Source organism: Burkholderia sp. JKS000303 (assembly GCF_002563755.1).
Taxonomy (GTDB): Bacteria; Pseudomonadota; Gammaproteobacteria; order Burkholderiales; family Burkholderiaceae; genus Burkholderia; species Burkholderia anthina_B.
Genome location: NZ_PDBZ01000001.1, coordinates 4,504,683 through 4,620,025 on the forward strand (window position 1 = coordinate 4,504,683; position 115,343 = coordinate 4,620,025).

A 115,343-nucleotide genomic window follows, 5' to 3' on the forward strand; every position below is an offset into this window, starting at 1 on the left:
CGCGCGGCCAGGTGTTCGAGCAGGCCCATCAATTGATCGGCAACGATGCCGCGGCCAGCATCCAGACCATCGTGCAGAACGCGCATCGCGCCGGCGAGCGCGGCGGCATCGCAACGCTGATCTCGTTCGCCGCACTCGCGATCGGCGCGTCGGCAACGTTCGCGTCGCTGAACACGGCGTTGAGCGTGATCTGGCCGAGCACCGAAAATCGCTGGTCGAGCATGCTCGGGCTCGTGCGCGTGCGGCTGGTGTCGTTCGGGCTCGTGCTCGGCGTCGCGTTCCTGCTGATCGTGTCGCTCGTGCTCGACACCGCGATCACGTTCGTCGGCACGTGGCTGCTCGGCAATTCGCCGTATGTGGTCGTCACCAACCTGCTGCAATTCTTCGTCGGCATCGCGGTGCTCGCGGGCGCGTTCGCCGCGCTGATGAAGTTCCTGCCCGACGCGCGCGTCGCATGGCGCGACGCGGCGGTCGGCGGGATCGTGTCGGCGATCCTGTTCTCCGGCGGCAAGAAGCTGTTCGCGCTGTATCTCGCGCACGCGGGCACGGCGAGTGCGTTCGGCGCGGCCGGATCGTTCGCGGTGCTGTTGATGTGGCTGTACTTCTCCGCCGCCGTGCTGTTGCTCGGCGCGGAATTCGCGGCCGCACGCGGCGTCGCGCACCGCCGCGCCGCCGATGTGCCGGCCGTGTCCGTGCCGGCCGAGCGCCCCGCCGATCACGCGCGCGGCAACTGATTCCCCCTCCAGCTCGTCACGCGGCCGCGCACGTTTATGCGCGCGCCGCGCCTTACGCAACCGTCCGTGTTTTCGCAACGACCTCGCCGACGCGCTCGCGCGCGACGTTGATGCGTTCGTTGCATCGGCGCACGCCCTCCGCTGCAACGGCAAACGTTTGCACATGCCGATTTCCATGCACGAATCCGCCGAATTGGCCCATGTGTTGTCGAGTGCATCGCACATTGCAACAATCGCAGCGCAGCAATTGTCAACTATTTCAAAAAACGGAACAGTTCTTGATGTGCTTGATATATATGGACTTTTCCCCGCTGTTACCTTTTCGAGACACTTTATTTTTTAAGCTTTCTTGCTTCTATGGCACTGAGCTATTCTCCAATCCGCAACAAATAACGAATGAATCATTTGCGTGGAGATACTCAACGATGAAGAAACTCGCTCTCTCGACCCTCTCGCTCGCCCTGCTGGGCGCCGCCGGTGCTGCTCATGCTCAATCCAGCGTGACGCTGTACGGCGTGATCGATACGTCGATCGCACTGGTTCACGGCAATGACGGCCAAGCAAACAACATGGTGCAAATGCTGTCCGGCAACCTGCAAGGCAGCCGCTGGGGCCTGAAGGGTGCGGAAGATCTGGGCGGTGGCCTGAAGGCGATCTTCCAGATTGAAAACGGCTTCAACCCGGGCACGGGCAAGCTCAGCGCAACCAACACGATTTTCAACCGCCAGGCTTACGTCGGCCTGCAAAGCAACCAGTACGGTACGCTGACGCTCGGCCGCCAGTACGACCCGGTGGTCGACCTGGTTCAGGCAGTCACGGCTGACAACTACTTCGGCTCGTTCTTCGCAACGCCGGGCGACGTCGACAACAACGACAACAGCCTGCGCGTCAGCAACGCAATCAAGTACGCTTCGCCGGTCTGGGGCGGCTTCCAGTTCGAAGGCCTGTATGGTCTGAGCGGCGTGGCTGGCAAGCCGGGCTCGGGTCAGACGTGGTCGGTCGCAGCAGCCTACAACAACGGCCCGATCGGCCTGGCAGCTGGCTACTTCTACGCGAACAACCCGTCGACGCTGACGGCAACCGGCGTGCGCGGCGGCTGGACGTCGACGACGTCGGACGCGATCTTCGACGGCCCGATCAACAGCGGCTACACGACGGCGAAGTCGATCGGCATCGCACAAGTCGCCGGCCAGTACGCGATCGGCCCGGTGACGCTCGGCCTCGGCTACAGCAACGCACAATACAAGGCTGACGGCTTCTCGACGTTCGGTTCGACCGAGAAGTACAACACGGGCCGCGCGTTCGTGACGTACCAGGTCACGCCGCCGCTGCTGCTGGGCCTCGGCTACTCGTACACGAAGGCGAGCGGCAACACGGACGCCAAGTACCACCAGGTTTCGCTGGGCGGCGACTACTCGCTGTCGAAGCGTACGGACGTCTACCTGGTCGGCGCATACCAGCACGCAAGCGGTACGCAGCTGAACGACGACGGCACGACGTCGGCAGCACAGGCATCCATCGGCTCGTACGGCTACGCCGGCACGAAGTCGCAGGAAATGGTCGCTCTCGGCCTGCGCCACAAGTTCTAAGAAGTACGTTTCCGGCGTGCATGGCGTCTCCGACGCCATGTCGCCGAACTGCAAAACCAGTCATCGGTTTCGGCCGTGGCTGGTTTTTTTTCGTCCGTCGCCAGCGGCCCCGTAGCGGGCTGCAATCGTGTGCCAGCCCCATGGGTGCGACCACGGGCTGGAAGCGGCTCCTCGACCGCCTGTGACGCGCCGGAAGCCCGCCCGCGGACATCGCGGCACATCGCCCTTGCCCCGGCCCTCCATCCGATCGCAACGCGCGTTGCACGATTCGAGCGACTATCCTTCGACGTGTCGATTTCGACAGGCTTCATCCGTCGTATCGATGGCGGCACGCATGCAGGCTGCCGCGCCCTATCGACCGCTGACAGGAGACATCCCATGACGATTCAGAAGATCACGCCGTTCCTCTGGTACTCGACGGAAGCCGAGGATGCCGCGGCCTTCTATTCAGGCATTTTCCCGAACTCGCGCGTCGTGCGCGTCACGACGGTGTCCGGCACCGGCGGCACGCGGATGGTCGAATTCGAGCTGTTCGGCCAGCCGTTCATCGCGATGAGCCACCCGCGCACCGAGACGTTCAACCACGCGATCTCGCTGATGATCAGTTGCGCCGACCAGGCGGAACTCGACCGCTACTGGAGCGCGCTGCTCGAGAACGGCGGCACAGCCGACAGTTGCGGCTGGTTGCGGGACCGCTACGGCGTCTCGTGGCAGATCGTTCCGGACGCGCTGATCCCGATGATGGCCGACCGCGACGAGGTCAAGGCCGCACGCGTGGCCGCCGCGATGATGCAGATGACGAAGTTCGATGTCGCCGCGTTGAAGGCGGCGTATGAGGGCTCGGCGGGCTGACGGCGGCGCATTGGGGCAACGCATGCGTCGCGACGCGACGCGCAGGGGCGTTCGTGCGGCACCGGTCGATTCGTTCATGGTCGTGGGCGCGGGACGCCGCTGCCGAGACGTTGCGTCGCGTAGTGACGCAATCTCGGGCGATGGTTGCGTGCTACGCCGACAGCTTCGGTTCGGCTGCCCATTCATTGCACGTCGCGCATCGCGCGTCGCGTCGCGAACGCATGCGGTCGCCGTCGCCGGTTCGGCGAAGATCGGCGCGCCATCGCCGTCACCGTGACTGCGCAACCTGCCGGTGCGCGCGACCGGAACGATCGGCACGTACGTATCGGAGCGACGCTCCACTCCGCTCGCCGCGGCGCTGTGCCGACCGCGTGCGCAAGTGCGGGCACGACGTTGCACCAGCCCGGTTTCGCATCCCGCTGCGCGACGGTCGCAAGAAGCGAGGCGACCGTCTCACACACGGCCATCGGCTCGAACGACGCCGCGACGAGCGACGCATCGCTTCATCAGCAGAATCTCCAGATCGCGATCCATGCGCGCCGGTTCGGCGATGCCCTCGACACAAATCGCAGCGCGACCACTCGCTCGGAATTGCAATTCGCGCCACGCCAGATGTCATCACGACACTCCGTTGCCGCGCACCGTGACGCCTACTTGCGTCCGGCGTGCATCGACGCTGCGCCTGCACCGGCGCATCCAGCGAGTCGATCATCGGCGAGCAGCGCAGACAAACTCACTGCGTGACGCAGCAACAGCAACCGGCACGTCGATGTCGCTGCTCGCGCTCTGCTTGCCATCGAGCGCTGGGCGAATCGCGTCCGGCGTCGCGCCGGCGTGCCGCCCGCTCGCAGCGCAAACCGCACTCAGACTGCCGGCGCACTCGACGGGAACAGCAGCGTCCGGACCCGTACAACGAGGCTCGCACGACGCTGCATGAACAACCGGCTGCGCGACACGACAACCCGCGAGCGCACGCACCACACCCACCATCCGCACCGACGACACGCGACACCGAATACGCATCGCGCGACACGAGGTCGCACACCGCGCCCCGGCCACCACCCGATTTGCGCAGCGCAATAAAAATCCCCGCACGCTTTCGCGTACGGGGATCGTCGGACATCGCAACGATCGCCGACCTGCAGTCGGCCACCGTTACGCGGCATTACGCAGCCGCGTCCTTCAGCTTCTTCAGCGCACGTGCCTTCACGCGCACGCTGGCCGGCTTTGCCGGGAACCAACGCTCTTCGCCCGTGAACGGATCCTTGCCGAAGCGCTTCTTCTTCGCCGGCACGACTTGCGCCGTGATCTTCAGCAGACCCGGCAGCGTGAACTCGCCTACGCCCTTCTTGTGAACCGAGCCCAGCACGACGTTTTCGAGTGCGGTGAGCACTGCCTTGACCGCCTTCACTTCGACAGCTGCGCGCTCAGCGATGTGCGTTGCGAGCGATGCCTTCGTGAACTTGTCCTTCAGCGGCGTCGGAGCAGCCGGTGCTGCCTTCGCGACAGCCTTCTTGGCCACTACTTTCTTCGCGGGCGCAGCCTTTTTTGCAGCCACTTTCTTGGTGGCCGGTGCGGCAGCCTTCTTGGCCACCTTTTTTGCGGAAGTCGCCATGTTTCTCCTACCAGGTGTGGTCGTTGGATACACGAAGCGTGCAACGCGCGCGCTTCAACGCCGGATTCTACAAGCGCCTTGACGCTTCGTGCAGTACTTTTATGCGTTTTCGCGGGGTTTCCCGCAGGTTTTGTTGCGCCCGACCGACTTCGCCGACGCTCGAGCATCGAAAAACGTCGTCACGTATACGTCCGAACCGGAATTACGTTCGATATTTGCGCACCTATACTGACCTCGCTCAGTGCCCCGGATGCCTTCATGCGCGAAGTCAGATACGTCAAAGGACTCGACGGCCTGCGAGCCATCGCCGTCATCCTCGTTTTCCTGTCCCACAAGGGCCACGTCCTCGCTGTCGACGTGGGCAAACTCGGTGTGTGGACGTTTTTCTTCATCAGCGGATTCCTGATCGTCGGCGAGCTTCATCGCAACCGTCAGGCGATCGAGCGCGGCACGATGACGCGCCGCCATGCGCTCGCGCTGTTCCTCGCCAAGCGTGCGCTGCGGATCTTTCCCGTCTACTACCTGCTGCTCGCCGCGCTCGCGATCGCGCACGCGCTGTTCTACCAGCGCGGCGTGAATCTCGGGCTCGCGTGGCACGCGACGTTCCTGTCGAACTACTGGATCGGTGTCGTCAAGGACGGCTGGCCGGGCTCCACGTCGCACTTCTGGAGCCTCGCGGTTGAGCAGCAGTTCTATCTGATTGCGCCGCTGACGCTGCTCGCCGTGCCTGCGGCGCGACACGTCCGGCTCGGCGTCGCGGCCGTCGCGGCATGCGCGCTCGCGCATCTCGCGCTCTATGCGCTCGATGCGTCGCCGGTGCTGATCTACGCGTTTTCCCCGTGGAATTTCGCACTGATCGCGCTCGGCGGCATCGGCGCGATGGCGCTCGCCGATCGCGGCCCGGCCGTCGCACGCCGCATTCCGCCCGGCTGGCTCGGCGCCGCCGGCGTCGTGTTCTTCCTCGTGCTGCCCGCGCTCACGACACTGCCCGACCTCGTGACGGGGCTCGCGGATCTCGGCCTGTCCGCGTCGCTCGGCTCGCTGATGCTGTGGATCGTCACGGAACCCGATCATCCGGCCGTGTCGCTGCTCGACTGGGCGCCGCTCGTCTATCTCGGCACGATCAGCTACGGCTTCTACCTGTTCCACAACCTGATTCCGGCGCGCTTCGGCGTGCTGCCGGCAACGTTCGCGCACGTGCCGATCCCAGCGATCGTCCAGGACGTCCTGCCCGAAATGCTGCAGTTCGCGCTTGCGGTGCTGCTCGCGCATCTGTCGTGGCGCTACCTGGAAAAGCGTCTGCTCGACTTCAAGAAGCCGGTCGCCGCGATGCTGGCGCGGCACTTCGTCGCGCGACCGAGCACGTCGCCACACTGAGCGGGAAACGCGTGGCGCGGTACGCGGTGCGGATATGCGAAAGCGGCGCGGTACGCGGAAGCGGCGCCGGAAACGTGTTGCGCCGAAGGATCAAGGCTTCAATCAACCGCGTCGATATCGCCGCAAACGCGGGCCGCGGTTACGCCCTCGAACGTCGATCAGATCGCGGGCAGCCAACGCGCCGGCACCGGTTTCAGCCGGACAGGACATCCTGACCGAACGCGACCGACGCGCACCGCACGCCGAGCCGCGCGCCGGTACGTCAGGCGCCCTCTCGGTCTCACCCGCTTCAAACCCGCCCGACTTCAGCCCGACCGATCGTCCGCCGTCCACCGACCGCCCCGTTTCGCGCGGACGCAAAAAAGCCCCGACGCGCAAGGCAGCCGGGGCCAACGGAACAACCACCACCTGAAACAACGGAGCAGCGCGGCTGCTTATGCGACAGCAGCCAGCGCGGGCAGGCAGGTACGCAGATACGCCTCGAATTCGCGGCTCACTTCCGGATGCTGAAGTGCGAGCTCGACGGTCGCCTTCAGATAACCGATCTTGCTGCCGCAATCGAAACGCGTGCCGAAGTAGCGATACGCGAGCACCTGTTCGTGCGCGAGCAGCGACTGGACGGCGTCGGTGAGCTGCAGTTCGCCGCCCGCGCCCGGCTTGAGCCGGCGCAGGTGATCGAAGATCGTCGGCATGAACACATAGCGGCCGACCACGCCGAGGTTCGACGGCGCGTCTTCCGGCGCCGGCTTCTCGATGATGCCGGACAGCTTGATGATGTCCTCTTCCCATTCACGGCCTTCGACGACGCCGTACGAGCGGCTGTCCTCGCGCGGGATCGTCTCGACCCCGATCACCGAGCTGTGATAGTGGTCGAACACGTCGACGAGCTGCTTGAGCACCGGCTGCTCGCCGTGCAGCAGGTCGTCGGCGAGAATCACCGCGAACGGCTCGCCATGCACGAGCTTTTCCGCGCACAGCACCGCGTGGCCGAGGCCCAGCGCTTCCGGCTGGCGCACGTAGAAACAGTTCACGTTGCTCGGCTTGATGCCGCGCACGAGTTCGAGCAGCTTTTCCTTGCCGCGCGCCTCGAGTTCGGCCTCGATCTCGTACGACTTGTCGAAGTGATCCTCGATCGCGCGCTTGCTGCGCCCGGTCACGAAGATCATCTCGGTGATACCGGCGTTGATCGCTTCCTCGACCGCGTACTGGATCAGTGGCTTGTCGACGACGGGCAGCATTTCCTTCGGGCTCGCCTTCGTTGCCGGGAGGAACCGCGTGCCGAGACCGGCGACGGGGAACACGGCCTTGGTGACTTTCAACATGTTCGCATCCTGATTGCGTTGACTGCGCCGCGTCGACCTGCGACCCGGCGCGGTTGTTTTCCGAACGGCATATCGAGAATCGACGGTGCGGCCAATTTCACTCCGTTCATTTTCGATATGGACCGATTGCCCATGTTTCCGAAAAAGAGATAATCAGCCAATCCGGTCGATATTGCCGCACCCATTGCCGAAGCAGAAACAAATTACCGATTTTCCGGATACAAATGCTTACGATTCGAATTCTTCGATATACGGGACGCTACCCCGTTCGAGACCCGGGCGAATCGGCTCGTTCTTCAGCGCTTCGCGATACGCCGACAGCACGGCCATGACCAGCAGTACTGCCGCGCTCGCGATCCAATGCATGTCCATCTTGCCGCTCCTTGCATCAATCAACTGGAGCTTCAAACTATCAGAAAAAAATCGGCAAATAATTGCGGCGGCTTCGAAACCGCTTTCAGAACGTGAATAAAACCATTATGTGAAATACCATTATTTCGCGTCACGATTTTTTTATTCATTCGCTCGAATTCTTGCGCATTACGATTGGACCATCCCCTTCATCCGTCGCAAGGAATCGAATCGCATGCAAGCTTTCAGCGGATCGTCTTTGACTGCGCCGCCCGTCGCCGACCACAAGGAACACGTGATCGACGCGATGCGCGGGTTCGCGGCGCTGCTCGTCGCCTATTTCCATTGCCGCCAGGTCGTCTGGGTCGGCATGCAGAGCTTCCATCGCGCTTACGGTCACGCGCTCGACCCGAGCGTGCTCATCGGCTACCTGACGTTCCCGTTTGCGTGGGGCTCGGCCGGCGTGCCGATCTTCTTCGTGATCAGCGGCTACTGCATCCACCGCAACGCGGCGCTGAAGTTCGCCGCCAACCCGGCGTACCGGCTCGACGCGCCGAACTTCTGGGCGCGCCGTTTCGCGCGCATCTACCCGGTGCTGCTCGCCGCGCTGCTGTTCACGCTCGCGCTCGACGCGATCAGCCTGCAGATCTCGCCGGTCAGCCACAAGATCCGCGACATCGGCGTCACCGCGTTCCTCGTGAACCTGTTCTCGCTGCAGGGCGTCGCCGGCTACACGTACGGGTCGAACGGCGCGCTGTGGACGCTGTCGCTCGAAGTGCAGTTCTACGTGGTCTATCCGCTGCTGTTCGCGCTGCGCCGGCGCGTCGGGATGCCGGCCATCGTCGCGGGCGTCGCGCTCGTCAACATTGCGTCGGCGCTGCTGCTGGAGCGGCACGACCTGCAGTTCTTCACGTCGTACTGGCTGTCGTGGACGATCGGCGCGTGGATCGCCGACGTGCGCGCGCAGCCGGCGCGCGGCGCGCCCGCCGTGCCGTCGCGCGCGTGGTACGGCGCGGCGGCCGTGCTGCTCGCCGCGGGCTGCGGCGCGTTCCATTTCGGCCAGTACGGCGCGTTCCAGCTGTGGGCGGCCGGCTTCGCGTGCTTCCTGTACCGCGCGCTTGCGTGCCCGCCGCGTCCGACGCCGCTGCTGCGCGTGCTCGGCCGGTTCGGCGACTTCAGCTACTCGCTGTACCTGATTCACCTGCCGCTGTTCGTCTGCCTCGGCTCGGTGCTGTTCCACTCCGAACTGCAACTGTCGATCTGGCCGTCGCTCGCGTTCATGGCCGCGGCGATTCCCGTCGCGTACCTGTTCTACCGGCTGTTCGAACGGCCGGCGATGGCGTGGTCGGCCAGCCTGAAGCCGACGCGCGCGGCCCGGGTCGTTGCATCGACGCCCGAGCAGACCGCCTGAGCGCGTCCTCTCGGCGCTCCCCGGCCCCCGTGCAGCTTCGGCTGCGCGGGGGCTTTTTCATGGGGTGCGGCGGGCACGAGGATGGGTTCCCGCACCAGGTCGTGACGCGCGCCACGTACCAAGGCCTCTGACTGGCGCGTAGCGGCCGCCTGTCGGCTGCGCTACCCGTCGACCTCATCCTCTTGCTGCGGGTCCGTACAGCGACACCGCTGGCGTCCTGAGAGGCGACTCGGATCAAGGCGGCGGCCGGCCCCGCACCCGCAGCACAACCCCGCCAAGCGCTCGCCAGCCCGCAAAAACAAAGCCCCCATGCAGCACGACACCGCATGAGGGCCCGTTTTTCCGCCGACTCGCGCCGGCATGCGTGCTTACTGCTTCTTCGCCTTCGCAGCCTTCGCCGTATCCGCGAGAATCTTCTCGACCCGCTCCACATAGGTCTCGGTGCCGAACCGGCGCACCGCCGTCGCCCGCCCGCTCGCGACGAGCCGCGCGCGCAACGCGGCGTCGCGCTGCAGCCTGCCGAGCGCATCGGCCAGCGCACCCGCGTCGCCCGGCTCGCACAGCAACCCGTTTTCGCCGTCCTCGATGATCTCGACAACTCCGCCCGCGCGGGCCGCCACCACCGGCCGGCGCGCGAGCATGCCCTCGACGATCACGCGCCCGAACGGCTCGGGCGTGATCGACGTGTGCGCGACCACGTCCACCGCCTTCATGCACGCGGCCACGTCGCGCTGGAAACCGAGGAAATGCACGCGTTCGTCCATGCCGTGACGCGCGACGGTCTCGTGCAGTTGCGCGGCATATTCGTCCTCGCCGAACAGCGGCGCACCGACCAGCACCACGTGCATGTCCGGATGCCGCGCGGCGGCCTCGAGCAGCAGATGCTGCCCCTTCCAGCGCGCAAGGCGGCTGAACGAGCCGACCAGCCATGCATGCTCGGGCAGCCCGAAGCGCGCGCGCAGCGCGGCCTGGCTGACGCCGTCCAGCGCGTCGAACGGTTCGGCGGAAATCCCGTTGAACACGACGTCGACATGCTGCGGCGTGAAGCCCGTCAGCGCGCGGAATGCCTGTGCGGACGCATCGGAGTTCGCGATCACGCGCGTGACGCCCAGCCGCGCGCAGTACTTGATCGCCATCAGCTGCTTGCTGCCGAAATGGTCGTCGCTGACGATGTCGCGCAGGTGCCAGACCACCGGCTTGCGCGCGAGCCGCCCGGCCAGCGCGGCGACCACCATCGCGCGCTGCGTGTTCGCGTAGATCACCTCGGCACGGCGCGCACGCCGCGCGACGTCGCGCACCATCCCGACGAGCCGCTTCACCGCGCCGGCCGACACGCCGCCCTGCTTGCGCACGCCGGCGAGCGCGCCCTGGTCGAGCACGTCGACGCGTGCGCCGACCTCGTCGAGCGCCGCGCGAAACGGGCCGTCGTCGAACAACAGCACGTCGGCGTTCGCGCGCATGTGCTTCATGATCTCGAGCAGCGACAGCTCGGCGCCGCCGAGCACGCCGCTCTGGTCGAGCACGAGCGTCGCCGGGCCGCGCGCGGCCGGCATCGGCGCGGCGGCCGTGCCGCGCTGCGCGGTCGAGCCGGGCAACGCCGCCTCCACGTAGTCAAGAAAGCGCCGCCGGAACGTATCGGCGGAGAAGCGCTCCGCGTTCGCGCGACATGCATTCGGCGTGAAGCGCTGCGGCGCGCGCTCGAAATCGTCGACTGCCGCGACGATCGCTTGCGGCGTCTGCTCGTCGAAGAACAGCCCGGTCGGGCTCCCGTGCGACTGCGGCTCCAGCACGGTTTCGAGCGCACCGCCCTTGCCGTACGCGATCACGGGCGTACCGCAGGCCTGCGCCTCCACCACCGAAATCCCGAAATCCTCCTCGGCCGCGAACACGAAAGCCTTCGCGCGCCGCATCCGGTCGTGCAGCACCGCGAACGGCTGATAGCCCATGATTTCGACGTTCGGGCCGGCCTTCGCGCGAATCTTCTGCATCTCCGGGCCGTCGCCGATCACGACGAGCTTGCGCTCGGGCGTGCGCGAGAACGCGTCGACGATCAGGTCGATCTTCTTGTACGGCACCATCCGCGACGCGGTCAGGTAGAAGTCGTCCTTCGTCTCGTTCAGCGAGAAGCTGTCGACGTCAACCGGCGGGAAGATCACGGCCGCGTCGCGGTGATACACCTTGTGGATCCGGCGCGCGATGAACGCGGAATTCGCGACGAAGCCGTCGACCGCGTTCGCCGTGCGCGTATCCCAGTTGCGGATGTAGTGCAGGATCATCCGCGCGAGCAGCGACTTCGGCCCGTGCGTGAGATTCGACTGCTCCAGATACTGATGCTGCAGGTCCCACGCATAGCGGATCGGCGAATGCACGTAGCTGATGTGCACCTGGTCCGGCCCCGTCAGCACGCCCTTCGCGACCGCATGGCTGCTCGAGATCACGAGGTCGTACTCGGACACGTCGAGCTGCTCGATCGCGAGCGGCATCAGCGGCAGGTAGCTGCGGTACTTGGTGCGCGCGAACGGCAGTTTCTGGATGAACGACGTCGTCACCCGCTTGCCGCGCACGAACGCGCGATCGTCGAGAAAATCGACGAGGCTGAACAGGTCCGCGTCGGGAAAGCACGCGACGATCTGTTCGAGCACGCGCTCGGCGCCCGCATACGTGACGAGCCAGTCGTGGACGATCGCCACGCGCAGCGGGCGGGACGCATGGCTTGCGCCCGCCTGCCCGGCCGATTCGGCGCGGCGCAGCGCGGCGGCCGTGCCGGCTTCGGCCACGGCGCCGTCGGCCGTGGCGATGTTCAGGATGGCGTGTTCCGCCAGATCGCGATTCATATTGTTTTCCTCGCATTGAGACGGACGAACAGGTCGCGCACGAGCGCGCGCAGGCCCGGCGTCATCGTGAGCGACCACGCAAGGTTGAGCACCAGCACGACCGCGCACATGCCGATCGATTCGCCGAGCCCCGACCACGCTTGCGCGAGAAACAGGCTCGCAAGCAAGAAGGCTAGATGCGCGAGCATGTCGAGCACGATCGCGCGCATCCGGATCGCCGACAGGTACAGCAGCACGCCGTAGTCGACCAGCGCGCGCGTGGCGACGACGACCGCCGCCCCGATCAGCCCGAAGTGATGAATGCCGAACCACAGGCCACCGACGAAGAACGGCATCTCGACGAGGCCAGCGAACGCGGCGCGAGCCGGGTTGACCTGCGACTGGATCAGGATCCGCGTGACGCTCGCCTGACCGACGAGCCACACGCTGATCACCAGCACGCGGCCGACCGGCGCCGAATGCGCGGCGAGATCGGGGCCGACCCACAGCGTGAGGAACGGCGCGAGCGCGAAGATCGCGACAATGCCGACCGGCGTGAATACCCCGTTCAGGAATTCGAGCGACTGGCGCGCGAGCGTGTCGGCGTGATCGCGGCCGACCGCCGACAGGCGCGGAAACAGCGTGCGCACCAGCGCGTTCGGCAGCATGTTCAGCCGCGTGACGAGGTTCTGCGGCACCGTGTAGTAGGTGACGAACTTCGCGCCCATGCCGGCGCCGAGCATCACGCGATCGAGCGTGTCGGCGATCATGCTGGCGGTGCTCGCGATCAGCATCCAGCCGCCGAAGTTGAACAGGCCTTTCGCGGTGCCCCACTGCGGCGGATCGATGCGCCGGATCCCGAGCACCTTGATGCTCGCGTGACCGAGCATCACCGCCGCAATCAGCCGCGCGACGACCGCCGCGGCCAGCACCGTCTGCAGGTTCGGTGCGATCCACCACGCGGCGCCGAGCGGCAGCAGCTGGAACAGGAACGTGCCGATCGTCTGGTTCGTGTTGAACACGCCGAACCGTTCGGCGCCGTTGATCGCGCCGGCGAACACCCACGACACATTCGCGAGCGGAATCGCGAGCGCGAGCCACGGCAGCGCGAGATACACCTCGTGCTGCATCGCGGCCGACACCTTCGTGAAATACGCGGTGTAGACGAACGCGCCGAAGTAGATGAGCAGGCCGCCGGCGATGCCGGTGCCCAAGTTCAGCCAGAACGCGCTCCAGAACACCCGTGCGCTTTCGTCGGCATTGCCGCTCGCGAGCGCCTTCGAGATGTGGTTCTGCGCGGCCATGCTCATCCCGAGATCGAGGACCCCGAAATAGCCGATCAGCGTCCACACGAGGCTGACGACGCCGTAGCGTTCGACGCCGAGCGCGTGAATATAGGCGGGCACCGTCACCAGCGACACGAAGGTCGGCAGGATCAGCCCGATGAAGTTGATCGAAACGTTCTTGAGTATGCCTTTGTCCATGCTTTAGCCCATGAGCCCGTTACGGTTTCCAGCGGTACATGAGCACCTTGCCGCGTGCGTCTTCCTCGACAAACACCAGGTATTCGCCGTTCTCGCGCCGGAACGCGCTGATGCCGAACGGCACGTCGACCCAGCCCGACGCCTTACCGACTTCCGCGCCCGGACTCATCACGCCGACTTCCTTGCCGGTTTCCTTGTCGTACACGTGGATCTTGCCGACCGGCTCCACCGTGAAGATGTAGCGGCCCTCGACCGTGATCCCGATGAGGTCAAGGATCGGCTTCGCGTCGAGCTGCCACGGCAGCGCGACCGTGTAGCGCACGATCGGCGAGCCGGTCGACCACTTGTCGAAGCGCACCAGCACGCGGCCGACTTCCTTGTTGATGCCCGGTTGCGGCGGCGCATCGGCCGTATAGCCCGTCACGTACAGCGTGTCGGTCTGCGGCTCGTAGATCGCGCGGCGCAACTGCGTGAACGGCTGCGGCATCGGATAGGTCGTGACCTTGTCGTATGCGTAGATCGGGTTGCCTGCCTTGTCGACGCCGCCGTAGCGGAAGCGGTGAATGCCACGCACGTCGCTCGTGCGCCAGATGTCGCCCTTCGTATCGACCCACCAGCCCCAGCCGCCCGCCTTGGCCTTGCCGGTTGTGTTGATCTCGAACTCGTCCGCGTCGAGGCGGCCGTTGCCGTTCGCGTCGCGCCAGATCCAGTCGCCGCCCGGCGGCTTGTTCGGCACCTGGTCGACCGGCCGCGCACGGCCCGCGATCAGGCCCGACGGAATCGCCACCTCGCCGTCGCGCTTCGCGTCGAAGCGGTAGATCTTCAGGTGATCGGCGTACATGTCGGTCAGGTACAGGAACGTGCGGCCGTCGATGCGCCGCGCGAACGGCATGCCGGGGTACTGATCCGTGTGGAACACGGGATCGTCCGGATACTTGAAGCGGTTCGACAGGAAGCCGACGTATTTCCAGTCCTGGCCGGGCGGCTTCGACAGGTCGAGCTCGAAGCGCTTGTTGCCCGTGTACACGCTGTTCGGCCGCGCGGGGTCGAGCCATGCGCCGTCGACGAACAGCAAGCCCTGCACCTGCCAGCGCAGCTTGCCGTCCGGCGTATAGCTTTCGAGTACCGCGCCGAGCCCCGCGCCGATCGTGTCGTGGCGCGGGCCGATCCCGTTGGTCGACACGTAGATGTTGCCGTCGCGATCGACGCCCACGCCCGTCAGCCCGTTGAAGCGCTGCGGCCCGGGACGACCCGGCACCGGGCCCGCGAAGATGCCGCCGCGCTCGCCGAGCGTGCCGGACGCCGCGTAGCCCTTGCCGCCTTTCGAGAAAATCAGGATTTGCTGGCGCGGGCCGTTGTCCGCGACCAGCACGCGCCCTTTCGCGTCGACCGCCACGTCCACCGCGTCGGTGCCGTCGGGCAGCGCGGGTGCGTCGTCGAGCTTGCGGCCGTCGGCACGCACGTGCACGAGGTGCGCGGGTCCGCTGACCGTATCGGTCAACAGCCACAGCGTGCCGTCGCCCGCGAGCGCGATGCGGCCCGGCTCGTGTGCGCTCCAGGTGGCCTTCTTCTGCATCGTCTCGGCGTCGTACACGTCCACCGCGTCATGCGGCGGATTCGTCGCGAACAGCGTCTTGTCGTCCACCGCGAGGCCACCCACCTCCGCTTTCAGCCCGCCCACTTCCGACCGGGCCGGGGCCGGCACCTCGTTGACCATCATGAAGCTCGCGGCCATTCGCGCGCGGCCGGCATCGGCGCGCCCGCCGGGTGCGACCTGCGGCGCGGCGCGAAACGGCGCCGGCTGCTTCATGTCGCCGATCGTGCGCCGCGAGATGCCGAACCACTGCTTGCCCTTGTCCGGCCAGATGCCCGGCGACTGCAGATGGCCTCGCTCGTTGCCAACGCCGATCGCGACGTACGCGTACTTGCTGTTCACCGCGATCGCACTGCCGCCGAGGTTGCCCCAGCCGTGCGTGCCACCGGCGAAGCCGAGCATCTTCCCGTCCTGGTAGACGCTCGCCTCGGCGCCGCTCTCGTCCCACGGCGCATTCGTATACACCTTGCCGTCGGGCGTCACCGCGATCGCACGGATGTCGATCTGCGTCCAGCTGCCGTCGCCATAGCCGAACGTGTTGCCGATCCACGAGGTGGTCGCAGGCAACACCGTTTCGGCCGATGCGGCGCTCGCCGTCAGCGCCGCGCACACCGTCATGCCAACCAGAATCAGACGTCGCAATGCGCTCTCCAGACTTGATGCGGAAGCGACCGGCGCCGCGGCGTACTGCCTGCCTGGATGACCTGTCGCTAAATAGGTTTCAAACGTCGCGATGCAGGTTACAAGCAAAAATAATCACAAGAAATTTGGAAATATTTGGGGATGTTTCTGCCTGAAATATCGAACCGGAACAAAATGGAAAATGGCCGTCGATGCGGAAATAACGACCACTTTTTACGCGCCGACCCGTAGAAAATGCCGCTCCGGCACGCCCCGCATGGCGCCCAGCCTGCAAACCTTTCACGTCGCGATTGAAATCGCCGTCATTCGCACGTTTTCAGCCGGATAAATGACATGCGTTTTTTTGCCGATTTCTTTTCCCTAGAATCGTTTTCGACTCAATATTTCATTTAAAAGGCATGCAATACGTTCACGCATCGAATGCGCGGCGCGCCACGGCCTCGGCCGCGCGTCGCGAAGGAGCGGCGCGATGACGGGCAGCGCGCAAACCGCCGACCTCGCCCCGCCGCAACACGGCCGCATCGTGCAGCTCGACGGACTGCGCGCGATCGCCGTTGGCGCCGTATTCCTGCAACACGCGCTAAAGGCGCCGCTGTGGATGGGCGTCGACCTGTTCTTCGTGCTGAGCGGCCTGCTGATCACCGGCATCCTGCTCGATCGCAAGGCGCGCGGGCAGTCGTACTTCAGCCACTTCTACGCACGCCGGGTGCGCCGGATCCTGCCGCCGTACGTGCTGCTGCTCGTCGTGTCGACGCTGCTGTTCGGCGCGAGCTGGCTGCCGCACTGGCCGTGGTTCGCGTTCTTCTCGACCAATATCGGGCTGTCGCTCGGCAGCATCGGCCATGACAGCCTGAACGTGCTGTGGTCGCTCGCCGTCGAGGAGCAGTTCTACATCTTCTGGCCGTTCGTCGTGCTGTGGTGTTCGGAGCGCGCGCTGCTGTGGATCGCCGCCGCGCTGATCGTCGCGGCGCCGGTGCTGCGCGCGGTCGCGACGCCGTGGTTCGATTCGTTCTGGCCGATCTACTACCTGACGCCGTTCCGGATGGATCTGCTCGCCGCCGGCGCGCTGCTCGCGATCGTGCTGCGCCGCGACCGCCGCGCGCTGGAGCCGTTCTACCCGCTCGCGATCGTCGGCGCGCTCGTGTCGCTCGCGATCCTCGCGTGGCTGCACCTGTCCTTCCCGCGGTTCCGCGCGGCGAACACGCCGGTGTCGAATGCCGCGCTGTACAGCATCTCGCTGCTGCTGTGCACGTCGATCGTCGTGATCGCGCTGCGCGGACGCGGCCTCGTGCAACGCGTGCTGACGAACCCGCTGCTCGTCTACGTCGGCACCGTCAGCTACACCGTGTACCTGATTCACCTGAGCGTGCTGTACGCCCTGTGGCCGCTGCACCTGAACCGCTTCGTGACGGCCGCGCTCGCGCTCGCGATCACGCTCGTGTACGCCACGCTGAGCTGGTACGGCTTCGAGCGGCGCCTCACGCGCGGCCCCGCACGCCGCACGTTGCCGGCCGCCGCCAGCACGACCGCCTGACTTTCTCAATTCAACGTTTCGACCAGGACATTGCCATGAGCCAAACTCGCAAGAAGGCCATCATCACGGGGATCACCGGGCAGGACGGCGCCTACCTGACCCGACTGCTGCTCGACAAGGGCTACGAGGTCACGGGCACCTATCGCCGCACCAGCTCGGTGAACTTCTGGCGCATCGCCGAACTCGGCGTCGACACGCACCCGAACCTGACGCTCGTCGAGCACGACCTGACGGATGCGGGCTCCAGCCTGCGGCTGCTCGAACGCACGCAGACCGACGAGTTGTACAACCTCGCCGCGCAGAGTTTCGTCGGCGTGTCGTTCGACCAGCCGGCGACCACCGCCGAAGTGACGGGCATTGGCCCGCTCAACCTGCTCGAGGCAATCCGCGTGGTGAGCCCGAAGACGCGCTTCTACCAGGCGTCGACGTCCGAGATGTTCGGCAAGGTGCAGTCGATCCCGCAGACGGAAGCGACCGCGTTCTACCCGCGCAGCCCGTACGGCGTCGCGAAGCTGTACGCACACTGGATGACCGTGAACTACCGCGAGTCGTACGGCCTGTTCGGCTGCAGCGGCATCCTGTTCAATCACGAATCGCCGCTGCGCGGCCGCGAGTTCGTCACGCGCAAGATCACCGACACCGTCGCGAAGATCAAGCTCGGCAAGGCGACCAGGCTCGAGCTCGGCAACCTCGATGCCAAACGCGACTGGGGCTTCGCGCTCGAATACGTCGAAGGGATGTGGCGGATGCTGCAGGTCGACGAGCCCGACACCTACGTGCTCGCGACCAACCGCACGGAAACCGTGCGCGACTTCGTACGGATGGCGTTCGCGACCGCCGGCTACCAGATCGAATGGACCGGCAAGGGCGAGCAGGAGCGCGGCCTCGATGCGTCGAACGGCAACGTGCTCGTCGAAGTGAACCCGAAGTTCTACCGCCCCGCCGAAGTCGATCTGCTGATCGGTTGCGCGGACAAGGCCAGATCCAAGCTCGGCTGGGCGCCCGAGACGACGCTCGAGCAGCTTTGCCAGATGATGGTCGAAGCGGACCTGACGCGAAATCGCCACCATGACACGTACTGACGCCGGACGCCCGTCGCGCCGTGCGTTCGTCACGGGCCTGACGGGCTTCACCGGCCGCTACATGGCGCAGCGCCTCGAAGCGGCCGGCTACGATGTGTGGGGCACCGTGACGCCCGGCGCGACGCCGCCCGACGATCCGGCATTCGCGAACTGCACGTTGTTGCCGGTCGATCTGCTCGATGCGAACGCGATGCGTGCGGCGGCCGCCGATGCGCGCCCCGATGCGGTCGTGCATCTCGCCGCCCGCGCGCACGTCGCGCGGGACGAGCCGTCGCAGACCTACGCGGTCAACATCGTCGGCACGCGCAACCTGCTGGCCGCGCTCGCGGGCCTCGACCGCCGTCCGTCGGCCGTGCTGCTCGCCAGCAGCGCGAACGTCTACGGCAATTCGACGGCCGGCGTGCTCGACGAGCGCATCGCACCCGCGCCCGCGAACGACTACGCGGTCAGCAAGCTCGCGATGGAATACGCGGCGAAGCTATGGGCCGACCGATTGCCGATCGTGATCGCGCGGCCGTTCAACTACACCGGCGTCGGCCAGGACGATGCGTATCTGCTGCCGAAGCTCGTGTCGCACTATGCGCGCAACGCGCCGCGCATCTCGCTCGGCAATCTCGACGTGAGCCGCGATTTCTCCGACGTGCGCGACGTGACGGCCGCGTATCTGAAGCTGCTCGAAGCGGCGCCGGCCGGCGAGACGTTCAACGTCTGCTCGGAGCGCGCGTATTCGCTGAAGGAAGTGCTGGCGATGCTGTCGCGCATCGCCGGTTACGTGATCGACGTGACGATCGATCCGCGTTTCGTGCGGCACAACGAAGTGAAGCGCCTGAGCGGGTCGCGCGACAAGCTGCGGCGTGCGGTGGGCGAATTGCCCGCCACGCCGCTCGACGAAACCCTCCGCTGGATGGTGAACGCGATGCGCGACACGCCGCAGTCCGGGCAGGCCGCGCACGCCGATTGAACCCGGCAAAGCGCGCGTCGCCAGCCAAAGCAAAACGGGCCGCTCAATCGAGCGACCCGTTTTTCATGCAGCCGGGAAACCCGCCGCTACGCTCAGCCTTCGAGACCGCGCACGAGATCGTTGCGCAGATCGCCGGCGTTCTCCAGACCGACCGCGAGGCGGATCAGGCCTTCGCTGATGCCGGCGGCCGCACGCGCTTCCGGCGTGATGCGCGCATGCGTCGTCGTGGCCGGGTGCGTGATCGTCGTGCGCGTGTCGCCGAGGTTGCCGGTAATCGAGATCAGCTTCGTGTTGTCGATCACGCGCCATGCATTCGCGCGCTGCTGCTCCGGCGTGTCGCCCTTCAGCTCGAACGACACGATCGCGCCCCCCGCCTTCTGCTGGCGCTTCGCGAGCGCATGCTGCGGATGCGATTCAAGTCCCGGATAGAACACGCGTGCGACGGCCGGATGCGAATCGAGCCAGCGCGCGATTTCCAGCGCATTCGCCGACTGCTTCTCGACGCGCAGCGACAGCGTCTCCATCCCCTTCAGCAGCACCCACGCGTTGAACGCCGACAGCGTCGGGCCCGCGCTGCGCACGAACGGGAACACCTTGCCCATGATGAATTCCTTCGAACCCACCAGCGCGCCGCCGAGCACGCGGCCCTGGCCGTCGAGGAACTTGGTCGCCGAGTGCATCACGACGTCTGCGCCGAGTTTCAGCGGCTGCTGCAGCACCGGGCTGCAGAAACAGTTGTCGACGACGAACACCGCGTTCGCGGCCTTCGCGATCTTGCCGATCGCCTCGATGTCCGCGAGTTCGGTCAGCGGGTTCGACGGCGTTTCGAGGAAGAACATCTTCGTTTCGGGCCGCACCGCTTCCTGCCATGCGTTCAGGTCGGTCGGGTCGACGAAGGTCGTCGTGATGCCGAACTTGCTGAAGATCTGCGAGAACATCCCGAGCGTCGAGCCGAACAGGCTGCGCGAGCTGACGAGGTGATCGCCCGCCTGCAGCGTGGACATCACGACCGACATGATCGCGGCCATGCCTGACGCCGTCGCGATGCAGGCTTCGCCGCCTTCGAGCGCGGCGAGACGATCCTGGAACATGGTGACCGTCGGGTTCGTGAAGCGTGAATAGGTGAAATAGTCTTCCGAATTCGCGAAGCGCTCGGCTGCCTCGGCGGCGCTTGCAAAGCAGAAGCTCGACGTGAGGAACAGCGCTTCCGAATGCTCGTTGAAGTCGCTGCTACGCAGTGTGCCCGCACGCACGGCGAGCGTGTCGAAATTGAGGGAGTCGTCCATGTTCCGTTTTCCGTATTCGAGGATCGCGCCGAAGGTCATGCATGGCGCACGAACCCAGCCAAAAACCAGGCCAAAACAAAAAGCCCGCTATGCGTCGGCATCAGCGGGCTTCGGTGCGGTACGACAGCGATCGACTCGGGCCGGCTGTCGCCGGCCTTCGCTTTAGCTGTTTTGGGAAGTCGCCCCGCGTCCGCAAGCTGAATCAAATCGACGCAAGGCCCCATCCTATCACGCTTCATTCGAAGCGTGCGCCGGCATTACTCAACCGACAACTGCAGGTTCATCTGCGACACCGCGGTGTCGCTGGCCGCATCGCGATCGGCCTGCGATGCCGGTGCAAGGCGTGCGCGCTCGATCGCGTCGAGGTACTCGGGCGTCACCGCGCCGGTGATGTAGTTGCCGTCGAAGCACGACGCCTCGAAGTGCTCGAGCTTCGGGTTGATGTCACGCACCGCGCGGCGCAGGTCGTCGACGTCCTGATAGATCAGGTGATCGGCGCCGATGATCTTCGCCACTTCCTCGTCGGTGCGGCCATGTGCGACCAGTTCGCCGCGCGTCGGCATGTCGATGCCGTACACGTTCGGGAACTTCACGGGCGGCGCCGCCGACGCGAAGATCACCGACTTCGCGCCCGCATCGCGCGCCATCTGCACGATCTCATGCGAGGTCGTGCCGCGCACGATCGAGTCGTCGACGATCAGCACGTTCTTGTCCTTGAACTCGATGCTCATCGCATTGAGCTTCTGGCGCACCGACTTCTTGCGCACGGCCTGGCCCGGCATGATGAAGGTACGGCCGACGTAGCGGTTCTTGAAGAAGCCTTCGCGATACTCGACGCCGAGCTTCGCGGCGACCTGCATCGCAGCGGGGCGCGACGAATCGGGAATCGGCATCACGACGTCGATCTGCACGTTCGGCAGCTCGCGCTTGATCTTCTCGGCGAGGTAGTCGCCCATGCGCAGGCGCACGTTGTAGACCGGCACGCCGTCGAGGCACGAATCCGGACGTGCGAGATACACGTATTCGAACATGCACGGATTGAGCGTCGGCTTCTCCGCGCACTGCTGGCTGTGGAAGTTGCCGGCCTTGTCGATGAAGATCGCTTCGCCCGGCTGCACGTCGCGCACGAATTCGAAGCCGATGCCTTCGACCGCCACCGACTCCGACGCGACCATCCATTCGGTGCCGTGTTCGGTTTCGAGCTTGCCGAGGCAGAGCGGGCGGATGCCGAACGGATCGCGGAACGCGAGCAGGCCGTAACCGGCGATCAGCGACACGATCGCATACGAACCCTGCAGGCGGCTATGCACGCCGGACACGGCCTTGAACACCGCTGCCGGATCGAGCTCGAGGCCCGTCGTCGACAATTGCAGCTCGTGCGCGAACACGTTGAGCAGCACTTCGCTGTCGGAATTGGTGTTGATGTGCCGGCGATCGATCCGGAACATCTCGTCCTTCAGCTGTTCCCAGTTCGTCAGGTTGCCGTTGTGCGCGAGGATGATCCCGAACGGCGCGTTCACGTAGAACGGCTGCGCTTCGGCTTCGCTCGACGCCGAGCCGGCCGTCGGGTAGCGGACCTGGCCGATGCCGAAGGTGCCGGGCAGGCTGCGCATGTTGCGCGTGCGGAACACGTCGCGCACCATCCCGTTCGCCTTGTACATGTGGAAATTGCTGCCATCCGCCGTCGCGATGCCCGCTGCGTCCTGACCGCGATGCTGCAGAAGCAGCAGGCTGTCATAGATCAGCTGATTGACCGGGGATTGAGAAATAACACCTACGATGCCGCACATGGCATGTCCTTCAAGATGACAAAATCGGTTCCGTCCTGCCCGACCGCGTCGTCACACGCGTATGTACTGGGCCATGCCGTCGGGCAGGAGCTGCTTCAGCTCGTGCACGCCCTGTTCGGCGATAGGACGCAATAGCGCATTGCGCCAGAAATCCTGTTTGGGCAAGTCGGTCAGCCCGGCCGCCGCGACCAGTAGCACTACCAGCACGCAGCCGCGGACGAGCCCGAACATCATGCCCAGCGAGCGGTCGACACCGCCGAGGCCCGTCGCCTGCGCGATGCGCGACAACAGCGCGTTCGCGACCCCTGCGACGAACACCACGCCGATCACGATCAGCGCGAACGAGATCACCCACTGCGTCAGCGCGCCGCCCGGCCAGTTCGCCGGAATATACGGCACGACGAGTCCGACGTAGCGGCCCGCGATCACGATCGCCGCGATCCAGCCGATCAGCCCGAAAATCTCGGAGACGAAGCCGCGCCACGCGCCACGCAGCGCAGACAACGCGATCACCGCCAATACAGCGTAGTCGAAAGCCGTCAGCATCGCACGTTACTGCGTCAGTCCGGCTTCGCGCACCTTCGCGATCGCGGCGGATGCCGCCGCACGATCCGCGAACGGGCCGGCACGCAGCAGTGTAGCCGTGCTGCCGTCAGCCTGCTTGCGATGCTCGACATATGCGGGCACACCCGCCGATTTCAACTTGGTCGCCCACGAGCGGGCCGTTGCGTCGTCCTTGAACGAACCGAGCTGCACCGCGAAGCGTGCGCCGGCCGGCGACGCCGGCGACGATGCATCGCCGCTGTCGGGCGCGGCATCGGTGTCGGCGTTCGCGACGGCCGCGGGCGCCGGCTTCGGCGCGACCGGTTTCGCCGCGGGGGCGGCCGGCTTCGCGACAGACTTCGGCGGCGTCACGCTGGCCGTGGTGGTCGTCGCGTCGGGCTTCGCAGCCGGCTTGGCCGTATCCTTCGCGGCAGGCGCGGGAGCGGCCGCCACGGCGGCAACGTCGGATGCCGGCGGTTCGTCGTGCGCGACGCCCGCCTGCACGTCGGACGCATCGTCGTCGCCCGCTGCGGCCGCCTGATGCGCGGGCCGGTTCGGGATATCAATCGCGATATCGTCGGTCACCGGCTTCGGATGCGAATCGAGCACCATCGGCAGCACGATCACGGCGGCGACCACGAGCGCGATCGCGCCGACGAGACGACGTCGTGCGCGTTGCTTTTCTGGAAGGGTCGGATCGAGAAGCAGAGCATCCGACTCCGGACGCTCTGTACGGCGCGTGCGTCGCTCGACGCGTTCAGTGCGCTCCGTGCGCACGTTCCGGGAGGCCCCGGTACGACCGCCGCGCCGGATGGGCGCGTCGTCGTCTTTCTTGCCGAAGGAGAAAATTCCCATGAATGGCTGAGTCCGAAACTGCCCGTCAGTCAGTGTTGCTGCGATTTCCGGTAGGCCATCACACCTGCCACCGTATGGAAACTGCCGAAAACCACGATTCTATCATTCTCGGATGCTCTTTTTAGTGCATCGCGAAACGCTTCTGCGGGCGACGCGAAACGCGTGACGCTCGAATCAGCCCCCTCTTCCACGCCGGCCTTGCGCAGCGCGGCTTCGAGCTGCTCCGCACTCGCCGCGCGCGGCAGCGGCAGGTCGGTCACGCACCAGTGGTCGATCTCGCCCTTCAGATGGCGCAGCACGCCGTCGATGTCCTTGTCGTGCATCGCGCCGAACACCGCGTACGTGTACGGGAAGAAGCCCATGTTGCCGAGGTTCTGCTCGAGCACGGCCGCCGCATGCGGGTTGTGCGCGACGTCCAGCACGATCGCCGGCTTGCCGGGCAACACCTGGAAGCGCCCCGGCAACTCGACGTTCGCGAGGCCGAGCCGGATGTCCTGCGCGGACACCGGCAGCACCGGGCGCAGCGCCTCGAGCGCGGCCAGCGCGGCCGACGCATTGATCAGCTGGTTCGCACCGCGCAGCGCCGGGTACGCGAGCGCCGGATAGCGCTTGTCGCGGCCGAGGTAGCTCCACTGCTGACGTTCCGAGCCCGGCTGCGCCTCGTAGCGGAAGTCGCGGCCGACCAGCCACAAGTCGGCGCCGATCGCGTCGGCATGATCGACCAGCGTCTGCGGCACCGCGGGATCGCCGCAGATCGCCGGCTTGCCCGAACGGAAGATCCCCGCCTTCTCGAACGCGATCTTCTCGCGCGTGTCGCCGAGGTATTCGGTGTGGTCGATGTCGATGCTCGTGACGATCGCGCAATCGGTGTCGATGATGTTGACCGCGTCGAGCCGGCCGCCGAGACCGACTTCGAGGATCACCGCATCGAGGCCGCGCGACGCGAACAGATGCAGGATCGCGAGCGTCGTGAATTCGAAGTACGTGAGCGACACCGGCTCCGGCAGCGACGTGCGCGCGGCTTCGACGGCTTCGAAGTGCGGCAGCAGCTCGGCGTCGCTGACCTGCTGCCCGTTCACGCGTGCACGCTCACTGAATTCGAGCAGGTGCGGCGACGTGTGGCAGCCGATCTTGTAGCCGGCATGAACGAGGATCGCCTCGAGGAACGCGCAGGTCGAGCCTTTGCCGTTCGTGCCGCCAACCGTGATCACGGGGCACGCGAATTCGAGCTGCAGCGCCGCCTTGACCTGCCCGATGCGGGTCAGGCCCATGTCGATGCCGACCGGGTGCGCGCGTTCGAGATGCGAAAGCCACGCGTCGAGAGTGGGAAAAGTGCTCATCGGATCAAATCTGAATCAGTACCGCCACTACGCCAAAAAAACGAAACGCGCCGCCCGGCGGTTCAGCCGGGCGACGCGCGCAGTTCACAACGTCGCGCCAATCAGGCCAGCGCGTCGGCCGGCTGTCGCTGCAGCAGCGCGAGCAGCTGCGCGATCTCGTCGCGCATCTTGCGGCGGTCGACGATCATGTCGATCGCGCCCGTCTTCAGCAGGAATTCCGCGCGCTGGAAGCCTTCCGGCAGCTTCTCGCGCACCGTCTGCTCGATCACGCGCGGGCCGGCGAAGCCGATCAGCGCCTTCGGCTCGGCGATCACGACGTCGCCGAGGAACGCGAAGCTCGCCGACACGCCGCCCATCGTCGGGTCGGTCAGCACCGAGATGAACGGCAGCTTGGCTTCGGCCAGCTTGGTCAGCATCGCGGTGGTCTTGGCCATCTGCATCAGCGACAGCAGGCTTTCCTGCATCCGTGCGCCGCCCGATGCCGTGAAGCAGATGAACGGCACGTGCTGCTCCAGCGCGTTCTGCGCGCCGCGCGCGAAGCGCTCGCCGACGACCGAACCCATCGAGCCGCCCATGAACGAGAACTCGAAGCAGGCCGCGACGACGGGCAGCGTGTGGATCGCCCCGCCCATCACGACCATCGCATCGGTCTCGCCCGTCTCGTCCATCGCTTCCTTCAGACGATCGGGGTACTTGCGGCTGTCCTTGAACTTCAGCGTGTCGACCGGCACGATTTCCTGGCCGATTTCATAGCGGCCTTCCGGATCGAGCAGCCCGTCGAGGCGTTCGCGTGCGCCGATGCGCATGTGGTGATCGCACTTCGGGCACACGTGCAGGTTCGCGTCCACGTCGTTGCGGTACAGCACGGCCTCGCAGGACGGGCACTTGACCCACAGGCCTTCCGGAATGCCCTTGCGGCTTTTCGGGTCGGTCTGCTTGATCTTCGGCGGCAACAGTTTGTCGAGCCAGCTCATCGTATGGTTTCCTGTTCCGTGGCGGGGCGGGCCAACCGGCCCGTTCCCGCTTCCTGTGTTGTGTTTATCGCGCCGTCTTGCCGGCACCGTCCAACGCGGCACGCAGCTCGGCGATGAACGTCTTCAGCTCGGCGGCAGCGCCCTCCGGTGCGGCGCTCTCGAGCAGCTGCACCAGACGGCTGCCGATCACGACGGCGTCCGACACTTCGGCCACCGCGCGCGCCGTATCGGCGTCGCGAATGCCGAAGCCGACGCCCACCGGAACCGGCACGCGCGACTTGATGGCCGGGATTTTACCCGCAATGCTCGAAACATCCAGATTTCCGGCGCCGGTCACGCCCTTGAGCGACACGTAATACACGTAGCCGCTCGCGATCTTGCCCACGTCGGCGATGCGTTCGTCGGTCGACGTCGGCGCGAGCAGGAAGATCGGATCGATCTGCGCGGCGCGCATTTTCTCGGCGAACACGCCCGCTTCTTCAGGCGGATAGTCGACGACGAGCACGCCGTCGACGCCGGCCGCCTGCGCTTCGGTGGCAAACGTATCGACCCCCATCCGCTCGATCGGGTTCGCATAGCCCATCAGCACGACGGGGGTTTTCTGGTCGGTCTCGCGAAAACGCTTCACGTCGGCGAGCACGCTCTTCAGCGTGACGCCGCGCGCGAGCGCGCGTTCCGACGAGCGCTGGATCACCGGGCCGTCGGCCATCGGGTCCGAGAACGGCACGCCGAGCTCGATCACGTCGGCGCCGCCTTCGGCGAGCGCGTGCATGAAGTCGACGGTCTTCGCGGGATCGGGGTCGCCGGCCGTGATGAACGGGATCAGGCCCTTACGGCCTTGTTCGGCGAGTGCGGCGAAGGTCTGCTGGATACGATTCATGGCAATTTTCCTTTGTCGACCGGAGTGAGCGCTTTAGCGCTTGCTCCGGTCCCATGCAAAGCAGCGATCGGCACTGCGGCGGCGCGACTCACGCGCACGCCTGCGCGGCGAGCGCGTTCACGCGCTCGTGCGCGATCGCGCAATAACTTTCGTTGATCTCGTAGCCGACGAAGTCGCGCCCCTGCCGTGCGCAGGCCACCGCGGTCGTGCCGCTGCCCATGAACGGATCGAGCACGCGGCCGCCCGGCGGGCAGCTTGCGAGCACCATCCGCTCGATGATTTCCAGCGGCTTCTGGGTCGGATGATCGACGCGCTCCGCGTGCTGCCGATGCAGGCGCGAGACCGACCAGACGTCCTTCGGGTTGTAGCCCATCTCCAGCCACTTGCTGCCTTCGAACAGCTTGCGCGAGCGGGCCTTCTTCGTGTCGGCGTCGTACGGGATGCGGACCGGATCGAGATCGAAGTAATACGCTTTGGAAACCGCGAAAAAGCCGATGTTGTCGTGCACCGACGTGAAACGGCGCGTCGTGCCGCCCATGCTCGGCACGCGCCGGTCCCAGATGATCTCGTTGACCATCGTGAGCTTCGTCTTCAGGAAGCTGAAGATTTCCGGCGCGTACTGCCACGTGCAGAAGATGTACATCGACCCGCTCGGCTTGAGTTTCGGAATCGCGAGCTCGAGCCACTCGCGCGTCCACGCGAGGAAATCGTCGCCCGAACGCTTGTCCGAGTCGTTGCCGTAGTCCTTGCCGAGTCCGTACGGCGGATCGGCGACGATCAGGTCGATCGACGCATCCGGCAGGCGCACGGCTTCGGTCATGAAATCGCGGTTATACAGTTCGATCCCGGACGGCAGTGCGCGCGGCACGGCGACGACGGGCTGCCCCGCCTCCGCTTCGCTCGCGGCGCCGCCGCCCGGCTGTTCGATCAAGTCACGCATCGGCGGGGGTCAGAGCGCGAGGCCCGATCGCTCGGCGACCGTGTGCATGTCCTTGTCGCCGCGACCCGACAGGTTGACGAGCAGGATCTTGTCCTTCGGCAACGTCGGGGCGAGCTTCACGCCATACGCGATCGCGTGGCTGGACTCGAGCGCGGGAATGATCCCCTCGATCCGGCAGCAGTCGTGGAACGCCTTCAACGCTTCGTCGTCGGTGATCGGCACGTACTGCGCGCGGCCGCTGTCCTTCAGCCAGGCGTGCTCGGGGCCGACGCCCGGATAGTCGAGGCCCGCCGACACCGAATGCGTCTCGATGATCTGGCCGTTGTCGTCCTGCAGCAGGTACGTGCGGTTGCCGTGCAGCACGCCGGGGCTGCCCGCGATCAGCGATGCCGCGTGACGGCCCGTGTCGAGGCCGTCGCCGGCCGCTTCGACGCCGATCAGCTGCACCGATTTATCGTCGATGTACGGATAGAAGATGCCCATCGCGTTCGAACCGCCGCCGACGCAAGCGATCACCGCGTCCGGCTGGCGGCCGGCGAGTTCGGGCATCTGCACCTTGCACTCGTCGCCGATCACGCGCTGGAAGTCGCGCACCATCGCCGGGTACGGGTGCGGGCCCGCGACCGTGCCGATGATGTAGAACGTGCTTTCGATGTTGGTGACCCAGTCGCGCATCGCTTCGTTCAGCGCGTCCTTCAGCGTGCGCGAACCCGATTCGACCGGCACGACCGTCGCGCCGAGCAGCTTCATCCGGTACACGTTCGCGGCCTGGCGGCGCACGTCCTCGGCGCCCATGTAGACGATGCACTCCATCCCGAAGCGCGCGCAGATCGTCGCGGTCGCGACGCCGTGCTGGCCGGCGCCCGTCTCGGCGATCACACGCTTCTTGCCCATCCGCTTCGCGAGCAGCGCCTGCCCGATCACGTTGTTGATCTTGTGCGCGCCGGTGTGGTTCAGGTCCTCGCGCTTCAGGTAGATCTGCGCGCCGCCGAGCGTCTCGCTCCAGCGCTGCGCGTGATAGATCGGCGACGGACGGCCGACGAAGTACTTCAGTTCGCGCTCGTATTCGGCGACGAATTCGGGGTCGTTCCGGAATTTCTCATACGCTGCGCGCAGTTCGTCCAGCGCGTGAATGAGCGTTTCGGCGACGAACACGCCGCCATACGGGCCGAAGTGGCCGCGATCATCAGGAAGGTTGTACATGGTGTCACTCTCGATCGGTCGGTGCGCCCGGCTTTTGGGGCCGCACCGCTTGCATCACCCGGCGTCCGCTTCGCGCACCGCGCGTACGAACGCCGCCATTCGGGCGTGATCCTTCACGCCCTTCGCGCCCTCCACTTCGATGCCACTCGAGACATCGACAGCAAACGGACGCAACTGGCGGATCGCATCACCGACGTTTTGCGCGTTCAAGCCACCACTCAAAACGGCCCGATGCGCGAGCTCTGCGGGAATAAGAGACCAATCGAAGACCTTGCCGCTACCGCCGTAGTCCGGCACAAGAGTGTCGAACAGGAGGCCGCGCGCTTTCGAATAATGAAGAGCTGATTCTACCAAATCGGCCGGCTGCGTCGAGGGGCCGACACGCACGGCGCGCAACCAGGGCAGCCGGGCCGCCCGGCCGAGCGCATCGCACTGCTCGGGCGTCTCGTCGCCGTGGAATTGCAGCACCGTCAGCGGCACGTCGCGCACGACGGCCTCGAGCTCGGCTTCGGTCGCGTTCACGAACAAACCGACCACCGATACGAACGGCGGCGCAAGGCTCGCGAGCTCGGCCGCCTGCGCGATCGATACCGCGCGCGGGCTCTTCGGGTAGAACACGAGGCCGATCGCGTCGGCGCCGAGCGCGGCTGCGTGCAGCACGTCCTCGGGGCGCGACAGCCCGCACAGCTTGATGCGCGTGCGCGGCGCGAGGCCGGCTGCGGCGGAAGTCGAAGAAGACACGGCGTGCTCCGTCATGATTGTGGGTCCAGATCGGCCCAGACGCTGCTCCACGGCACGCTGCCGAGCTGCGCGGGCGGGACGGCGAATTCCGCCGGGTAGCCGACGTGAGCGAGATACAGCCCGTCGGCCATGAACGTGGGCGCGGCGAGCGAACGGTCGCGCCCGGCCAGCACCTCGGCAACCCAGTCCGCCGGATAGCGGCCGCGGCCGACCGCGACGAGGCAGCCCATCAGGTTGCGCACCATGTGATGCAGGAACGCGTTCGCGCGGAAGCGGAAATGGATGAAGTGGCCCGCGCGCCGTACGTCGATCTGATACAGGTGTTTGACCGGCGTCTTCGACTGGCATTCCGACGACCGGAACGACGAGAAGTCGTGCTCGCCGATCAGGTGGGCGGCGGCCGCGCGCATCGCGTCGTCGTCGAGCGGCGTGTGGATCCAGCCCGCGCGGCCGGCCAGCATCGGCGAGCGCACGGGTTGCACGTACAGCGCGTAGTAATAGGTGCGCTCGAACGCCGAGAAGCGCGCGTGGAACGTGTCCGGCATCGCCTTCGCCCACTGCACGGACACGGTCGACGGCAGGAATGCGTTGGTGCCGCGCACCCAAGAGAATTCCGTACGATCGAGCGTCGTGTCGAAGTGCACGACCTGCCCGAGCCCGTGCACGCCGGTATCGGTCCGTCCGGCGACCGTCGTATGCAGCGGCACGCACGCGAACTCGCCGAGCGCATGTTCGAGCACGTCCTGCACGGTCTTGCCGTGCGGCTGCGCCTGCCAGCCGCAGAACGCGGCACCGTCGTATTGAATCCCCAGCGCGATCCGCATTACGCCTGGTCCGCCAGCTTCGCGAGCAGCGCGCGCGCGTCGTCGTGCGTCGCGGCGTCGTTCGCGGCAATCACTTCCTGCAGCAGCGTGCGTGCGCCGGACAGGTCGCCGAGTTCCACGTACTCCGACGCGAGGTCGAGCTTGTTGCGCGCGATGCGCGCGAGCTCGTCCGGCGTCAGCGCGGGCAATACGGCCCCCGGCGTGGACGGCAGGTCGAGATCGAAATCGAGCTTCAAGGCGCCGAACTGCGCGCCGCCGAGCGGCGGCAGCGACGACGGCATGGACGAGCCGCCCGCGTGGGCGGCAGGCGATGTCGCGTCCGGATCCCAATCGAAGTCGTCGTCCTGGTCGAAGGTGCGTTCCGGAGACGGATCGTTCGCGCCAATCGGCGGTCGCGGCGCGGATTGACCGTTAGTTGCAATTCGGTCGCTTGCCGCGTGCCCTTCCTGCGCGGCCGGCTCATCCGGAAGACGCGGCGGCAGCGGCATGTCGAGACTGTTGAGCGCGGCGATCGCGTTCTGCATCAGCGCCGCGTGCTGCGCGTCGTTCGCCGGACGGGCGGCGGACGGATCGGCCGGCGCATCCGCGACCGCTTCCCCACCGGGTTTCACATCGTGCGAAACCGGTGCCGTATCGTTCTCGGGCTCGGTGTGCGTAGCGGTCGCTTCCGCTTGGTCATCAAACGGCTTCGCCACTTCCGACTGCGGCGATGCCTCGGCATCGCGCGTATCGAACGCCTCGGCGGCTACCGCGCCGGCCGCGACGAGACTCACGTCGGTGGCGGCATCGCGGGCAAGCGGCGTTTCGGGCAGTGCCGGCGGCAGCGGCTCGACGGACGGCGACACGTCGACATCGGCAGCAGCAGCCTCACCGGATCCAGTCGCGCTCGCGTTCGCAAGCCGGGTTTTCCGGCGCCGGCGCCACGCGAACCCGGCGGCGAGAACGACCACGCCCGTGCCGGCCACTGCCGCCGGACGCCAGTCCATCTGTTCGCCATTGCTCGCAAGCGGTGCGCTCGTGACAGGCACGGCCGGCTGCACCGGCACCGATGCCGGCTGCGCGGCACTGGCGGCCACGCCGGACGCCACTTCGCTCGCCGGCGACGCGGCGGCCGGCGCACCGGCATCGTTCGCGGCCGGACGCGGTGCGGCAGGCGCCGGCGCGGGGGCCGCGCCGTTCGTTGCGGCCGGTTTGCCAATCCCGTGTTTCTGCAGCTCCATCAGCACGCGATTCTTCAGCGCGAGCAGTTGTTGCAGGCTCGACGGCCGCGGCTGCGATGCGGCCGCGGCGGGTGCCGCCCCGGCCGGTTCATGCGTGCCTTCGATCGGAGCGCCCTGCGCAGGCTGGGCAGCCGCCTCGCTCGCCGACGACGGTGCGGACTGGATCGTGCCGCTCCAGACGTGCGGCCCGCTGGCACCGGCAACGGGTGCCGCCGGCTGAACGGTTTCGACCGTCGATGCGCCATGCGCGGCGGAAGCACCGACCGAAGCGGAGGCACCGGCTGCCGCTGCCGCGCTCGCACCGCTCTCCGGTGCCGCATGCGCGACCGATGCGTTCGGCGCGGCTTGCACGGCCGAGCCCGGATGCAACGCGGACGCGCCATGCTGCGCGGCCGCGGACGCACCCGCGCCGGCGACTGCGGCGGAGGCTGCCGTTGCCGCGGACGCACCGGTCGGCACGAGTGCGGCACCCGTCGCGTCGAGCGCGGGCAGCGTCAGCGTCGCGCCCACTTTCAGGCGGCTCGCGTCATGCTTCATGAACGCCTGCGGATTCGCGTCGAACAGCGCGCGGCCGGCGCGGGCAAGCACGACCGGGTCGTGCGACTGCGTGGCCGCTTTCGCGATGTCGTTCAACGACTGGCCGGGCTGGACCGTCACGGTGAGCGGCGCGGCGCCGCCGGCGCCGGACGCCGGCAGTTCGCCGGTGCCGGCCGCCCAGGCCGATGCGGCTGCACCAAGCGCCAGGACCGCCAGCGCGCCACGCACGGCGCGCGACAGACGAGACTGACGCGGAAACAAGGAAATTCGGGACATCGTAGGCTCTATCGCCGCGCGCGGGCGCGGCTCGGATTCGCGTTTGGAAGCGTCAACAAAGTCGCCGCAGAAATGCAAAAGCGTCGCGCAGAACGCGACGCTTTCGGCGACTCTGCGCGTCGTAATCGCGTAGTTTACTTCACACGATCGGGTTCGGGCCGAATTCATCGCCGGCGTGCGGGGCCGGCCATGCCTGCACATCGTCACAACGGCGTCCACGCCGGGTCGCCGGCGCACGAATCGCGTGCTGCGGGCTTATCGAAAACGAGGTCTCGAGCGATCCTCCCTGATGCACGCGCAGACCACCAATGAAAAACGCCTGCCGCCCCGCGAAGGGCTGGCAGGCGTATCGCTTCGCGCGCCGATGGCGCGCGGCGCGGCCCGATACTTACTTGTCGAGCAGAATGCGCAGCATGCGGCGCAGCGGCTCGGCCGCGCCCCACAGCAGCTGGTCGCCGACCGTGAACGCCGACAGGTATTCGCCGCCCATCGCGAGCTTGCGCAGACGACCGACCGGCACCGTCAGCGTGCCGGTGATCTTGGCCGGCGACAGATCGCGCATCGACGCTTCACGCTCGTTCGGCACGACCTTCACCCAGTCGTTTGCCGACGCGAGGATGCCGTTGATCTCGTCGAGCGGCACGTCCTTCTTCAGCTTGATCGTCAGCGCCTGCGAGTGGCAGCGCATCGCGCCGATCCGCACGCACAGGCCGTCGACCGGGATCGAACCCGGCTCGCCCATCGCAGGCTTGCCGAGGATCTTGTTGGTTTCCGCGCCGCCCTTCCACTCTTCCTTCGACATCCCGTTGCCGAGATCCTTGTCGATCCACGGGATCAGCGAGCCGGCCAGCGGCACGCCGAAGTGGCTCGTCGGCATCGCGTCGCTGTTCATCGTCGCGAGCACGCGGCGGTCGATGTCGAGGATCGCGGAAGCCGGATCGGCGAGCTGTTCCTGCACCGCGCCGTGCAGCGCGCCCATCTGCGACAGCAGTTCGCGCATGTTCTGCGCGCCCGCGCCCGATGCGGCCTGATACGTCATCGCCGTCATCCAGTCGACGAGGTTCTCGCGGAACAGGCCGCCGAGCGCCATCAGCATCAGGCTGACCGTGCAATTGCCGCCGACGAAGTTCTTCGTGCCCTTGACGAGCGCATCCTTGATCACGTCGAGGTTGACCGGATCGAGAATGATGACCGCGTCATCCTTCATCCGCAGCGACGATGCCGCGTCGATCCAGTAACCGTTCCAGCCGGCCGCGCGCAGCTTCGGGAACACGTCGTTCGTGTAGTCGCCGCCCTGGCACGTGATGATCACGTCGCACTTCTTCAGCTCGTCGACGTTGGTCGCGTCCTTGAGCGTAGTCTCGTTTTTCGCGAACGACGGCGCCTTGCCGCCCGTGTTGCTGGTGCTGAAGAACACCGGTTCGATCAGGTCGAAATCACCCTCTTCCTGCATGCGCTGCATCAGGACGCTGCCGACCATGCCGCGCCAACCTACGAGACCTACGTTCATGACTAACCCTTTGCTTTGAATGGAGCTTCCCCGCCATTTCCGTCCCCGCGTGACCGCGCGGGGAAACAGGCGGGCACGACGGCGATCAGCGTTTAATGATCGTTTTCGTGGTAATGGTTTTCGTGATGACGATGGCGCGCGTACCCACACGGGCAATGTTGCCGTGGAGTTTCAGGACCGGGGAGATCAGGGAAATCAGCGCCATCGTTCGAGTCTACACAAAGCCGGTTGCCCGCACAACGGTCAACCGTGCGCGAACCAGCCGATTTTCCGGCCCGTTCGCGCCCTTTCTACATTAACTGCCGTACGCGTTACAGCGCGGCGACGACAGCGTCACCCATGGCCGTCGTGCCGACCTGCTGGCAGCCCGGCGTCGCGATGTCGCCCGTGCGATAGCCCTGTTCGAGCACCGTTTTCACGGCGCGCTCGATGCGATCGGCCTGCTCCGCGCGATTCAGCGAGTAGCGCAGCATCATCGCGGCCGACAGGATCGTCGCGAGCGGGTTCGCGATGCCCTTGCCCGCGATGTCCGGCGCCGAACCGTGCGACGGCTCGTACAGGCCCTTGTTGTTCTTGTCGAGCGATGCCGACGGCAGCATGCCGATCGAACCCGTCAGCATCGACGCTTCGTCCGACAGGATGTCGCCGAACATGTTGCCGGTCACGATCACGTCGAACTGCTTCGGCGCCTTCGCGAGCTGCATCGCCGCGTTGTCGACGTACATGTGCGACAGCTCGACGTCCGCGTATTCCTTCGACACGTCGATCATGATGTCGCGCCAGAACTGCGACGTCTCGAGCACGTTCGCCTTGTCGACCGACAGCAGCTTCTTCGCGCGCTTCTGCGCGGCCTGGAACGCGACATGCGCGATGCGGCGCACTTCCGGTTCCGAGTAGCGCATCGTGTCGAAGCCCTCGCGCTCGCCCGCGAACGGACCGTCCGGCGCTGCGCGCACGCCGCGCGGCTGGCCGAAGTAGATGTCGCCGTTCAGTTCGCGCACGATCAGGATGTCGAGGCCCGCGACAAGCTCGGCTTTCAGCGGCGATGCATCGACGAGCTGCGGATAGCAGATCGCCGGGCGGAAGTTCGCGAACAGCTCGAGGTGCTTGCGCAGCCCGAGAATCGCCTGCTCGGGGCGCAGCGCGCGCTCAAGCGAGTCGTACTTCCAGTCGCCGACCGCGCCGAACAGGATCGCGTCGGCTTCCTTCGCGAGCTTCAGCGTCGCGTCGGGCAGCGGATGACCGCTCGCCTCGTAGCCCGCGCCGCCGACAGGCGCCTGCTCGAGCTCGAATTTTTCATCGAGTGCGTTCAGCACCTTGATCGCTTCGTTGACGATTTCCGGACCGATGCCGTCGCCGGGCAGCACTGCAATCTTCATGCGTTATTCCTGACTGGGTAGGTGATGGTGGCAGGTCGGCGAGCGCGCTTCTTGCGCGCCCGCCCGAAAGGCAATCTCAGCCGACCAGCTTGTTGTTGAGCCACGGCTGCTTCGCGAGCCGCTCCGCTTCGAACTGACGAATCTTGTCGGCGTGACGCAACGTCAGGCCGATATCGTCGAAGCCGTTCAGCAGGCAGTACTTGCGGAACGCGGTGATGTCGAACGGATAGTCGCGGCCGTCGCCCGTGCGCACGACCTGCGCATCGAGGTCGACCGTCAGCTGATAGCCGTTGAACGCGTACGTGTCGTTGAACAGGTGATCGACCTGCTGCTCGGTCAGCACGATCGGCAGCAGCCCGTTCTTGTAGCAGTTGTTGAAGAAGATGTCGGCGAAGCTCGGCGCGATGATCGCGCGGAAACCGTACTGCTGCAGCGCCCACGGTGCGTGCTCGCGCGAGCTGCCGCAGCCGAAGTTCTTGCGTGCCAGCAGCACCGATGCGCCCTGGTAGCGCGGCTGGTTCAGCACGAAGTCCGGGTTCAGCGGGCGCGTCGAGTTGTCCTGGCCCGGCTCGCCGTGGTCGAGGTAGCGCCATTCGTCGAACGCGTTCGGACCGAAGCCCGTGCGCTTGATCGACTTCAGGAACTGCTTCGGGATGATCGCGTCGGTGTCGACGTTCTCGCGATCGAGCGGCGCCACGACGCCGGTATGTACAGTGAATTTTTCCATGATCCGTCTATCCGGTTGAAGGGCCGGCAATCAGCCGGCGCACATCGACAAATTCTCGGCGGGCATCAGTCCGCGGCGCGCTGGAGCGCGTTGCCTGCGGCATTGACGTCCTCGCCGAAGCCCTGGACGGTATTGCAGCCGGCCAGACCGAAGCCCAGCCCCGCGAGCGCCAGCGCGGCAACCAGCCGCGCGATGACCTTCGATGCCGTCACGCGTTACCCCAGCTTGCGAATGTCGACGAAGTGGCCTTCGATCGCCGCTGCCGCCGCCATCGCGGGGCTCACGAGGTGCGTACGACCGCCCGCGCCCTGCCGGCCTTCGAAGTTGCGGTTCGACGTCGACGCGCAGCGCTCGCCCGGATCGAGCCGGTCGGCGTTCATCGCGAGGCACATCGAGCAGCCCGGTTCGCGCCATTCGAAGCCGGCGTCGGTGAACACCTTGTCGAGCCCTTCGCGCTCGGCCTGCGCCTTCACGAGGCCCGAGCCCGGCACGACCATCGCGAGGCGCACGTTCGACGCGACACGACGGTTCAGCTTCTTCACGACATACGCGGCCGCACGGATATCCTCGATGCGCGCGTTCGTGCACGAACCGATGAAGATCTTGTCGACCTTGATCGACTCGATCGGCGTGTTCGGCTCGAGCGCCATGTAGGCCAGCGCGCGTTCCATCGCGTCGCGCTTGACCGGATCCTTCTCGCGCTCGGGGTCCGGCACACGACCGTCGATCGACGTGACCATTTCCGGCGACGTGCCCCACGTGACCTGCGGGACGATCTCGGCGGCATTCAGCTCGACGACGCGGTCGAACTGCGCGCCTTCATCGGACTTGAACTCGCGCCAGTATTCGACGGCCTGGTTCCATTCCGCGCCGGTCGGCACGAACGGACGGCCCTTCAGGTAGTCGATCGTCGTATCGTCGACGGCGACCATGCCTGCGCGCGCGCCGGCTTCGATCGCCATGTTGCAGACGGTCATCCGGCCTTCCATCGTCAGCGCGCGGATCGTCGAGCCGCCGAATTCGATCGCGTAACCCGTGCCGCCTGCCGTGCCGATCTTGCCGATGATCGCGAGCACGATGTCCTTCGCGGTACAGCCGCGCGACAGCGTGCCTTCGACCTTCACGAGCATGTTCTTGCTCTTTTTCTGCAGCAGCGTTTGCGTCGCGAGCACGTGCTCGACTTCCGACGTGCCGATGCCGTGCGCGAGCGCGCCGAACGCGCCGTGCGTCGACGTGTGCGAATCGCCGCACACGATCGTCATGCCCGGCAGCGTCGCGCCCTGCTCCGGCCCGATGATGTGCACGATGCCCTGCCGCACGTCGTTCATCTTGAACTGCGTGATGCCGAACGCATCGCAGTTCGCATCCAGCGTGTCGACCTGCAGCTTCGAGACGGGATCGGCGATGCCGTGGCTGCGGTCGGTGGTCGGAACGTTGTGGTCCGACACGGCCAGGTTCGCGCTGATGCGCCACACCGGACGGTGCGCGACGTTCAGCCCTTCGAATGCCTGCGGGCTCGTGACTTCGTGCAGCAGCTGACGGTCGATATAGAGCAATGCCGTGCCGTCGTCCTCGGAGTGGACGACGTGGGTGTTCCACAGTTTGTCGTAGAGAGTCTGTGCCATGGGTATGCGGGGTCGTTGTGACTACAAGCCTTACTGGTGCGATTGATTATGCCACGCAGAATGCGCCACGGCGCAGGCCAGACAAGAAAAAACCCATTAAAAACAGTGGTTTGGCTGGTAGTGCCAATACCTGTATCGGCATTACCAGCCAAATTGGGGCATCAGCCGTTCGGGTATTCGCGGCTGATCAGGTCGAGCCGCAGCATGCCGAGCTGTACGCCCGCGTTGCTCAGCAGGTAGAGATCGCGACGACGCAATGCGGGCATCTGCGCGGAAGTGTCGTAGAACACCGGCAGCGTCAGCCCGGCCGGCACCGCCGCCTGCAGCCCCGCGGCCGTCGACGCGTGCACGGCCAGCGACGCCTGGTCCAGATGCGTGACGATCCCTACCTTGCCGGGCGCCGCGGCCGAGCCGGCCTGCCGGACGATCGCGGCAGCGACGCCGTCGGGCGTCGGGATCGGGCTGCCGGCGGCCACCGCCGGCGTCGCGATCGACGTCACGCCGGCCGTCAGCCCGTACTTCGATGCGAGCACGCCCGCGACTTCCTGCTGCGCGTAGATCGGCGCCGCGACCCTCTGCCGAAGCTGGAACACCGCATCGGCAATCGATTCGTTCACCGGGCCCGGGAGCGGCGCCGCGCCGGACGCGCCCGCGCGATTGCCGAAGCTGAATGCGGCGATCGTGTTGATGCCGGCAGCGTCGACGGTCGGCGGCGACCATGCGAAAAACGTGTCGAGCAGGTAGCCGGTCTCGTCGGCGGCAACCGTGGAGTCGTTCAGTTCGTTCGTCAGCTTGCCCAGCATCTGGCGCCGAAGTTCGGCATCGGACACGGGCGCATCGCTCGCGCGCGCGGGCACCGCGGCGGCACACGACACGGCAAGCAGCGAAGTGGAAGTCAGGAAATGGCGGCGGGTCGTCATGGTCATCGGAATCGAATGGAGAGCGGCAGGCATCAGCCCTTCGGAAACGCCTGCATCGTCGCGGCGATCGCGCGAGTCAGCATCTGCGCATACATGTCGTGCACGAGGTAGAGGCTGCGGTTGCGCGTCCACGGTTGGCCCGATTGCGGGTCGTACACGGTCGGGAGCGACACCTCGGCGACGGCAGCCGCCTTCATGCCCGCCTGCTGCGAGGTCTGGATGCAGCGCTTCGCATGGTCGCGATGGCCGACCACCGCCACGGTGCCCATCGCGGCCGCGCCGCCCGCGCGCATGACGGCCTCGGCCGCAACGCCGGCCGTGCTCAGGTACACGATCGTGCCGTCGCTCGCGATCACCGGCTCGACCGACGACAGCGCGTCGCTGCCCATCCCGTACTTCGACACGAGAAAGCGCGCGATTTCCCACTGCGCGTAGACCTTCACGGGCTTCAGCTGGCGGATCCGGTACACGGCGTCCGCCAGCGCTTCGTTGACAGGCCCCGGATCGGGCAGCGCGGACTGGTTGCCGCCCGTGCTCGACGTGTTGCCGCTCGCCGCGTTCGGGCGATTGCCGAAGCTGTACGCGACGATCGCGCCGATCTGCGCGGCCGGCACCGTCGGCAGATCCCATGTGAAGCCAACATCGGTCAGCGCCGGCACGATCGCGTCGACGGTCGCTGCATCGCCGAGCTGCGCGTTCAGCTTCGCGGACATCTGCGCGGCCAACGCCGCGTCGGTGATCGGCGCCGATGCGACATCGTCGCCACCGCATGCGCTCAACAGCCGGCGCGGCAGCCAGGAATTTTCTGCGTGCAGCAGTCGATGGATTCAATTTCATCAGAAATACGAAACGATGCGATGCGCGCCACCTGCATGTCGCGGCGTCGCAAATCGCGGGTTCACGGAAAATGACAATCGGGCGAGCCGCGCGATTCGGCGCGGGGCGGCGGAGTCGAAGCGCGAGCCGCAACGCGACGCGCCGCCGATTGACGATGCGCGATCGTAGTGGGCGTTTATTAAATCGTGGTGAACCTGGCGAACGCAGGCGGACGTTCGTCGCGCCGTTTCACCGACGGACACGTTCGTTTCATCGGTGGCGAGCACGGACGGTCGCCGTTTCATCAATGGTGCGCGACGCGATGCGCGGGCATCGTCGCGTGCAGCAGGCTGATCGCCGCGTTTCGCGCTACGATGGTGCGATCCGCCTGCCCACGTTCCCACGATCCGGACCCGGAGCCTACGACGATGAAGCTCGGCCTCAACGAATCGCTCGCTCGCCTCGACGATGAAGGCACGCTGTTCACCACGCTGTTTCGCCACGGCACGCTCGACGTCGAGTTGTACCGGCCGCGCGGCGAGGATCGGCAGACGCCGCATACGCGCGACGAGGTCTACGTGATCGCCGCAGGCACATCGCGGTTCGTGCTCGACGGGCGTGAATGCGGGGTCGCGGCCGGCGACGTGCTGTTCGTGCCTGCATTCGCCGCGCACCGTTTCGCCGGCTTCTCCGACGACTTTTCGACCTGGGTGTTCTTCTATGGCCCGGAAGGCGGCGAGCGCGACGAACGCGGCGCATGACGCACATGACGCGCGGCATGCACCGCACTTTCCGTACGATCTCCTAGACTGTCTATTCGCAACGGGCGGCGCACGGCCGCCCTCCCCGCCATCACGATGCGGACCTCGCCTGACGCATCGCCCGGACAGGAGCACAGCATGCGATACGAACTCTATTACTGGCCCGAAATCCAGGGCCGCGGCGAATACGTCCGGCTCGCGCTGGAAGCGGCCGAGGCCGACTATGTCGACGTCGCGCGCGAATCGGGGCGCGGCATGGGCGTGTCGGCGATGATGCACATGATGGACAGCACGAAGGCCGAACATGTGCCGTTCGCGCCGCCGTTCCTGAAAGCCGGCGACGTGGTCGTCGGGCACACCGCGAACATCCTGCTGTTTCTCGGCGCGCGGCTCGGGCTCGCGCCCGACGACGAAGCCGGACGGCTATGGGTGCATCAGCTTCAGCTGACCGTCGCGGATTTCGTCACCGAGATCCACGACACGCATCACCCGATCGGCAGTGGCCTGTACTACGAGGACCAGAAGGCCGAGGCCGCCGAGCGCGCGGCCGATTTCCTCGAGCACCGGCTGCCGAAGTTCCTGGGCTACTTCGATCGCGTGCTCGCGCAGAATCCGCACAAGGGCGGCTATCTCGCGGGCAACGCGCTCAGTTACGCCGATCTGTCGATATTCCAGTTGATCGAGGGGCTGCGTTACGCGTTCCCGAAAGCGATGAAGCGCGCGGAACGCAAGGTCGCGGGGCTCGTCGGTCTGCATGACCGCGTTGCAGCGCATCCGCCCATCGCGCGCTATCTCGAGTCGGCGCGCCGCATCCCGTTCAACGACATGGGAATCTTCCGGCACTATCCGGAGCTGGACAAGTAGCGGCCGCTCAGGCGGCAACCGGCGTCTCGTGCAGGTGGCGCCATACGATCAGCCCATCCGCCTCGCGCCGGAACACGGCCGTCGAGCGGCGCACCGTGCGCCGCCCTTCGCCGTCGGTCTGCGTTTCGCGATAGCCGATCACCGCGCCGTCGGACCACACCGCAAGGCCGCGCAATTCGTCGATGCCGATCACGAGCCCAGGGCGCGCACCGTGTCCGCGCGAAAACAGCGCATCGACGCCCGTGTAATCGAGCACCGCGCCCGACAGCGTAATCATCGAAAAACCCGGCGAAAACCGCATCAACAGCGATGCAAGTCGCTCGGGTTCCGCACGGCCCGACAGCCAGCGCTCGATGTCGACGTGCGCGTCGACGACTTCGTTGAAATACGGATTCGGCAGATTCATTGGTCTCTCAGGTTCTCAGGTTTGCGTTGAAACGGCAGGCGCGGCCGGCGTGCAGTGCGCGGGAAGCCGCGCGATCATGCCGAGCGGCAGCAGCGTCAGCAGCACCGCGAGCCCGAAACACGCACGGTACGGCAGCGCCGCCGGGCCGCCGGCGCTCGCGGCCAGCAACGCATTGAGCGCGCTGCCGAGCACCGCCACGCCGAGGCAGAAACTCAGCTGACGGTTGATGTTCCACAGCGCGCTCGCATCACCCATCCGGTCGGCCGGCACGTCGACGAACGCCGCGCTTTGCGATGCGCTCGTGCACAGGCTCGCGCCGAAGCCCATCGCGACGAACGCGGCGATCCGCACGGCCTCGACCGTCGCCCACGGCGTCGCGAGCAGCGCGATGCCGAGGCAGTCGATCGCGATGCCGCACGCGAACAACGGTTTCGCACCATAGCGCGGAAAACGACGGCGCGTGGTCGCGATCGCGAAGAACGACGCGATCGCCCACGGCAGCATCAGCGCGCCGGCATGCGCGGCACTCAGGCCGAGCGCGTCCTGCAGATAGAGCGATGCCACGAGGTTGACGCCCGTGAAGGTGCCCGGCACGCACAGATAGACGACGACACCGATCCGCAGCAACGGCTGCCCGAGCAGGCGCAGGTCGAGCAGCGGCGCTGCCGCACGACGCGCATGCCGCACATAGCCGGCGCCGGCCGCCCCCGCGAGGGCCAGCATCGTCAACGCAAACGCGCCACGGCCGTGCTGGCCGGCTGCCGTCAGCCCGAGCAGCAGCGCGACGAGCGCCGCCGCGCTCAGGCCGAGCCCTTGCCAGTCGAGCCGTGGCCGCTCCCCATGCGCGCCGTCGCGCGGCAACCACGCGAGCGCGAGCGCACCGGTCGCGGCCGCAATCGGCACCATCGCGAAGAAGATCGCACGCCACGACAGGCGATCGACGATCGCGCCGCCGATCGCGGGCGACAACGCCGGCACGAGCAGCGCGACCATCATCACGACCGACGTGAGTCGCGCGCGCAACTGCGACGGATATGCGCGATAGGCCATCGTCTGCCCCACCGGAATCAGCAGCCCGCCGCCGAGCCCCTGGACCAGCCGCCATGCGAGCAGCGTGCCGATCGACGGCGCCGCGCCGACGCCCGCGCTACCGAGCCCGAACAGCAGCAGCGACGCGACGAACACGCGGCGTTCGCCGCAGCGGTGCGCAATCCATGTGCCCAGCGGGATCACGACGGTCAGGCCGAGCACGTACATGTTCCCGACCCACGCGAGCTGCGCGACCGACGCATGCAGCTCGCGCTGCAGCGCCGGATACGCGGCGTTCAGCATGAACATGTTGGCGAGATCGATCGCGAAACCGAGCAGGTAGACGGCAGCGATCCTGGAACGGTCTGACATGGCGGCGGGAAGTCACGAAACGCCGCAGTGTAGTGGGCAGCCGTCGCACCGGTAAGCAGCCGGATTCGACCAGTCCCGTCGAAAAATATTGACAATCGGATCGCGCGGCCCGGCAGCGCGCATTGGGGTAATCTTCGGGCAACCCAATCCACCGCATTGACAGGATCAACGACCCGACCATGGTGAGCCTCGATCGTTTCGTCGTCTTCCGTGCCGTGGTCGAGGCCGGCTCGTTCACGGCCGCCGCGACCGCGCTGAACCTCGCGCGCGCAGCCGTCAGCTTCAACGTCAAGCAGCTCGAAACCGAGCTCGGCGTCACGCTGCTCACGCGCACGACCCGGCGCGTCGAGCTGACCGACGCCGGCGAGCGCTTCTATCAACGCTGCCTGCGCGTGCTCGACGAAGCCGAAAGCGCCATCGACGAAGTACGCGGCGAGCATGGCGGCATGCGCGGCATCCTGCGCGTGACGTCGACGGTCGAATACGCGGCACGCGTGCTCGCGCCCGTGCTGCATGCGTTCACCGCGCAGCATCCGGCGCTGCGCGTGCGGCTCGAAACCCATACGTCGCAGGCCGATCTCGTGCGCGACCGCTTCGACGTCGCGATCCGGCTCGGCCGCCACGAACACTTTCGCGACCTGCCGTATCGCGGTGTCTGCCTCGCCACCTACGACGTGCTGCCCGTGATGGCGCCCGACCTGCCGGCCAGGGCCGGTGTCCCGCCTCCGGCGTCGCCGGACGAGCTGGCCCGCCTGCCTCAGCTCGGCCATAGCCGGCTCGAACGCATCGCCGAATGGACGCTCACCGATCGCAACGGTCACGCGCACACGTTTCGCCCCGGCACGAAGCCGCGTGTCGTCGTCGACAATGCGTCGGTGCTGTGCGAACTGGCACGGCAAGGCAGCGGTGTCGCGCTGCTGCCCGAATGGCTCGTGCGCGACGACCTCGACCGCGGCACGCTGGTCGATGCCCTGCCCGCGTACCGCTTTCCGGAGCAGAACGTCTATGCGCTCTACGTCGCGACCCGGCACGTTCCGCAGAAAGTCCGCGCGTGGGTCGACTTCATGAAGGCGCAATTGAAACGCGCGCACTGAGCACTGTCGGCCCGCGCGCGCGTCGTCATGCGTACTGCATCGGAACCGGCTTCCGGCACACGCCGGCCCCGCGCTCAGCGCGACTGCCCGTGCTGCGTCGCCGCCGCGTCGACGGCCTCGACCGAGCGCGTCAGCCACGGCCCGATATCCATCTCCTCGTACCGTACCAGCCGGCTCTTGCGCGCGCGGCGATAGGCCCACCAGATCGCGACGAACAGCGGAATCCACACGTAGATCGACAGCACTTCCATCCAGTCGATGCGGGTCGAGAAGAACGCCTGGTAATCCTGCCCGAGCGAGATCACGATGCAGACCGCGATCGCGAACAGCGGCCCGAACGGGAACCACTTCGCGCGGTACGGCAACTGCTCGAGCCGGTAGCCCTGCTTCAGGAAACCCTTGCGAAACCGGTAATGGCAGACCGCGATGCCGAGCCACGCGATGAACCCGGTGATGCCGACCGTATTGAGCAGCCACAGGTAGATGCTCTGGTTGTTGGTCAGCGAGGTCAGAAAGCACAGCCCGCCCACCGCCATCGTCGCGTACAGCGCGTTGCGCGGCACGCCGCCCGGCGACAGCGTCGCGAACATCGCAGGCGCACGGCCTTCGGCCGCGAGGTTGTACAGCATCCGCGTGGCCGCATACGTGCCGGAGTTGCCGGCCGACAGCACGGCCGTCAGGATCACCAGGTTCATCGCGCCGGCGGCAAGCCGGAAGCCGGCATGGCTGAACACCAGCGTGAACGGGCTCACGCCGATATCGGTCACGTCGCTCTTCAGCAGGTTCGGGTCGGTGTACGGCACCAGCAGCCCGATCACGAATATCGCGAACACGTAGAACAGCATGATCCGCCAGAAGATCTGCTTCACCGCGCGCGGGATCGTCTTGCGCGGGTTTTCCGATTCGCCGGCGGTGATCCCGACGAGCTCGGTGCCGAGAAACGAGAATCCCGCAATCAGCGCGACGCTCATCATCGCGTGCACGCCGCCGACGAACGGCGCGTCGCCGATCCTGAAGTTGCGCAAGCCGACCGGCTGCCCGTTGCCGAGCAGGCCGGCCGCGATCAGCAGCCCGGCCGCGATGAACGCGATCACGGTAACGACCTTGATCAGCGAAAACCAGTATTCGGATTCGCCGAAGCCGCGCACCGACAGCGTATTCAACAGGAAGATCAGCACGAGGAACCCGGCGCCCCACCATACGCCGGGGATCTCCGGAAACCAGTAGCGCATCACGATCTGCCCGGCGACCAGCTCGATCGCGATCGTCACGGCCCAGCTGTACCAGTAGGTCCAGCCGAGCGCGACGCCGAAGCCTTCGTCGACGTACTTCTCGCCGTAGACCGCGAACGAGCCCGACACCGGCATCAGCGCGGCCATCTCGCCGAGTCCGGTGACGACGAAGTAGACCATCAGCCCGATCGCGATATACGCGGCGATCGCACCGCCCGGCCCCGCCTGCGCAACCGATGCGCCCGACGCGACGAACAACCCCGTGCCGATCGAGCCGCCGATCGCGATCATCGCGATGTGGCGGCTCTGCAGCCGGCGCTTGAGCACCGTCCCGGACGGTGCGGCCGTCTGAGCTGCCGCTTGCAAAGCATCCATAGTGTTCACCCTGATTGGATTCGGCGCGAACGATTTTGTTTCGGAATACAAATCGTTCGCGCCGGTTATTCGCATCGAAACCGGCGCTGCCCGACGGGCCGCGCAGCCGATGCCGCCGGCCCGTCCACCCATTGCCGCGTCAGACGACGCTGCGCTTGATCGCCTGCAGCTCGGCCGTCGTCACGATCTTCTCGATCCGGAAGCGCGGGCTTTCCAGCCACGCGTTCGCGATCCGCCGGTATTCGTCGAGATCCTCGCACGCGAGTCGCACGAGAAAATCGAACGTGCCGCTGACGAGCCAGCAATCGAGCACGGCCGGATTCGCACGCATCTCGTCCTCGAACGGCGCCTGCGAACGCCCGTGATCGGCCAGCACGATCTGCGCGATCACGACGATCGGCTTGGTCGCGCGCGGCGCCTTGATCACCGCGCGGTAGCCTTCGATCACGCCGAGCGCCTCGAGCCGTTCCACGCGCGCCTGGCACGGACGCGGCGTGAGGTTCACGAGCTCCGACAGCTTGCGGTACGAGATCCGTCCGTCGGTGCGCAGGATGTCGAGGATCCGTAGATCGATCTTGTCGAGCTGCATCTTCTTGTCGGTCATCCGCGTTCGCTCCGGTCGGGTCGTGGCTGGTGCGCGGAGCGTCTCCTCCAATTCCGCGCGGGGGCCACATTATCCGGCCGAAGCGGCCGCGCGCCAATCGTCTAGAACCGCAGCGACAGGCAGGTCAGGCCGCCGTCCATCTTGCGGAACTCGCTCGTGTCGATCACGTGCAGCGGCAGCCCGAGCGAGCCGATCGCGTCGTGCACGCGCGGATAGCCGGCCGGCGTGATCAGCGTGCCGTTCACGCGCAGCGTGTTGCCCGCATATTCGTCGGCGGCCGAGATCGCGATCCGGCGATAGTCGGCGAACGCCGGATGCGCGGCCAGCGCCTCGGTCACGAGCAGCGTGTCGTCGCCGAGCGCGTTGACGACCGACTTCAGGTGCAGGCCGGCGCCGACCGGCACCGCGACGACCGAATAGCCGTAGCGCGACACCAGCGATTCGAACGCGGCGATGCCTTCGGCGTCGGTGCGGCCCGTCAGGCCGATGAAGAAGCGCTTGCCGACCAGCATCACGTCGCCGCCGTCGAGACGGCCTGCCTGCATCGGCAGCAGGTCGCGATGCGCGCCGAGCGCCGCTTCGATGTGGACCGTCTCGCCGCGCCGTGCGGGCGCGCCGGGGCGCGTGATCACCGCGAATTCGGGCGTCACGACGGCGACGTCCTCGACGAAGTGCGAATCGGGGAACGCGTCCAGCGGCGGCAGCTCGGTCAGCTCGACGCCGAGCCCGCGCAGCGCGTCGCAGTACGCGTGGAACTGCGTGAGCGTCTTGTCGTAGTCCGGGGCACCGAGCACGGCGGTGGTGAGACCCGCGCCACAGGACGGCGCGGGACGGCGAACGATCGCTTGCGTGAATTGCATCGACTTCTCCATGGTCATCGCTTCCCCCGTGCGGCGCACGAGGCAGCTGCGTTGTGTCCGGACCATTATCGGAAGCCAAATTGCGCAATTCGTGTCGATTTCGCGGGCACCCACAGCCGATCGCGTCGAATTGCACGCTCGATGCAGCGGATTCGGCAGACGGCCGCCAACGGCGGCGCAAACGGCCGTCGGCGGTGCCTGCGCGGTACGACCCGACCGTTACGCGAACGGATCGAACCCCATCTGCGCGCGGCCGAGTGCGGTGAGATCGCCCGCCCCTGCGCGCCCGTCGAAGTCGACCTCGAAATGGTCTGCCGGGAAATCGGGCGGGCTGTCGCCGCGCAGGAACGCGAGCCGCTGGTGCTGCAGGTACGCCTCGTTCTTCGCGCAACCGGGCGCGGCCGCGATGTACATCACATTGCTGTCGCCGCTGCCGCGATGCGCATCCTCGACCGCGTGCACGACGTCCCCGTGCCAGAACACCGCATCGCCCGGCTCCATGTGCGGGATCGGCACCAGCGCGTCGAGCAGCAACGCATGCCATTCCGGCAGGATCGACAACGCGCGGCCCGGACGCGCGCCGCACAGGTCGTCGTCGGCGACGTCGTCCTGCAGCGCGCGCAGCACGACATACGCCATCGCGTTCGCAACCGGAATCAGCTGCAGCGTGCCGTCGCCGGGCCCTTGCGGCGTCAGCGCGGTCCAGCCCTGGAACGTGCGGAACATCGAGCACACGGCCGGCGACGGAATCTCCTCGACATCCGGGCGGAACGCCGCGTCGAACGGGTCGTAATCGCGCCACCGGCCAGCCAGCACGTGGCGGTAGACCTGCCGGAAATTCGCGCCGAGCCAGCGCTCGACGGAGCCGCCGTCGACGTGCGGTGACAGCCCGAGCGACGTCGAACCGGGCGGCCGGCGACGGATCCGGTCCGCGTAGGCCGGCACCTGGCCGGGATCGAAATGCGTGCGCGCGCCGTCCGCATGGCGCCACAGGCGGTTCAGGAACACGCGCGCCTGCGTGAGTGCCGGCGACTGACGCGCGGCCACCTGCGGCTTCGTCCAGTAGACGCCGAAGATCTGCGGCTTGCTCGACGCGAGGTCGCCGAAATAACGGTCCTCGGCGCGCGCATGCAGCCGGTCGGCGAACCGGTTCGTGTCCAGGTAGGCACCGATCTCGTCGTTCCAGTCGCGCGCCTGCCGCGCGTCGAACACGCCGCGGATCACCGCCGCGCCGTGCGTGCGGATCGCGGCAAGCGCGCCCGGATCGACGGTGCCGTTCGCGATATCCGCGTATTGGAGCGCCGGAATCACGTCATGGCCGTGCGCGTGCGCGCGGCGAATCGCGTCGACCTGTCGCGCGATGTCGCCCTCCAGTTCGCGGAACGTGGCCGCGTAACCGGGCAAACCGGCGCGCAGCGCCCGTTTCGCCGCGCCAATCGCGACGGGCAGATCGTCAATCGTCAGGTGCATCGTAGTCTCCTCGCTGAATCGTGTCGTGACGAATACTCAGCGTACGGCCGCCGCACGATCGCCGACGACACTATCCGGCCAACAATAGATACAATCCTGACAACCTCGCTTCACTCGGCCCGGTGGCACACCACGCACAGCTTGTTGCCGTCCGGGTCGCGGAAATACGCGCCGTAGTAATCGGAGTGATAGTGCGGCCGCAGGCCCGGCGGCCCTTCGCAGGTGCCGCCCTGCTGCAGCGCGAGCGCATGGCAGCGATCGACCTGCGCGCGCGTCTGCGCGTCGAAGGCGACCGTATGGCCGTTGCCCGGTTCCGGCGCGCGGCCGTCGAGCGGATGGCCGAAGAAGAACAGCGGACGGTCGGTGTCGGCCGGCATCCAGCCCGACCAGCCGTCCGGCTCGCTGAACTTCAGACGCAGCCCGAGTTCCGCGAGCAGCGGCGCATAGAAGTCGTACGCGCGCGCGGTGTCGCCGACACCCACGCAAACATGTGAAAACATGGCATCGCTCCGTCGTGACGAATGCTCACGATCATGCCACGGCGCGTTGCCTGCCCTCGCCGGAGGCCGCGATGAAACCGCAGTACGAGCACGTGACGTTCGCCCCCGGCTGTTCGATCCGCGTGTACCACCGCCAGCTCGCGCGCATTCCGTTCGAATGGCATCGCCATCCCGAATACGAACTGACGCTGACACTCAACAGCCGCGGCCGGCGCTTCGTCGGCGATCACGTCGCCAGCTACGCGGACGACGATCTGGTGCTCGTGCCGCCCAACCTGCCGCATACGTGGTCGTCGAACGCGCGCATCGACCGCGAGGCGCCGGAAGTCGCACTGGTCGTCTGGTTCGATGGCGACTGGGCGCGCCGCGTGGCCGACTGCTGCCCCGAGTACGCGCCGCTACGCTCGCTGCTGCGGCGCGCGGCGCCGGGGCTGAGCTTTGCCGCCGACACGGCCCGCGCAATGCACGCCCGGCTGCCGCGGTTGCTCGATCCGTCGCCGCGCATCCGCCTCGCGGCCGCACTCGACACGCTCACCGATCTCGCGGAAGCCGGGGGCGAGCCGCTCGCCACCGCGCAGGCGTATGGCCGACCCGATGCGACCGCTACAGCCGCGGCCGCCGACGTCGCCGCGCCGGAGGCCGAACGCCTGGACCGCGTGCTCGACGCGATCGACCTGCGCTTTCACGAACCACTGCGCATCGACGCACTCGCCGCAGCGGCACACATGTCCGAACGCACGCTGCAGCGGCTCTTCGTACGGCACCTCGGCGAAAGCGTCGGCCGCTACGTCCAGCGGCTGCGGCTCGCGCACGCGTGCCGTCACCTGGTCGGCACCGACTGGCCGATCGCGACGGTAGCCGCGCGCTGCGGCATTCCGAACGCGGCGAACTTCAACCGCCAGTTCCTTGCCGCGCGCGGGATGACGCCGGGCGCATACCGGCAGTTCTTCGTGCAGCACGGCCACGCGCCCGATGCCAGTGCGCCGCCGCTCGATACGCGGCCGCCGTCGCTGGAGCGCCGCACCGGATCGGGCCCACGTCGGCCGCACAAATGAAAACACCCCGGCGGGATGACCCACCGGGGTGTCGAGGCGTTGCGCCTGCCGAGCGCGAGCGGCCTGACGGCCATTCGCGCCACGCACGACTTAACGTGCGCTGATCGGCTTCGCTTCGCGCGGCGCGTCGCCGATGAACAGCTGACGCGGACGGCCGATCTTTTGCTCGGGATCAGCAATCATTTCGTTCCACTGTGCGATCCAGCCGACCGTACGTGCCATCGCGAAGATACACGTGAACATCGACGTCGGGATGCCCAGCGCGCGCTGAACGATGCCCGAGTAGAAGTCGACGTTCGGGTACAGCTTACGCGACACGAAGTACTCGTCTTCCAGCGCGATCTTCTCGAGCTGCATCGCGAGCTTGAACAGCGGGTCGTCGTGCAGGCCCAATTCGTTCAGCACTTCGTAGCACGTTTCGCGCATCAGCTTCGCACGCGGGTCGTAGTTCTTGTACACGCGGTGACCGAAGCCCATCAGCTTCACGCCCGAATTCTTGTCCTTCACCTGCTTGATGAATTCGGGAATGTTGTCCGGCGAACCGATCTGCTCGAGCATGTTCAGTGCGGCTTCGTTCGCACCACCGTGCGCCGGGCCCCACAGACAGGCGATACCGGCCGCGATACATGCGAACGGGTTCGCGCCCGACGAGCCGGCCAGACGGACGGTCGACGTCGATGCGTTCTGCTCGTGATCGGCGTGCAGAATCAGGATACGGTCGAGTGCGCGGACGAGCACGTCGTTGACCTTGTACTCTTCGCACGGGTTCGAGAACATCATGTGCATGAAGTTCGCGCTGTACGACAGCTCGTTCTTCGGATACACGAACGGCTGGCCGATGCTGAACTTGTACGCCATCGCGACAAGCGTCGGCAGCTTGGCGATCATGCGGATCGCCGACACTTCGCGGTGACGCGGGTCGTTGATGTCGAGCGAGTCGTGATAGAACGCCGACAGCGCGCCGACGGCCGCCACCAGCACTGCCATCGGGTGCGCATCGCGACGGAAGCCGCGGAAGAAGAAGTGCATCTGCTCGTGCACCATCGTGTGCTTCGTGACGGTGTCGACGAATTCCTTCTTCTGCGCTGCGTTCGGCAGTTCACCCTTCAGCAGCAGGTAGCAGGACTCGAGGAAGTCCGCGTTCTGCGCGAGGTTGTCAATCGGGTAGCCGCGGTACAGCAGTTCGCCTTTGTCGCCGTCGATGTACGTGATCGCCGAATTACAAGCCGCCGTCGACATGAAGCCCGGGTCATACGTGAACTTGCCGGTCTGGCCGTACAGCTTGCGGATGTCGATTACGTCCGGGCCCATCGTGCCCTTGTAGATCGGCATTTCGACGCTCGGAGAGTTGTCGCTGAACGATAGCGTGGCTTTAACATCAGACGGAGTCATGGCACATCCTCAATCGAAATAAAGAAACGGGATTCGATAACGGGCGTAACGCGTTACACGTTGCGCAGCATCTCCAACAGCCGGTGAATATCCGGGCTGTCTAGGTCGCCTTCTGGTTCCTTGCGCGCGAGGAGCAAGTCCATCAGGTCGTTGTCGCTCAGATCGAGCAGGCGCGACAACGCGCCTACGTCTGCATCGGTGAGGTCATGCTCGTATCTGCCGAAGAAACGCTCGAAGATGATGTCGTTTTCCAGCAGACCCCGCCGCGCGCGCCAGCGAAGGCGCGCGCGACGGTGCGGGTCGGATTGATGCGAATCGTCGCTCATACAACCTTAAACCGCGCGGCGAACCATCAGTTCCTTGATCTTGCCGATCGCCTTCGTCGGGTTCAGGCCCTTCGGGCAAACGTCGACGCAGTTCATGATCGTGTGGCAACGGAACAGACGGTACGGATCTTCCAGGTTGTCGAGACGCTCGCCGGTGGCGGTGTCGCGACTATCCGCGATGAAGCGGTAAGCCTGCAGCAGACCGGCCGGGCCGACGAACTTGTCCGGGTTCCACCAGAAGCTCGGGCACGACGTCGAGCAGCTCGCGCACAGAATGCACTCGTACACGCCGTCGAGCTCGTCGCGCTCTTCCGGCGACTGGAGGCGTTCCTTCTCCGGCGGCGGCGCGTCGTTGATCAGGTACGGCTTGATCGAGTGATACTGGTTGAAGAAGTGCGTCATGTCGACGATCAGGTCGCGCACGACGGGCAGGCCCGGCAGCGGGCGCAGCACGATCTTCTGCGGCAGGTCGTTCAGGTTCGTCAGGCACGCGAGGCCGTTCTTGCCGTTGATGTTCATCGCGTCCGAACCGCACACGCCTTCACGGCACGAGCGGCGGAACGACAACGTCTCGTCCAGTGCCTTCAGCTTGACCAGTGCGTCGAGCAGCATGCGTTCATGCTGGATCTCGAGCTCGTACGTCTGCATGCGCGGTGCCGCGTCCTTGTCCGGATCGTAGCGGTAGACTTCAAAAATGCGTTTTGCCATTTCGGATTCCTTTGACTCGGCTTAGAACGTGCGCGGCTTCGGCGGCACGGATTCGACCGTCAGCGGCTTCATTTGAACCGGCTTGTAGTCGAGGCGATCGCCTTCGCTGTACCACAGCGTGTGGCGCAGCCAGTTGTCGTCGTCGCGGTGTTCGTAATCGCTGTGTGCGTGCGCGCCGCGGCTTTCCTTGCGCGCTTCCGCCGACACCATCGTCGCGCGGGCGACTTCGATCAGGTTCTCCAGCTCGAGCGCTTCGACGCGCGCGGTGTTGAACACCTTCGACTTGTCCTTCAGGTGGATGTTTTCCACGCGTGCCTTCAGGCCGGCCATCTCGTCGACGCCTTCCTTCAGCAGCGCCGACGTGCGGAACACGCCTGCATGCTTCTGCATCGTCGAACGGATGTCGTTCGCGACGTCCTGCGTGTACTCGCCCGAGCTCGACTTCTCGAGCTTCGCCAGGCGTGCCAGCGAGAATTCGCCTGCATCGGCCGGCAGCGGCTTGTGTTCCTTCTGGTTCTTCACGTGCTCGACGATGTGGTTGCCGGCCGCACGGCCGAACACCACGAGGTCCAGCAGCGAGTTCGTGCCGAGGCGGTTCGCGCCGTGCACGGACACGCACGAGCATTCGCCCACTGCGTAGAAGCCGTTGACCGGTTCCTTGTGATCGCGCGACGTGCCGACGACCTGACCGTGGATGTTGGTCGGGATGCCGCCCATCTGGTAGTGGATCGTCGGGACGACCGGGATCGGTTCCTTGATCGCATCGACGTTCGCGAACTTCAGCGCGATTTCGCGGATCGACGGCAGACGCTTCATGATCGTCTCTGCGCCGATGTGCGACAGGTCGAGCAGCACGTGATCCTTGTTCGGACCGACGCCGCGACCTTCCTTGATTTCCTGGTCCATCGAACGCGACACGAAGTCACGCGGCGCCAGATCCTTCAGCGTCGGTGCGTAGCGTTCCATGAAGCGCTCGCCGTTCGCGTTGCGCAGAATGCCGCCTTCGCCGCGCACGCCTTCGGTGATCAGCACGCCCGCGCCGGCCACGCCGGTCGGGTGGAACTGCCAGAACTCCATGTCCTGCAGCGCGATGCCCGAGCGGGCCGCCATGCCGAGGCCGTCGCCGGTGTTGATGAACGCGTTGGTCGATGCCGCGAAGATCCGGCCTGCGCCGCCCGTCGCGAACAGCGTCGTCTTGCCTTCCATGATGTAGACGTCACCCGTCTCCATCTCGAGGGCCGTCACGCCGAGCACGTCGCCGTCGGCGTCGCGGATCAGGTCGAGCGCCATCCATTCGACGAAGAACTGCGTCTTCGCTTCGACGTTCTGCTGGTACAGCGTGTGCAGCAGCGCGTGACCGGTACGGTCGGCAGCCGCGCAAGCGCGCTGGACGGGCTTCTCGCCGTAGTTCGCGGTGTGGCCGCCGAACGGACGCTGGTAGATCGTGCCGTCCGCGTTACGGTCGAACGGCATGCCGAAGTGTTCCAGTTCGTACACGACGTTCGGTGCTTCGCGGCACATGAACTCGATCGCGTCCTGGTCGCCGAGCCAGTCGGAACCCTTGATCGTGTCGTAGAAGTGGAAGTGCCAGTTGTCTTCGCTCATGTTGCCGAGCGATGCGCCGATGCCGCCCTGCGCCGCCACCGTGTGCGAACGCGTCGGGAACACCTTCGACAGCACGCCGACCGACAGGCCCGCGCGCGACAGTTGCAGCGCTGCGCGCAAGCCCGAGCCGCCCGCGCCGACGATCACCACGTCGAACTTGCGGCGCGGCAGGGAAGTTTTGATTGCAGCCATTCTTTACACTCTCCAGAGAATCTGCGCGGCGTAGCCCGCACATGCGAGCAGCCAGACGATGGTCAGCGATTGCAGCAGCAGGCGCACACCGACGGGCTTCACGTAGTCCATCCAGATGTCGCGCACGCCGACCCATGCGTGGTAGAAGAGGGAAAGCAGCGTCACGAAGGTCGCGAGCTTCATCCATTGCGCGGAGAAGATCGACGCCCAGCCTTCGTACGAGAAGTCGTGCGCGCCGAAGAACAGGGCGAGCAGAATGATCGTGTAGACCGCCATGATCGTGGCGGTGACGCGTTGCGCGAGCCAGTCGCGCAGGCCATAGTGAGCGCCGACGACGAGGCGCTTCGAGCCGATTCGGTTATTGGCTGCCATTTTCTTAGAACGCTCCGAACAGTTTGAGTGCCATGGCGATCGTCAGGGCGATCGAGACGACAAAGACGACGACTGCCGTCCGCTTGCCGCCTTCCTTCGTGACGGCGTCGTGGTTGACGTCCATCAGCAGGTGGCGAATGCCGGCGCAGAAATGGTGGAGGAACGCCCACGACAGCGCGAGGACGATCAGCTTGACGACGATGTTGGAGAGGAAGGCCTTGAAGACTTCGAAGCTGAGCTCGGAGGTGAGACTCTGGTCGAAGAGAAACAGGAGGAACGGCAGGAACAGGAACAGCAGCGCACCGCTGACTCGATGGAGGATCGACAATATCGCTGCCAGCGGCATGCGGTATTTCATCGTGATATCGCCGAATCCGATGTTCCGGTATTCCGGTCTCGGCTTTCTTACTGCGTCAGTCATGCTAGACCCCTACTATGTTGTCACACTAATCCGCAATTTTAGCGCCTTTTTATATCGCGCTGCAGCGAAAGTCTGCTCTGGATCGTTACGCGAACGAGAATAAAGGCGGCCCGAAACGTGCTACGCGCAAATGGAAACGCGCGTGCACGCTGCTTGTGCCGATACGTCGTCAGCTCAAGTCATTCTGATAGTAATACCCGGTTGTGACATACCAGCCGCGTCGCACTTCCACTGGCCGGTCGCCATATGTATAGGACACGCGCTCGACCGAAAGCAATGGGAAACCTGCCGGCACGTGCAGCAGGTCGGCCACGGCCGGCTCCGCCGCCACGGCGCGGATCTTTTCCGTCGCACGGATCATCCGCGTGCCGAACTCCGTCTCGAACATCGCGTAGAGCGGCCCCTTGTACTCGCTGAGCCGCTCGAACGTGAGCCCGCGGAACATCGCGCCCGGCAGCCAGATCTCGTCGAGCACCGTCACTTCGCTGTCAAATTCCAGCAGGCGCCGCACCTGCACGACCGGATCGGCAGGCTTCAGGTCGAGCTGCCGCGCGATCTCGGCCGGCGCGCGCAGGCGCCGGCATTCGAGCAGGCGGCTCACGTGCGGGTGCTCGGCACCATCGTCGGCCAGCAAACGAAGGAAGCGGAACTGCGCGCGATCTTCATTGTGCGTTGCAACAAAAGTACCCTTGCCCTGCCGGCGAACCACGAGGTTTTCGGCGGCCAGTTCGTCGATCGCCTTGCGAACGGTGCCCTGGCTGACCTTGTAGCGGGCCGCGAGCTCCACTTCGCTCGGGATGATCTCGCCCGGCTTCCATTCACCGGTTTCGAGACTTTGCGTGATCAATGACTTGATCTGCTGGTATAACGGACTGAAAGTCGGCGACGGCGAAGCGGCAGGCGTCGGCGCGGAATCGCCCGCACCCGGCTGCCCTTGGCTGCCTGCGCCGGTCGGATTCGCGTTATTCGCCTGGTTCGATGTCATGGCGCGCATTTCATCACAAACCGCACTTTTCCGTCCACTCAAATTCCGCAAAACATCTGTCTTATATAAGACATATGATACCGTTTGACTTTGGACCCGACGGCTCCTACACTCCGGGGCGAGCAAGGGTTCGCGGGTGCAAATACGCGTCCCCGGCTACGTGCCACGGCCGTCTCCAGGTTCACCGCGTCTGCCTTTCGCGAGTCCTCCGCCCTGCTTCAATGCAACGCTACGCATAACGCGCATAGAATGGCGTTTTGTCTAGCGTCCACCGCTTCACCCGTCCTGGAGATTTTCAATGGCTAAGCCCGCAAAGCGCGTTGCCGTCACCGGCGCCGCAGGTCAAATCGCTTACTCCCTGCTGTTCCGCATCGCGAACGGCGACCTGCTCGGCAAGGACCAGCCGGTCATCCTGCAACTGCTCGACCTCCCGCAAGCCCAAGCCGCCGTCAAAGGCGTCGTGATGGAACTCGACGATTGCGCGTTCCCGCTGCTCGCGGGCGTCGTGATCACCGATGATCCGAAGGTTGCATTCAAGGATGCAGACGTCGCTCTGCTGGTCGGCGCACGTCCGCGCTCGAAGGGCATGGAGCGCAAGGACCTGCTGTCGGCCAACGCCGAGATCTTCACGGTCCAGGGCGCCGCACTGAACGAAGTCGCAAGCCGCGACGTCAAGGTGCTGGTCGTCGGCAACCCGGCGAACACCAACGCATACATCGCGATGAAGTCGGCGCCGGATCTGCCGAAGAAGAACTTCACGGCCATGCTGCGCCTCGACCACAACCGCGCGCTGTCGCAACTGGCAGCCAAGTCGGGCAAGCCGGTCGCGTCGATCGAAAAGCTCGCCGTGTGGGGCAACCACTCGCCCACGATGTACCCGGACTTCCGCTTCGCGACCGTCGAAGGCGAATCGCTGCTGAAGCTGATCAATGACGACGTGTGGAACCGCGACACGTTCATCCCGACGGTCGGCAAGCGCGGCGCGGCGATCATCGAAGCGCGCGGCCTGTCGTCGGCAGCGTCGGCAGCCAACGCGGCGATCGACCACGTCCGTGACTGGGTGCTCGGCACGAACGGCAAGTGGGTCACGATGGGTATCCCGTCGGACGGCTCGTACGGCATCCCCGAAGACATCATCTACGGTGTGCCGGTCGTTTGCGAAAACGGCGAGTACAAGCGTATCGAAGGCCTGGAAATCGACGCGTTCTCGCGCGAAAAGATGGACGGCACGCTGGCCGAGCTGCTCGAAGAGCGCGACGGCGTCGCTCACCTGCTGAAGAACTAAGCAGGATGCATTTGCCGGGCCGCCTGCGGGCGGCCCGGTCACGGCACGGGCGGCGGGGCCTGCATATGCAGCCTGCGCCGCCGCCCGATCCGATCCGCGCACGTTTTGCCGCCACCCGCGCCCCGCGCGCCGGCCCAGAACGCGCCCGAATCCGATTTTCTCCACGTTGCCCGCTTCCTGGACGTAGAAGAGATGTCCGCGCTCACTCCTGCACAAGTGCTGTACGACGGGGCGTCCCCGCCCGCGATCCTGCCCTGCTGCGATCACTACGCGGGCAGCGAGAAGCTGATGCGCAAGTCGCTCGCGCTCCAGGCCGAGCTCGGCCCCGTATTCGACATTACGCTCGACTGCGAGGACGGCGCGGCCGTCGGCCAGGAGGCCGCGCACGCGCAGCTCGTCGCCGAATCCCTCGGCAGCGCCGACAACCGCTTCGGGCGGGTCGGCGTACGCATCCACGATTTTTCCCATTCCCACTGGCGCGACGACGTGCGCATCGTGCTGCGCGCCGCCCGTGCGCCGGCCTACATCACGCTGCCGAAGATCGCGAGTGCCGCCGACGCGGCCGAAATGGTCGCGTTCATCGAAGGCACGCGCCGCGAGCTTGGCCTCGCGCAGCCGATTCCGGTCGACGTGCTGGTCGAGACGCACGGCGCGCTCGCACAGGCGGCCGCCCTCGCCGCGCTGCCGCTGGTCGGCACGCTGAGCTTCGGGCTGATGGACTTCGTGTCCGCGCATCATGGCGCGATCCCCGATGCGGCAATGCGCTCGCCCGGCCAGTTCGACCACCCGCTCGTGCGCCGCGCGAAGCTGGAAATCGCCGCAGCCTGCCACGCGCACGGCAAGACGCCATCGCACAACGTAACGACCGAAGTGCGCGACATGAGCGTCGTCGCCGGCGATGCGCGCCGCGCGCGCGACGAGTTCGCGTTCACGCGGATGTGGAGCATCCACCCCGCGCAGGTTCGCCCGATCGTCGACGCGTTCGCACCGCGCACCGACGAAGTCGAGCTGGCCGCCGAAATCCTGCTGGCCGCGCAGGCGGCCGACTGGGGCCCGACGCGCCACGGCAATACCTTGCACGACCGCGCGAGCTACCGTTATTACTGGTCGGTGCTGCGCCGCGCGCGGGCGACCGGCCAGCCCGTGCCGGCCGGGGCCGCCCCGCTGTTCGGCCCGAGCGCCGCCGGAGCGGCCCGGTGAGCATGCCGGCCCACGAATTTCATCGAATCACCGGGGCGTGAACCCGATACAGGTTTGCGAAACGACAAAAAACGTAACGGAGCCCGAAAACCTGAAATATGCGCGGCCAAATAGGTGAAAATAGCGGCCGCTGCGCGCTTCCGGGGCGCGTGCAGTTTCAAACCGGCCGGCGGATGCCGGCCCTTGTCAACTGATTATCGAAAGGTTCTGACTCCATGAAGAAACTCCTGATCGCTACCGCCATCGGCGCATTGTCCGCCACGATGCTGGTGTCGGCTCCGAGCGCGTTCGCGCAGGGTACGACCACGACTGCGAAGAAGACGGCCAAGCGCCCGGCGCCGGCCAAGCGCATCATCCCGCGCAGCAAGAAGGCCCAGGCACGTGCCGCGGCCAAGGTCGATCCGGTACCGGACGGCGCGGTCAAGTGGTCGTGCAAGGACGGCCTGTCGTTCGATCTCGCCGGTGACATGAAGCGCGACCAGGTTGTCACGGTTCACTGGGCGAAGAAGAACTACAAGCTGCCGCGTCAAGCCACGACGACGGGCGCCGATACGTTCTACGATCCGGCCAACGGCTTCAAGCTGATCGTGATCCCGACCAAGGCGATGCTGTTCACCGACGCGAACGGTGGCGAGCGTCTCGCCGACGAATGCGTGACGCCGGAAATGGCGCAAGGCGCCGCAGCGCCGACGCAGTCGAACGAGCTGAAGCCGGCCACGAACTAAGCGCGTCACCCAGACCTCGATGTCCGCCCCGGTCTCCAACGTCCGCCCTGCGCCGGATTCGGTACTCGTCGATATCGTCGACTACGTGCTGAACACCGGCATCGACAGCGCGCTCGCGCTGGAGACGGCGCGTCATTGCCTGATCGACACGCTCGGATGCGGACTCGAGGCGCTGTCCTACCCTGCCTGCACCAAGCTGCTCGGCCCCGTCGTGCCCGGCACGATCGTGCCGAACGGCGCGAAGGTGCCCGGCACGTCCTTCCAGCTCGATCCCGTCCAGGCCGCTTTCGACATCGGCGCGATGATCCGCTGGCTGGACTTCAACGACACCTGGCTCGCCGCCGAATGGGGTCACCCGTCCGACAATCTCGGCGGGATCCTGGCGACGGCCGACTGGCTGTCCCGCACGGCCGTCGCGGCCGGCCGGAAGCCGCTTGCCATGCGCGACGTGCTCGTCGCGATGATCCAGGCCCACGAGATCCAGGGCTGCCTCGCACTCGAGAATTCATTCAATGCCGTCGGGCTCGACCACGTGCTGCTCGTGAAGGTCGCGTCGACGGCCGTCGTCGGGCGCCTGCTCGGGCTCACGCGCGACGAGCTGATCAACGCGGTGTCCAACGCGTTCGTCGACGGCCAGTCGCTGCGCACCTACCGCCACGCGCCGAACACCGGCTCGCGCAAGTCGTGGGCGGCGGGCGACGCCACGTCCCGCGCGGTGCGCCTCGCGCTGATCGCGAAAACGGGCGAAATGGGCTACCCGTCGGCGCTCACCGCAAAAACCTGGGGCTTCTACGACGTGCTGTTCGACGGGAAGCCGTTCCGCTTCCAGCGTCCGTACGGCACCTACGTAATGGAGAACGTGCTGTTCAAGATCGCGTTCCCCGCCGAATTCCATGCACAGACGGCCGCCGAAGCCGCGCTGCAGCTGCACGCGCAGCTCGCCGCCGCGGGCCGCACGACCGACGAGATCAGCCGGATCACGATCCGCACGCACGCGGCCGCGATCCGCATCATCGACAAGCAGGGCCCGCTCGCCAATCCGGCCGACCGCGACCACTGCATCCAGTACATGGTCGCCGTGCCGCTGCTGTTCGGCCGGCTGACCGCGGCCGACTACGAGGATTCGGTCGCCGCCGACCCGCGCATCGATGCGCTGCGCGCGAAAACGGTGTGCGTCGAGGACCCGCAGTTCACGAAGGATTACCATGACCCCGCCAAGCGATCGATCGCGAATGCGCTGACGATCGAATTCGCGGACGGATCGAAGCTTGCCGAAGTCGCGGTCGAATACCCGATCGGCCATCAGCGACGCCGTGCAGACGGCATCCCGCTCCTGGTCGACAAATTCAGGACCAACCTCGCCCGCCGTTTCCCGGCAAAGCAGCAACAAGCGATTCTCGACGTGTCGCTGGATCAGGCAAAGCTCGAAGCAATGCCGGTCGATGAGTACGTCGACTTGTATGTGATATAGCCGTCAAATACGAGACTCTTTGTTTCCTAGCCTTAAACCCAGGAAAATCACCATGGCCCACAATCTCCACAAGACCCTCAAGGAATTCGACAGCGGTTCCGGCAAAGGCAAGTTCTACTCGCTGCCGCAGCTCGGCAAGGAACTGAAGACGAAGATCGAGCGCCTGCCGGTGTCGATCCGTATCGTGCTCGAATCCGTGCTGCGCAACTACGACGGCAAGAAGATTACCGAAGAGCACATCGAGCAACTGGCGAACTGGAAGCCGACCGCGAAGCGCGTCGACGAGATTCCGTTCGTGGTGTCGCGTGTGGTGCTGCAGGACTTCACGGGCGTGCCGCTGCTCGCCGACATCGCGGCCATGCGCGGCGTCGCGGAGCGCACGGGCAAGAACCCGAAGAAGATCGAGCCGCTGGTCCCGGTCGATCTCGTCGTCGACCACTCGGTCCAGATCGACTACTTCCGCCAGAAGGACGCGCTCGACCTGAACATGAAGCTGGAATTCCAGCGCAACAACGAGCGCTACCAGTTCATGAAGTGGGGCATGCAGGCGTTCGACACGTTCAAGGTCGTGCCGCCGGGCGTGGGCATCGTCCACCAGGTGAACCTCGAATATCTCGCACGCGGCGTCCACAAGAAGGCGGACGGCGGCGACACCGTGTACTACCCGGACACCCTGGTCGGCACGGACAGCCACACGACGATGATCAACGGCATCGGCGTGGTCGGCTGGGGCGTGGGCGGCATCGAGGCTGAAGCCGGCATGCTCGGCCAGCCGGTGTATTTCCTGACGCCGGACGTCGTCGGCGTCGAGCTGAAGGGCAAGCTGCGCGAAGGCGTGACGGCCACCGACCTGGTGCTCACGATCACCGAAATGCTGCGCAAGGAGAAGGTCGTCGGCAAGTTCGTCGAATTCTTCGGCGCCGGCACGAAGTCGCTGTCGCTGCCGGACCGCGCGACGATCGGCAACATGGCGCCGGAATACGGCGCGACGATGGGCTTCTTCCCGGTCGACGAAAAGACGATCGACTACTTCGAAGGCACGGGCCGCACGAAGGCTGAAATCGCCGCGTTCGAGAACTACTTCAAGGCACAGAAGCTGTTCGGCATTCCGAAGGCCGGCGACATCGACTACACGAAGACGGTGACGCTGGACCTCGCGACGGTCGCACCGTCGCTGGCCGGCCCGAAGCGTCCGCAGGACCGTATCGAGATCGGCCACGTCAAGTCGACGTTCACCGACCTGTTCTCGAAGCCGGTCGCGGATAACGGCTTCGCGAAGAAGGCGGACGATCTGGGCACGCAGTACACGACGAGCAACGGCGTCGACGTGAAGAACGGCGACGTGCTGATCGCAGCGATCACGTCGTGCACGAACACGTCGAACCCGAGCGTGCTGCTGGCCGCCGGCCTGCTCGCGAAGAAGGCCGTCGAAGCCGGCCTCACGGTCGATCCGAAGATCAAGACCTCGCTCGCGCCGGGATCGCGCATCGTCACCGAGTACCTGACGAAGACGGGCCTGCTGCCCTACCTGTCGAAGCTCGGCTTCGAACTCGCCGCTTACGGCTGCACGACCTGTATCGGCAACGCGGGCGACCTGACGCCGGAACTGAACGAAGCGATCACGAAGAACGACATCGTCGCGGCAGCCGTGCTGTCGGGCAACCGTAACTTCGAAGCGCGCATCCACCCGAACATCCGCGCGAACTTCCTCGCGTCGCCGCCGCTGGTCGTCGCGTACGCGATCGCCGGCAACATCACGCGCGACCTGATGACCGAGCCGGTCGGCAAGGGCAAGGGTGGCCGCGACATCTACCTCGGCGACATCTGGCCGACGAGCGACGAAATCCACGCGCTGCTCAAGTACGCGCTCGATCCGGAAAAGTTCGAGAAGAACTACGCGCACCTGACCAAGAAGGGCGACCTCTGGAGCAAGATCGAGGGCGAAACGGGCGAGGTCTACGACTGGCCGAAGTCGACCTACATCGCGGAGCCGCCGTTCTTCGGCAACGACTTCTCGATGGAACCGTCCGCGTCGATCCCGACGGTCAAGGGCGCACGCGCACTGGGCATCTTCGGTGACTCGGTGACGACCGACCACATCAGCCCGGCAGGCTCGATCAAGGAAGACTCGCCGGCGGGCAAGTGGCTGAAGGAGAACGGCGTGCAGAAGGCCGACTTCAACAGCTACGGCTCGCGCCGCGGCAACCACGACGTGATGATGCGCGGCACGTTCGCGAACGTCCGGATCAAGAACCTGATGATCCCGGCGAACGCAGACGGCACGCGCGTCGAAGGCGGCCTGACGATTCACCAGCCGAGCGGCGATCAGCAGTCGATCTACGACGCGGCGATGCAGTACGTCGCAGCCGACACGCCGACCGTCGTGTTCGCGGGCGAAGAGTACGGCACGGGCTCGTCGCGCGACTGGGCCGCGAAGGGCACGCAACTGCTCGGCGTGAAGGCCGTGATCGCACGCAGCTTCGAGCGGATCCACCGCTCGAACCTGGTCGGCATGGGCGTGCTGCCGCTGCAGTTCAAGGGCGCGGACAGCATCCAGTCGCTCGGCATCACCGGCGAAGAAACGTACGACATCGAAGGCCTCGGTGACGACTTCAAGCCGCAGCAGGACGTGACGCTCGTGATCAACCGCAAGAACGGCGAAACGACCCGCGTGCCGGTGCTGCTGCGCATCGACACGCCGATCGAAGTCGACTACTACAAGCACGGCGGGATCCTGCCGTTCGTGCTGCGCTCGCTGCTCGCAGCGTAAGCGCCCTGCTTTTGCAGGTGCCGCAGCCGCCTCGCGGCGGTTGCGGCCGATTTGGATGCCCGACTTCGTGTCGGGCATTTTTTTGCCTGCGGGATGCTGGCGGAGTCGCTTCGGTGGCCGGTACGTTATGTGGCCTTGGCGCCACGCGCCCGGGTGCCCGTGCCGGCCCGCGTGTTCTTCTTCAGGTGCGCGCGGTTGTAGTCGATCGCCGCACGAACGAGACGCTTCAGCGCTCGCTTGTCGACCTTGTCACCCTCGAAAAAATCGATCGCACGCCGTGCGTTGCCGTCGAGACCGTCGTTGAACAGTCGGTCGGGATCGGGCACGTGCGCGCCATGCATGAACGTCAGCTTCACCTTGCCCTTGTGCGCGTTGCCGACCGCGATCATCCCGTCGCACTCCCACACGGGGCTGCCCATCCATTTCCATTCCTCGACGATGCCGTCGTCGACCGCGAGGATCGTCTCGCGCAGCTCGGCGAGCGTCTTGCCACGCCAGTCGACGATGCCGGCGATCAGCGCATCGATGCGGGCCGACGGTGCCAGGTCCGAAGCGGATGCGCTCATGCTCGTGCCTCTTGATCGGCATCGGGGCGCGCCAGCACTTGTTCGAGCGACGTGAAGAATTGCGCCCACCCGTGCTGCGCACCGCGGTACGCCTGCTCCTGATCCGCACGGAAGCCGGCCTGCTCCATCCGCAGCAACGTGCCGCACGGCGTCGGCGTGAGCGTCCATGTGACGACGCTTTCGAGGCCATAAGCGGCCCATGTATAGGACAACACACGCTGCGGCTCGATCGTCAGCACCGTGCAGTCGACCGAACCCCAGTCCGCGCGGAAACTGAACGCGCGGCCCGCGACGGGCTCGAAGTCGCTCTTCATCAGCCACGCCTCGATCAGGTGCGGTTGCGTGAGCGCGCGCCAGATCTTCTCCGGCGGATGCGACAGTTCCCGTTCGACGACGACGGTACGCGTTTCGGTGGTGGTCTGGTTCATCACTGATCCATCCTTTTCAGCAGATCTTCGAGAGCATCGAACCGGTTCTGCCAGAATCCGGCCATCTGGCTGGTCCAGTCGATCAACGGAGTCAGCGCCTGCGGCTGCGCGCTGTAGTGCGTCTGCCGGCCTTCGTGACGGTCGCTCACGAGCCCGGCCTGCTTCAGTACGCCCAGATGCTTCGATACCGCCGGCTGCGACACGCCCGCATGGGCAGTCAGCGCGGCAACCGTCAGCTCGCCCTCCTCGCACAGCCGCTCGAAGAGCGCGCGGCGCGTCGGATCGGCAAGCGTCCTGAACAGCATGTCGTGAGCGGTTTGCATGGTTGAATCCATAACCCGATGGTTATGGATTGAAGGATAGCGCGAGATCACCGCACGTCAAGGCGGAATTTCGCGGGTGACGTCGTCCGATCCTGCCGCATGCCGCGTTCGCCTGAACGGGCAGGACGGCGACCAATCGGCGTGCGACGCACATCGGCGCACCTTGGGTCGCGGTCGTCCCTCATTCGAGCATTCCCTCTAATCTACTCGCCCGCTCGGCGAACCGAAAGCACGCTGCAAGACTCGGCAATGCGCTGTTCCACAGTTCGAGAAACGCTCTGGATCGACTGGCCCCGTTTTTGTGCATCCGTGCATCCGGACGCCGTCGCGGCGGCGCTGCGCCGACGCTTGACCACATAGTGCAACGCACGACGCGTCCATGGCCGAGCACGGGCGATGCACGCACGCGGCACTTCGTTCCGCCATCGCGCGCATTCCGATACCGCAACGGATGAGTCGTGCGCGCAAACGTCATCGACCGTCGCTCGGTCGCACCGCGAACCGGTTCCCTTTGCGAGGGCCGCTGCCGCCTGCACGACCGGCGCATCGCCGGCACTCGGACACGCCGATGTCAGAACTGACAGCTATGGAAACTGGCAGCTACCTGAACGGCACCGACGCCCTACGCTCGTCACCGCTCGCGGCCCCACAAGGGCCGAGGGTTCCAGCAACGTCGTCTCTCCTAAAAAGGACTCCCGATGAAAAGGAACGCCTGGTTTGCCCTTCCCCTTCCGTCGCCCCGCCGCCTCGCGTGCGCGTGGCCGCTCGTGCTCGCCGCCGGCGCAGCGCATGCGACGACGGATTGGGTCGACACCCACACGAAGGCCTTTCTGACCGGCCCGCAGTTGATGGCGCGCAGCGCGGCGCCGTCGCTCGAACTCGCGGCCGGCGAGACGACCGACGTCGTCGTCAGCCTGAAGCTGCGCAACGCGGCGCAGCTCAAGCAGCTCGCGCACGACGTGAACCGGCCCGGCAACGCGCATTACCGCCAGTACCTCACGCACGAGCAGTTCCTCGCCAGCTACGCGCCGACCGAAGCGCAAGTGAAGTCGGTCGTCGACTATCTGCGCAAGAGCGGCTTCGTGAACATCGAGGTCGCGCCGAACCGGCTGCTGGTCTCCGCTCGCGGCACGGCCGGCACGGTGAAGACCGCGTTCAACACGTCGCTCGTGCATTTCCAGTATGCGGGACGCTCGGGCTTCGCGAACGCATCGAGCGCACAGGTACCGCGTGCGCTCGGCGGCATCGTCGGCTCGGTGCTCGGGCTGCAGAACGTCGCGCGTGCCCGGCCGATGCTGCGCATCGGCAACGTCGCGAAACCGCAGGCCGTCGCGGCCGGCACGGCCACCGGCCACTATCCGAAGGAATTCCCGGGCCTCTACAACGCGACGGGCGTGCCGACCGCAGCCGGCGTGACCGTCGGCATCGTCACGATCGGCGGGGTATCGCAAACGCAGCAGGACCTGAAGCAGTTCACGTCGAGCAACGGGTACGGCACGGTCTCGACGCAGACCGTCAAGACCAACGGCACCGGCACGAGCGGCAGCTACAGCGACGACCAGGACGGCCAGGGCGAATGGGATCTCGACAGCCAGTCGATCGTCGGCTCGGCCGGCGGCCAAGTCGGCAAGCTCGTGTTCTACATGGCGGACCTCAACGCGTCCGGCAACACGGGGCTCACGCAGGCGTTCAACCGCGCGGTGTCGGACAACACCGCGAAGGTGATCAACGTGTCGCTCGGCTGGTGCGAAACCGACGCGAACGCGGATGGCACGATCGATGCCGAGGAACAGATCTTCACGACGGCCGCCGCACAAGGCCAGACGTTCTCCGTATCGTCTGGCGACGAAGGCGTGTACGAGTGCAACAACCGCGGCTATCCGGACGGCGCGAACTACACGGTATCGTGGCCGGCCGCTTCACCGCACGTGGTCGCGGTCGGCGGCACGACGCTGTACACGACGTCGGCGGGCGCATTCTCGAACGAGACGGTATGGAACGAAGGCCTCGACAGCAACGGCAAGCTGTGGGCGACGGGCGGCGGCGTCAGCACGATCCTGCCGGCGCCGGCGTGGCAGTCGGGCAGCAATCGTCAGTTGCCCGACATATCGTTCGATGCCGCGCAAAGCACCGGTGCGTATATCTACAACTACGGCCAGTTGCAGCAGATCGGCGGCACGAGCCTCGCCGCACCGATCTTCACCGGCTTCTGGGCACGGCTGCTCGCGGCGAACGGCGCGGGCCTCGGGTTCCCGGCCGGCAAGTTCTATGCGGATATTCCGTCGAACCCGTCGCTCGTGCGCTATGACGTCGTGTCGGGAAACAACGGCTATCAGGGGTATGGCTACAACGCAGGCACCGGCTGGGATGACACGACCGGCTTCGGCAGCCTGAACATCGCGAACCTCAACAAGCTGATCCAGACGGGCGGCTTCTGAGCGTGATGTGAAGGCCGGCCAGCCGCGACGATCCGGCGCGCGCCGGCCGAAGCATGTGCGGGCGGCGTGGTTCTACTCCGTCGCCCGCTCCTTCACCGGCACCGCTGCAACCGGCGCGCCGGCCCGATGCGACGGCGCGAACAGTCGCAGCCCGCTCGCGACGCTCGCCGCGCCGGCAAAACCCGCACCGAGCATCAGCGCAAGCGTCGGCCCGTGCCGGCCTGCGATCCCGAACGACAGCGCGACGAGTGCCGCCCCTGTCGCCTGCCCGATCAGCCGCGCGGTCGCAATGATCCCGCTCGCGCCGCCGCTGCGCTCGGGCGGTGCGCTCGACATCAGCGCCTTCAGGTTCGGCGACTGGAAGAAGCCGAAGCCCGCGCCGCACAGCATCATCCGCCAGCCGATGTCGAATACATCGGGCGTCGTCGGCAGCGCGGCGAGCGACGCCATCCCGGCGCTCAACAGCGCGAGCCCGATTGCGCCGAGCAACCCGGGCGGATAACGATCGGACAGCCGGCCCGCGATCGGCGCGGCCAGCGCGACGACCGCCGACCACGGCGTCATCAGGAACCCGGTTTCGACCGCGCTGCGATGCAGGACGGTTTCGAAATAAAACGGCAGCGACACGAACGCGAGGCCCTGCGCGGCAAACGCGCACACCGCCGTCAGCGCGGACAGCGTGAATACGGGCCGGCGAAACAGGTCGACCGGCAGCATCGGCGCCGGATGCCCGGCCTGGCGGCGAATCAGCAGCCAGCCGAACGCCAGCGCGACCGCCGCTGCCGCGAACACGACGGAAAGCGGCCCGCGCTGCGCGAATTCGCCGAGCGCGAAGATCAGCGACGCGAACGTGATCACGTTGAACAGCGCGGCGAGCGGATCGAACGCATGCTTGCCGCGCGCCGTCTGCGGCAGCGACGGAATCGCCACGGCAAGCGCGACCACGCCGAGCGGCACGTTGACCGCGAACAGCCACGGCCATGCGGCGACCGACAGGATCAACGACGCGATCGTCGGCCCCACCGCGAACGACACGCCGACGACGAGCGCATTGAAGCCGACGCCGCGCCCGAGCCGGTGCGCGGGAAACAGGTTGCGGATCAGCGCGACGTTCACGCTCATGATCGCGCTCGCGCCGAAGCCCTGCACGATCCGCGCGGCCGTCAGCTGCGGCAGCGTCGTTGCGAGCGAGCAGCCGAGCGACGCGAGCGTAAACACCACGAGGCCCGCGATATACACGCGCTTGTGGCCGACGATGTCGCCGAGCGCCGCGAACGGCAGCAGCGTCGCGACCATCGCGAGCTGATAGGCGTTGATGATCCATACCGACGCGGCCGGCGACGCATGCAGGTCGGTGGCGATCGCGGGCAGCGCGGTGTTCGCGATCGCGGTGTCGAGCGTCGCGAGCGCGACGGCCAGCAGCACGGCGGACATCGCGCGCCAGTTGACGGCCGGCTCGCGGGCGCCGGCGGGAGAAGCGAATTCGGACAAGATGAGGCTCGGCTGACGAGCGACGCGCTGCGTCGCGGATTGAGCGGCGCGGCAACGGGCGCCCCCGCAACAGGGGCGAAGCACGCGTCACCGAGAGCCGTATTGTTGCAGAGCCGCATGGAACGTGCAGGCAACCGCTTCGCCAGTCAGACAAATGAAAGCTTCCGTGCGCCGCACGGGGTATGCCGCGTCGTTGAGTACACAACCATCCGTGACGCCGAATGGCGTCCGGGCAGCAGTCAACTCACCGCACGCCGCGCATTACGCCCGCGCAACCACTCGAGCGCGAGCAACAGGCTCGTCGAGAAGATGATCAGGATCGTCGCGAGCGCGGCGATCGTCGGGCTGATGTTCTCGCGGATCCCGGTAAACATCTGGCGCGGCAGCGTCGTCTGGTCCGCGCCCGCGAGGAACAGCGTGACGACGACTTCGTCGAACGACGTCGCGAACGCGAACAGCGCGCCCGACATCACGCCCGGCGCGATCACCGGCAGCGTCACGCGGAAAAACGTCGTCACCGGATTCGCGCCGAGCGACAGGCTGGCGCGCACGAGGTTGTAATTGAAGCCCTGCAGCGTGGCGGCAACCGTCGTGACGACGAACGGCACGCCGAGCGCCGCGTGCGCGGCGATCAAGCCCGTGTACGTATTCGCGAGCCCGAGCGGCGCGAAGAACAAATACATGCCGACGCCGACCACCACCACCGGCACGATCATCGGCGACAGCAGCACGGCCATCAGCAGCGCCTTGCCGCGGAAGTTCGCCTTCGTGAGCCCGATCGCGGCGAGCGTGCCGAGCACGGTCGCGACGATGGTCGCCGACGGCGCGACGATGAAGCTGTTCTTCGCGGCCATCCGCCACTCGTCGGACGCAATCAGGTTCTCGTACCAGCGTGTCGAGAAGCCGGGGATCGGATAGACGAGGAACGTGCTCGACGAAAACGACAGCGGCACGATCGCGAGCACCGGCAGGATCAGGTACAGCAGCGTCAGCACGACGAGCACGCGCAACGCGACGTACCACGCGCGCTCGACGAACGACATGTGCGGCGCGAACAGCGGCCTGGCGAGTTTCATGGTCGGCATCCCCTTCTCGTGTTGCGTATTCGTATTTCGTGCATCGTGCCGGGCGCGACGCTCAGCCGAGGCTCACGTTGGTGCGCGTGAAACGCCCGTACACCGCATACAGCACCAGCGTCGCGGCGAGCAGCAGGCCGCCGAGCGCGCACGCCATACCCCAGTTGATCGTCACGTTCGTGAAATACGCGACGTAATAGCTGACCATCTGGTCGTTCGGACCGCCCAGCAGCGCGGGCGTGATGTAGTAGCCGATCGCGAGGATGAACACGAGCAGCGCACCCGCGCCGATGCCCGGATAGGTCTGCGGCACGTACACGCGCCAGAACGCGGCGAACGGATGGCTGCCGAGCGACACGGCCGCGCGCTGGTAAGTCGGCGGGATCGACTTCATCACGCTGTAGAGCGGCAGGATCATGAACGGCAGCAGGATGTGCGTCATCGAGATGTAGACGCCGACGCGGTTGAACAGCAGCGTCAGCGGATGCGAGATCAACCCGCTGCCGATCAGCGCCTTGTTGATCAGCCCTTCGCTCTGCAGCAGCACGATCCACGCGGCGACGCGCACCAGCACCGAGGTCCAGAACGGGATCAGCACGAGAATCATCACGAGGTTCGCGCGGCGCTCCGACAGCGTCGAGATCCAGTACGCGAGCGGATAGCCGAGCAGCAGCGCGAACAACGTGACCGCGACGCCGATCACGAACGTCCGGCCGAAAATCGCGAGATAGATCGACTGGTCCGGATCGGCCTGCACGACGTGGCCGAAGCCATCCTGCTTGTGGTCGAGCGACGCAAGCAGGTAGAACGGCGACAGCTGGCTGCCGTTCTTCGCGATCGACTGCCAGTATGTGACGTCCCCCCAGCGGGAATCGAGGTCGATCAGCTTCGCCCGCGTCTGTGCGGGCGTGAGCGCTGCGGCGGCGGCATCGTTGTCGTCCTTCAGCGGCATCGCACGCGCCGTCTTCGCGACGAGCGAACGATAGCCGGGAATCTCGGTATTCAGGCGCCGCGCGAGCGCGCCCATCGCCTCGCTGTCGGCGACCTTCGTCATGTCGGCCGCGAGCGCGACGTACGCGGCGTCGGACGGCGGCGCCTTGCGGTCCCAGCCCGACAGCGCGGCGATCGTGTTCGGCAGCGCGGTCGCGATCTCGGGGTTCTGCACCGCGCGCGTGAGCAGCGTGCCGATCGGCACGACGAAGATGAGCAACAGGAAGATCGCAAGCGGTGCGATCAGCAGCAGCGCCATCGTGCGCTTGCGGGCCTCGGCCGCCTTCAGTTCGCGCTTGAGCGCGGCTGTCGACGGCGAGGAAGGAGCGATCGTCATCGTGTTCAACGGTTCTCTCCGGCCGGGCGCGATCCGGCGGAATGCCGCGCGACGCGTTCAGCGCGCCGCGCGGCCGGTTGCATCAGGATCCCTGAACGGTTACTTCGTCGCCCACGCGGCGAAGCGCTGCTCGAGCTCGTCGCTGTGGTCGGTCCAGAAGCCGATATCCTCCAGCACCGCGTTCTTGCCGTTGGCCGGCGAGTTCGGCAGGTTCGCGAGCGTCTTCGCGTCGAGCGACTTGATCGCCGCGACGTTCGCGGGGCCGTACGCGATGTGCTGCGCATACCCTTGCTGCGGCTTCGGCGTCAGCGTGTACGCGATGTACTGCTCGGCCAGCGCCTTGTTCGGCGAGCCCTTCGGAATCGCCCAGTAGTCGAGGTCGTAGATGCTGCCGTTCCACACGACCTTCAGGTTCTTCCCTTCCTTCTGCGCGGCGTCAATGCGGCCGTTGTACGCGGTCGACATCACGACGTCGCCGGCCACCAGGAACTGCGGCGGCTGCGCGCCCGCTTCCCACCACTGGATGTTCGGCTTCAGCTCGTCGAGCTTCTTGAACGCGCGGTCCTGGCCGGCCTTCGTCGCGAGCACCTTGTACACGTCCTTCGGCGCGACGCCGTCGGCCATCAGCGCGAACTCGAGGTTGTAGCGCGCGCCCTTGCGCATCCCGCGCTTGCCGGGGAATTTCTTCACGTTCCAGAAATCGGCCCAGCCGGTCGGCGCCGATTTCAGCTTGTCCGCGTTGTACGACAGCGCGGTCGACCACACGAAGAAGCCGACGCCGCACACCTGCGGCGACTCCGGAATCAGATCGGACTTCTTCGCGATCTTCGACCAGTCGAGCTTCTCGTACAGCCCTTCGTCGCAGCCGCGGTTCAGGTCGCCCGATTCGACTTCGACCACGTCCCAGTTGACGTGCTTCGCCTCGACCATCGCCTTCACTTTCGCCTGCTCGCCGTTGTATTCGACGGCCGTGACCTTGTTGCCAGTCGCCTTCTCGAACGGCTGGTTGAACGCGGCCTTCTGCGCGTCGCCGTTCGCGCCGCCGAAGTTGACGACCGTGAGCTCGGCCGCCGTGGCCGATATGCCGAAAGCGGCGAGCGCCAGTGCGACCGCGGTGCGACGCGCGGTAAAGCTTGCTCGGTTCATGGTGGTTCCTCTCCTCTCGTGGTGGAAGTAGGCAGTTGTTGTTGACGACGTGCTGCGGAAAATCGGGGAAGCCATGTGTTACGCGAACACGCGCAGGTGCTCGGGCGCGAATGCAAGCGACACGGGCGCACCAGGCGAGAACGCGTCGAGCGCGCCCGTGCCGAGCGGCACCTTCACGAAACATTCGTCCTGGCCCGGCAGTGCGCAACGCATGCGCACGTGATCGCCGAAATAGATGAGGCTGCGCGCCTCGCCGGCCACGCGGTTGGCCGCACCGCTCGCGGCTGCGGATGCATGCCCGTTCGCGAGGCTCATGCGCTCGGGGCGGATGCAGGCGATGGCCGACGCGCCTTCGGCCGCGTCGCCGATGCGGCGGCCGCGCAGCGTGGTGCCGTCGTCGAGCCGGAACTCGCAGAATTCGCCGTCGACGCGCGCGATCGTGCCGCGTAGCCGGTTGCTGTCGCCGATGAAGTTCGCGACGAATTCGTTGCACGGCGATTCGTACAGGCGGTCGACGGTATCGAGCTGCTGCACGATGCCCTTGTCGAACACGGCGACGCGATCGGACATCGTCAGCGCCTCGCCCTGGTCGTGCGTCACGTATACGAACGTCACGCCGAGCTTCTCGTGCAGCGCCTTCAGTTCGTACTGCATGTGTTCGCGCAACTGCTTGTCGAGCGCGCCGAGTGGCTCGTCCATCAGCACGAGCTTCGGTTCGAACACGAGCGCACGGGCAAGCGCGATGCGCTGCTGCTGACCGCCCGACAACTGCGCCGGATAGCGCTTCGCGAAGCGCTCCATCTGCACCATCTTCAGCGCATGCGCGACACGCTCGGTGCGCTCGGCCGTCGACAGCTTGCGCACCGTCAGCGGATACGCGACGTTCTGCTCGACCGTCAGGTGCGGGAACAGCGCGTAGTTCTGGAACACCATGCCGATGTTGCGCTTGTGCGGCGGCACGGTATTCAGCAGTTCGCCGTCGAGCCGGATCTCGCCGCCGGTCGGAAATTCGAAGCCGGCCAGCATCATCAGGCAGGTGGTCTTGCCCGAGCCCGACGGCCCGAGCAGCGTCAGGAATTCCCCTCGGTGGATATCGAGGTCGAGCGATTTGACGACCAGCGTCTCGCCGTCGTAGGTCTTCCGCACGCCGCGAAAGCTGACGATCACATCATCGGACTTCATCGTGGCTGTCCCCTCGCTTCGCGACATTCGTTTTTGAGATGCGAGCCACTATACGGCGGGCACGGTTCTACAATAGGGAACCATTTCAATATTCCAGGTGGGACCACTTTGGACACCGTCATCGTCGCCGACTGGCTCTCCGCCCGTATCGACCGCAGCTCGCCCGAGCCGATGTACCGGCAACTGCTGCAGCTGATGCAGCAAGCCATCCTGACCGGTGAATTGGGGCCAGGGACAAAACTGCCGAGTTCGCGCACGCTCGCGGCCGATCTGTCGATCGCGCGCAATACCGTGCTGCACGTGTATGACCAGCTCACGGCCGAAGGCTACGTGCTGACGACGACCGGCAGCGGCACCTATGTCGCCGATACGCGCCCGGACGCCGCCGCGATCCCCGCGCCGGGCGCCGGGCCGTCGTCGCCGGCCGCCGGTGCGCCGCCGTTGCCGAATGCGCAGGACGTGCTGTCGACGCGCGGCCGGCAGTTGATCGAGCACGCGGGCGTGTCGCGGCGCCAGTGGGGCGCGTTCATGCCGGGCGTGCCAGACGTATCGGAATTTCCGAGCCGCACGTGGAGCCGCCTGCAGGCGCGCCTGTGGAAGGAAGCGAACCCCGAACTGCTGACCTACGCGCCGGGCGGCGGCTACCGGCCGCTGCGCCGCGCGCTGGCCGACTACCTGCGCGTCGCGCGCTCGGTCAAATGCTCGCCGGACCAAGTGATCATCACGACCGGCATCCACCAGTCGATCGACCTCGCGGTACGCCTGCTGTCCGACATCGGCGATCGTGCGTGGGTCGAGGAGCCGTGCTACTGGGGCGTGCGCAGCGTGCTGCAGGCGACCGGCCTCACGCTCGCCCCGGTGCCGGTCGACGACGAAGGGATCGATCCACGCGCGAGCGACATGCAGCATCCGCCGCGGCTCGTGCTCGTCACGCCGTCGCATCAATATCCGCTCGGCATGGTGATGAGTCTCGCGCGGCGCCGGATGCTGCTCGAATACGCGCGGCAGCACCGCTGCTGGATCATCGAGGACGACTACGACAGCGAATTCCGCTACGGCAGCCGCCCGCTCGCGTCGCTGCAGGGGCTCGACGACGGCGGCCGCGTGATCTACGTCGGCAGCCTCGGCAAGATGCTGTTCCCCGGCCTGCGGATGGGCTACATGGTCGTGCCCGAGCATCTGGTCGACACGTTCCGCACCGGGCTGTCGGAGTTGTACCGTGAGGGCCAGCTGATGCAACAAGCGGTGCTCGCCGAATTCATCATGGACGGCCACCTGACTTCGCACGTCAGGCGCATGCGCACGCTATACGGCGAGCGCCGGCAATTGCTGATCGACGCGATCCGTGCCCGCTTCGGCGACGCGCTGCCCGTGATGGGCGACGAGGCCGGCCTGCATCTGGTGCTCGGCCTGCCCGACACGTGCGACGATCGCGTCGTCACGCAGAGCGCGTTCGACGCGGGCGTGATCGTGCGCCCGCTCACGAGCTACTACAGCCGCATGGACACCGCACGGCGCGGGCTGCTGCTCGGCTACGCGTGCGTCGCGCACGAAGGCATCGGCCCCGCGTTCGATACGCTCGCGCAAACCATCGAGCAGCATCTGCCGCGGCGCTTCACGCGCGCGGCATGACCGTGCGCGTCAGTTCGCGCTGCCCGCGCCACGGTCGAGCGAGGCCGCGCGCACCGCTTCGCCGGGCTTCGTGAACACGCGTTGCCGCAGTGCGGCAATCTGCGCGTCGCGATCCTGCGGCGACAGCCCGGCCGCGTCGATCTGCGCGCGCTGCGCCGCATAGTCGCCGTAGCGGCTCTGCCACGATGCATCGTCCTGCTGCATCTGTGCGACGCGTGCGGCGGCCTCCGGACCCAGCGTCTGCGTCAGTTGCGCACGGATCGCGTCCGGCGTCGCCCCGCTTTTCTGCAACTGCGTGATCTGGTCGATTGCGGCGCGCTGCTGGTCGATCCGCTGCTGCGCCGCCCGCTCGTCCGCCGGGATCTGCTGCGCGAGCGCCGCGAGCCGCTCGGCCTTCTGCGCATCCGTCAGCGAGCGGTCCTGCATGATCTTCAGCCGCGCGAGATCGTAGCGCTGCCGCCAGTGCTCCGCACCGAAGAACGGCTCGCTCCAGTCGCCGAGCGTCCGGTAGGCGATCGACGCGCGCTGGTCGAGTGCGAGCTGCAGCGCGCCGAGATCGGACTTGTCGACTGCGCCCGCATCCGGCAGTTTCGCGAGCGCATCGAGGTACGCACGGTATCGGTGCCAGACGTCGAGCGCTTCGGGCTGAGCGACCGTGCCGTCGAGTTGCGCGGCGATCTCGCGCACGACGAGCGCATCGAGCGCGGCTGCGCTCAGGTCGTTCTGCGCGGTCAGGCAGTAATCGAAGAAATCGCGCACCGCGCGCGACTTCGCAAGATGACCGCCGGCATCGAGCGGCAATCGCGGTGCGCTCGAACCGGCGAGCGGCGACGGCAGGCCCGCGCTCGCCGGCAACGCGGCCTGCGGCGCGGCCGTCGCGCCGCCAAGCGCTGCCGCGTCGGCCGACGCGGGCGTGGCAGCAGCGCCGCGATGCGATGCCGCGCCACCCCAGATCCCCGCGCCGGCAATCGCCGCGAGCCCCACCGCCCCGTAGAGCGCAACGCGCCGCGCGAGCGGCGCGCGTCCTTCACGTGCCGTCATCGATCACACGCCCGCGAGCTTCAGCCGGTTCGCATGCGTGCGGATCACCGCGACCGGATCTGCCGCGTACGCGCCGCGCACGCCGAGCAACTGGTTGATCTCGTCGAGGTGGTTCCACTTGTAGCTCGTGCTGAGCACCTTCCCGTACAGCGCGCTGCACTTCGACACCAGCCCGTCGTTCTGGCCCGAGCCGCGATTGATCATCACCGTGCCGGTGCCGAGCAGCGCGAGCGTCGACGGATCGAGCGCATTGGCCGGGTCGATCAACGGAATCGTGCTGGTGTCCGTCGCGCCGGTGATGCCGAACGCGGAAATCGTCGGCTGGATCGCCGTGCCGGCCCACGAATACAGCAGATGCGTGTAGCCACCGACCGTCTCCGTCGGCGCGCCCGTCTGGCAACTGCCCGGCGCGCCGAGGCCGGCGCTCGGATAATTCTGGTTGTACACGGCGGCCTGGGCGGTCGTCAGCGTCTTCAACGCGGCGAGCGCATCCTGGTCGGTGTTGTGGTTGCTGCTCGTCAGGACCCCGAACACATTGACGAACGCGGCGATCACCGACGAAGAAAGACCGGTCGGATCGTTCGCGAGCACGCTCTGCACGAAGTCGGCGAACTCGGAACCGCGATGCGGCGTACCGATCGTCGTCACCGACGCGACCAGGTCGGGCGCCACCGCCGCGACATAGCGCGACGTGAGGCCGCCCTGGCTGTGGCCGATCAGGTTCACCTTGGTCGCGCCCGTCGCGGCGAGCACCGTCTTCACGTACGCAAGCAACTGTTCGCCACGCCCGTTCGGGCCGTCGTCGCTCTGGAAGCCCGACAGGTTCGCGACATAGACGTTCGCACCGTGCTGCTGAAGATCCTCCTGGATGCCGTACCAGTACTCGAGCACGCCCGCGTACTTGTCGGTGCCGGTGAGCCCGTGCACGAGGATGATCGGATAGCGCGTCGCCGCGTAGTTGTCCACCGGCGCGATGGCCGCCATCGCTGCTTGCGTCGTCGCGAGCGTCATCGCCGCGGTCATCCCGACGAACGGCGCGACGCTCATCGCGCATGCCACCGCCCCTGCCACCACCCTGGAACGCATCGATCTGGCCATGCATGTTCTCCTGATTATTGTGCTGCCGGTGCGAATGAGATCGGATCGACGCGCACGCTGCGTTGCAGGCACCGTGTGCGTCGAATGCGGGAGTGAATCACGAGTCGTGAACGTTTGCGCCCTGACTAGATACGGTTCTCTAATCGGTTGACGCGCCCCGCCCGTTCAGGCGGGGCCGCGTGGGTGCGCGCGCATGCTGCATCGCACATGCGCGACGGCGTTACAGCTTCGCGCTCACGCGCACCCATGCGGTGCGCCCCGGCTCCATCACCGGCGCGTTCGCCGGATAGCCGAAGCCCGCGTTGCCGGCAAGGTTCAGATGCTCGGCATAGGCTTTGTTCAGCACGTTGTCGACGCCGACCGAGACCTGCACCTTCTTGCTGACGTTGTACTGCGCATGCAGCGACAGCACGCCGAATCCGGCGCTCGGCCCGAAGTCCTTGCCGACCACGTTGCCCTCATTCAGTGCATAGCGATGCTGCGGCGCAACGACTCGCCACAGGCCGCCGGCCGACCATGCGCCGCGCGTGTATTCGAGCCCGACGCGCACCTCGAGCGGCGGCATCTGCGGCAACGGCTCCCCGCTCGTCGCGTTGCGCCCCCACGCATACGCGAGCGACGTCTCGACGCGCAGCGGCGCGACCGGCCGCCACGACACGCCGGCTTCGCCGCCCATGATCTGCGCGTTGACGTTGGTCGCCTGCGTGGTCGGGCCCATCATTCCGGCCGCGTAGTTGAACAGGATGAAGTCCTGCACGTAGCCGGCATAGGCCGACGCCCATGCGTCGAAGCGGTCGCCCTTGTACTGCGCGCCGATGTCGAGCTGCGTGGTCTTCTCCGGCTGCACCGCGGAGAACGCGTTGATCGCGCCGGCCGGCCCGCGCTGCGCGGAGAACAGCTCCCAGTAGTCGGGATAGCGTTCCGCGTGACCGATCCCCGCGTACCAGGTCACGGGCAGCGACGCGAGATCGCGCTCGTAGCGCACGAAACCACTCGGCAGCACGCGCGCACGATCGTCGTCGAAGGTCGGGTTCGGCTTGTTCATCATCATCCCGCTCGTCGTCGCACGCTTGTCGCGCGCGCTCGTGTAGTCGACCCGCGCGCCGCCGATCACGCGCGACGCGTCGCTCGCATACCACGTCAACTCGCCGAACGCGCCCGCGTTCCACATCGTCGCCTGCGCATTCCACGGCTGGTCGCCGTAGTTCTGCCGCCCCATCGCCGAGCGCGCGTCGAGCCGGTTCGATTGCGCATCGACGCCGGTCACGAGCTTGAAGTCGTCGCCGAAGCGAAACGTCGCCGCCGCGCGCGCGCCGAGCGTGCGGCGCCGCACTTCGGACGCCATGCGCATCGGCATGCTGCTGGTCGGGTCGGGCTGCCGCAACGTGTAGTTGTCCATCACGTGATCGGCTTCGTTGTAGTACACGCGCGCCTCGATCCGGTCGAGCACGTCGCCGAGATGGCGCTTGTCGAACGACAGGCCGAACGTCTCGCGACGGAAATGCGCGCCGTCCATCCCGCGCCCCGCATAACGCGCGTAGCCGTCGCCAGTGCCGGCGGTCAGTTCGACGCGCGTGTGATCGTCGGGGGTCCAGCCGAGCGCCGCGTCTGCGTTCCACTTGTCCCACTGCGACGGCACGGTATTGCCATTGCCGTCCTTGTAGTCCTGCGCGTGCGCATGGTTCGCGGTCACGCGGCCATATCCATCCGGCGTGCCGGCCGTCACGTCGACGTTCTGGTCGTTGCGGCCGAACGAGCCGCCGACCACGCTGCCCTCGAAGCGCATGCCGGGCCGCTCGAAGCGCGGCGTCACGCGCTCGAACAGCACGGTGCCGGCCGAAGCGCCGGGACCGTACAGCACGGTCTGCGGCCCCTTCACGACCGTGACCTTGTCATAGCTTTCGGGCGCGATATACGAAGTCGGTGCGTCCATCCGGTTCGGGCACGCGCCGAGCGTCGGCAGCCCGTTCGCGAGAATGTTCAGCCGCGAACCGAACATCCCGCGCAGCACGGGGTCGCCGTTGGTCCCGCCGCTGCGGATCGACGTGAAGCCGGGGATCGTCTTCAGATAGTCCGCGCCGTCGCTCGCCGGCAGCGGCTGGCGCGGCGTCTTCGGATCGGTGACGACGACGAGCGGTGTCGTCAGCGGCGACGCGACGACCTCGATGGCCGGCAGCAGCACGGTCGCGTCGTCGGTCGGCGCATGGGCCGCGTCCGCGGGTTTGGCGGCCGCCGCCGCGGTCATGGCGCTGACGGCCAGCGCGGGAACGGTGAGTGTCAGCATCCGCGGCACGCGCCGCGGACGGGAATGACGCGACGCCGTCGGCGCGCGCAACGAGATAGTGTTCATGGATCGAATGCCCGAGTGACGCCCTCCACGCGGTCTCGACGGACCGCACGGATATCGGCGATGAAAAAGACGGAAGACAGCGCGTCAGGCGCGCTCGGGCGGTGCGCGTGGATACGCGCGCGGATAGCGATCGTCGCGCGCCGCGACGGCTTGCGGCGCGGCGGCGGAAACGGTCGTGACGGAGACGAGAGCGAACGATGCAGCGGCCGGACCGCCGATCGCGGGGCTGTGCGCGAAGAATGCGCAATATCCGCATGCATCGAGATGCAGGGCATGATCGTGCGCGCCGACCGCACCGGTCGAACGGTGCGCGCCATGCTCTGCACTGCAGACGATTGCATCGGGAGTGGCCGCCTGTGCGATGCGCCACTGCGACACCAGCGGCGCCGCGATCGCGATCCAGATCGCGAACACGCCGAGCCAGGCGGTCAAGTGACGATGTCGATGCAACATGCGCGGCGATGCGTAAGCGGAATGTAAAAACAGACGAGATGTTACAGAATGTTCGCCGCGATAGCCAGCCGTGCGAGCCGGTAAACGGCCCGGGGGCGCATGGTTGTCAATACAACCATGCGCCCCCGGGGCTGCTGCGCGGCGTCAGCGTGCGGCGCTCACACCATGCGCCGCAGCACGTCGTCGCGCCGGATGAAATGGTGATAGAGCGCGGCCAGCGCATGCAGGCCGATCACGAAGTAAAACGTATTGCCGATCAGTTCGTGCGCTTCCTTGAGCGTCCGCCCCAGCGCCTTGTCCGGGCCGAACAGCGTAAACGACACGCCGATCCAGTCGAGCGACACGGGCTTGCCGCCCATGTTGACCATCATGATGCCGAGCAGCGGCTGCGCGATGATGAATACGTACAGCGCGAGATGCGCGAGCTTCGACAGCCACTTCAGCAGCGTCGCCTGCGGGATGGCTTCCGGCACGCGGCTGACCGCCCGCCACAGCACGCGCAACACCGACAGCACCAGCACGAACGTACCGGCCAGCAGGTGCACGTTCATCCAGAACACACGACTGTCGCTGCCTTTCGGCCCGCGAACCTCGATGGCCAGGTAGGCCAGCGCCACCAGCAAAAAGATAGCCCAGTGAAAAAAGATCGCAGGCGAGCTGTAGCGCGTCTGTTTCGCAAGGATGTTTCTCATGCTTGGTCTCGTGTTTCTCGTGTTGTATTCGGGGAAAGCGCGCCGCGGCTGGCCTGGGCCGGGCGGCTGCCCCGATTGTAGCCGCACGCGCGCCCGCTGTTGCGCGACCGAATCAAATAACCGGCGATCGGTGCGGCCCCGCCGCGCGCCGGCCTATGGAAAATCCGCATCGCGGGCGCAAACGGCTGTGGCACGATGGAGCTTTGGTGCGACGTTACGCGGCCATCATGAGCAAGGCGTTCTTCGTTGCGGCCTATCGGCTGATCGCTGCGTTGCTCGCGGTGTCCACTACGCTGCACAGCATCGCGAACTACTGGGCCCTGCCGAGCTTTCATCTCGGCAACTATCTCAGCTACTTCACGCAACTGAGCAGCCTCTACGCGGCCGCCATGCTGACCGCGGGGCTGCGGCGCATCGCGCGCCCGGGCTCGGCCCGCTACGAATCCATGCGCGGCGCCGCCGTGCTGTACGTGCTGATCACCGCGATCGTCTACGAGCTGCTGCTCGCGCGGCTCGATGCCCTGCGCCACATTACGCCGGCCTTCAACAACTGGGTACTGCACCGGATCGTGCCGCTCGTAATGCTGTGCGACTGGCTGTACGTGGAGCCGCGCTCGCCGATCGCGCGGCGCAGCGCGTTCGCGTGGCTCGGCTTTCCGGTCGTCTATCTCGGCTATACGCTCGTGCGCGGCGCGCTGGAAAACTGGTATCCGTACCCGTTCGTCGATCCGCGGCCGCACGGCTACCTGCCGGTGGCAATCCAGTGCTCGTTGATCGCGCTCGGCGCAGCGGGACTTGCGCTCGGCATCCGCTGGCTCGGCAATCATGCGAGACAGTCCGGCGCCGCGACGCTCGAGGAAGGATGAAGGCGGGAGCGTGTGCGCCGCATGGCGCACACGTCGTGATGCGGCCGGTCAGCCGCCGTTGCGCGGCAGGAAGTTCATCGGATCGACGACCTTGCCGTTCTGCCGGACTTCGAACTCGAAGGTCGAGCGGCCGCTCGCGTCGGTGCCCATCTCGGCGACCGGCTGGCCCGCGCGCACGGCGTCGCCTTCGCTGACGAGCAGCTTGCCGTTGTGCCCGTAGGCCGTGATGAGGCCGTTATCGTGCTTCAGGATCACGAGCGGCCCGTAAGCCTTCACGCCGGACCCGGCATACACCACGCGCCCGTTTGCCGCCGCACGCACCGAATGATCGGGCCCCGAGGCGGCGATCACGATGCCGCGCGTCTTGCCGGCCGTAAACGGCGTCACCACGCTGCCCGTGGCCGGCCATGCAAGCGAGCCGGGTTGCGCGACGACAGCGGACGGCTGCCCGAGCGACGTTCCGGCAGGCGGCGGCGCGACGCGCAGCACCTGGCCCGGCGACACGGCGTCGGTGGGCGCCATGTGGTTCCAGCTGGCGACGTCCTGCACGCGCTGCCCGTAGGCGGCCGCGATGCCCGCGAGCGTGTCGCCCGGATTCACACGGTAATAGCCGGCGATCACGCCCGGCGTGGCGACCGACGTCGGCGTCGATGGGCGCACCGGCTGCCAGTTGTCGGTCCACGGCGTCATCGTACAGCCCGTCAACGCGGCGGCCGCGGCGACGAGCGCCACCTGCGGCAGCCAGCGCGCCAGGGCATCGTGGATCGGAATATTTTTTTTCAAGGGTCCTCCCGGAGTTGCGTCGTCGCGCCGCTCACCGCCCCCCGGCGCGCGACGCACGATGTCCGGCCAAAAAGCCGGACCGACCAGTATCCGACCGCTCTCGCGGCCGTCAGTTTCCACAGCGGAACGTCGACGCGAGCGGACTCACCGGCCCTTTTTCGCGTCGCTCCGATCGGCAAAGATACCATTTGTCGCGGTCTTGACCGCGACAAGCGCGCGCTCCGGCAACATTCTTGCGGCGCCGCACACGGATGTCGGCGGCTCGCAAGCCCCGCCCGGCGGGCCATCCGGCGGGCTTGCGCCGCACCGCGAGGCCGCGGCAACCGGCATCGAGCCGCCTGGCCGGACGCCTCCTATACTGCGGAATGCAGCACGATCCAGCGACAACGAGGAGATCACAATGAACAACGCGACGTTTCTATCCGTGCAGCTCAACGCCGAGGATTTCGCCGGTTCCAGCGGCCTCGTCGAATTGCTCAACCGGCACCTGCTGTTCGCCACCGACGTCGCCGAGGCGGCCGACGCGCTCGTCCAGCTCGCGAGCGTCACGCACCTGACGGGCGCCACCCGCCACAGCGTCGAGCTGCCGGTACTCGCGATCGAGCGGCTGCGCGAAGCGCTCGACTCGCTCAGCGGCTACGACGAAACGTGGCTGCAGGCACTGGAGCCGGCCGGCGGCCCCTTTGCGGCAATCGGACGCGGTCCGCGGCCGCTGCACTGATCCGGCCGGCCCGCCAATGAAAACAGCCCGTCGTTCCGCGATGCGGAACGACGGGCTGCTTGTACTTCGGGGTCCGATCAGGCCGCCGGGGCGGCCGTTCGATTAACGACCCTTGTAGACCGGTGCGCCATCCGACACGCGCTTGACTTGCCAGCCGGTCTTCGCGACGGCCGGAGCGCCCGACTCTTGCTGGGCGACCGGTTGTGCGCCATAGCCGGTCGTATCGGCAGCGGCGACGTTCTGTTGCGGGTTCAGACGGGCTTCAGCGGCCTGGATGCTTACCGGGTAGTTCGTACGGTCGCTACCGAGCTTGTAGCCGGCTTGTTGCAGCGCGGACAGTTCGGCCTTCACCTGCGCACGGGTAACGGGCGCATTTTGTTGGGCGAACGACACGGCGGGAACGGCGAGGACGGCAGCTGCAGCGAACGTTGCGATCAGCGATTTCATGATTACCTCCGAAATTTTTTTGCTCCGCCGCACACACCATGTCTGCAGCGATGGAACAGAGTTTAGTCCTGGCGTCCCCTAGGGAAAACCATGAAAGAACGAAAACACTGTTTCCTTGAAGCCAACAATTCCGGGATCTGGTAATCAAAAACCCTACTGAAAGAATAGAATTTCGCAACAATGCCGCCCTCGCGGGCCGGTTACGCCCAGTTCGCGTGGAAGCTGCCCGGCTTGTCGGTACGCTCGAACGTGTGCGCGCCGAAGAAATCTCGCTGCGCCTGCACAAGGTTCGCCGGCAGCCGCTCGGAACGGTAGCTGTCGAAGTACGCGACCGCCGACGCGAACGCCGGCACCGGCACGCCTGCCTTCACCGCGGCGACCACGACATCGCGCAGCGACGCCTGGTAGTTCGCGGCGATGTCCTTGAAGTACGGATCGAGCAGCAGGTTCGCAAGCGCCGGATCCTTCGCGTACGCGTCGGTAATCTTCTGCAGGAAACGCGCGCGGATGATGCAGCCTGCGCGGAAGATCTTCGCGATCGTCCCGAGGTCGAGGTTCCAGCCGTACTCTTCCGATGCCGTGCGCAGTTGCGCGAAGCCCTGTGCGTACGAGATCACCTTGCTCAGGTACAGCGCGCGACGCACCGCTTCGATGAACGCTGCACGATCGCCGTCGAACGGCGCGGCGGCCGGGCCCGACAGGATCTTGCTGGCCGCGACGCGCTCCGTCTTCAGCGACGACAGCACGCGCGCGAACACCGATTCGGTGATCAGCGGCAGCGGCACGCCCAGATCCAGCGCGTTCTGGCTCGTCCACTTGCCGGTGCCCTTCTGCGCGGCGCGATCGAGGATCACGTCGACGAGGTGCTTGCCGGTTTCGTCGTCCTTCTTGCCGAAGATCTTCGACGTGATCTCGATCAGGTAGCTGTCGAGCTCGCCCTGGTTCCACTCGGTGTACACCGCGCCGAGTTCGTCGTTGGTCAGGCCCGCGACGTCCTTCAGCACCGCATAGCTCTCGGCGATCAGCTGCATGTCGCCGTATTCGATCCCGTTGTGGACCATCTTCACGTAGTGGCCCGCACCGTCCGGCCCCATGTACGCGACGCACGGCTCGCCGTCCGACGGCGCCTTCGCGGCGATCTGCTTGAGGATCGGCTCGACCAGGTCATACGCGTCGCGCTGGCCGCCGGGCATGATCGACGGGCCGCGCAGCGCGCCCTCTTCGCCGCCCGACACGCCGGTGCCGATGAAGTGCAGGCCCGATTGCGCGAGCTCCTGGTTGCGACGGATCGTGTCGGTGAAATGCGTGTTGCCGCCGTCGATCAGCACGTCGCCCTTCTCGAGCAGCGGCTTGAGCGACGCGATCGTCGCGTCGGTCGCTTCGCCGGCCTTCACCATCATCAGGATTCGGCGCGGCGTTTCGAGCGACGCGACGAATTCCTCGAGCGTATAGGTCGGCACGAGATTGCGGCCGGGGAATTCGGCGATCAGTTCGTCGGTTTTCTCGCGGCTGCGGTTGTACACCGACACCGCGTAACCGCGGCTCTCGATATTGAGTGCGAGATTGCGGCCCATCACCGCAAGCCCGATCACACCGATTGCTTGTTTGCCCATTATTCGATTCTCCGGAAAAAACGGGGCACGACCCGAACCGGGCCGCGCGCACAGGCGAAAGGATAGTGGAAACCCGGCCGCGATGCGCGCATGCGTGTCATTGCTCGGCGTGCGGCAGGCGCCGGAACACGACGCTCAGATTATTGGCCGGCATCTCGACGACCTCGATGCAATCGAGCCCGCGGTCGAGGCCGAGCGCGACGACGGTCTCGAGATCGCGCACGCCCCACGACGGGTCGCGGCTGCGCAGCTGCAGGTCGAATGCTTCGTTCGATGGCGCCGTGTGCCGGCCTTCGCGCCGATACGGGCCATACAGGAACAATACGCCGCCCGGGCGCAGCGCGCGCGACGCGCCGGCGAACAACGCGTCGGTGCACGCCCACGGAGAGATGTGGATCATGTTGATGCAAACGATCGCATCGAGCGCCGCGATCGGCCACGCCGCATCGCGCACGTCGAACGCGAGCGGCTCGGCCAGGTTCGCGAGGCCGGCATGCGCGACCCACGCGGCGATCGAGCGGCGCGCATTCGCGTCGGGGTCGCTCGGCTGCCAGCGCAGTGCCGGCAATGCCTGTGCGAAATGGACCGCATGCTGCCCCGTGCCGCTCGCGATCTCGAGCACGTTGCCGCTCGCCGGCAGCACGCGGCGCAGCACGTCGAGAATCGGTGCGCGGTTGCGCTCGGCCGCCGGCGCCGACAGCCTCACGGACGGATCGGGTGCGTCCGGCGGCGACATCGGCCCGCTCACGATGCACACTCCGGTGCGGGATCGCCGACGCCCAGCCGCGCCGTCAGCGCATCGAGCGCGGGCGCGCAGCGCGCCTCGACCTTCAGCGTCAGCATCGGATCGGCCCGCGTGTGGCCGAGATTCAGCGCGGCGACGGGTTTGTTCTGCGCCTGCGCCCACACGCAGAAGCGATAGCCCGAATACACCATCAGCGACGAACCGACGACGAGCAGCGCATCGGCCGCGTCGAGCGCCTGCGACGCCAGCGCCACGCGTTCGCGCGGCACGTTCTCGCCGAAAAACACGACCGCCGGCTTCAGCAGCCCGCCGCATGCGGGACAGGCCGGAATGCGGAACGTGTCGAGCGCGGCCCATTCGAGGTGCGCGTCGCCGTCGGCGGCCGGCTCCGCCTGCGCGCCCAGCAGTTCGGGGTTGTCCGTTTCGAGGACGGCCTGGATCGTCGCGCGGGCATGATGCGCGCCGCAATCGAGGCACGTCACGCCGTTGATCCCGCCGTGCAGTTCGATCACGTCGCCGCTGCCCGCGCGCTGATGCAGCCCGTCGACGTTCTGCGTAATGAGCCGCTCGATCCGGCCGGCGCCGCCGAGCCGCGCGAGCGCGGCGTGCGAGCGGTTCGGCTGCGCGCGGCCGACCACCGGCCAGCCGATCATGCTGCGCGCCCAGTAGCGTCGGCGCGCCGCGTCGGAGCCGAGAAATTCGTGGAGTTGGATCGGCGGCGAGCGCATCCATTGACCGTTGCGGTCGCGATAGCCGGGAATACCGGAATCCGTGCTGATGCCGGCGCCGGTCAGCACGAGCAGCCGCGGATGGCGCTCGACGAACGTGTGCAGCGCATCGAGCGCAGCCGGCTCGATGCCGGCGGATGAAGGGTCGTGCAAGGCGGTATCGTTCATGTCGGCGGTACGTGATCGGAGTGCCGGCAGGCCGTGCGCCCGCACGGGCGGCCAGCGCGCCAGCACATCATACAGAACGCCGTGCGATCCGGCCGGCGGTCCGCGCGGCAAACCGGCACATCAAAAAAAGACGCCCATCGACCACATGGCGATGGGCGCTTCAACAATTGATCCATCGGGGTAGTGGATCAACTGACAGCACAATGTCGTCGCATCCGCCGCGATGCGGCCGGCGGACCTTTCCCCTGAACTACGTCTTCGGTTGCCCGATGTCGCGCGGATCGTCGCCATGCAGCGCGTGCGACGCATGGCGGCATGCGTCGCGCTCGCGTCTTGCGCGTCGAAGTCACGATCCGGAAGTCATGCTCGCCCATCTGCGTGCACCAGCGGCTCATCCCCGACGGCCGACTGGCACCTGTCGGCCTCGTGCGTCACGCTTGCACGTCGTCGTCCAGAACGAACCTGATTCGATCGGATGGAACGGAAAGCCGTGTGCTCATGTCGCCACAATCAGCGGCGAAGCGAATCCACGGGCAGGTCGGCGATTCATGTTTGCAACACGATGCGTTGCGATTCGGTGTGTTTTCATTCTCTTGTCCCCGTCTTCTATGCGTCCGACCCACTGAAGCGATTGCCGGACCGACTCCGCCGGCGATCGCGCTCACGGCCCATACGGATATGCAAGGAGCGCACCATGCTTCGCGGCACAAGGCCGCGCGGGCAGGTGAAATGGCCCCACTGCGCATCGGGCCGCGATGAATACACGCGAACGTTTCGAAAGTGAAACGACGGGAAAAGGCCCGCTCGATCGACGTTGGTACGCAGCGTTTGCCGCGACGACGGTGTTACAGGAATGGGACGGGAGGCTGCGCCGAGAGGATCCGCGCGACGCTGACGATCTTCTTACAGTCGATCGCGCGACCGAAGCGCTCCGGTCAACGATAGGCTTCGAGCACCTTCACGCGGCGTTCGGTTTCGTCGACCAGGCAACTGTCGTGCTCGACGAGCCCGAGCGTGCCGCCTGCATCGGGCTGTCGCGACTCCGCGCAGCGGGCATCGCGTGCCTTGAGCCAGCGACGCTCGTCGTTGCGCAACCTCAGCTTGCCCGCTTCGTCGAGGCTCGCCATCTTCGTCTTGTAGACGGCGTTCAGCCGCTTGTCGGCCGCATCGTATTTCAGTCCGAGGCAATTGCGGATGTCGGCCGTGACGCCCGACTCTTCCGCAGTCTTGCAGACATCGGCGCGTGGCGTTTCGTCCGCGACAGCGCTGCCTGCCGCTACGGACAGCACCGCGCTCGCCGCGAGGCCGGCCATCGTCTGCTGAAGTACGTTCATTCTGATCATTGCCTGATGACGGGACGCGTCGATTATGCCGGAACCGCCGCTGCGTCCGGTTGCCGGTGCAGCACGCGCCGCAAGCCGCGCGCAAACACGTTAGCATGCGGGCACGGCATCGCTCGCGTCGCGAGCCTGCCTCACCCGTCTTCAAGGAATGGACATGTCCCTGCCCGCCTCCGAGCGCGCCGACGTCGCACGCCGCGTCTTCTCGGCCGAGCGGCTGTCGATCGGCCTGACGCTGCCGCTGCTTCGCAGCGGCAACACCATCGCGGATTTCAACGAGCAGCTCGAACTCGCTGCGCTTGCCGACAGGCTCGGCTTTCGCGCACTGTGGATTCGCGACGTGCCGCTGAACAGCGCCGACTATCCCGACCCGGTCGGGCATCTCGACCCATGGGTGCTGCTTGGCGCGCTCGCGTCGCGCACGCGCCGGATCGTGCTCGCCAGCGGCGCGATCGTGTTGCCGCTGCGCCATCCGCTGCATATCGCGAAAGGTGCGCTGTCGGTCGCGACGCTGTCCGGTTCGCGCTTCATCCTCGGGCTCGGCTCCGGCGACCGGCCGCCCGAATATGCGGCGTTCGGCGTGGATGCGGAAACGCGACGCGACCGGTATCGCCGGCACTGGGACATCGTCACGGCCGCGCTCGGCGTGCCGTCGCGCGTGCGGCCCGACGAAGCGCCGCCCGATGCACCCGAGTTCACGCTGTTGCCGCGCGGCGACGACGCAGTGCCGATGCTCGCGGTCGGCTCCGGCGGACAGAGCGTCGACTGGATCGCACGCAACTCGATCGGCTGGATGACGTATCACCGCGATCCGGACACGCAGCGCGCCCGCTACTTGATGTGGCGCGCGGCCGTCGACCGGCTCCCGCAGCCAGCATTTCGCGCGTTCGGCGTATCCATGCGGCTCGATCTCGCGTCGAACCCCGATGCGCCGGCCACTGCGCTGCCGCTCGGTTATGCGACCGGCCGGCACGCGCTGATCGACATCCTGCGCGGCATGCGCGCGGCCGGCACGCATCACGTCACGCTGAACCCCGGTTCGGACCGGCCCGTCCGCGAGATCATCGAAGAAATCGCCGAGCACGTGCTGCCGATCTTCCATGATGACCACGGATAATTCATCAGGAATTCGAATCAGTTTCATGCGCACGAAGCTGCCGGCAGCACGCCGGCGATCGACGGCGAGCACATTTCGTTCCCGGCTCAAGCACCATCGAGGCCATCGCGTCACGTGCGACGATCGCGCACGCATGCGACTCCCGAATAGCGGGCCGCACGCATTCGCGGTCAGACAATTTCCCGTCCGACGCGCACCTTCCGGCTGGCCGCACACGCCCGCCGCGCCTGCCGTATGCCCGATTCGAATATGCATCGACGGAACTATTCGGCCCCGATCGCGATCATGTTAACTTCCGCCCATCGTCCAGACCGGCGGGTCGCGTGTCAAAGCGCGCCCGCATGCCTACTCATGCGACTTTTCCTGCTCGGCTGGCTGCTCGCCGCCGTCGTATCGACCGCTCACGCGGCCACCCCTGCCCCGGCCGCCGCCTCGGCTGCCTCCGGCGCCACGCCCGCGCTGACGCCGCAACAGGCGCAGCAGGCGCTCTCCGTGCTGCAGAACCCGCGCGAACGCGAACAGGTCGAGACGACCTTGCGTGCGATCGCGGCCGTCGGCGTGTTGAGCACGCCCGCGGTTCCCGCAAGCAGCGCAACCGCGGCCAGTGCCGCGTCGTCGGCGGCGGCCCCCGCCACGCTCACGACGAACGGGCTCGCGTCGATGGTCGTCCGGCAGGGATCGCACTGGGCGGCGGAAATCGGCGGCGCACTGAACGAGTCGCTACACTCGCTGCTCGATGTCGGCTCGGTCGGAAGCTGGTGGCACGAACGGCTGGTCCGCGCCGACGAACGCGCGGACCTCATGCACGCGATCTTGATCATCCTCGCCGTGCTCGTGCCCGCGTTCGCCGTCGAATGGTTCGCGAAGCGGCTGCTGCGGCGCGCGCTGGCCGCACTCACCGCGCGTCGCGCCGAGGCGTCGCGACGCAGCGAAGCCGAATCGCCCGAGCCCGACGACGACATCGCGCCGGAGCCCGCGCCACCTGACTCCGCCGGCCAGCCCGGCACGCAGGATGCGACCCACTCGTCATCGCAAGGCCGCGGCCACGCGCGCCGCCACACCACCCTGCTGCGCCGGATGCCGCGCGCGCTGGTCGGCCTCGCGTTGCGGGTCGTGCCACTGCTGGTGTTCGTCGGCGTCGCGAGCCTGACGATGTCGGTCCTCGACAACACCGCCACACCGGTCGAGCGCGCGCTCGAATCGCTGATCGACATCTACGTGATCTGCCGCCTCGTGACGATCGTCAGCCGGCTGTTCTTCCAGCCCGATGCGCGGCAGCTGCGGCTGCTGCACATCAGCGACGCGTGGGCCGCATTCGCGCAACGCTCGATCGCGCGGATCGCGATCGTCGTCGGCGCCTGCACGGCTGCGGTCGAGATCGCCGCGAACTTCGGCCTGAGCGATGCCGGCCACGTCGCGCTGCTGAAGGCCGTCGCGCTCGTCGGCCACCTGATGGTCTCCGCATTGATCCTGCAGTGCCGCCGGCCGGTCGCCGCGCGCATCCGCGCGGCCTGCGAGGACCGCCCCACCTTCGCGATGATCGGCAATGCGCTCGCGGACGCGTGGGCGCCCGTCTCGGTCTTCGTCGTGATGGCGCTGTGGTTCGTGTGGGCGCTCGACGTCCACAACGGCTATCGCGTGCTGATCACGCTCGGCGGCCGCTCGATCGCCGTGATGATCGGCATGCGGATCGTGTCGATCATCGTGTTCGGCGCGCTCGCGCGGCTGTTCCAGCAGCGCGACGACGATCGCACGCTCGTCCACCTGCACGCGTATCGCTACTACCCGCTGCTGCGCCAGATCGTGTCGGCGGTGATCGCGGTCGTGACCGTCGTGCTGCTGCTGCAGATCTGGGGCGTGCCGATCTTCAACGCATTCGAGAGCGGCACGATCGGCCATCGGCTCGCGTCGGCGCTGATGACGATCGCGATCGCGGCCGTCGTCGCGCTGATCGTGTGGGAAGCCGCGAACATCTCGATCGAGCGGCGCCTGCAGCAGTGGACCCGCGAAGGCAATCTCGTGCGGGCCGCGCGGCTGCGCACGCTGCTGCCGATGCTGCGTTCGCTGCTGTTCATCATGATCGCGCTCGTCGTCGTGCTGACGGGCCTCAGCGAAATCGGCGTGAACATCGGCCCGCTGCTCGCCGGCGCGAGCATCTTCGGCGTCGCGCTCGGCTTCGGCTCGCAGAAGCTCGTGCAGGATTTCATCACCGGGATCTTTCTGCTGATGGAAAACGCGATGCAGGTGGGCGACTGGGTCACGCTCGCCGGCGTATCCGGCACGGTCGAATACCTGTCGATCCGCACGGTGCGGCTCCGCGCAGGCGACGGGTCGCTGTACACGATCCCGTTCAGCTCGGTGACGACCGTCAACAACACGAATCGCGGGCTCGGCAACGCGGCCGTGAAGGTCAGCATCGCGTACGGCCAGGACATTGATCGCGCTATCGCGACGTTGAAGGAAATCGGCGCCGCGCTGCGCGAAGACCCGAATTACCAGAACGGCATCCTGTCGGACTTCAGCTACTGGGGCATCGACCAGGTCGACGGCGCGACGATCGCGCTGGCGGGGCAAGTGCAGTGCAAGGACTCGGCGCGCTGGGGCGTGCAGCGCGAATTCAATCGGCGGATCGCGGTGATGTTCGCCGAACGCGGGATCCGGATCGCGAATCCGCAGCGCAGTCTCGTCGCGTATGACCAGGGTTCGCGGCCTGCCGGGCCCGGGAACGACGATACCCATGAGAACGGCGAGCACACCACCGGCACGCCGGCCGCCGAACCACCGCCGCCCGCGGCACCGACGCAGGCTCCGGCGCGAAAGCCGGACTGATCATGCCGATGCCGGCGGCGTGATCGCCTTCCTGACGACTTGACCGCCGCGCTCAATGCGCGGCGTTCTTCTTTGTGTGCGGAACGCGCTTCGATGCGTTCGCCCGCACGGCCGGCTTCGCGCCGACGGCCTGTTCACCGCCCGCCGCGCCGCGCTGCGCATGCCAGTGTTCTAGCAGCACGCGCGTCTGATCGGCAATGGTCGCCATCAGCAGCGCACCGCCTTCGCCGTCGAAACTCTCCCAGTCGAGCAGTTGCAGCGTGGAGCGCGGCACGAGATGGAATACCGTCAGTTGCCCGAACAGGCTCATCGCACGCAGCCGCGTGACGGGGTCGTCGGCCGCCCGCCCGGAGATCCGGCCGATCAGCTCGGCGCTGACGTCGTTGAGCGGCTTGCGCACGCGCTTCATCAGGATTTCCGTCGCGCTCGCCGGCTCCTGCCCGACCTGCTCGCGCGCGAAGAACATCCGCTGGCCCAGCGTCTTCGGTACCGTGAACATCCGGTCGGCCAGCATGCGAAGGATGCCGATGAACGCGTCGATCAGCGCGTCGACGTCCGCATGCGCGTCCAGCACCGCCCGCGCATGCTCGACCGCCGGGCCCAGCACGCTCCAGCCGAGTTCGGCCATCGCGTCGACGCACGCGCGGTAGACGCCTTCCTTGTTCTCGAAGTAGTACTGCAGCGCCGGCGCGTTCACGCCGGCCTTCGCCGCGATGTCGCGCGTCGACGCACCGGCGAACCCGTATTCGCCGAACAGCTCGATTGCCGCCTCGATGATCCGCTGGCGCGTCTCGTCGCCGCGCGCGTAGCCCACCGCCGATGTGCGCCGCAGCTTCTTCGCTTCGTTCATGCCGTCCTCGTCATTCGATCGCCCGACATTCTACTTGACACAATTCTAGCAACTGGAATAATTCTTCCGATCGGAATAAATTGGATGCCCGCATGTCAACGCCGCAAGACCCGCCGTCGAAAGCAGATCGTCAGGAACCCGCACCATCGCCGCGCAACGGCGGCTCGAAGCGGCGCATCCTGATCGCCGTCGCCGTGCTCGCGGCGATCGGCGGCGCCGTGTGGCTCGGCCGCTGGTGGACGGTCGGGCGCTTCATCGAAAGCACCGACGACGCCTACCTGCAGGCCGACAACATGACGGCCGCGCCGAAGGTCGCGGGCTACGTGACCGACGTCTACGTGCGCGACAACCAGACGGTCAAGGCCGGCGATCCGCTCGTGCGGCTCGACGTCCGCCAGTACCAGGTCGCGCTCGCGCAATCGACCGCGACCGTCGACGCGCGCCGCGCCGACATCGCGCGCGCGGAAGCGGACATCAGCCAGCAGCGCGCGAACCTCGAACAGGCCGAAGCGCAGGCGAAGGTGTCGCAGATCAACGCAGGGCATGCGAGCGACGAATACGCGCGCTATGCGCCGCTCGCGGCGACCGGCGCCGAAACGCACGAGCGCGTCGCCGATCTGAAGAGCACGCGCGACCAGGCCGCCGCGACGCTTGCCGCGAACCACGCGTCGATTGCTGCCGCCCGCACGCAGATCGCGTCGTTTACCGCGCAGTTGCAACAGGCGCGTGCGCAGCTCGAAGCCGCGCAAGCCAGCGCCGCACAGGCGCAACTCGATCTCGACAACACGATCGTGCGCAGCACGCTCGACGGCCGCGTCGGCGACCGCACGGTGCGCGTCGGCCAGTACGTGCAGCCCGGCACGCGCCTGCTGACCGTCGTGCCGGTGGATGCGATCTACCTCGTCGCGAACTTCAAGGAAACGCAGATCGGCCGGATGCGCATCGGCCAGCCCGTCGAACTGCACGTCGACGCGCTGCCGGACGACACGCTCTCCGGCACCGTCGATAGCTTCGCGCCGGGCACGGGCGCGCAGTTCGCGCTGCTGCCGCCCGAGAACGCGACCGGCAACTTCACGAAGATCGTGCAGCGCGTGCCGGTGCGCATCCGCCTCGCCGTGAATGCGCGCGTGCAACGCCTGCTGCTGCCGGGGCTGTCCGTGACCGTGGACGTCGACACGCATTCGGCCGACAACGAGAAGCAGCATGGCTGACGCCGCCACCACCCCACCCGCGCCGCCGCACGAAGACCGCGCGAGCGTGACCGACTGGATCGCGGTCGCCGCCGGCGCGCTCGGCGCGTTGATGGCGACGCTCGACATCTCGATCACGAACTCCGCGCTGCCGCAGATCCAGGGCGAAATCGGCGCGACCGGCACCGAGGGCACATGGATCTCGACCGGCTACCTGATGTCGGAAATCGTGATGATCCCGCTCGCCGCATGGCTCACGCGCGTGTTCGGACTGCGTAATTTCCTGCTGACGAACGCCGCGCTGTTCATCGCGTTCTCGATGATGTGCGGCTGGTCGCATTCGCTCGCGATGATGATCGCCGGGCGCATCGGCCAGGGCTTCACGGGCGGCGCGCTGATCCCGACCGCGCAAACGATCATCCGCACGCGGCTGCCGCTGTCGCAACTGCCGGTCGGGATGACGCTGTTCGGCCTGATCGTGCTGCTCGGCCCGCTGTTCGGCCCCGTGCTGGGCGGCTGGCTCGCGGAGAACGTGAGCTGGAGCTGGTGCTTCTTCCTGAACCTGCCGGTGTGCCTGCTGCTGATGGCGCTGCTGGTGTTCGGGCTGCCATCTGACAAGCCGCAATGGCACACCTTCTTCAATGCCGACTGGCTCGGGATCGCGGGCCTCGCGATCGGGCTGAGCTCGCTGACCGTCGTGCTCGAGGAAGGCCAGCGCGAACGCTGGTTCGAGTCGCAGATGATCGTGACGCTGAGCTACGTGTCGCTCGCCGGGATGATCCTGATCGCGCTGTCGCAGCGTTTCGCAAAGCGGCCGATCATGCGCCTGTCGCTGATGCGCAACCCGCGCTATGCGAGCGTGATCGTGATCGTGTCCGCGGTGGGCGCCGGTCTGTACGGCGTGTCGTACCTGCTGCCGCAGTTCCTCGCGATCGTCGCAGGCTACAACGCGGAACAGGCCGGCTCGATCATGCTGCTGTCGGGCCTGCCCGCGTTTCTCGTGATGCCGATCCTGCCGCGCCTGCTCGGCAAGGTCGACTTCCGCATCCTCGTGATTTCCGGCCTGCTGCTGTTCTGCGTGAGCTGCATGCTCGACATCAGCCTGACCGCGCAGAGCGTCGGCCACGATTTCATCTGGTCGCAACTGATTCGCGGTGTCGCGCAGATGCTCGCGATGATGCCGCTGAACCAGGCGTCGATGGCCGCCGTCGCGCGTGAGGATTCGGGCGATGCGGCCGGGCTCTACAACATGGCGCGCAACCTCGGCGGCTCGATCGGGCTCGCGATCATCGGCACCGTGATCGACCGGCGCACGACCTTCCATGCCGCCGCGCTGCGCGAATCGGTGACGGCCAATTCGCTGATCGGGCAGCAGCGGCTGTCGGACTACGCGGCGAACTGGTTCGCCCACACGGGCGACCTCGCGTATTCGAACATGCGCGCGCTCGGCCAGCTCGCGCAGCAGATCCAGGTCCAGGCCGTCGTGATGACCTACTCCGAAACCTTCTACCTGCTGGGCCTCGCGCTGCTTGCGTGCGTGCCGCTCGCGCTGCTGCTGAAAACGCCGCGCGGCCCGCAACCGATGTCATCCGGCCATTGAACCGTCTTACGCGATGAAGCCCTTCTCCCTGCCCCGCCGCCCCGCGCTCACGCTGTGCGCGGCCGCCTGCCTGCTCGCCGGCTGTACGGTCGGCCCCGACTACCACGGTGCGCCCGCGGCGCCCGACGCGCCGACCTTCGTGCGCGCGCCGGCATCCGGCGTCGACACCGCCGCACCCGCGCCGAGCACGTGGTGGCATGCGCTGCACGATCGCCGGCTCGACGACCTGATCGCCGCCGCGCTCGCGCACAACCCCGATCTGCACGCCGCGCAGGCGCGCTTGCGGGCATCGCGCGCGCAGCTCTCGCAACAGCGCGCGGCCCAGTTGCCGAAGTCGTCGGCCACCGTCGCCGCGATCCGCATGCGCGAGCCGGACGTCAGCGCGCTCGGCTCGCTGCTGCCGTCGGACAGCTCGAACCAGTCGGGCGGCACGTCCCCGTCGCTCGGCGGCTCCGGTCCGCTGCAACTGTATTCGGCAGGCTTCGACGCGACCTGGGAAGTCGACCTGTTCGGCGGCACGCGTCGCGCGGTCGAAGCCGCCTCCGCGCAGGCGGAAGCAGTCGACGCCGATCTCGCCGACACGCAGGTGTCGATCGCGGCCGAAGTGGCAACCGCGTATGTCGACCTGCGCGATCAGCAGCAACGGCTCGCGCTGTCGCAGCGCACGGCCGAGCTGCAGCAGAAGATGCTCGAACTCACCGAGCAGCGCCGCGCGCGCGGCGTCGCCGCGGATGCGGACATCGAGCGCCTGACGACGCAGGTCGAGAACACGCGCGCGTCGTTGATCCCGCTCGACGCGCAGGTGACGGAGTCGCTCGACCGGCTGGCCATCCTGACCGGCCGCGCGCCCGGCGCACTCGATGCCGCGCTGTCGGCGCCGGACACGCCGCTGCCGGTGCTGCCCGCGAGCGTGCCGGTCGGCGATCCGGCCACGCTGCTGAAGCAGCGGCCGGACATCCGCGCGGCCGAGCGCCGGCTCGCATCGAGCAATGCGCAGATCGGCGAACACATTGCAGACTACTTCCCGAAAGTGACGCTGCTCGGCGATCTCGGCTTCAGCGCGACGGACCCCGGCCACCTGTTCCGCAAGCAGAACTTCACGTGGGTCGGCGCGCCGTACCTGCAATGGAACATCCTCGACTTCGGACGCACGCGCGGCGCGGTGCGCGCCGCCGAAGCGTCGCGCGACGAAGCGGAAGCGAACTACCGGAAAGCGGTGCTCGGCGCGTTGCAGGACGCGAACACGTCGTTGCAGCGCTACGGACACCAGCGCGAACACGTCGTCGCGCTCACCAAGGTGCAGACGTCGGCCACGCATTCGGCCACGCTGATGGACGAACGCTATCGCGCGGGCGTCGCGTCGATGATCGATCTGCTCGATACGCAGCGCGAAGCGCTCGCCGCGCAGCAGAACGTGATTGCCGGGCAAGCCGAACTGATCAAGGATTACGTGTCGCTGCAGAAGAGCCTCGGGCTCGGGTGGCAGACGAACGCCGGTTGACGCGCGGCAAACCGCCCGCGACGTGTCGCCACTTCGATCCGGCCACGGAAGCCGACAGGGCCGGCGCCACGGAACCGGCAAATCGGGACGGCGGCTGGCACGGCTGCGTTGATCATCCGCGCGACGCGATCTATCACGATGCGTCGACCTATCTCGTTCTCGCAACGATGCTGCCGGTCGGACTGGTCGCGGCGGCCATCGATCTCGCCAGGCTGGTTCGCCGGACGCTCGCCTCCGCCCGAACCGGCCATGCCGCACCGAACGACAAGCACCGGCGACTCGAATGATTCCTCGACAACGCTTCACGCATTACGAATCGATTCGTCAATGATCAAGCGAACCAATCCGCCATTGCATCCAATGCCGGGTTTGAAAATTACAAATCACCGCCAATATTTTCAAAATCATTTCACTTTATTCTATTTAATTTTGTTTCATATAATCAGAAAAAGTTTGACACCCGACTTTCATTCTTGATACCGTCCGATGCAAGTAATCTGACGAATTGCAAGACACGCAGCCGCTTCCGCTCCACGCATTTCGCTTCCGCCGCAACGAAGTTCTCGTCGCCGACCCCATCCTCCTGGCGTCGGTGCATGCAACATCCGATGCATTTCATTGGGCACCTGCCGTCCGGCAGCGAGCCGAAGGATCGAACCGAATGAGCAGGACACCGAAGCTGTTGCTCTAGCCATCCCGCCTGCGTCACATCCGGCTGCTTCCCGTCGCGGCGCAGCCCTCCCGTTACCGCGCATTCCAGCATTTCGCCCTCGGATGACGACCGTCTTTCCGAGTCGGGCGAAAGGCCCCGTTGCGTCCGCACCATCCGTGCGGGCGCGACGGATCTCGGCGGTGCACGACCCGCGCCGCTGTCGACCGTTGTTGTTCGTGCCGTTCGATGTTCAACCGGAGGGGTAATTCAAATGAATCAGGTTGCAGACAAGAAACACAAGCACATCCGCATCGCCAAGCTCGCCTTCGCCGCCGCAGCCGCCGCTACGTTCGGCATGACGGCCGTCCATGCCGCACCGGCGGCCGGCTGGACCGAGACACGCACCAAGGGATTCCTGCCGCTCGTCCAGCAGGGCGAAAGCAGCAGTACCGCCGGCGCGCCGGCGGCAAGCACCGCGGCCGCGGCGGCAACCGCGACCGAAATGGCGCCCGGTGAAACGGTCGACATCGTGCTCGGTCTGAACCTGCGCAACGAGGCGCAACTCGACCAGTACCTGCGCGACCTGCACACGCCGGGCTCGCCGCACTACAAGCAGTTCCTCACGCCCGCGCAGTTCGCCGCGCAATACGCGCCGACCGACCAGCAGGTCGCGGCCGTCGTCGCGCACCTGCGCAAGGCCGGCTTCGTCGACATCGTGGTCGCGCCGAACCGCCTGCTCGTCTCCGCATCCGGCACCGCGGCCACGATCAAGTCCGGGTTCCGCACGACGCTCAAGCGCTTCACCCGCAACGGCCGCAGCGTCTATGCGAACGCCGATGCCGCGCAGGTGCCGAACGCGATCGGCGGCATCGTCGGCGCGGTGCTCGGGCTGCAGAACGTCGAACTGATGCACACCGGCGCGGGCAGCAAGCCGCAAGGCAACACCAGTAACCTGACGATCCCGGCGGGCGCATCCGCGGTGCCGCACAACCCGACCGAGTTCTCGTCGATCTACGGCGGCGACGGCACGCCGACGGCATCGCAGACCACGGTCGGCATCATCTCCGAAGGCGATCTGTCGCAGACGGTCAGCGACCTCAACACGTTCGCCGCGAACAACGGTCTCGGCACGATCAGCAGCAGCATCGTGAAGACGGGCCCGTCCGGCAGCTCGTACACCGACACCGACGGCACCGTCGAATGGAATCTCGACAGCCAGTCGATCGTCGGCGCCGCCGGCGGCAGCGTGAAGCAGGTCGTGTTCTACGTGGCGCCGTCGATGACGCTCACGGCCATCACCGCCGCCTATAACAAGGCGGTGAGCGACAACGTCGCGAAGGTCATCAACGTGTCGCTCGGCGTGTGCGAATCGTCGGCGAACAGCACCGGCTCGCAGACGACCGACGACACCATCTTCAAGCAGGCCGTCGCACAGGGGCAGACCTTCTCCGTATCGGCCGGCGACCACGGCGCGTACGAATGCGCGAGCGGCACGCCATCGCGCTCGACCTACACGGTCAGCGAGCCGGCGACGTCCCCGTACGTGATCGCGGTGGGCGGCACGACGCTGTTCACCACGACGTCGACCAACGCGTACAACAGCGAAGTCGTGTGGAACGATCCGAGCTGGCAGCCGGGCACCGTGTGGTCGACGGGCGGCGGCTACAGCAAGTACGAGGCCGCACCGTCGTGGCAATCGTCGAGCCTCACCGGATCGACCAAGCGCGCATTGCCGGACGTCGGCTTCGACGCCGACCTGCGCACCGGCGCGATCCTCGTCGTGAACGGTCAGACGTCCAACACGCTGTGGGGCTCGGGCTACCTGAACAATGAAGGCGGCACGAGTCTCGCCGCACCGATCTTCACGGGTATCTGGGCACGTCTGCAATCGGCCAACAACAACGCGCTCGGCTTCCCGGCGTCGAGCATCTACAAGTACTTCCCGAGCAACGCGGCGCTGCTGCACGACGTCACGTCCGGCAACAACGGCAGCGGTACCTACGGCTACAACGCGAAAGCCGGCTGGGACGCGACGACCGGCTTCGGCAGCGTGAACATCTCGAAGCTGAACGCGTTCATCAAGAGCACGTCGGATTTCGCGCGATGATGGCGTGATGACGGCACGGTAACCGGCGCTCCGGCCCACGGCCGGAACCGTCCCGCCCGCAACGAAAAACCCGCGACGGCCTCACGGCCTCGCGGGTTTTTCGCATGTCAGGTTTGTTCATTGCTTCCCGATGCTTTCAAATCGCAAGGCACTCACATACTGTTACACAACATGGCGACACCTTCCGCACCCGTCGCGCGTTTATCTGAATATCAAACGATCGAGGAACAACAACCATGCAGACCCGATCTTCCCGTCCGTCTCCTTCTCCGGCCGATGCCCCCGGAACAGGCACGAAGGACGATGCCGGCACCGTGCTCGAGCCGGTCGCGTGACCCGTATACCCGCTTACGCCTCCCCTACATCGAACGAACGCCATGAACGCTACCTCCGCACCCCGTCATCCCGTCAGGACGCTGATTGCGTCATCCCTCATCGTGTCGCTGCTCGGGCTGTCGGCCTGTAACAAGAACGACAGCGCGTCCACGCCGTCCGCGCCGGCGAGCGATACCGGCGCCGCGTCCGCGCCGCAGCCCGCGTCGACGCCAGTTGCATATACGCCGCCGAGCGCCGACCAGCTCTACCAGATGGTCGCGCCGATCGCGCTCTTTCCGGACAAGCTCGTCGCGCTCGTGCTCGCGGGCGCCACGTACCCGGACCAGATCGCCGCCGCCAACACCTGGGTCGGGCAGAATCCGTCGCTGAAGGGGCAGGCACTCGCTACCGCCGCCGATACGCAGCCGTGGGATCCGTCCGTCAAGGCGCTGACCGCCTTCCCCGCGGTGCTCGCGCAAATGGCGTCGAACCCGGCGTGGACGACCGCGCTCGGCCAGGCGTACTACAACGATCCGACCGACGTGATGAATGCGATCCAGGTGATGCGCCAGCGGGCGCAGGCATCGGGCCATCTGCGCTCGGGCAGCCAGTTGCACGTCACGCAGGTCGCACCGGCCGCACCGGCCAACTATGCGCCGTCCGCCGACGCACCGGTGGTCTACAGCGGCCCGGCCATCATCCCGCCGCCGGAGCAGGCCATCGAGATCGAGCCCGCGCAGCCGGACGTCGTCTACGTGCCGTCGTACAACCCGACCGTCGTCTATGGCGAACCGGTGTCGTCCTATCCCGGCTACGTGTACCAGCCGCCCGCCTACACCACCGGCGAAGCCGTGGCGGCCGGCGTGGTCACGTTCGGTATCGGCATTGCGGTGGGCGCCGCGATCTTCGGGCACCACGACTGGGGCTGGCACGCGTGGGGCATGAACTGGGGCGCGCCGCATCAGGGCGGCCCGGACCGGCACGATGGCTGGCAGCGTCCGGCCGTGGTGTACAACCACACCACGTACGTGACGAAGTCGACCACCGTGGTCAACAACGTCACCAACATCCGCAACACGCGCATCACGAACAACTACGGCGGCAACGTCACCAACAACAATACGTTCGAGCGCAACGGCATGCGGCCAGGCTCGGAGCCGCCGCGCGAGCAGGCGATGCGGCCGTCTCCCGGCGCCGCGCCGATGACGATGCCGCACTTCGGCGCGAACGACACACGCCCCGGTGCGCGACCGGCGCCGAACGCGTTCGAGCAGAACCGCGAGAACGCGCCGCATGCCGATGCATCGGGTCGGCAGGCACCCGGCGGCCAGATGCATGCGCAACAGGCGATGCAGCAGGAACGGGAGCAGGCGCAGCAGCGCAACGAAGCGCAGCAACAGCAACAACGCAACGCGATGCAGCAGCAACGCGAGGAGATGCAGCAACACAACGAAGCTCAGCAGCAACAGCAACGCGAGCAAATGCAGCAGCACAACGCGGCTCAACAGCAGCAACAACGCGCGGAGATGCAGCAGCACAACGAGGCTCAACAACAGCAACAGCGCGCGGAGATGCAGCAGCGCAACGAGGCTCAACAACAGCAACAACGCGCAGAGATGCAGCAGCGCAACGAGGCTCAGCAGCAACAGCAACAACGGGCCGAGATGCAGCAACGCAACGAGGCGCAGCAGCAACAGCAGCGCAGGGAGATGCAGCCGCATGCCCAGCCGCAACCGCAGGAACACGCAGCACCGCAGCCACGACAACCCGAGCCTGCGCAGCATCACTCCGAGCAACCGCAGCAACAGCACGACCCGCATGAACACCGTCCCGAGTGAACGGTAGCGGCCGCTACATGCGCGCGTGCAGTGTCGTCAGCGCATGTGGCGACGTCCGCACATCAAGCACGAGACCGGCTCGTTCGGTAGCGCCCGACCGCGGGCATCCGGCAACGAAAGCACGCATCGCCGGATGCCCGCGTCATCGCTCATAGCTGCGACTCGATCGGGAACAAGCCGAGAAACCACACTTCCATCCGCCGCGCCGCGGACACTTCCGGCTCGTGATCGAGCTCGGTCACCTTCCCGTCCGCGTCGGTCTGCATCCACTTGAGCTGCCCCTTCCCCGCCGGGTCCGTCCTCAATTCGACGCGCCACGCGATGCGATCGAGCCGCGGCTCCAGGTCGGTCGCGACTTCGGACGCGATCGCCGGACTCTCGCAATACACGCCGATCTCGGTGTTGAGGTTCAGCGAACGCGGATCGAGATTCATCGACCCGATGAAGATGCTCTGGCGGTCGAACACATACGTCTTCGCATGCAACGACGCGCGCGACGAACCGATGATGACCTGCTTCGAGATACTCTTGTCGCCGGACGGCCGGCGCTCGTAAAGCCGCACGCCGGCTTCCACCAGATCGCGCCGATAGCGCCGGTAGCCGGCATGCACGGCCGCGACGTCGGTCGACGCGAGCGAGTTCGTCAGGATCGTCACACGCACGCCGCGCGCAGTGAGCGCATGCAGCCGTTCGACCATGTCCTTGCCCGGCACGAAATACGGCGACACGATCAGCAACTCGTGCTCGGGCCGCAACGCCAGCGCGCGCAGCTGCGGCATCAGGTGCCCTTCGCTGTCCTTCGGCGCCCGCGCGATCTTCGCGGGATCGTCGTACAGCAGCGTTGCATGCCCCCATGAGAGCTCCGTGCCCTCGCCATGCACGATCTGGTCGAGCCGGTGCCGCGCCTCGAGCACGTACGGATTGTCTTCCATCGCCCGCAGGTAATCGCGCAATCGTTCGCGTTCCTGATCGAGTCCGCCCGGTGGCGCGTCATGCCCGACCAGCGCGTTGACCGGATACGCATACGGCGAATTCCAGAACGCATCGAATTCGTTCGAGATGTCGTTCACGACCGGGCCGTGCACGACGACGTCGAGATCGCCGAACTCCAGCATCGACGATGCGCCGAAATACTCGTCGCCGATATTGCGGCCGCCGATGATCGCCGCCTGGTTGTCCGCGATCATCGCCTTGTTGTGCATGCGCCGATTGACGCGCGCGAATTCGAACACCGTGCCGACCTTCTTGAAGTGGCGTGTCGCAACCGGATTGAAGAGCCGAATCTCGATGTTCGGATGCGAACTGATCTCGAGCAGCTTGCGGTCGTCCGCGTTGGTCCCGAGATCGTCGAGCAGCACGCGCACGCGTACGCCACGATCGGCCGCGCGCATGATCGCGTCCGCAAGTTCATGCCCGGTCAGATCGTCGTGCCAGATGTAGTACTGGAGGTCGAGCGAGCGGTCCGCACGATCGGCGAGCAGCACGCGCGCATCGAGCGCATCGACCGGGTCGCGCAGCAGATGAAACGCGTCCTGCCCCGGATGAGCGGCCGCCTGCTGACGAAAGGCCACGCCGAGGCGCGTGTTGTCGGTATCGGTGAAGGCATGGGTCGGCACGCGGTCGGCCTGCGGCGGCAGGCTCGCGCACGCGGCAAGCACCAGCAACGACAGAATCGCACCCCACGAACGCAGCATGATCATGTTGGCCGCCCCCCACTGTCGGGCGAAGTCGGATTGTGTTTGTTCTGGCTGCCGGACGGAGCGCGGCGCGGGCCCACGGTGCGCGCGCGACGGATCAGCGTGCGGCCGGATCGCGCTACAGCATACTTCGATTGATCTCGAGGCGGCATGCTTTCAGTGTTTCCCCGGTGGCGAAGATGCGACATGCGGCGCCGGCGCGAACGCGTTCAATACGTTCGACACATTCACGCGGCGCACTAAAGAAAAACCCGCGACGCCTTGCGGCATCGCGGGTTTCGCGGCTTCCCCGGACAGCCGTGGAAGCGAATCTGGTGGGCCCCCCGGGAGTCGAACCCGGCACCAACGAATTATGAGTTCGCTGCTCTAACCAAGCATGAGCTAGGGGCCCAGACGAGAAGCAAAGCGTGCTACACGCTGCCCCGGCAACGAGGCCGGGCCGGCATTGTAACAACAAAGACGACAAAGGGGAGAAACGCCGCCGGTATCACGTGGATACCGGCGGCGTTCGCGACTGAGACGCTGGAAATCAGTTCCCTTCGAGGAACGACTTCAGCTTGTCGGAACGGCTCGGGTGACGCAGCTTGCGCAGCGCCTTCGCCTCGATCTGACGGATCCGCTCGCGGGTGACGTCGAACTGCTTGCCGACTTCCTCGAGCGTGTGATCGGTGCTCATCTCGATGCCGAAGCGCATCCGCAGCACCTTCGCCTCGCGCGGCGTCAGCGAATCGAGCACGTCCTTCACGACGTCGCGCATGCTGGCATGCAGCGCGGCATCCGCCGGCGCGACCGTGTTGTTGTCCTCGATGAAGTCGCCGAGATGGGAATCGTCGTCGTCACCGATCGGCGTTTCCATCGAGATCGGCTCCTTCGCGATCTTCATGATCTTGCGGATCTTGTCTTCCGGCATTTCCATCTTCTCGGCGAGCGTTGCCGGATCCGGTTCGAGACCGGTTTCCTGCAGGATCTGCCGCGAGATGCGGTTCATCTTGTTGATCGTTTCGATCATGTGAACCGGAATACGGATCGTACGCGCCTGGTCCGCGATCGAGCGCGTGATGGCCTGACGGATCCACCACGTCGCATAGGTCGAGAACTTGTAGCCGCGACGGTATTCGAACTTGTCCACCGCCTTCATCAGGCCGATGTTGCCTTCCTGGATCAGGTCGAGGAACTGCAGGCCGCGGTTCGTGTACTTCTTCGCGATCGAGATCACGAGACGCAGGTTCGCCTCGGTCATTTCGCGCTTCGCCTGACGCGCCTTCAGTTCGCCGGCCGCCATCTGGCGGTTGGTTTCCTTCAGATCCTTCAGCGGCAGCACGACGCGCGCCTGCAGGTCGAGCAGACGCTGCTGCTGTTCGCGGATCGCCGGAACGTTACGCGACAGCACCGCGCTGTACGAATGACCTTCGGCCATGACCTTCTCGGACCAGTCGAGATCCGTCTCGCTGCCGGGGAAGCGCGCGATGAATTCCGAACGCGGCATGCCGCACTTGTCGACGACGATGTGCAGGATCTGACGCTCGACCTGACGCACTTCGTCCACTTGCGCACGCAGCGTGTCGCACAGACGCTCGACGGTACGCGCGGTGAAGCGGATCGTCATCAGTTCGGTCTGGATCGTTTCCTGCGCCTTCAGGTAGGCCTTCGACTTGTAGCCTTCCTTCTCGAACGCGCGGCGCATCTTGTCGAACCACTCGCTGATCTGCGAGAACTTGTCGAGCGATGCACGCTTGAGGGCTTCGAGTTGAGCGGCGTTGGCCGATGCCTGCGCGGCACCGTCGTCCTCCTCTTCTTCCTCTTCTTCCTCTTCCTCTTCGGCTTCCTCGTCCTCGTTCTCGATCGCTTCCGCTTCCTTCGCGGAGAAACCGTCCGTATCGGCGGATTCCGAAGCATTCGGATCGAGCAGGCCGTCGACGAGCTCGTCGACGCGGATCTCTTCGTTCGCGACGCGCTCCGCCATCGCGAGGATGTCGGCGATCGTCGTCGGGCACGCGGAGATGGCCATCACCATGTGGCGCAGGCCGTCCTCGATCCGCTTCGCGATCTCGATTTCGCCTTCGCGCGTGAGCAGCTCGACCGTGCCCATTTCACGCATGTACATCCGGACCGGATCGGTCGTGCGACCGAATTCCGAATCGACGGTGGACAGCGCGACTTCCGCCTCCTCTTCGACTTCATCGTCCGACGACGCGGCCGGCGCGTTGTCGTTCAGGAGCAGCGTTTCCGCGTCCGGCGCCTGCTCGTAAACCGCCACGCCCATGTCGTTGAACGTGCCGATGATGCCTTCGAGGGCTTCGGTCTCGGTGAAGTTGTCCGGCAGGTGGTCGTTGATTTCGGCATACGTGAGGAAGCCGCGCTCCTTGCCGAGCTTGATCAGCGCGCGCAATTTCACGCGGCGCTCTTCGAGCTCCTCGGCCGTGCCGGGCGTGCTCGTCGCGAACGCTTCCTTCAGCAGCGCCTTTTCCTTGGCGCGACGATCGCGCACCTTGGATTTGCCCGGAGCAGCCACGGCTGCGGGCTGCTCGTCGCTCTGATTTGCGTCGTCATCGACGGATACTTCGTTCAGCTTTTTGGTCATGGAGTTCGCCGTACCGGCTATATCGACTCGCGGCTGCTGGACGACAGCCGGTTGAACCGTTGGTGCATGAGTAGTACGTACTGCCGTTTCGTCCGCGGCGGCAGTCGTGTCCCTTGCGCTTTTCGCACTTGCCCGCTTCGCCGCCGGCTGGGCCGGCCCGGAGTCGGGTCTGGCGGCAGCCCGTGTTCTGGCTGCCGGCGCCGGCGCAGCCTGAGCAGTGCCGGCCGCGGTTTTTTTTCCTGCAGGGGCTGACGTGGCTGAAGACGTTGTCCTGGTGGAAGAAGCAGACTTGGCCGCTGTGACCTTCGTGGTCGGCTCCGTCGAGCCCTTGCCTGTTGCTTTCTTTCCGCCTGTCGTCTTTGCCATCGCGAATTTCGCCTCTGCTTAGAAAACAAACCGCTGGAAACCTTATATTATAGCACGCTGGGGAGCCCTCTCCTGGCGCCCCGGCCGCCTACAGCCCGAGCCGACGCTTCATGTCGGTTCGCTGCTGGTTCAATTCCGTCAATTCGGCCAGTTCCTCGGGTGTGAAAGTGGATTGCCGCGCCAGCCTGTCGAGCCGGTCGCAGCAAGCGTCATAGCGCATCTTGAGCACCGCTGCCTGCAGCTCCTCTCCCGCGATCCGTTCCTGTTCACGCTGCCGCTCGGGCACCGTCTCGTCTTCCGGATTCTGTAACAGCAAGTCGCGGACGTTTTCATCATAGTCCAGAATTTCGCGGAAGATTTCCTCGTAAGTCGCCCCATTCGAGGACGTCCGCAAGACATCCGACAGCAGCCGGAACTCGGCGCCGTCGCCCAGCGCGCGCGCATGATCGACGACCTCCGCGAACAACTCGCCGATGCGCGGCAGCGCGCGCAGGGTCGCAATCTGATCGTCGTCGAGTTGCGACGCGATCCGCGGATGCATGACGAGCGTGCGCAATGCCCGCTTTTCGCTGTCGGTCACGCGTCGCCGTTCGCTGCGCGCGGGCGCCTGGCGCGGCGGCGCAGCGATCCGCGCATCGACGTCGGACAGCCCGGCCACTTCCTCGAACGGGATATCGAGCCGGTCGGCGAACATGTGCATGATCTGCGCACGCAACGCGTTCGCCGGCAGCGCCTGGAGCAGCGGCTTCGCATCGAACAGCGCCTTCGCGCGGCCTTCCGGCTGATCGAGCGCCTTGCCGGCAATTGCTTCGTTCAACAGAAATTGTGACAACGGCATTGCGCGCTCGACCTGCTCGGAGAACGCATCCGCACCGAATTCACGTACGTAGCTGTCCGGATCATGCTCGGACGGCAGGAAAAGGAATCGGATCGTCCGGTTGTCCGCCGCATGCGGCAGACACGCCTCGAGTGCGCGGCGTGCCGCACGCCGGCCGGCCGAGTCGCCGTCGAAGCTGAAGATGACCGTGTCGGTCTGTCGAAGCAGCTTCTGCACGTGAATCGGCGTGCATGCCGTGCCGAGCGTCGCGACCGCATTCGGGAAACCGAGCTGCGCGAGCGCGACGACGTCCATGTAGCCTTCGACGACCAGCACGTACTTGCGCTCGCGAATCGCGAGACGCGCCTCGAACAGCCCGTACAGTTCGCTGCCCTTGTTGAACAGCGGCGTTTCGGGCGAGTTCAGGTACTTCGGCTCGCCGCTGCCGAGCACGCGGCCGCCGAACCCGATCACCTGCCCCTTCACGTTGCGGATCGGGAACATGATTCGCTCGCGGAACCGGTCATAGCGTCGCGCGACACCTTGCCCGTCGGTCTTCTCGCTGACGATCACGAGCCCCGATTCGACGAGCGAATCGTCACGGTAGTCCGGGAACGCGGTTTCGAGGTTCTGCCAGCCGTCCGGCGCATAGCCGAGCCCGAAGCGCGCGGCGATCTCGCCGGTCAGGCCCCGGTTCTTCAGATACTGGATCGCGACGGTCGCGCCGCGCAATTGCTTGCGGTAGTAGTCGCACGCGGCCGACATCACGTCGGACAGCGCAGTCGCGACCGACTTCGACACGGGCGCCGGATAATCGCCACCGCCTCCGCCCCCACCGCGCATCGACGGCTCGTGCGGCACGGTCAACCCGACCGATTGTGCAAGCTCCTGGACCGCTTCCGGGAACGTGAGGCCGGCATGCTCCATCAGGAAGCCGATCGCCGTGCCGTGCGCGCCGCAGCCGAAGCAGTGATAGAACTGCTTGGTCGGGCTGACGGTAAACGACGGGCTCTTCTCGTTGTGGAACGGGCACAGCCCCATGAAGTTCGCGCCGCCCTTCTTGAGCTGCACGTACCGGCCCACCACGTCGACGATATCGACGCGGTTCAGCAAATCCTGCAGGAACGAATGCGGAATCACCGTGGGATCGAGCGAAAAAAAGACAATACGACACCCCGGCGCACGCGCATGCGACGCGCCGGGAAGCGGGAGTTACTTCGAAAGCGCGGCCTTGACCTGCGCGGAAACGGCCGTCATGTCGGCGCGGCCGGCGAGCTTGCCCTTCAGCACGCCCATCACCTTGCCCATATCCTGCGGGCCTGCTGCGCCCGTTGCCGCGACCGCGGCCTGGACTTCGGCGGCCACTTCGGCGTCCGACAGCTGCGCGGGCATGTACGCGCCCAGCACGGTCAGTTCGGCCTGTTCCTTCGCGACGAGATCGTCGCGGCCCGCGGCCTCGAACTGGCTGATCGAATCCTTGCGCTGCTTGATCATCTTGTCGATCACGGCCGTGATACCCGCGTCGTCGAGGGTCACGCGATCGTCGACTTCGCGTTGCTTGATCGCGGCCATCAGCAGGCGAATCGTCGCCAGACGCTCGCTATCCTTCGCGCGCATCGCGGTCTTCATGTCTTCGCTGATCTGCTCTTTCAAACTCATCTTGCACCCGGGATGGAAATGTGGCCTCGACGCCCGCAAAAAGGCGTCAACACAAAAACCCGCTTGGGACGATGTCTCAAGCGGGTTGCTCGAATCCGGCATCGGCGACTCGCCCCGCGATCGTGACCGATCGTGCGGATTCGCCGGTGCGCCGCTTGGTGACTCGTGCGGCGCTCAATCGTTCAGTACAGCTTCTTCGGCAACGTCTGGCTGCGGATCCGCTTGTAATGACGCTTCACTGCAGCAGCCTTCTTGCGCTTGCGCTCGGCGGTCGGCTTCTCGTAGAACTCGCGCGCACGAAGCTCGGTCAGCAGACCGTTCTTCTCGATCGTGCGCTTGAAGCGGCGCATCGCGACTTCGAACGGCTCGTTCTCTTTAACGCGAATGATCGTCATGATCCGACACGAATAAAGGATTGCAGGGAAGATTTACGAGTATAGCAGAGCACCGCACAAAGACATAAGGGCCGGGTCCCGTCACCCACGGGCCGGCTGCGGGCCGTCAGACGCCGCGCGCGAACTCCGCCGCCGCCTGCCCGGCTGCCGTGCCGGACGCCCATGCCCACTGGAAGTTGTAGCCGCCGAGCCAGCCCGTCACGTCCACGGCTTCGCCGATGAAGAACAGTCCCGGCACCCGCGCGCTCATCATCGTCGCCGACGACAGTTCGCGCGTGTCGACGCCGCCCTTCGTCACCTCGGCCTTCTTGTAGCCCTCGGTGCCGTTCGGCGTCAGCGTCCAGCCGGACAGCGCGTCGCCGATCTGGCGCAGCGTCTTGTCGGGCAGATCCGCGAGCCGCGCATCGGCCGCGACGCGGTGCGTGTCGAGCCACACGTGCGCGAGACGCGACGGCACCCAGTCCGCGAGCAGCGAGCCGATCTGGCGCTTCGACGTGCGCTTCGCGTCGAGCAGTTCGTCCACCGCGTCGCGCTGCGGCAGCAGGTCGATGCGGATCGGATCGCCGGACTGCCAGTAGCTGGAGATCTGCAGAATGCCCGGCCCCGACAGGCCGCGATGGGTCAGCAGCAGATCCTCGACGAATTCGCCGCCGCGCTTCTTGTCGCCGGTCGACACGCGCACTTCGAGCGACACGCCGGACAGCGCCGCGAACGGCTCCCAGTCCTGCTGCGCGAACGTGAGCGGCACGAGCGCGGGCCGCGTATCGACGAGCTTGTGGCCGAACTGCTTCGCGAGCCGGTAACCGAAGTCCGTCGCGCCGATCTTCGGGATCGACAGGCCGCCCGTCGCAACGACCAGCGCGCGGGCGCGGATCGGCCCCGCCTGCTGCGTGTCGAGCGTAAAGCCGTGCTCCGGCGCGTGGCGCACCGCGTCCACGACCACGGGCCGGCGCCACGCGATGCCGCCCGCGTCGCACTCGTGCTTCAGTACGTCGATGATCGCGTCGCTGCCGTGGTCGCAAAAGAGCTGGCCCTTGTGCTTTTCGTGCCAGGTGACGTGATGGCGCTTGAGCAGCCCGAGAAAATCGCGCGGCGTATAGCGCGCGAGCGCCGAGCGCGCGAAATGCGGATTCGACGACAGGTAGTTGTCAGGGCCGGCGTACAGATTCGTGAAGTTGCAGCGGCCGCCGCCCGAGATGCGGATTTTCTCGGCGAGCCGCGGCGCGTGGTCGATCAGCACCACGCGGCGGCCGAGTTGCCCGGCGACCGCGGCGCTCATCATCCCGGCGGCGCCCGCGCCGATCACGGCGATATCATAAGTTTCCATGGCGCGGATTGTACCTGCCCGGCCTCGGGCCCGGGCCGCCCGCGGCGGCGACCGGCCCTCGCCTGCTATAATTTCAGGTTACGTTGACCTTCCTGCGGCGCGCCCGATACGGCGCGCCCTGCCCGCACCCATGCTCGTTCTCGGCATCGAAAGCTCCTGCGACGAAACCGGCCTCGCGCTCTACGACACGCAGCGCGGCCTGCTCGCGCACGCGCTCCATTCGCAGATCGCGATGCATCGCGAATACGGCGGCGTCGTGCCCGAGCTCGCATCGCGCGACCACATCCGCCGCGCGCTGCCGCTGCTCGAGGAAGTGATGGCGCAAAGCGGCACGCACCGCGACGACATCGACGCGATCGCCTTCACGCAGGGCCCCGGCCTCGCCGGCGCACTGCTGGTCGGCGCGAGCATCGCGAATGCGCTCGCGCTCGCGTGGAACAAGCCGACCGTCGGCATCCATCACCTCGAAGGCCACCTGCTGTCGCCGCTGCTTGTCGATGAGCCGCCGCCGTTCCCGTTCATCGCGCTGCTCGTGTCGGGCGGCCATACGCAACTGATGCGCGTGACCGACGTCGGCGTGTACGAGACGCTCGGCGAGACGCTCGACGACGCGGCCGGCGAAGCGTTCGACAAGACCGCGAAGCTGATCGGCCTCGGCTACCCGGGCGGCCCGGAAGTATCGAAGCTCGCGGAAACGGGTACGCCGGGCGCCGTCGTGCTGCCGCGTCCGATGCTGCATTCCGGCGATCTCGACTTCAGCTTCAGCGGCCTGAAGACGGCCGTGCTCACGCAGATGAAGAAGTTCGAGGCGGCGAAGCTGGAAGGCGAAGCGCTCGAACGCGCGAAGGCCGACCTCGCGCGCGGCTTCGTCGACGCGGCCGTCGACGTGCTCGTCGCGAAGTCGCTCGCCGCGCTCAAGCAGACCAGGCTCAAGCGGCTCGTGGTCGCCGGCGGCGTCGGCGCGAACCGCCAGCTGCGCGCCGCGCTGTCGGCCGCCGCGACCAAGCGCGGCTTCGCCGTGCACTATCCCGACCTCGCGCTCTGCACCGACAACGGCGCGATGATCGCGCTCGCCGGTGCACTGCGGCTCGGCCGCTGGCCCGAGCAGGCGAGTGCCGACTACGCGTTCACGGTGAAACCGCGCTGGGATCTCGCATCGCTCGCACGCTGAGCGGCACAACGCGCGCCCCACGCCGGCACACCGGCACACGCAGACAAGCAAAAGGCCGCTCGTTCGAGCGGCCTTTTTCATTGCAGCGGCATATCGACGCAGCGTTACGCCGCGTGGCGCTTGTCGCGCTCGATCAGCGCATACGCGCTGTGATTGTGGATCGACTCGAAGTTCTCGGCTTCGAGCACGTACGCGATCACGCGCGCGTCCGCATCGAGACGCTGCGCAACGTCGCGCACCAGATCCTCGACGAACTTCGGGTTTTCGTACGCACGCTCCGTGACGAACTTCTCGTCCGGACGCTTCAGCAGGCCCCACAGCTCGCACGACGCCTCTTCTTCCGCGATGCGGATCAGCGCCTCGACCGGCAGGTCGGCCGCGAGCTCGGCGTCGATCGTCACGTGCGAGCGCTGGTTGTGCGCGCCGTACTGCGAGATCTTCTTCGAGCACGGGCACAGGCTCGTCACCGGCACGAGCACCTTCAGGAACAGGCGCGTCTCGCCGTTGCGGCTTTCGCCCGCGAGCGTCACCTCATAGTCGAGCAGGCTCTGCACGCCCGACACCGGCGCCGTCTTGTTCACGAAATACGGGAACGTGACTTCGATGCGGCCGGCCTCGGCCTCGAGCTTCTCGAGCATCGATGCGAGCATCGCGCGGAAACGTTCGACCGTCAGCGGCGCGCGGTTGTCTTCGAGCAGCGCGACGAAGCGCGACATGTGCGTGCCCTTCTGATCGGCAGGCAGGCGCACGTCGAGGTTCCAGACGCCGACGGTCGGCTGCACGTCGCCACTCTCGGTGCACACCGTCAACGGATGCCGGACCGCCTTCACGCCCACGCGCTGAATCGGAATCTGGCGGGTATCCACCGTGCTCTGCACGTCGGGCATCACGAAGGCGGGATTCATCTGGTTCATCTTGTTCAATCCTTGTAAGCCGCGCGTTCGACGACGCGCACGCCGCGTCATGCGGCAGCCGGAAAAGCAACATGGGCCCGCAGGCCCATGTTTTCCGAATCAATGAAGACCGGTTGCACCAGTCGCACCGACGCCGCCCGCGGGCGGCGCCAGCTTACGCGACGCGCTTCGCCTGACCGGCGACATCGGCCGCCGGGCTCAGGAAGCGTTCGCGAATCGATTTCGCGATGCCCGCGCCGTCGAGGCCGCATTGCGACAACAGCTTCGCGGGGTCGCCGTGATCGATGAACTGGTCAGGGAGGCCCAATTGTATTACGGGTCGGATAACCCCACTCTCCATCAGGGCTTCGACGCAGGCCGAGCCCGCACCGCCCATCACGCAGCCTTCCTCGACCGTGACGAGGTAGTCGTGCGTCTCGGCGAGTTCACGCACGAGCGCCGCATCGACCGGCTTCACGAAACGCATGTTCGCGACCGTTGCGTCGAGCTCTTCGCCCGCCACGAGCGACGGCGCGACCATCGTGCCGAACGCGAGGATCGCGACGCGCTTGCCTTCCGGCTGCGACGTGCGGCGACGCACTTCGCCCTTGCCGAGCGGGATCCCGGTGAGTTCCTTTACCGTCGCCACGCCCGTGCCCGCGCCGCGCGGATAACGCACCGCGGTCGGGTTCGGCTGCTGCAGCGCCGTGTGCAGCATCTGACGGCATTCGTTCTCGTCGGAAGCAGCCATGATCGTCATGTTCGGGATGCAGCGCATGAACGCGAGATCGTATGCACCCGCGTGCGTCGCGCCGTCGGCGCCGACGAGGCCCGCGCGGTCGATCGCGAACACGACCGGCAGGTTCTGCAGCGCGACGTCGTGGATCAGCTGGTCATACCCACGCTGCAGGAACGTCGAGTAGATCGCGACGACAGGCTTCAGTCCTTCGGTCGCGAGGCCGCCCGCGAACGTCACCGCGTGCTGCTCGGCGATGCCGACGTCGTAGTAGCGATCCTTGAAGCGCTTCTCGAATTCGACCATGCCCGAGCCTTCGCGCATCGCGGGCGTGATGCCGACGACGCGCGAATCGCGCTCGGCTTCGTCGCACAGCCATTCGCCGAACACCTGCGTGTACGTCTTCTTCGCGGGCGTGGTCGACGGCTTGATGCCTTCTGCCGGGTTGAACTTGCCGGGGCCGTGATAGAGCACGGGATCGGCTTCGGCGAGCTTGTAGCCCTGGCCTTTCTTCGTGACCACGTGCAGGAACTGCGGACCGCGCAGTTCGCGGATGTTCTGCAGCGTCGGGATCAGCGAATCGAGATCGTGACCGTCGATCGGGCCGATGTAGTTGAAGCCGAACTCTTCGAACAACGTAGCCGGCACGACCATGCCCTTCGCATGCTCCTCGAGCTTGCGCGCGAGTTCGAGCACCGGGGGCGCGACGCTCAGCACGCGCTCGACGCCTGCACGCGCGGCCGCATAGAAGCGGCCCGACATCAGGCGTGCGAGATGGCGATTCAGCGCGCCGACCGGCGGCGAAATCGACATGTCGTTGTCGTTGAGGATCACGAGCAGCTTCGCATCTTCCGACACGCCCGCGTTGTTCATCGCCTCGAACGCCATGCCGGCCGTCATCGCACCGTCGCCGATCACCGCGATCGAGAAGCGGTCGTCGCCGTTCAGCTGGCTGCCGATCGCCATGCCGAGCGCCGCCGAAATCGACGTGCTCGAGTGTGCGGTGCCGAACGTGTCGTATTCGGATTCGCTGCGACGCGGGAAACCCGAGATGCCGTCGTACTGGCGCAGCGAATGCATCTGGTCGCGGCGACCCGTCAGGATCTTGTGCGGGTAGGTCTGGTGACCCACGTCCCAGACGATCCGGTCGTTCGGCGTGTTGAACACGTAGTGCAACGCGATCGTCAGCTCGACCGTCCCGAGGTTGGACGACAGATGGCCGCCCGT

General features: G+C 66.4%; 98 protein-coding genes, 1 tRNA gene and 1 pseudogene (2 of these 100 cut by a window edge). 30 read left to right on the top strand and 70 right to left on the bottom strand.

Features of this window, described 5'->3' with window-relative positions; all coding sequences use genetic code 11:
• From BX604_RS21115 to BX604_RS21125, 3 genes are all read left to right on the top strand, one after another.
• Positions 1–734 carry the 3' portion of a YihY/virulence factor BrkB family protein gene (locus BX604_RS21115; RefSeq protein WP_098552496.1) on the top strand. Its footprint begins 199 nt before the window's first position, so only the last 734 of its 933 coding nucleotides appear in the window; its start codon lies beyond the left edge, outside the window; its stop codon occupies positions 732–734.
• A gap of 425 nt (positions 735–1,159) precedes the next feature.
• Positions 1,160–2,323, top strand: a complete 1,164-nt coding sequence (locus BX604_RS21120) for a porin (RefSeq protein ID WP_098552497.1) — start codon at positions 1,160–1,162, stop codon at positions 2,321–2,323.
• 378 nt (positions 2,324–2,701) lie between these two features.
• On the top strand, positions 2,702–3,175 hold the full coding sequence (locus tag BX604_RS21125; protein WP_098552498.1) for a VOC family protein: 474 nt from the start codon (positions 2,702–2,704) through the stop codon (positions 3,173–3,175).
• A 1,165-nt stretch (positions 3,176–4,340) separates the two neighbouring features.
• Here BX604_RS21125 and BX604_RS21130 read toward each other — a convergent pair.
• Positions 4,341–4,790, bottom strand: a complete 450-nt coding sequence (locus BX604_RS21130) for an HU family DNA-binding protein (protein WP_098552499.1) — start codon at positions 4,788–4,790, stop codon at positions 4,341–4,343.
• Positions 4,791–5,048: 258 nt separating this feature from the next.
• Between BX604_RS21130 and BX604_RS21140 the strand changes: the two genes are divergently transcribed.
• A complete protein-coding gene (locus BX604_RS21140; RefSeq protein WP_098552501.1) occupies positions 5,049–6,167 on the top strand; it encodes an acyltransferase family protein in 1,119 nt (372 codons plus the stop codon).
• 434 nt (positions 6,168–6,601) lie between these two features.
• On the opposite strand, the gene galU is transcribed toward BX604_RS21140, so the two are convergent.
• Both galU and BX604_RS39065 read right to left on the bottom strand, forming a co-directional pair.
• Positions 6,602–7,489 (bottom strand): UTP--glucose-1-phosphate uridylyltransferase GalU, encoded by an 888-nt coding sequence (galU, locus tag BX604_RS21145; RefSeq protein ID WP_096503905.1) that lies wholly within the window; start codon positions 7,487–7,489, stop codon positions 6,602–6,604.
• 228 nt (positions 7,490–7,717) lie between these two features.
• Complete coding sequence (locus tag BX604_RS39065) at positions 7,718–7,861, bottom strand: hypothetical protein (RefSeq protein ID WP_175686281.1); 144 nt, start codon at positions 7,859–7,861, stop codon at positions 7,718–7,720.
• A gap of 214 nt (positions 7,862–8,075) precedes the next feature.
• Between BX604_RS39065 and BX604_RS21150 the strand changes: the two genes are divergently transcribed.
• A complete protein-coding gene (locus BX604_RS21150) occupies positions 8,076–9,251 on the top strand; it encodes an acyltransferase family protein (protein WP_098552502.1) in 1,176 nt (391 codons plus the stop codon).
• Positions 9,252–9,619: 368 nt separating this feature from the next.
• Here BX604_RS21150 and BX604_RS21155 read toward each other — a convergent pair whose 3' ends face one another.
• The 4 genes from BX604_RS21155 to BX604_RS39360 form a co-directional block, all read right to left on the bottom strand.
• Positions 9,620–12,085 carry a glycosyltransferase family 4 protein gene (locus BX604_RS21155; RefSeq protein ID WP_179894838.1) on the bottom strand — a complete coding sequence of 822 codons (2,466 nt, stop codon included), beginning with the start codon at positions 12,083–12,085 and terminating at the stop codon, positions 9,620–9,622.
• The gene (locus BX604_RS21160; protein WP_098552504.1) at positions 12,082–13,548 is read right to left on the bottom strand and encodes a flippase; all 1,467 of its coding nucleotides are present in this window, start codon (positions 13,546–13,548) and stop codon (positions 12,082–12,084) included. The genes BX604_RS21155 and BX604_RS21160 overlap by 4 nt, the downstream gene beginning before the upstream one ends.
• A gap of 19 nt (positions 13,549–13,567) precedes the next feature.
• Positions 13,568–15,760, bottom strand: a complete 2,193-nt coding sequence (locus BX604_RS21165; protein WP_179894851.1) for a hypothetical protein — start codon at positions 15,758–15,760, stop codon at positions 13,568–13,570.
• A 103-nt stretch (positions 15,761–15,863) separates the two neighbouring features.
• Complete coding sequence (locus BX604_RS39360; RefSeq protein WP_218926870.1) at positions 15,864–16,067, bottom strand: hypothetical protein; 204 nt, start codon at positions 16,065–16,067, stop codon at positions 15,864–15,866.
• A gap of 186 nt (positions 16,068–16,253) precedes the next feature.
• On the opposite strand from BX604_RS39360, the gene BX604_RS21170 reads away from it, so the two are divergent.
• From BX604_RS21170 to BX604_RS21180, 3 genes are read left to right on the top strand one after another with little or no spacing between them, the layout of a single operon-like run.
• Positions 16,254–17,318, top strand: a complete 1,065-nt coding sequence (locus BX604_RS21170) for an acyltransferase family protein (protein WP_098552506.1) — start codon at positions 16,254–16,256, stop codon at positions 17,316–17,318.
• 35 nt (positions 17,319–17,353) lie between these two features.
• Positions 17,354–18,400, top strand: a complete 1,047-nt coding sequence (gene gmd, locus BX604_RS21175; RefSeq protein ID WP_098552507.1) for a GDP-mannose 4,6-dehydratase — start codon at positions 17,354–17,356, stop codon at positions 18,398–18,400.
• The gene (locus BX604_RS21180; protein WP_098552508.1) at positions 18,387–19,361 is read left to right on the top strand and encodes an NAD-dependent epimerase/dehydratase family protein; all 975 of its coding nucleotides are present in this window, start codon (positions 18,387–18,389) and stop codon (positions 19,359–19,361) included. Before gmd ends, BX604_RS21180 begins: the two co-directional genes overlap by 14 nt.
• Positions 19,362–19,453: 92 nt before the next feature.
• Here the strand turns inward: BX604_RS21180 and BX604_RS21185 are convergent, their stop codons facing one another.
• The 20 genes and pseudogenes from BX604_RS21185 to BX604_RS21280 form a co-directional block, all read right to left on the bottom strand.
• Positions 19,454–20,647: an O-succinylhomoserine sulfhydrylase gene (locus BX604_RS21185; protein WP_098553005.1), complete on the bottom strand. Its 1,194-nt coding sequence runs from the start codon at positions 20,645–20,647 to the stop codon at positions 19,454–19,456.
• A 257-nt stretch (positions 20,648–20,904) separates the two neighbouring features.
• Positions 20,905–22,437, bottom strand: coding sequence for an amidophosphoribosyltransferase (purF, locus tag BX604_RS21190; protein ID WP_098552509.1), 1,533 nt, complete (start codon positions 22,435–22,437; stop codon positions 20,905–20,907).
• Between the two features lie 51 nt (positions 22,438–22,488).
• Positions 22,489–22,983: a CvpA family protein gene (locus BX604_RS21195; protein ID WP_098552510.1), complete on the bottom strand. Its 495-nt coding sequence runs from the start codon at positions 22,981–22,983 to the stop codon at positions 22,489–22,491.
• A gap of 6 nt (positions 22,984–22,989) precedes the next feature.
• Complete coding sequence (locus BX604_RS21200; protein WP_098552511.1) at positions 22,990–23,835, bottom strand: SPOR domain-containing protein; 846 nt, start codon at positions 23,833–23,835, stop codon at positions 22,990–22,992.
• A 29-nt stretch (positions 23,836–23,864) separates the two neighbouring features.
• A complete protein-coding gene (folC, locus tag BX604_RS21205; protein ID WP_098552512.1) occupies positions 23,865–25,175 on the bottom strand; it encodes a bifunctional tetrahydrofolate synthase/dihydrofolate synthase in 1,311 nt (436 codons plus the stop codon).
• A 101-nt stretch (positions 25,176–25,276) separates the two neighbouring features.
• Positions 25,277–26,149, bottom strand: a complete 873-nt coding sequence (accD, locus tag BX604_RS21210; protein WP_006484412.1) for an acetyl-CoA carboxylase, carboxyltransferase subunit beta — start codon at positions 26,147–26,149, stop codon at positions 25,277–25,279.
• A 64-nt stretch (positions 26,150–26,213) separates the two neighbouring features.
• Positions 26,214–27,029 carry a tryptophan synthase subunit alpha gene (gene trpA, locus BX604_RS21215; RefSeq protein WP_098552513.1) on the bottom strand — a complete coding sequence of 272 codons (816 nt, stop codon included), beginning with the start codon at positions 27,027–27,029 and terminating at the stop codon, positions 26,214–26,216.
• Positions 27,030–27,117: 88 nt separating this feature from the next.
• Positions 27,118–27,969, bottom strand: coding sequence for a DNA-methyltransferase (locus tag BX604_RS21220; RefSeq protein WP_098552514.1), 852 nt, complete (start codon positions 27,967–27,969; stop codon positions 27,118–27,120).
• A 9-nt stretch (positions 27,970–27,978) separates the two neighbouring features.
• Positions 27,979–29,172, bottom strand: a complete 1,194-nt coding sequence (trpB, locus tag BX604_RS21225) for a tryptophan synthase subunit beta (protein WP_098552515.1) — start codon at positions 29,170–29,172, stop codon at positions 27,979–27,981.
• A 54-nt stretch (positions 29,173–29,226) separates the two neighbouring features.
• Entirely contained in the window at positions 29,227–29,928 is a 702-nt protein-coding gene (locus BX604_RS21230; protein ID WP_098552516.1) for a phosphoribosylanthranilate isomerase, read from the bottom strand.
• Positions 29,925–30,737 (bottom strand): tRNA pseudouridine(38-40) synthase TruA, encoded by an 813-nt coding sequence (truA, locus tag BX604_RS21235; RefSeq protein ID WP_098552517.1) that lies wholly within the window; start codon positions 30,735–30,737, stop codon positions 29,925–29,927. The genes BX604_RS21230 and truA overlap by 4 nt, the downstream gene beginning before the upstream one ends.
• A complete protein-coding gene (locus tag BX604_RS21240; RefSeq protein WP_098552518.1) occupies positions 30,737–32,770 on the bottom strand; it encodes a FimV/HubP family polar landmark protein in 2,034 nt (677 codons plus the stop codon). Before BX604_RS21240 ends, truA begins: the two co-directional genes overlap by 1 nt.
• A 388-nt stretch (positions 32,771–33,158) precedes the next feature.
• A complete protein-coding gene (gene asd, locus BX604_RS21245) occupies positions 33,159–34,280 on the bottom strand; it encodes an aspartate-semialdehyde dehydrogenase (RefSeq protein ID WP_006756674.1) in 1,122 nt (373 codons plus the stop codon).
• An 85-nt stretch (positions 34,281–34,365) separates the two neighbouring features.
• Positions 34,366–34,485: a 3-isopropylmalate dehydrogenase gene (locus BX604_RS21250; RefSeq protein WP_082089636.1), complete on the bottom strand. Its 120-nt coding sequence runs from the start codon at positions 34,483–34,485 to the stop codon at positions 34,366–34,368.
• 106 nt (positions 34,486–34,591) lie between these two features.
• Positions 34,592–35,659 carry a 3-isopropylmalate dehydrogenase gene (leuB, locus tag BX604_RS21255; RefSeq protein WP_098552519.1) on the bottom strand — a complete coding sequence of 356 codons (1,068 nt, stop codon included), beginning with the start codon at positions 35,657–35,659 and terminating at the stop codon, positions 34,592–34,594.
• 76 nt (positions 35,660–35,735) lie between these two features.
• Complete coding sequence (leuD, locus tag BX604_RS21260; RefSeq protein ID WP_098552520.1) at positions 35,736–36,386, bottom strand: 3-isopropylmalate dehydratase small subunit; 651 nt, start codon at positions 36,384–36,386, stop codon at positions 35,736–35,738.
• A gap of 65 nt (positions 36,387–36,451) precedes the next feature.
• The gene (locus tag BX604_RS21265) at positions 36,452–36,598 is read right to left on the bottom strand and encodes an entericidin A/B family lipoprotein (RefSeq protein WP_098552521.1); all 147 of its coding nucleotides are present in this window, start codon (positions 36,596–36,598) and stop codon (positions 36,452–36,454) included.
• Between the two features lie 3 nt (positions 36,599–36,601).
• Complete coding sequence (gene leuC / locus BX604_RS21270) at positions 36,602–38,011, bottom strand: 3-isopropylmalate dehydratase large subunit (RefSeq protein WP_098552522.1); 1,410 nt, start codon at positions 38,009–38,011, stop codon at positions 36,602–36,604.
• A 161-nt stretch (positions 38,012–38,172) separates the two neighbouring features.
• On the bottom strand, positions 38,173–38,931 hold the full coding sequence (locus BX604_RS21275; RefSeq protein WP_098552523.1) for a Tat pathway signal protein: 759 nt from the start codon (positions 38,929–38,931) through the stop codon (positions 38,173–38,175).
• 32 nt (positions 38,932–38,963) lie between these two features.
• Positions 38,964–39,768: pseudogene (locus BX604_RS21280) on the bottom strand (hypothetical protein).
• Between the two features lie 407 nt (positions 39,769–40,175).
• Between BX604_RS21280 and BX604_RS21285 the strand changes: the two are divergent.
• Positions 40,176–40,508 (top strand): cupin domain-containing protein, encoded by a 333-nt coding sequence (locus tag BX604_RS21285; protein WP_098553006.1) that lies wholly within the window; start codon positions 40,176–40,178, stop codon positions 40,506–40,508.
• Between the two features lie 138 nt (positions 40,509–40,646).
• Positions 40,647–41,372: a glutathione S-transferase gene (locus BX604_RS21290; RefSeq protein WP_098552524.1), complete on the top strand. Its 726-nt coding sequence runs from the start codon at positions 40,647–40,649 to the stop codon at positions 41,370–41,372.
• A 7-nt stretch (positions 41,373–41,379) separates the two neighbouring features.
• Here BX604_RS21290 and BX604_RS21295 read toward each other — a convergent pair whose 3' ends face one another.
• Both BX604_RS21295 and BX604_RS21300 read right to left on the bottom strand, forming a co-directional pair.
• Entirely contained in the window at positions 41,380–41,778 is a 399-nt protein-coding gene (locus tag BX604_RS21295) for a DUF4440 domain-containing protein (RefSeq protein WP_098552525.1), read from the bottom strand.
• A gap of 15 nt (positions 41,779–41,793) precedes the next feature.
• Positions 41,794–43,179, bottom strand: a complete 1,386-nt coding sequence (locus BX604_RS21300) for an MFS transporter (RefSeq protein WP_098552526.1) — start codon at positions 43,177–43,179, stop codon at positions 41,794–41,796.
• Between the two features lie 179 nt (positions 43,180–43,358).
• Between BX604_RS21300 and BX604_RS21305 the strand changes: the two genes are divergently transcribed.
• Positions 43,359–44,273 (top strand): LysR family transcriptional regulator, encoded by a 915-nt coding sequence (locus tag BX604_RS21305; protein ID WP_098552527.1) that lies wholly within the window; start codon positions 43,359–43,361, stop codon positions 44,271–44,273.
• 74 nt (positions 44,274–44,347) lie between these two features.
• Here BX604_RS21305 and BX604_RS21310 read toward each other — a convergent pair whose 3' ends face one another.
• The 5 genes from BX604_RS21310 to BX604_RS21330 all read right to left on the bottom strand — a co-directional run bounded on the left by BX604_RS21310 (position 44,348) and on the right by BX604_RS21330 (position 49,314).
• Positions 44,348–45,880 carry an amino acid permease gene (locus tag BX604_RS21310; RefSeq protein WP_098552528.1) on the bottom strand — a complete coding sequence of 511 codons (1,533 nt, stop codon included), beginning with the start codon at positions 45,878–45,880 and terminating at the stop codon, positions 44,348–44,350.
• A gap of 139 nt (positions 45,881–46,019) precedes the next feature.
• Positions 46,020–46,484, bottom strand: a complete 465-nt coding sequence (locus BX604_RS21315) for an Lrp/AsnC family transcriptional regulator (protein ID WP_044843805.1) — start codon at positions 46,482–46,484, stop codon at positions 46,020–46,022.
• 101 nt (positions 46,485–46,585) lie between these two features.
• On the bottom strand, positions 46,586–47,344 hold the full coding sequence (locus tag BX604_RS21320) for a dimethylarginine dimethylaminohydrolase family protein (RefSeq protein WP_098553007.1): 759 nt from the start codon (positions 47,342–47,344) through the stop codon (positions 46,586–46,588).
• Positions 47,345–47,563: 219 nt separating this feature from the next.
• Positions 47,564–48,814, bottom strand: a complete 1,251-nt coding sequence (locus BX604_RS21325) for a DUF1479 domain-containing protein (RefSeq protein ID WP_098552529.1) — start codon at positions 48,812–48,814, stop codon at positions 47,564–47,566.
• Between the two features lie 110 nt (positions 48,815–48,924).
• Positions 48,925–49,314: a VOC family protein gene (locus tag BX604_RS21330; protein ID WP_098552530.1), complete on the bottom strand. Its 390-nt coding sequence runs from the start codon at positions 49,312–49,314 to the stop codon at positions 48,925–48,927.
• A 71-nt stretch (positions 49,315–49,385) separates the two neighbouring features.
• Between BX604_RS21330 and BX604_RS21335 the strand changes: the two genes are divergently transcribed.
• Entirely contained in the window at positions 49,386–50,369 is a 984-nt protein-coding gene (locus tag BX604_RS21335; RefSeq protein WP_098553008.1) for a helix-turn-helix domain-containing protein, read from the top strand.
• 90 nt (positions 50,370–50,459) lie between these two features.
• Here BX604_RS21335 and gltA read toward each other — a convergent pair whose 3' ends face one another.
• From gltA to BX604_RS21370, 7 genes are all read right to left on the bottom strand, one after another.
• On the bottom strand, positions 50,460–51,761 hold the full coding sequence (gene gltA, locus BX604_RS21340) for a citrate synthase (RefSeq protein WP_098552531.1): 1,302 nt from the start codon (positions 51,759–51,761) through the stop codon (positions 50,460–50,462).
• A 53-nt stretch (positions 51,762–51,814) separates the two neighbouring features.
• Positions 51,815–52,087 (bottom strand): FAD assembly factor SdhE, encoded by a 273-nt coding sequence (locus BX604_RS21345; protein ID WP_031400668.1) that lies wholly within the window; start codon positions 52,085–52,087, stop codon positions 51,815–51,817.
• A gap of 6 nt (positions 52,088–52,093) precedes the next feature.
• The gene (locus tag BX604_RS21350; protein WP_006479352.1) at positions 52,094–52,795 is read right to left on the bottom strand and encodes a succinate dehydrogenase iron-sulfur subunit; all 702 of its coding nucleotides are present in this window, start codon (positions 52,793–52,795) and stop codon (positions 52,094–52,096) included.
• A 21-nt stretch (positions 52,796–52,816) separates the two neighbouring features.
• Complete coding sequence (gene sdhA, locus BX604_RS21355) at positions 52,817–54,592, bottom strand: succinate dehydrogenase flavoprotein subunit (protein ID WP_098552532.1); 1,776 nt, start codon at positions 54,590–54,592, stop codon at positions 52,817–52,819.
• Positions 54,593–54,595: 3 nt separating this feature from the next.
• A complete protein-coding gene (gene sdhD / locus BX604_RS21360; protein WP_096503991.1) occupies positions 54,596–54,964 on the bottom strand; it encodes a succinate dehydrogenase, hydrophobic membrane anchor protein in 369 nt (122 codons plus the stop codon).
• A 4-nt stretch (positions 54,965–54,968) separates the two neighbouring features.
• A complete protein-coding gene (gene sdhC / locus BX604_RS21365; RefSeq protein ID WP_098552533.1) occupies positions 54,969–55,385 on the bottom strand; it encodes a succinate dehydrogenase, cytochrome b556 subunit in 417 nt (138 codons plus the stop codon).
• 169 nt (positions 55,386–55,554) lie between these two features.
• Positions 55,555–56,379: a GntR family transcriptional regulator gene (locus tag BX604_RS21370; protein ID WP_098552534.1), complete on the bottom strand. Its 825-nt coding sequence runs from the start codon at positions 56,377–56,379 to the stop codon at positions 55,555–55,557.
• A 289-nt stretch (positions 56,380–56,668) separates the two neighbouring features.
• On the opposite strand from BX604_RS21370, the gene BX604_RS21375 reads away from it, so the two are divergent.
• The 5 genes from BX604_RS21375 to acnA all read left to right on the top strand — a co-directional run bounded on the left by BX604_RS21375 (position 56,669) and on the right by acnA (position 63,821).
• A complete protein-coding gene (locus tag BX604_RS21375; RefSeq protein ID WP_014899969.1) occupies positions 56,669–57,655 on the top strand; it encodes a malate dehydrogenase in 987 nt (328 codons plus the stop codon).
• A gap of 192 nt (positions 57,656–57,847) precedes the next feature.
• Positions 57,848–58,855 (top strand): HpcH/HpaI aldolase/citrate lyase family protein, encoded by a 1,008-nt coding sequence (locus BX604_RS21380; RefSeq protein ID WP_098552535.1) that lies wholly within the window; start codon positions 57,848–57,850, stop codon positions 58,853–58,855.
• 215 nt (positions 58,856–59,070) lie between these two features.
• On the top strand, positions 59,071–59,580 hold the full coding sequence (locus BX604_RS21385) for a hypothetical protein (RefSeq protein WP_098552536.1): 510 nt from the start codon (positions 59,071–59,073) through the stop codon (positions 59,578–59,580).
• A 19-nt stretch (positions 59,581–59,599) separates the two neighbouring features.
• Complete coding sequence (locus BX604_RS21390) at positions 59,600–61,051, top strand: bifunctional 2-methylcitrate dehydratase/aconitate hydratase (RefSeq protein WP_098552537.1); 1,452 nt, start codon at positions 59,600–59,602, stop codon at positions 61,049–61,051.
• Between the two features lie 52 nt (positions 61,052–61,103).
• Positions 61,104–63,821: an aconitate hydratase AcnA gene (gene acnA / locus BX604_RS21395; protein ID WP_098552538.1), complete on the top strand. Its 2,718-nt coding sequence runs from the start codon at positions 61,104–61,106 to the stop codon at positions 63,819–63,821.
• A 125-nt stretch (positions 63,822–63,946) separates the two neighbouring features.
• On the opposite strand, the gene BX604_RS21400 is transcribed toward acnA, so the two are convergent.
• The 3 genes from BX604_RS21400 to BX604_RS21410 are packed head-to-tail and all read right to left on the bottom strand — an operon-like array spanning position 63,947 to position 65,138.
• Positions 63,947–64,387, bottom strand: a complete 441-nt coding sequence (locus tag BX604_RS21400) for a DUF1801 domain-containing protein (RefSeq protein WP_098552539.1) — start codon at positions 64,385–64,387, stop codon at positions 63,947–63,949.
• Positions 64,384–64,815, bottom strand: coding sequence for an SRPBCC family protein (locus BX604_RS21405; protein WP_098553009.1), 432 nt, complete (start codon positions 64,813–64,815; stop codon positions 64,384–64,386). Before BX604_RS21405 ends, BX604_RS21400 begins: the two co-directional genes overlap by 4 nt.
• Entirely contained in the window at positions 64,815–65,138 is a 324-nt protein-coding gene (locus tag BX604_RS21410; protein WP_063552572.1) for an ArsR/SmtB family transcription factor, read from the bottom strand. The genes BX604_RS21405 and BX604_RS21410 overlap by 1 nt, the downstream gene beginning before the upstream one ends.
• Positions 65,139–65,836: 698 nt before the next feature.
• On the opposite strand from BX604_RS21410, the gene BX604_RS21420 reads away from it, so the two are divergent.
• Positions 65,837–67,576: a S53 family peptidase gene (locus BX604_RS21420; protein WP_098552540.1), complete on the top strand. Its 1,740-nt coding sequence runs from the start codon at positions 65,837–65,839 to the stop codon at positions 67,574–67,576.
• A gap of 72 nt (positions 67,577–67,648) precedes the next feature.
• Here the strand turns inward: BX604_RS21420 and BX604_RS21425 are convergent, their stop codons facing one another.
• From BX604_RS21425 to BX604_RS21445, 5 genes are all read right to left on the bottom strand, one after another.
• Positions 67,649–69,067, bottom strand: a complete 1,419-nt coding sequence (locus BX604_RS21425) for an MFS transporter (RefSeq protein ID WP_098552541.1) — start codon at positions 69,065–69,067, stop codon at positions 67,649–67,651.
• A 239-nt stretch (positions 69,068–69,306) separates the two neighbouring features.
• Positions 69,307–70,143: an ABC transporter permease gene (locus tag BX604_RS21430; protein ID WP_098553010.1), complete on the bottom strand. Its 837-nt coding sequence runs from the start codon at positions 70,141–70,143 to the stop codon at positions 69,307–69,309.
• Between the two features lie 61 nt (positions 70,144–70,204).
• Complete coding sequence (locus BX604_RS21435; RefSeq protein WP_179894852.1) at positions 70,205–71,470, bottom strand: ABC transporter permease; 1,266 nt, start codon at positions 71,468–71,470, stop codon at positions 70,205–70,207.
• A gap of 99 nt (positions 71,471–71,569) precedes the next feature.
• Positions 71,570–72,616 (bottom strand): ABC transporter substrate-binding protein, encoded by a 1,047-nt coding sequence (locus BX604_RS21440; protein WP_098552543.1) that lies wholly within the window; start codon positions 72,614–72,616, stop codon positions 71,570–71,572.
• Between the two features lie 78 nt (positions 72,617–72,694).
• A complete protein-coding gene (locus tag BX604_RS21445) occupies positions 72,695–73,798 on the bottom strand; it encodes an ABC transporter ATP-binding protein (RefSeq protein ID WP_098552544.1) in 1,104 nt (367 codons plus the stop codon).
• 108 nt (positions 73,799–73,906) lie between these two features.
• Here BX604_RS21445 and pdxR point away from each other — a divergent pair, with 108 nt between their 5' ends.
• Entirely contained in the window at positions 73,907–75,430 is a 1,524-nt protein-coding gene (pdxR, locus tag BX604_RS21450) for a MocR-like pyridoxine biosynthesis transcription factor PdxR (protein WP_098552545.1), read from the top strand.
• A 9-nt stretch (positions 75,431–75,439) separates the two neighbouring features.
• On the opposite strand, the gene BX604_RS21455 is transcribed toward pdxR, so the two are convergent.
• The 5 genes from BX604_RS21455 to BX604_RS21475 all read right to left on the bottom strand — a co-directional run bounded on the left by BX604_RS21455 (position 75,440) and on the right by BX604_RS21475 (position 81,064).
• Positions 75,440–76,471 (bottom strand): lipase secretion chaperone, encoded by a 1,032-nt coding sequence (locus tag BX604_RS21455; RefSeq protein ID WP_098552546.1) that lies wholly within the window; start codon positions 76,469–76,471, stop codon positions 75,440–75,442.
• Positions 76,472–76,474: 3 nt separating this feature from the next.
• Positions 76,475–77,569, bottom strand: a complete 1,095-nt coding sequence (locus tag BX604_RS21460) for a triacylglycerol lipase (protein WP_098552547.1) — start codon at positions 77,567–77,569, stop codon at positions 76,475–76,477.
• Positions 77,570–77,789: 220 nt separating this feature from the next.
• Positions 77,790–79,919, bottom strand: coding sequence for a TonB-dependent copper receptor (locus tag BX604_RS21465; protein WP_098552548.1), 2,130 nt, complete (start codon positions 79,917–79,919; stop codon positions 77,790–77,792).
• An 84-nt stretch (positions 79,920–80,003) separates the two neighbouring features.
• Positions 80,004–80,372: a DUF2946 domain-containing protein gene (locus tag BX604_RS21470; protein ID WP_098552549.1), complete on the bottom strand. Its 369-nt coding sequence runs from the start codon at positions 80,370–80,372 to the stop codon at positions 80,004–80,006.
• Between the two features lie 158 nt (positions 80,373–80,530).
• Positions 80,531–81,064 carry a cytochrome b gene (locus BX604_RS21475; RefSeq protein ID WP_098552550.1) on the bottom strand — a complete coding sequence of 178 codons (534 nt, stop codon included), beginning with the start codon at positions 81,062–81,064 and terminating at the stop codon, positions 80,531–80,533.
• Positions 81,065–81,291: 227 nt separating this feature from the next.
• Between BX604_RS21475 and BX604_RS21480 the strand changes: the two genes are divergently transcribed.
• Positions 81,292–81,930, top strand: coding sequence for a Pr6Pr family membrane protein (locus BX604_RS21480; RefSeq protein ID WP_098553011.1), 639 nt, complete (start codon positions 81,292–81,294; stop codon positions 81,928–81,930).
• Between the two features lie 48 nt (positions 81,931–81,978).
• Here BX604_RS21480 and BX604_RS21485 read toward each other — a convergent pair whose 3' ends face one another.
• Positions 81,979–82,713 (bottom strand): peptidoglycan DD-metalloendopeptidase family protein, encoded by a 735-nt coding sequence (locus tag BX604_RS21485; RefSeq protein WP_098552551.1) that lies wholly within the window; start codon positions 82,711–82,713, stop codon positions 81,979–81,981.
• Positions 82,714–83,113: 400 nt separating this feature from the next.
• Here BX604_RS21485 and BX604_RS21490 point away from each other — a divergent pair, with 400 nt between their 5' ends.
• On the top strand, positions 83,114–83,434 hold the full coding sequence (locus BX604_RS21490; protein ID WP_098552552.1) for a hypothetical protein: 321 nt from the start codon (positions 83,114–83,116) through the stop codon (positions 83,432–83,434).
• Positions 83,435–83,536: 102 nt separating this feature from the next.
• Here the strand turns inward: BX604_RS21490 and BX604_RS21495 are convergent, their stop codons facing one another.
• The 5 genes from BX604_RS21495 to BX604_RS21515 all read right to left on the bottom strand — a co-directional run bounded on the left by BX604_RS21495 (position 83,537) and on the right by BX604_RS21515 (position 88,469).
• Positions 83,537–83,881, bottom strand: a complete 345-nt coding sequence (locus BX604_RS21495) for a DUF4148 domain-containing protein (protein WP_098552553.1) — start codon at positions 83,879–83,881, stop codon at positions 83,537–83,539.
• Between the two features lie 200 nt (positions 83,882–84,081).
• Positions 84,082–85,494, bottom strand: a complete 1,413-nt coding sequence (gndA, locus tag BX604_RS21500) for an NADP-dependent phosphogluconate dehydrogenase (protein ID WP_098552554.1) — start codon at positions 85,492–85,494, stop codon at positions 84,082–84,084.
• A 97-nt stretch (positions 85,495–85,591) separates the two neighbouring features.
• Positions 85,592–86,230, bottom strand: coding sequence for a DUF938 domain-containing protein (locus BX604_RS21505; RefSeq protein WP_098552555.1), 639 nt, complete (start codon positions 86,228–86,230; stop codon positions 85,592–85,594).
• Positions 86,231–86,238: 8 nt separating this feature from the next.
• A complete protein-coding gene (locus BX604_RS21510; RefSeq protein WP_098553012.1) occupies positions 86,239–87,135 on the bottom strand; it encodes an NAD-dependent protein deacetylase in 897 nt (298 codons plus the stop codon).
• 935 nt (positions 87,136–88,070) lie between these two features.
• The gene (locus BX604_RS21515) at positions 88,071–88,469 is read right to left on the bottom strand and encodes a lysozyme inhibitor LprI family protein (RefSeq protein ID WP_179894839.1); all 399 of its coding nucleotides are present in this window, start codon (positions 88,467–88,469) and stop codon (positions 88,071–88,073) included.
• A 163-nt stretch (positions 88,470–88,632) separates the two neighbouring features.
• Between BX604_RS21515 and BX604_RS21520 the strand changes: the two genes are divergently transcribed.
• Both BX604_RS21520 and BX604_RS21525 read left to right on the top strand, forming a co-directional pair.
• Positions 88,633–89,592: an LLM class oxidoreductase gene (locus BX604_RS21520; RefSeq protein ID WP_179894840.1), complete on the top strand. Its 960-nt coding sequence runs from the start codon at positions 88,633–88,635 to the stop codon at positions 89,590–89,592.
• Positions 89,593–89,943: 351 nt separating this feature from the next.
• On the top strand, positions 89,944–92,421 hold the full coding sequence (locus BX604_RS21525; RefSeq protein ID WP_098552558.1) for a mechanosensitive ion channel family protein: 2,478 nt from the start codon (positions 89,944–89,946) through the stop codon (positions 92,419–92,421).
• 52 nt (positions 92,422–92,473) lie between these two features.
• Here BX604_RS21525 and BX604_RS21530 read toward each other — a convergent pair whose 3' ends face one another.
• On the bottom strand, positions 92,474–93,271 hold the full coding sequence (locus BX604_RS21530) for a CerR family C-terminal domain-containing protein (RefSeq protein WP_098552559.1): 798 nt from the start codon (positions 93,269–93,271) through the stop codon (positions 92,474–92,476).
• Positions 93,272–93,363: 92 nt separating this feature from the next.
• Here BX604_RS21530 and BX604_RS21535 point away from each other — a divergent pair, with 92 nt between their 5' ends.
• The 6 genes from BX604_RS21535 to BX604_RS21560 all read left to right on the top strand — a co-directional run bounded on the left by BX604_RS21535 (position 93,364) and on the right by BX604_RS21560 (position 102,474).
• Positions 93,364–94,482 (top strand): HlyD family secretion protein, encoded by a 1,119-nt coding sequence (locus tag BX604_RS21535; protein ID WP_098552560.1) that lies wholly within the window; start codon positions 93,364–93,366, stop codon positions 94,480–94,482.
• A complete protein-coding gene (locus BX604_RS21540) occupies positions 94,475–96,061 on the top strand; it encodes a DHA2 family efflux MFS transporter permease subunit (protein WP_098552561.1) in 1,587 nt (528 codons plus the stop codon). Before BX604_RS21535 ends, BX604_RS21540 begins: the two co-directional genes overlap by 8 nt.
• Positions 96,062–96,074: 13 nt before the next feature.
• Positions 96,075–97,562 carry an efflux transporter outer membrane subunit gene (locus tag BX604_RS21545; protein WP_098552562.1) on the top strand — a complete coding sequence of 496 codons (1,488 nt, stop codon included), beginning with the start codon at positions 96,075–96,077 and terminating at the stop codon, positions 97,560–97,562.
• Positions 97,559–97,849 (top strand): hypothetical protein, encoded by a 291-nt coding sequence (locus BX604_RS21550; RefSeq protein ID WP_143748068.1) that lies wholly within the window; start codon positions 97,559–97,561, stop codon positions 97,847–97,849. Before BX604_RS21545 ends, BX604_RS21550 begins: the two co-directional genes overlap by 4 nt.
• A gap of 636 nt (positions 97,850–98,485) precedes the next feature.
• Positions 98,486–100,321, top strand: coding sequence for a S53 family peptidase (locus BX604_RS21555; protein ID WP_098552564.1), 1,836 nt, complete (start codon positions 98,486–98,488; stop codon positions 100,319–100,321).
• 377 nt (positions 100,322–100,698) lie between these two features.
• A complete protein-coding gene (locus BX604_RS21560) occupies positions 100,699–102,474 on the top strand; it encodes a DUF3300 domain-containing protein (RefSeq protein ID WP_098552565.1) in 1,776 nt (591 codons plus the stop codon).
• A gap of 149 nt (positions 102,475–102,623) precedes the next feature.
• Here the strand turns inward: BX604_RS21560 and BX604_RS21565 are convergent, their stop codons facing one another.
• From BX604_RS21565 to BX604_RS21600, 7 genes are all read right to left on the bottom strand, one after another.
• Positions 102,624–104,174, bottom strand: coding sequence for a phospholipase D family protein (locus BX604_RS21565; protein ID WP_098552566.1), 1,551 nt, complete (start codon positions 104,172–104,174; stop codon positions 102,624–102,626).
• Between the two features lie 309 nt (positions 104,175–104,483).
• Positions 104,484–104,562, bottom strand: a tRNA-Ile gene (locus BX604_RS21575).
• A 138-nt stretch (positions 104,563–104,700) separates the two neighbouring features.
• Positions 104,701–107,118: an RNA polymerase sigma factor RpoD gene (rpoD, locus tag BX604_RS21580; protein ID WP_098552567.1), complete on the bottom strand. Its 2,418-nt coding sequence runs from the start codon at positions 107,116–107,118 to the stop codon at positions 104,701–104,703.
• 88 nt (positions 107,119–107,206) lie between these two features.
• Entirely contained in the window at positions 107,207–109,075 is a 1,869-nt protein-coding gene (gene dnaG, locus BX604_RS21585) for a DNA primase (RefSeq protein WP_098552568.1), read from the bottom strand.
• Between the two features lie 72 nt (positions 109,076–109,147).
• Entirely contained in the window at positions 109,148–109,594 is a 447-nt protein-coding gene (locus tag BX604_RS21590) for a GatB/YqeY domain-containing protein (RefSeq protein WP_098552569.1), read from the bottom strand.
• A 182-nt stretch (positions 109,595–109,776) separates the two neighbouring features.
• Positions 109,777–109,989, bottom strand: coding sequence for a 30S ribosomal protein S21 (gene rpsU / locus BX604_RS21595; RefSeq protein WP_006479415.1), 213 nt, complete (start codon positions 109,987–109,989; stop codon positions 109,777–109,779).
• A 106-nt stretch (positions 109,990–110,095) separates the two neighbouring features.
• Positions 110,096–111,325 carry an NAD(P)/FAD-dependent oxidoreductase gene (locus BX604_RS21600; RefSeq protein ID WP_373562428.1) on the bottom strand — a complete coding sequence of 410 codons (1,230 nt, stop codon included), beginning with the start codon at positions 111,323–111,325 and terminating at the stop codon, positions 110,096–110,098.
• Between the two features lie 121 nt (positions 111,326–111,446).
• Here BX604_RS21600 and tsaD point away from each other — a divergent pair, with 121 nt between their 5' ends.
• Entirely contained in the window at positions 111,447–112,487 is a 1,041-nt protein-coding gene (gene tsaD / locus BX604_RS21605) for a tRNA (adenosine(37)-N6)-threonylcarbamoyltransferase complex transferase subunit TsaD (RefSeq protein WP_098552571.1), read from the top strand.
• A gap of 104 nt (positions 112,488–112,591) precedes the next feature.
• Here the strand turns inward: tsaD and folE2 are convergent, their stop codons facing one another.
• Positions 112,592–113,401 (bottom strand): GTP cyclohydrolase FolE2, encoded by an 810-nt coding sequence (gene folE2 / locus BX604_RS21610; protein WP_096504073.1) that lies wholly within the window; start codon positions 113,399–113,401, stop codon positions 112,592–112,594.
• A gap of 154 nt (positions 113,402–113,555) precedes the next feature.
• Positions 113,556–115,343, bottom strand: the 3' portion of a protein-coding gene (dxs, locus tag BX604_RS21615) for a 1-deoxy-D-xylulose-5-phosphate synthase (RefSeq protein WP_098552572.1). It continues 117 nt past the right edge of the window; 1,788 of the gene's 1,905 nt are visible here — the last part of the coding sequence; the start codon falls outside the window, past its right edge — the gene reads right to left on this strand; the stop codon is at positions 113,556–113,558.

Bases quoted from the DNA above. Each gene is read 5' to 3' on its own strand.
- BX604_RS21505 (WP_098552555.1), bottom strand. From the start codon at position 86,230: ATGTCGCCGCCGGACGCACCCGATCCGTCCGTGAGGCTGTCGGCGCCG.
- BX604_RS21565 (WP_098552566.1), bottom strand. From the start codon at position 104,174: ATGATCATGCTGCGTTCGTGGGGTGCGATTCTGTCGTTGCTGGTGCTT.
- BX604_RS21435 (WP_179894852.1), bottom strand. From the start codon at position 71,470: ATGACGATCGCTCCTTCCTCGCCGTCGACAGCCGCGCTCAAGCGCGAA.
- BX604_RS21385 (WP_098552536.1), top strand. From the start codon at position 59,071: ATGAAGAAACTCCTGATCGCTACCGCCATCGGCGCATTGTCCGCCACG.
- BX604_RS21455 (WP_098552546.1), bottom strand. From the start codon at position 76,471: ATGACGGCACGTGAAGGACGCGCGCCGCTCGCGCGGCGCGTTGCGCTC.
- BX604_RS21250 (WP_082089636.1), bottom strand. From the start codon at position 34,485: ATGGCGCTGATTTCCCTGATCTCCCCGGTCCTGAAACTCCACGGCAAC.
- BX604_RS21285 (WP_098553006.1), top strand. From the start codon at position 40,176: ATGAAGCTCGGCCTCAACGAATCGCTCGCTCGCCTCGACGATGAAGGC.
- sdhA (WP_098552532.1), bottom strand. From the start codon at position 54,592: ATGGCTGCAATCAAAACTTCCCTGCCGCGCCGCAAGTTCGACGTGGTG.
- BX604_RS21525 (WP_098552558.1), top strand. From the start codon at position 89,944: ATGCGACTTTTCCTGCTCGGCTGGCTGCTCGCCGCCGTCGTATCGACC.
- acnA (WP_098552538.1), top strand. From the start codon at position 61,104: ATGGCCCACAATCTCCACAAGACCCTCAAGGAATTCGACAGCGGTTCC.
- BX604_RS21290 (WP_098552524.1), top strand. From the start codon at position 40,647: ATGCGATACGAACTCTATTACTGGCCCGAAATCCAGGGCCGCGGCGAA.
- leuC (WP_098552522.1), bottom strand. From the start codon at position 38,011: ATGGCACAGACTCTCTACGACAAACTGTGGAACACCCACGTCGTCCAC.
- BX604_RS21325 (WP_098552529.1), bottom strand. From the start codon at position 48,814: ATGCACCTGACGATTGACGATCTGCCCGTCGCGATTGGCGCGGCGAAA.
- trpB (WP_098552515.1), bottom strand. From the start codon at position 29,172: ATGTACAACCTTCCTGATGATCGCGGCCACTTCGGCCCGTATGGCGGC.
- BX604_RS21335 (WP_098553008.1), top strand. From the start codon at position 49,386: ATGAAACCGCAGTACGAGCACGTGACGTTCGCCCCCGGCTGTTCGATC.
- BX604_RS21390 (WP_098552537.1), top strand. From the start codon at position 59,600: ATGTCCGCCCCGGTCTCCAACGTCCGCCCTGCGCCGGATTCGGTACTC.
- BX604_RS21495 (WP_098552553.1), bottom strand. From the start codon at position 83,881: ATGAAATCGCTGATCGCAACGTTCGCTGCAGCTGCCGTCCTCGCCGTT.
- BX604_RS21465 (WP_098552548.1), bottom strand. From the start codon at position 79,919: ATGAACACTATCTCGTTGCGCGCGCCGACGGCGTCGCGTCATTCCCGT.
- BX604_RS21120 (WP_098552497.1), top strand. From the start codon at position 1,160: ATGAAGAAACTCGCTCTCTCGACCCTCTCGCTCGCCCTGCTGGGCGCC.
- BX604_RS21380 (WP_098552535.1), top strand. From the start codon at position 57,848: ATGTCCGCGCTCACTCCTGCACAAGTGCTGTACGACGGGGCGTCCCCG.
- BX604_RS21165 (WP_179894851.1), bottom strand. From the start codon at position 15,760: ATGACGGTGTGCGCGGCGCTGACGGCGAGCGCCGCATCGGCCGAAACG.
- gltA (WP_098552531.1), bottom strand. From the start codon at position 51,761: ATGACTCCGTCTGATGTTAAAGCCACGCTATCGTTCAGCGACAACTCT.
- BX604_RS21440 (WP_098552543.1), bottom strand. From the start codon at position 72,616: ATGAACCGAGCAAGCTTTACCGCGCGTCGCACCGCGGTCGCACTGGCG.
- BX604_RS21530 (WP_098552559.1), bottom strand. From the start codon at position 93,271: ATGAACGAAGCGAAGAAGCTGCGGCGCACATCGGCGGTGGGCTACGCG.
- BX604_RS21590 (WP_098552569.1), bottom strand. From the start codon at position 109,594: ATGAGTTTGAAAGAGCAGATCAGCGAAGACATGAAGACCGCGATGCGC.
- BX604_RS21460 (WP_098552547.1), bottom strand. From the start codon at position 77,569: ATGGCCAGATCGATGCGTTCCAGGGTGGTGGCAGGGGCGGTGGCATGC.
- sdhC (WP_098552533.1), bottom strand. From the start codon at position 55,385: ATGACTGACGCAGTAAGAAAGCCGAGACCGGAATACCGGAACATCGGA.
- galU (WP_096503905.1), bottom strand. From the start codon at position 7,489: ATGTTGAAAGTCACCAAGGCCGTGTTCCCCGTCGCCGGTCTCGGCACG.
- rpsU (WP_006479415.1), bottom strand. From the start codon at position 109,989: ATGACGATCATTCGCGTTAAAGAGAACGAGCCGTTCGAAGTCGCGATG.
- BX604_RS21140 (WP_098552501.1), top strand. From the start codon at position 5,049: ATGCGCGAAGTCAGATACGTCAAAGGACTCGACGGCCTGCGAGCCATC.
- rpoD (WP_098552567.1), bottom strand. From the start codon at position 107,118: ATGGCAAAGACGACAGGCGGAAAGAAAGCAACAGGCAAGGGCTCGACG.
- BX604_RS39065 (WP_175686281.1), bottom strand. From the start codon at position 7,861: ATGGACATGCATTGGATCGCGAGCGCGGCAGTACTGCTGGTCATGGCC.
- asd (WP_006756674.1), bottom strand. From the start codon at position 34,280: ATGAACGTAGGTCTCGTAGGTTGGCGCGGCATGGTCGGCAGCGTCCTG.
- BX604_RS21310 (WP_098552528.1), bottom strand. From the start codon at position 45,880: ATGGATGCTTTGCAAGCGGCAGCTCAGACGGCCGCACCGTCCGGGACG.
- BX604_RS21420 (WP_098552540.1), top strand. From the start codon at position 65,837: ATGAAAAGGAACGCCTGGTTTGCCCTTCCCCTTCCGTCGCCCCGCCGC.
- BX604_RS21220 (WP_098552514.1), bottom strand. From the start codon at position 27,969: ATGCGTGACTTGATCGAACAGCCGGGCGGCGGCGCCGCGAGCGAAGCG.
- gmd (WP_098552507.1), top strand. From the start codon at position 17,354: ATGAGCCAAACTCGCAAGAAGGCCATCATCACGGGGATCACCGGGCAG.
- BX604_RS21410 (WP_063552572.1), bottom strand. From the start codon at position 65,138: ATGCAAACCGCTCACGACATGCTGTTCAGGACGCTTGCCGATCCGACG.
- BX604_RS21305 (WP_098552527.1), top strand. From the start codon at position 43,359: ATGGTGAGCCTCGATCGTTTCGTCGTCTTCCGTGCCGTGGTCGAGGCC.
- BX604_RS21480 (WP_098553011.1), top strand. From the start codon at position 81,292: ATGAGCAAGGCGTTCTTCGTTGCGGCCTATCGGCTGATCGCTGCGTTG.
- gndA (WP_098552554.1), bottom strand. From the start codon at position 85,494: ATGGGCAAACAAGCAATCGGTGTGATCGGGCTTGCGGTGATGGGCCGC.
- accD (WP_006484412.1), bottom strand. From the start codon at position 26,149: ATGAGCTGGCTCGACAAACTGTTGCCGCCGAAGATCAAGCAGACCGAC.
- BX604_RS21230 (WP_098552516.1), bottom strand. From the start codon at position 29,928: ATGACGGAGCACGCCGTGTCTTCTTCGACTTCCGCCGCAGCCGGCCTC.
- BX604_RS21300 (WP_098552526.1), bottom strand. From the start codon at position 43,179: ATGTCAGACCGTTCCAGGATCGCTGCCGTCTACCTGCTCGGTTTCGCG.
- BX604_RS21150 (WP_098552502.1), top strand. From the start codon at position 8,076: ATGCAAGCTTTCAGCGGATCGTCTTTGACTGCGCCGCCCGTCGCCGAC.
- purF (WP_098552509.1), bottom strand. From the start codon at position 22,437: ATGTGCGGCATCGTAGGTGTTATTTCTCAATCCCCGGTCAATCAGCTG.
- BX604_RS21375 (WP_014899969.1), top strand. From the start codon at position 56,669: ATGGCTAAGCCCGCAAAGCGCGTTGCCGTCACCGGCGCCGCAGGTCAA.
- trpA (WP_098552513.1), bottom strand. From the start codon at position 27,029: ATGAATCGTATCCAGCAGACCTTCGCCGCACTCGCCGAACAAGGCCGT.
- BX604_RS21430 (WP_098553010.1), bottom strand. From the start codon at position 70,143: ATGAAACTCGCCAGGCCGCTGTTCGCGCCGCACATGTCGTTCGTCGAG.
- BX604_RS21510 (WP_098553012.1), bottom strand. From the start codon at position 87,135: ATGAACGATACCGCCTTGCACGACCCTTCATCCGCCGGCATCGAGCCG.
- BX604_RS21490 (WP_098552552.1), top strand. From the start codon at position 83,114: ATGAACAACGCGACGTTTCTATCCGTGCAGCTCAACGCCGAGGATTTC.
- folE2 (WP_096504073.1), bottom strand. From the start codon at position 113,401: ATGAACCAGATGAATCCCGCCTTCGTGATGCCCGACGTGCAGAGCACG.
- tsaD (WP_098552571.1), top strand. From the start codon at position 111,447: ATGCTCGTTCTCGGCATCGAAAGCTCCTGCGACGAAACCGGCCTCGCG.
- BX604_RS21315 (WP_044843805.1), bottom strand. From the start codon at position 46,484: ATGACCGACAAGAAGATGCAGCTCGACAAGATCGATCTACGGATCCTC.
- BX604_RS21560 (WP_098552565.1), top strand. From the start codon at position 100,699: ATGAACGCTACCTCCGCACCCCGTCATCCCGTCAGGACGCTGATTGCG.
- BX604_RS21515 (WP_179894839.1), bottom strand. From the start codon at position 88,469: ATGAACGTACTTCAGCAGACGATGGCCGGCCTCGCGGCGAGCGCGGTG.
- BX604_RS21475 (WP_098552550.1), bottom strand. From the start codon at position 81,064: ATGAGAAACATCCTTGCGAAACAGACGCGCTACAGCTCGCCTGCGATC.
- BX604_RS21240 (WP_098552518.1), bottom strand. From the start codon at position 32,770: ATGTCCCGAATTTCCTTGTTTCCGCGTCAGTCTCGTCTGTCGCGCGCC.
- BX604_RS21345 (WP_031400668.1), bottom strand. From the start codon at position 52,087: ATGAGCGACGATTCGCATCAATCCGACCCGCACCGTCGCGCGCGCCTT.
- BX604_RS21445 (WP_098552544.1), bottom strand. From the start codon at position 73,798: ATGAAGTCCGATGATGTGATCGTCAGCTTTCGCGGCGTGCGGAAGACC.
- BX604_RS21320 (WP_098553007.1), bottom strand. From the start codon at position 47,344: ATGCAATTCACGCAAGCGATCGTTCGCCGTCCCGCGCCGTCCTGTGGC.
- BX604_RS21330 (WP_098552530.1), bottom strand. From the start codon at position 49,314: ATGTTTTCACATGTTTGCGTGGGTGTCGGCGACACCGCGCGCGCGTAC.
- BX604_RS21545 (WP_098552562.1), top strand. From the start codon at position 96,075: ATGAAGCCCTTCTCCCTGCCCCGCCGCCCCGCGCTCACGCTGTGCGCG.
- BX604_RS21160 (WP_098552504.1), bottom strand. From the start codon at position 13,548: ATGGACAAAGGCATACTCAAGAACGTTTCGATCAACTTCATCGGGCTG.
- BX604_RS21180 (WP_098552508.1), top strand. From the start codon at position 18,387: ATGACACGTACTGACGCCGGACGCCCGTCGCGCCGTGCGTTCGTCACG.
- BX604_RS21195 (WP_098552510.1), bottom strand. From the start codon at position 22,983: ATGCTGACGGCTTTCGACTACGCTGTATTGGCGGTGATCGCGTTGTCT.
- leuD (WP_098552520.1), bottom strand. From the start codon at position 36,386: ATGGAAAAATTCACTGTACATACCGGCGTCGTGGCGCCGCTCGATCGC.
- BX604_RS21200 (WP_098552511.1), bottom strand. From the start codon at position 23,835: ATGGGAATTTTCTCCTTCGGCAAGAAAGACGACGACGCGCCCATCCGG.
- BX604_RS21370 (WP_098552534.1), bottom strand. From the start codon at position 56,379: ATGCGCGCCATGACATCGAACCAGGCGAATAACGCGAATCCGACCGGC.
- BX604_RS21295 (WP_098552525.1), bottom strand. From the start codon at position 41,778: ATGAATCTGCCGAATCCGTATTTCAACGAAGTCGTCGACGCGCACGTC.
- BX604_RS21185 (WP_098553005.1), bottom strand. From the start codon at position 20,647: ATGGACGACTCCCTCAATTTCGACACGCTCGCCGTGCGTGCGGGCACA.
- truA (WP_098552517.1), bottom strand. From the start codon at position 30,737: ATGCGGATCGCGCTGGGGATTCAATACGACGGTGCCGCGTTCTGCGGC.
- BX604_RS21520 (WP_179894840.1), top strand. From the start codon at position 88,633: ATGTCCCTGCCCGCCTCCGAGCGCGCCGACGTCGCACGCCGCGTCTTC.
- leuB (WP_098552519.1), bottom strand. From the start codon at position 35,659: ATGAAGATTGCAGTGCTGCCCGGCGACGGCATCGGTCCGGAAATCGTC.
- sdhD (WP_096503991.1), bottom strand. From the start codon at position 54,964: ATGGCAGCCAATAACCGAATCGGCTCGAAGCGCCTCGTCGTCGGCGCT.
- BX604_RS21400 (WP_098552539.1), bottom strand. From the start codon at position 64,387: ATGAGCGCATCCGCTTCGGACCTGGCACCGTCGGCCCGCATCGATGCG.
- folC (WP_098552512.1), bottom strand. From the start codon at position 25,175: ATGAGCACTTTTCCCACTCTCGACGCGTGGCTTTCGCATCTCGAACGC.
- BX604_RS21350 (WP_006479352.1), bottom strand. From the start codon at position 52,795: ATGGCAAAACGCATTTTTGAAGTCTACCGCTACGATCCGGACAAGGAC.
- BX604_RS21405 (WP_098553009.1), bottom strand. From the start codon at position 64,815: ATGAACCAGACCACCACCGAAACGCGTACCGTCGTCGTCGAACGGGAA.
- BX604_RS21540 (WP_098552561.1), top strand. From the start codon at position 94,475: ATGGCTGACGCCGCCACCACCCCACCCGCGCCGCCGCACGAAGACCGC.
- BX604_RS21155 (WP_179894838.1), bottom strand. From the start codon at position 12,085: ATGAATCGCGATCTGGCGGAACACGCCATCCTGAACATCGCCACGGCC.
- BX604_RS21555 (WP_098552564.1), top strand. From the start codon at position 98,486: ATGAATCAGGTTGCAGACAAGAAACACAAGCACATCCGCATCGCCAAG.
- BX604_RS21275 (WP_098552523.1), bottom strand. From the start codon at position 38,931: ATGACGACCCGCCGCCATTTCCTGACTTCCACTTCGCTGCTTGCCGTG.
- BX604_RS21170 (WP_098552506.1), top strand. From the start codon at position 16,254: ATGACGGGCAGCGCGCAAACCGCCGACCTCGCCCCGCCGCAACACGGC.
- BX604_RS21470 (WP_098552549.1), bottom strand. From the start codon at position 80,372: ATGTTGCATCGACATCGTCACTTGACCGCCTGGCTCGGCGTGTTCGCG.
- BX604_RS21125 (WP_098552498.1), top strand. From the start codon at position 2,702: ATGACGATTCAGAAGATCACGCCGTTCCTCTGGTACTCGACGGAAGCC.
- BX604_RS21535 (WP_098552560.1), top strand. From the start codon at position 93,364: ATGTCAACGCCGCAAGACCCGCCGTCGAAAGCAGATCGTCAGGAACCC.
- BX604_RS21130 (WP_098552499.1), bottom strand. From the start codon at position 4,790: ATGGCGACTTCCGCAAAAAAGGTGGCCAAGAAGGCTGCCGCACCGGCC.